Raw genomic sequence first — 114,742 nt, 5'->3', positions numbered from 1 at the left:
TCAAGAACTAATCGAAGATGACAGTGCCGGGCCTGTTAGAAATCCCAATCGTATACTTTCGTACCGTCCGGTAAGTTTCTCAGCCATCTTTCCTTTGGCTTTGAGCTTCGTCCTGGGGTAAAGCCAAAGCGCGCCCAGCGTGGACTGCCGGTGCGTTGATCATAGATGACCAGGTTGCCATCATCCTGAATAGTCATACATGTGTGGTACCAGAGGGATTTGTCAGTGGTGTGAGTACTTTCAGCGATCCAAAGGCGGCGTCTGGACGGATCATAAAGAAAGCCGCTATTGCTGATGACGAACTGCAGAGGATCGCGCATGCGTTTCTGATGCAAGGTTTTACTGTAAGGCTGATTTCCATCTGCCACCCAGATTAATGTTTCACCCTCCTTGATCACCAGATTTCCATCGGCCTGTAAGATCAAACGAAATCGACCGTTATCGGATTGCAGATATTGAGGCGCAGACATTGTTTGATTGGCAGGTAGTGTTGATGATCCACTTGCTTGAAACGGCGTATATCGAAGAGCCATGGTTGTATACGTGATCAATAAGTAATGGAGTCGTTATTTGATCAGGCTTGAAGGTGCAATGAGCTATACATAGCTATTGATTGAAAATTTAGCTGTTTGCGGTCTTCCGTAAAGCCGCCTGCCGAGTTCAATACCCCGTATCGCGCCTGATCAGCTAGTAAAAATCGACCAGTCTGTCCCAAGCGCGATGCGGCAAAATCGCCTTTAATCTTTCCTTAACGCATCACTTCCAGACTCTTCATCGTATTTCTCGATATTTCAAAGCGAAATTTTCCGCTTTAATTCGATAGATAACTCGCTAGTCTTGGTTCGCAGTTCTCACAGGATTTGGGCAATGCAGCTACGTAACTCTTCTTCGCGCTATGGTTGGGTCAGCATCTTCATGCACTGGGGCGTGGCGCTGGTGGTCTTCGGACTGTTCGCGCTGGGTCTGTGGATGGTTGGGCTGGATTACTACAGCAGCTGGCGCAAAGACGCGCCGGATCTACACAAGAGCATCGGTCTGGTGCTGCTGGGTGTGATGGTGTTGCGGGTGTTGTGGCGCTTTATCAGCCCACCGCCGCCAACGCTGCAAAGCTACAGCCGCATGACTCGTATCGGCGCCAGGTTCGGCCACGGGTTTCTGTATGTCGGGCTGTTCGCTGTGATGCTTGCCGGTTACCTGATTTCCACCGCAGACGGTGTCGGGATTCCGGTGTTTGGCCTGTTTGAAGTTCCTGCACTGGTTTCCGGGCTACCGGATCAGGCAGATACCGCTGGGGTGATTCATCTCTGGCTGGCGTGGGCGCTGGTAATTTTTTCCGGTCTCCATGCGTTGGCAGCATTGAAGCACCACTTTATCGATCGTGATGCGACCCTCACTCGAATGCTGGGTCGCAAAGCCTGAAGTTCAACCTCGACTCAAAGGAAAAGAAAGCATGTTGAAAAAGACTCTGGCCGCTCTGGCAATCGGTTCTGCCGTGCTGTCCGCCAACGTAATGGCCGCTGACTACACCGTCGACAAAGAAGGTCAGCACGCCTTCGTTGACTTCAAGATCAGCCACCTGGGCTACAGCTTCATCACCGGTACTTTCAAAGACATCGACGGCAAGTTCAGCTTTGACGCTGCCAAGCCTGAAGACAGCAAAATCGAGTTCAACGTCAATACCGCCAGCGTATTCACCAACCATGCCGAGCGCGACAAACACATCGCCAGCGCTGACTTCCTGGACGTGAGCAAGTTCGCCAAAGCGACCTTCGTCTCTACCAGCGTCAAGCCAACCGGCAAGAATGCCGACGGCAAGGTCACTGCTGACGTGACCGGCGACCTGACCTTTCACGGCGTGACCAAGCCAATCGTGGTCAAGGCCACTTTCCTGGGTGAAGGCAAGGATCCATGGGGCGGCTACCGTGCCGGTTTCGAAGGCACTACCAGCATCAAGCGCTCTGATTTCGGCAAGATGATGGTTCTGGGTCCACAGTCCGATAACGTCGATCTGTACATCACGTTTGAAGGTGTCAAAGCGAAATAACTTTCGCGACGGATAAAAAAATGCCCCTGATCTCGCGATCAGGGGCATTTTTTATGGCTGCGTTAAATCAGCGGTTGCGGGTCAGCAACGCTGGTTTCTCGCCGCGCGGACGGCCTGGCAGTTGATCAAGTTGCTCAGGAGTCGGGAAACGATCGGTTTTTGACTCCTTGTGAATGATCTTCGGTGCCGGGCCGCGCGGATTTTGCACGGCAGGTTCCGAACGCGGCTGGTCGTCGGTGCGAGCCGGGCGACGGTTGCGGGACTCTTCGCGACGGGCCTGGCCGTCACGTGGAGCACCGCTGCGCGGGCCGTTGCGCTTGGCCGGCGGAGTGCCGGTGGTGGCGCCATCGCTGCTGCGTGGGCCGCTTTGACGACCCTGAGGCTTACCGCTGCCGCTGCGCGGAGCACCTGCACCCGCTGTCGCGCCTTGTGCCGGAGCACCCGGACGGCGACCACGGCCCTGAGCCGGTTTGGCTTGAGGAACGTAATCAACGCGGTTACCGAAGTTATCGACATCGTCGTCGAGGAACTCGTCCGGTGCACGATCGGCAGCGGCGCGTGGCGGCTGCGATGGCTGACGCTGTTCACGGGCCGGGGTGCCTTCGCGCGGCTTCTGCTGACGGGCAGGACGCTCGCCACGTTCGCCGGCCGGTTTTTCCTTGCCCTTGTCCTTGCCTTTGTCTTTACGACCGCCGCCACCGCCGCCGCCATTCGGGCCGTCGCCGCGTGGGCCGCGAGGATTGCGCGGGTTGCGCACGTCCGGACGCTCACGCACTTCCGGCTTCTCGGCTTCAATGGTGCTCGAGTCGAAGCCCATCAGGTTGCCATCGGCAATCTTCTGCTTGGTCATGCGCTCGATGCTTTTCAGCAGTTTTTCTTCGTCCGGTGCTACCAGCGAGATCGCCTCACCCGAACGACCGGCGCGGCCAGTACGGCCGATACGGTGTACGTAATCTTCATCGACGTTCGGCAGTTCGAAGTTGACCACGTGTGGCAACTGGTCGATGTCCAGACCGCGAGCGGCGATGTCGGTCGCTACAAGAATGCGCACTTCGCCAGCTTTGAAGTCGGCCAGGGCTTTGGTGCGGGCGTTCTGGCTCTTGTTGCCGTGGATCGCCACAGCCGGCAGGCCGTGCTTGTCCAGGTACTCGGCCAGACGGTTGGCGCCGTGCTTGGTGCGGGTGAACACCAGCACCTGTTCCCAGGCGCCTGCGGTGATCAGGTGCGCCAGCAGTGCACGCTTGTGGCTTGCCGGCAGACGGAACACACGTTGCTCGATGCGCTCGACCGTGGTGTTCGGCGGCGTCACTTCGATGCGTTCCGGGTTGTGCAGCAGTTTGCCGGCGAGGTCGGTGATGTCTTTGGAGAACGTTGCCGAGAACAGCAGGTTCTGACGCTTGGCCGGCAGACGCGCGAGGACTTTCTTCACGTCGTGGACGAAGCCCATGTCGAGCATGCGGTCGGCTTCGTCGAGCACAAGAATTTCGACGTGGGACAGATCGACGCTGCCCTGGCCGCACAGGTCGAGCAAACGACCCGGGCAAGCAACGAGGACGTCAACGCCACGGGACATGGCCTGAACCTGCGGGTTCATGCCGACGCCGCCAAAAATGCAGGCGCTGACGAATTTCAGGTCACGGGCGTAGATCTTGAAGCTCTCGTGAACCTGGGCCGCGAGTTCGCGGGTCGGGGTCAGGACCAGTACGCGTGGTTGGCGCGGGCCGTGACGCTGGGATTTGTCCGGGTGACCGTTGGGGAACAACCGCTCCAGAATCGGAAGGGCGAAACCGCCGGTTTTACCAGTACCTGTCTGAGCCGCAACCATCAGGTCGCGACCTTGCAACACGGCGGGAATGGCCCGCTGTTGCACCGGAGTAGGCTCGGTATAGCCCGCATCTTCGATGGCGCGGACTAAAGCCTCGGAGAGACCGAGGGAAGCAAAGGACATGAGTAATCCTGTTTTAGTTAGGGCTTGGCCCAATGGGAGTCTTGCCTGGCGCGAATAGCGTTTAAGAGGACGCAATCCCGTCCGGTCCTGCTGCGGTTCCGAAGGCACGTCTGGAGTGCTCGCGCGGGCTGAAAGCTGCGCTGTAGCGGGTCGAGAGGCCTGTTACGGTTCCGGGCGTCCGGGCGTGAGCCTGGCGGGAACGCCGGAGTATAACAGAGCAATCACTGCGCGCTGCTTTCCTGCTGCTCAACGGTTTTGCTGCTCGCCGAGACATTCCCCAGTGGCGTGGCTCCGGTTGGCGCTGCGCCATAACGCGCGCTCAGCTCGGCATAGGCCGGTTCACGCTTGAATCGCTTGAGCTCGGCGCCAAAACGCTGCACCAGTAAATCCATACCAGCATTGCGCCGAACCGCAAGAAATTGGCTCTGACGGCTAATGACAGTGGGGTTTTCGCTGATCTGGTCACGGATATTCAACTGATCGAGCAAATGCTGGCCGACGCGTCGATCAGTAATCAGCAAATCGATGCGCCCGCGCACCAGTTTTCCGAAATTGGCTTCGTGGGTCGGCGCCGGTTCGCGGGTGAACAGCGTCGATTCGCTGAAGTCGGGGCTGTACAGATAACCCGGAGAGGTGCCGATGGTCAGGCCTTTTAGCTCTTCAAGTGTGCTGAACGGGTGCGGCCGGTCGTTGGCGTAGAACATCACGAACTCGACGTCCGACAGCGGTTCGCTGGGGTAGAGCAGGGTGGCGTCGCGCTCGTCGCTGTGAAAAATGTCCAGTGCGCCATCAGCCTGACCGGTTTCAAGCATCGACAGACAACGCTTCCACGGCAGGAATTGCCATTCGACCTCAATGCCCAGGCGCTTGAACACGATGGCCGTGGTTTCGTAGTCCAGCCCGAGGTTCTTGCCGTTCTCCTCATAGACATAAGGCGCCCACGGCTCGGTGACAATACGCAACTTCTCGCCCCGAGCGGCGAAGCTCAGGCAAGCAAAAACCAGCACGGCGAATAACTGCGTGATCAAAGGCATGGCTTGAGATTACGACGAGAAACCGCAAAGAGCCAGAAAGTGACAGCACAAGCTCTAATTCGGGGATTCAAACGCAAAAAATCGCAGCCACAACAACCCCTGTAGGAGTTGCCGAAGGCTGCGATCTTTTGATCTTGCTTGTAGCGTTTAGCGCGGCAACTTCAGGTTATTCCAGATCGCCAGGCTAGGTTCGGCCTGGTTCATGGAATAGAAGTGCAGCCCTGGTGCGCCGCCCTGTAGCAGGCGTTCGCACATTTCGCTGACGACTTGCTCGCCAAAGCGCTGAATGCTTTGGCTGTCGTCGCCGTAGGCTTCCAGTTGCTTGCGGATCCAGCGCGGGATTTCCGCACCGCAGGCATCGGAGAAGCGCGCGAGTTTGCTGTAGTTGGTGATCGGCATGATCCCCGGCACCACCGGAATATCCACGCCCATCCCCTGCAAACGGTCGACGAAGTAGAAGTAGCTGTCGGCGTTGAAGAAGTACTGGGTGATCGCGCTGTCGGCGCCGGCGCGGGCCTTGCGCACGAAATTGGCGAGATCGTCTTCGTAATTGCGCGCCTGCGGATGCATCTCCGGGTAAGCGGCAACTTCGATGTGGAAATGATCGCCGGTTTCTTCACGAATGAATTCAACCAGTTCATTGGCGTGACGCAGCTCACCGCTGGTCATGCCCATGCCGGACGGCAGATCACCACGCAGGGCGACGATGCGCTTGATGCCGGCAGCCTTGTACTCGTTCAGCAGGCCGCGCAGGTCGTCCTTGCTGTCGCCGACGCACGACAGGTGCGGTGCGGCGGGTACTTTGACTTCGCTTTCCAGTTGCAAAACGGTGTTGAGGGTGCGATCACGGGTCGAACCACCAGCGCCATAGGTGCAGGAGAAGAAATCGGGATTGTACGTTGCCAACTGACGGGCAACGTTGAGCAGCTTTTCATGCCCAGCATCGGTCTTGGTCGGGAAGAACTCGAAGCTGTAGCGACGGTCTTGGGACATGGTCATACCCTTGGAAACACGTAAGCCGGACGCTGCACCCCTGTAGGAGCTGCCGCAGGCTGCGATCTTTGAAGATCAAAAGATCGCAGCCTGCGGCAGCTCCTACACGGAGCGGTCAGCAGCGCCAGTCAGGCAACGCGGTGCGCCAGGCACACCGCGTTGACGCTCAGCCAATCAGTAGCGGTAAGCGTGCGGCTTGAACGGGCCTTCGACGGTCACGCCGATGTAGTCAGCCTGTTGCTTGGTCAGTTGAGTGACCACGCCGCCGAAGCCGCGAACCATTTCCAGGGCCACTTCTTCGTCGAGTTTCTTCGGCAGTACTTCAACGGTCAGACGCTCGGCTTTCTGGGCTGGCGACAGGTCGGCGTACTTCTGGCCGAACAGGAAGATCTGCGCCAGCACCTGGTTGGCGAACGAACCGTCCATGATGCGGCTCGGGTGACCCGTGGCGTTGCCCAGGTTCACCAGACGGCCTTCGGCCAGCAGGATCAGGTAGTCGTCGTTCTGTGCGTCGAACGCGCCAGCACCGGTACGGTGGATCTTGTGTACCTGTGGCTTCACTTCTTCCCATGCCCAGTTCTTGCGCATGAAAGCAGTGTCGATTTCGTTGTCGAAGTGACCGATGTTGCAGACAACAGCGCGCTTCTTCAGGGCTTTGAGCATGTTGGAGTCGCAAACATTGACGTTACCGGTGGTGGTCACGATCAGGTCGATCTTGCCCAGCAGCGCTTTGTCGATGCTTGCTTCGGAACCGTCGTTGATACCGTCGATGAACGGCGAAACCAGTTCGAAACCGTCCATGCACGCTTGCATGGCGCAGATCGGGTCAACTTCGGAAACTTTAACGATCATGCCTTCCTGACGCAGGGACTGAGCCGAGCCCTTGCCCACGTCACCGTAACCGATGACCAGCGCTTGCTTGCCGGACAGCAGGTGGTCGGTGCCGCGCTTGATCGCATCGTTCAGGCTGTGACGGCAGCCGTACTTGTTGTCGTTCTTGGACTTGGTCACCGAGTCGTTGACGTTGATGGCCGGGATTTTCAGCTCGCCCTTGGCCAGCATGTCCAGCAGACGGTGTACGCCGGTGGTGGTTTCTTCGGTCACGCCGTGAACGCGATCCAGCACCTGTGGGTATTTCTTGTGCAGCAGCTCGGTCAGGTCGCCGCCGTCGTCGAGGATCATGTTGGTGTCCCATGGCTGGCCATCCTTCAGGATGGTCTGCTCCAGGCACCACTCGTACTCTTCTTCAGTTTCGCCTTTCCAGGCGAAAACCGGGATGCCGGCAGCAGCGATAGCGGCAGCAGCCTGATCCTGAGTCGAGAAAATGTTGCAGGACGACCAGCGAACTTCGGCACCCAGGGCAACCAGGGTTTCGATCAGCACGGCAGTCTGAATGGTCATGTGGATGCAGCCGAGGATCTTGGCGCCTTTCAACGGCTGTTCGCCGGCGTACTTGCGACGCAGACCCATCAGGGCCGGCATTTCCGATTCGGCGATGATGGTTTCGCGACGGCCCCAGGCAGCCAGGGACATGTCGGCAACTTTGTAATCGGTAAAATCTGCAGGCGTGGTAACAGCGCTCATGAAGAGCCTCCATTCGTAATGTATGCGAATGGGCGCCGTTGTGCGTTTAGTGTCCGGCCAAGGCCAGTCAACGCCCCATCCGAGCCTGACAGGATGAACCTGCTGCAGCGCCCCTCGGACAGGTGGCGGGAAAACGGTAGCAAGTGAAGGTTACCGTTTTGAAACGGGGGCGATTATAGCCGTCTAGACTGATCTTCCAAAGGGTTTCTGTCGGCCAAATGAAGATCGCTAATGGCGACCATAGTCGAAGCCGCATGGAGCCTGACCGCTCGGTCTGCCAAGATGGCGCACATCTTTCGGCAAACGCTCAGGAGTGAACATGAATTTCCACACCCGCAAATGGGTAAAACCCGAAGACCTGAACCCCAACGGCACCCTGTTCGGCGGTAGCCTGCTGCGCTGGATCGACGAAGAGGCGGCCATCTACGCCATCGTTCAGTTGGGCAATCAGCGCGTGGTGACCAAGTACATCTCCGAAATCAACTTCGTCAGCGCCTCGCGCCAGGGCGACATCATCGAACTGGGCATCACCGCCACCGAGTTCGGCCGCACCTCGATCACGCTGACCTGTGAAGTGCGCAACAAGATCACCCGCAAGAGCATTCTCACCGTCGAGAAAATGGTTTTCGTGAATCTGGGCGAAGACGGCTTGCCGGCACCGCACGGGCGCACGGAGATCAGGTACGTCAAAGATCAGTTCAAGGAAGATGAATCAGTCAGCGAGTAATGCGAGCCCCTACAGAACGTATTCCGAACGGCAAGGGTCGTAGCTAAAAGCCCCCAACCGGTTCCCACGCCATGACCACTCCGACAGACGGCAAGACCCCCGACCTCTCGGCCAAAGAGCAACACGAAGTCGAGAAAAGCCAGCCGCCCCGCGCGGCGGTTCTGCATGAAATCATCCGCTCCCAAGGCGATCAGGAATTGGAGCGCAGCATCGCCGCACTGTGGTGGTCGGCACTCGCCGCCGGCCTGACCATGGGCCTGTCGCTGATGGGGATGGGGCTGCTCACCTCGCGGTTGCCCGACGGCGACGAATTCAAGGTGATTGCCAGTTTCGGCTACTGCGCAGGCTTTCTCGCGGTGATTCTCGCCCGCCAGCAACTGTTCACCGAAAACACCCTGACTGCCGTGCTGCCAGTGATGACCAAACCGACCCTGCTCAATTTCGGCCGGCTGATCCGCCTTTGGACGGTGGTGCTGTTTGGCAATCTGTGCGGCACGATTCTGGTGGCGTACGTGATGCTGGAACTGCCGATCTTCGACACCAAGACGGATCACGCCTTTCTTGAAATCGGCCGCAAGGTCATGGAAAACCATGCCAGTCAGATGTTCGCCAAGGGCATTATTTCTGGTTGGATGATTGCCACCATGGTCTGGATGATCCCGTCCATGGAGAGCGCGAAGATGTGGATCATCATCCTCATCACCTACCTCATGGCGCTCGGCGATTTCACCCACATCGTGGTGGGTTCGGCAGAAGTGTCATATCTGGTGTTTGCCGGCGAATTGCCGTGGAGTGATTTCTGGATGGTGTTCGCCGGGCCGACCTTGGCGGGCAACATCATCGGCGGCAGTTTCATTTTTGCCCTGATCAGTCATGCACAGATCCGCAGCGAGAGCGGGGCGCCAAAGGCTGATAAACCAGACACTGGCGAACCCCGCGACGATGATTCCGACCGCAAGACGCAATAGTTTCAGGCCTTGAACGGCGGGCTGAGCGGTTCTGTAACCGGCTCGCTCTCAGGGGCCTTGAGCTGTCCTTCCCAGCGAGCGATGACCAGCGGCGCCAAGGCGTTGCCCAACACATTGAGCGCGGTCACCGGCATGTCCATCAATCGGTAGACACCGGCGATGATGGCCACGCCTTCCACTGGCAAGCCGGCGGCGGTCAGGGTGGCGGTCAGGATGATGAACATGAAGCCCGGAACCCCCGCCGCGCCTTTGGACGTCAACACCATGATCAGCACCAGCATCGCCTGGTCGGCCAGACCCAGGTCGATGCCGTAGGCCTGGGCGATGAACAGCGTGCCCAGCCCGGCGAACAGTGAAGCGCCGTCGAGATTGAACGAGTAACCCAATGGAATGACCATGCTGGTGATTGGGCGTGGCGCCCCATATCGCTCCATTTTCTCGATCAGTTGCGGCATCACCGTGGCCGAGGCGGCGCTGCTGTAAGCCAGTAGCAGCTCACTGCGGATCTCTCGCACAAGGTGGAAAAACCGGACGCCGGCCATTCGCGCCACCACTCCCAGCACGCACAGCGCGAACAGAAGTACCGCCACATAGGTGATACCAATCAGCTTGGCCAGCGGCAGCAAGGCACTGAGACCGAAACTGGCCACGGTCACCCCGATCAGGCCGAAGATCCCGATCGGCGAATAGTGCATGACCAGATGCGTGACCTTGAACATGGTGTCCGAGACTGCCTGCATCACGGCGATCAACGGTGCTTTTTGCTGCTCTGGCAGCATCGACAAGGCGCAGCCGAACAGGATGGCGAAAAACAGCACTGACAGCAGTTTGCCCTGGGACATGGCCAGCACGATGTTGTCCGGAACGATGTTGACCAGGGTGCGGCCCAGGTTCTGCGTTTCGCCCGTGCTGACCAGACCGCTTACCGGTGATTGCAGGGTGCTGCTGAAGTCGGCTCCAGCACCCGGTTGGAATACATTGCCGACGATCAGGCCGAAGACAATGGCGATGCTGGTGATCGTGAAGAAATACACCAGCGTCTTGATCCCGACTCGCCCCAGAGCCTTGGTGCTGCCTGCCCCGGCAATGCCGACTACCATGCACGCAAAGACCAGCGGTACGACGATCATCTTCATCAGTCTGATGAACAGATCGCCTGCCGGTTGCAGCAGGTTGTCGATGAACCAGAGCTTGTGTTCGGGAAACTGGTTGAGAAGGATGCCGACGATTATTCCGGCCGCCAGCCCGATCATGATGCGGGTGACAAGGCTGGTAGGTTTCCTGGTAGTCATGTTTTGCCCCTTTTTTCTTGTGTTTGTTGGGGGAAGCTCAGTGTGCGAAAAGACCGGCGAAATCCTTGAAACCCTTGACCTCAATCGGGTTGCCGCTGGGGTCGAGAAAGAACATCGTGCGCTGCTCGCCGGGTTCGCCGGCGAAGCGGATTACCGGTGGAATTTCAAAAACAGTGCCTAGGCGGTTCAGGCGCTCGGCCAACGCCAGCCACTCCTCCAGCGGCAGCACGACGCCAATGTGTGGCATCAGCACTTTGTGCTCGCCGACTTGGCCGGTGCGCGTGGTGGCAAAAGGCGTGCCCACGTGCAGCGAGATCTGATTGCCGAAAAAATCGAAGTCGACCCAGGTCTCGGTACTGCGGCCTTCGGTGCAGCCCAACACATCTCGATAAAAAGTCCGCGCCTGTTCCAGGTCGCAAACATGGTATGCAGCGTGAAAAGGTCTGTTCATGTGATGTCCCCAAGTGAAGGAGCGCTCAGGGTAAACAGACCGTGCGGCGGGGCATAACGGCTTCGCCTTGTTCTGAGCGAAAGGAAAACTTATGGATGTCAGGTTCTTGAACAGTTTGGTCGCGGTGGTTGAAGCCGGTTCGATTGCGGCGGCCGCGCGGCGAGAAAATCGCACCGCAGCAGCAATCAGTCAGCGTGTCCAGGCGCTCGAACGCGCGCTGGGTTGCACTTTACTGCTGCGTACCGCGCACGCCGCCCGGCCCTCGGACCAATGCTTGCTGATCCTGCCGAAGATCAGGGCGATCATCGAACTGGCGCAGGAGTTACACGGCGACCTGCACCACGATGGGCTATTCGGTGAAGTGACAATCGGCGCCATTTCCACCGCGCTGACCGGCGTGTTGCCGGGCTTGATCGAGCGACTTTCGCTTTCGGCACCGGATTTGAAGCTGAAGATCACCCCCGGCGATTCAAAAAGTCTTTACGAGAAGGTGCTCGCTGGGGAGCTGGACGCGGCGATTCTGGTCAGGCCACCGTTCCAGCCGCCGAAAGCCTTGGCGCTGACTGTGCTCAAGGTCGAGCCGCTGATTCTGGTTGCCCCGGCCAGGCATGCCGGGCAGTCACTTGAAGCGCTGCTGCGCGAACATCCATTCATTCGTTATGACGCGCGCTCTTGGGGTGGGCAGATTGCCCAGCGCTACCTCGATGAACGGGTGATCGAGCCGAATGTGCTGTGCGAACTGGATGCGCTGGAGACCATCGTCATGCTGGTCGCACAGGGGATGGGCGTATCGCTGGTGCCGCAATGGGCAGGGATGGCACTGGACGGCTTGTGCGTCATGCCGGTGGACGGCGGGCAGCGTTACACGCGGGAGTTGGTGGTGATGCATGGTTCGACACCGCACCGCCCGTTGGCGATGCGGCATCTGCTTGATCTGCTGGGCAGTGCGTCGTGAAGGGCTCCGCGACGGTGCCGCGTTGAGGCGTCAGTGTGCGGGTTGCGTCACATCACCCGGCTCGTTGCGAGTCGCGTGCTTGACCAGTTTGCCGATGGTCAGACCCTGCAACAGGATCGACGACAGCACCACGATGTAGGTGATGCTCAGCAGCAGATCACGTTCCGCGCCCAGCGGCAGGGCCAGCGCCAGTGCCACCGAAACACCACCGCGCAAACCGCCCCACGTCAGGATCCGGATGGTGCCGCTCGGCACTGTGCGCCAGCGCCGCAGCAGCAGGATCGCCGGGGCCACGGTCAGCAGACGTGACAACAGAATCGCCACCGCCAGCAAACTTGCCGCTGCCACATGCAACCAGTTGAACGGCAGCAGCAACAGTTCCATACCGATCAACGCAAACAGCAACGCGTTGAGCATGTCATCGAGCAGCTCCCAGAAGCCGTCGAGGTATTTGCGCGTCATGTCATTCATCGCCAGGTTGCGGCCCAGGTTACCGATGATCAGACCGGCGACCACCATCGCAATCGGCGCGGAGACATGCAGCTCGGACGCCATCGCCGAACCGCCGATCACCAGTGCCAGGGTCAGCATCACTTCGATCTGGTGTTGCTCGATGCTCTTGATCATCAGGTAGACCAGATAACCGATCAGCCCACCGAACAGCACACCGCCGATGGCTTCGTGAGCGAACAGCATGGCGGTGGCGCCGACGGTCGGGGTCTCGCCGAGTTGGGCGATGCCCAGCAACACGGTGAATACCACAACCGCAGTGCCGTCGTTGAACAGTGACTCGCCGACGATCGTGGTTTTCAGTGGTTTCGAAGCGTTGGCGGTACGCAATACGCCGAGCACCGCGATCGGGTCGGTCGGGGAAATCAGTGCGCCGAAAAGCAGGCAGTAGAGGAAGCTCACGTGCCAGCCGAACAGGGCAAAAATGTAATAGGCGAGGCTGCCGATCACGGCGGTGGCGATCAACACACCGAAGGTTGCCAGCAGGCCGATGGGCCAGCGGTAGCTGCGCAGGTCGTTCAGGTTGACGTGCAGGGCGCCGGCAAACAGCAGGAACGAGAGCATCCAGTTCATCAGCAGATCGCCGAAGTCGATCTGGCCGATCAGTTGTTCCACGCGTTCTTCGAGGCCTGGATAGCCGAGCAGGCTCAGGCCTTGCAGCAGCAGGGAGAACAGCAGAGCGGTGACCATCACGCCGATGGTGGGTGGCAGGCCGATGAAGCGAAAATTGACGAAGGTGAGGAGGGTGGTGAGGCAGATGAAAGCGGCTACGAGTTCAAGCATCCGGGGTCCTTTGGATGAGGAGTGGAAAGACAGCGCACCGATTCTTCGGGGCAAGGGTTGGATGGGTTGATTCGGGGCGGGGACACAACTGTGTCTTCTCAGTTGGTCAGCCGCACACATTGGTGTAGGGTCAACCATAAAAATCAAGGAGTGAAACGTGTTGGCGACAGCTCTGGTGTTGGTGGCGGCGCTGTTGCATGCGGCGTGGAATACCCTGATCAAATTCAGCGCCGAACGGCTGCTGGTGGTGGCGTGCATGGACACCGTGGCGCTGCTGGTTGTCGCCATTGCGCTGCCCTTCGTGAGCTTGCCGCCTGCGCAGATCTGGCCGTGGATTCTCGCTTCGGCAGCCTTCGAGTTGCTCTATCGCTATCTGCTGATTCAGGCCTATCGGGTCGGCGACCTCGGGCTGGTCTATCCGTTGATGCGTGGTTTGTCGCCGCTGGTGGTGCTGGCGCTGACCCTGATTTTTGCCGGTGAAGTGCTGACCACGCAGCAGATCTTCGGGATCATGCTGATTCCATTCGGCATGGTTTGCCTGCTGTGGCAGGGCGGTGGCGGGAAGCATTTGCCATGGTCAATGCTGCCGGTGGTGGCGCTGATTGGCCTGTGCATCGGTAGCTACACCTACATCGATGGGCAGGCGCTGCGGCGCTGGTCGCATCCGCTGGATTATCTGGTCTGGGTCACGCTACTCAGCGCCTGGCCGTTTCCGCTGCTGGCGTGGGTCGCCAAACGCCCGGCGTTCATGCAGTTCTGGCGTGAACAATGGAAGCTGGGGCTGACGGTCGGATTCTGCGTGTTGTTCAGCTACGCTCTGGTGCTATGGGCGATGCAGTTGGGCTCGATTGCGGAAGCGGCGGCGTTGCGCGAGATCAGTGTGATTCTGGTGGTGCTGTTCGGCATGCGCTACCTGAAAGAACCTTTTGGCCGGCCACGGCTCTTAGCCTGTGGGTTGGTGCTGATCGGCATGCTGGTGATGAAGTTCTGACCGCCCGCGAATTCTATAACTCGAAAAAAGGACGGCGTTATGACGGTGGCTCTGTGGTGTGTGTTGATCGCGATCTTCTTGCCGTATGTGTGCACGATTGTGGCCAAGGCCTCGGGCGGTTTCAGGCTGAGGGACAATCACGATCCCCGGGATTTTCTCGACAGCGTTGATGGTGTGGCCCGGCGGGCGCATGCGGCGCAACTGAACAGTTTCGAAGTGATGCCCGCGTTTGCCGTGGCGGTGATCGTCGCGCATCTGGTGGGGACTGCGGAGCTGGTGACGGTGAATGTGCTGGCGGTACTGTTTATCACCAGTCGCCTGCTGTACATCATCTGCTACCTGGCGGACTGGGCGGTTCTGCGTTCGCTGGTGTGGTTTGTGGGGATGGGGTTGATTGCTTCGTTCTTCTTTGTGTCCGTGTAGAAAAACAGGATCAAGAGATCGCAGCCAGCGGCAGCTCCTACAGAGGACTTTGCGTTTCCTTGTAGGCGCTGCCGCAGGCTGCGATCTTTTGCTTTTATGGCTTATCTGCCACCTGCGGCACTTGCGGCAACGCCGCGCCTTTTGGCCAGAGCATCCAGATCTGCCCCTGCTGTTTCATGTCCCCGGCCAATTGCCCGGCCGCATCACCGGTGCCCCAGAACAGATCCGCACGCACCTCGCCGGCAATCGCACCGCCGGTATCCTGCGCTGCCACTGGCCGCACCAGTGCCGTGCCATCCGGGCGAGTGGTCGATAGCCACAACAGGCTGCCCAACGGAATAACCTTGCGATCCACTGCAGCGCTATAGCCGGCCGTGAGTGGCACGTTCAGCGATCCGCGCGGGCCTTCGTTGCTGTCGGGGTTACGGGTGAAGAACACGTAGCTCGGGTTGCTGCCCAGCAGTTCCGGGATGCGCGACGGGTTGGCCTTGGCCCAGTTGCTGATCGCGCCCATGGTCACGTCTTCTTTTTTCAGCTCGCCTTGCTCGACCAGCCAGCGGCCGATGGGCCGGTACGGATGGCCGTTTTGGTCGGCGTAGGCGATGCGGAGCTGTTTCCCGTCTTGTGTCTGGATCCGCCCGGAACCCTGGATCTGCAGAAACTGCAGGTTCATCGGATCGGTGAGGTAGGCCACCACCGGTGCTTTCACGCCTTTCGATTCAATGGTCGCTGCGTCGTCGTACGGCTTGAGCACCCGACCTTCCAGGCGCCCGCGCAGGCGCTTGCCTTTAAGCTCCGGATAAATGCTGTCCAGCGAAACAATGATCATGTCCTCGGGCACGCCGTAAACCGGTACGTTCGCCGTTTCGGTTGGCGTAAGGCTGCCGGGGTAGACCGGCTCGTAATAGCCGGTGATCAGACCGTTGGGGTTGTCGTTCTCGGCGCGCAGGCCGAAGACATCAAGATTCTGTTTCAAAAAGGCGCGGATCTCGTTGGCGCTCTGTGGCACGTTGGCTGCCGCTGCGCAGGTAGTGCCCCAGACCGGATCGGCCTTGAGTCGAGTACAGGCGCTGCGCCACGAACCGAAACCGGCGACCAGATCGCTATCGGACACCGCCGGCAGTGCTTCCCACGTCGCGGTGGAATAAGTGGCCAGCGCATGGGTTTTCGGTTTGGCGCTGTCGCCACCGGTGCAGCCGGCAAGAATGGCCAGCAATGGCAGGGTCGTGATCAGTGGGTGACGCCAGGCCTTGAGACGGCTGTTCATGCAGTGATTCCTGTGCCGGTTGCCTCAGTGCTCCATGCGCTCAAGCAACCCGTATTTTTAATAGGGCTATTGGTGTTTATCGGTGACGCGGGGATACTGGCCGCCGATTTCCGTGACCTGAAGCCACCATGACTCTTAAACGTATTTCTGTTGTATTGCTGGCCTGTCTGACCTTGTCCGCCTGTGGCGGTGTCGATCCGAATTCTCCGCTGGGGCAACGCAAGGCGATCTTCAAACAGATGCTCAACACCGGCGAAGACCTGGGTGGCATGTTGCGTGGACGCATTCCATTCGACGGACCGAAATTCGCCGAGGGTGCGGTGAAACTCGATGCGCTGTCCCATGAGCCGTGGAAGCATTTCCCGCAGGTTCGCGAAGAAGATCACACCAGTGCCAAGGACGATGTCTGGCAAAAGCAGGCCCGCTTTCAGGAAATGGCTCGCAACCTTGAAGCGGCCACCAGTGAATTGGTGATCGCCAGCAAGGTTCAGCCTTACAAGGCCAGTAATCTCGGGCCTGCTGTGCAGAAAGTCGAAGATGCCTGCAGCGCTTGCCATAAAGAGTTTCGCGATCATTGAGATTTAAAAGATCGCAGCCTGCGATCTTTTGATTTTTTACTTATCGATCTGATCCAGCGCGTCCCGCAACTCTTTACGCGACTCGGCGAGCTTGTTTTTGCGCTTGTCGATCTTTTCCGGGTCGCCTCGCTTTATGGCTTTGTCGAGGTCAGCCTGGCGCTGGCTGACTTCGTGCTTGGCTTCCAGCACCTTGTTCTCGCGTTCCTTTTTCAGGCCTGCGTCGGTGCAATGTTCGGTGACCTCACGCAGAGCAGTTTCCAGGCCCGCCTGCTGATCGGCATTACCGCGCGACTTGGCCTGTTCGATCTGGTTGATGATGCCCTGCTTCTTGGCAGCGCAACCGGTCAGGCCCGGAGCATCTTCGTCGGCCATCACGGGAGCGGCCATGGCGGCGCAGAGGGTGAGCAGGGCGAGCGGTGCGAGAAATTTCATAAAAGCTCCATGTGCAAAGACAATCGGGTCGGTTGGGCACTGCGCTGTTGGAGCGCCTCAGTGGCCGACGGGTTCCCGGCGTGCCGGGATTGCATGTTCAGAAACCGTCAATTCCGGCGGCGTGTAAAGTTTCGCTCAAGGCTAGCACCTGCGGGTCGCGGAAGAATGCGCTCAATTGCGCCGCGCGACCGGGGCCGATGCCGGGTTCTGCCTGCCATTGTTCGGTGTCACGTTGTACCAGCAACTGCCACGAGTCAGGGAGTTGCGCCTGACCGGTCGGCGGTAAACCCAAGGCCTTGAGCCATTGGGCAAACGGCCGTTGGCGAGCGCTGTGAATACTGTGCATCAGGCGCGCGCTGCTGCGTTCGCCGAAGCCGGCAATGTTAGCAAGCTCTGGCTCGTCGAGGGTCAACCAATCCAGCAGGTAGTTCAGACGGCCTGTTTCGAGAAGTTTCTCCCAGGTGCCGCGACCGACATGCGGCATGGCCAGTCCTTGCTTGCCACTGAGCCAGGTCAGGCGGGCGAGAAACTGACTTTCGCAACCGGGTGTAGGTTGCCAGCAACTCAAGGCATGAAAGTCGCTGGCGCTGGGGATTTTGAGTTCCGCACGTTCAGTGCTATGCCATACAACGCTGTCGAGTCGCGGAATCGTCAGGCCGGCGAGACTGATTGCCACTTGATCGCCGGGGCGGATGTCCAGCTCCTGCCAGCGTTTGAGTGAGCCGGCGCTGACCCGTTTGATCTCCCGGTCATCGAGCATGACGGGCGTCAGTTCCAGCACCGGCGTGATGCGCCCGGTGCGACCGATCTTGAAATTCACTTTGCGCACTTCGGCCAGTGCCTGGGCAAATGGATATTTCCAGGCGATGGCCCAGTACGGCGAACGCGCCTGCCAACGCTCGGCGGATGGGCGCTGGCTCTGGCGCAAAACCACACCGTCAGTGGCGAATGGCAGGGGAGAGCGATACCAATGCTCGCGCCATTTTTGTGCCTCGACGAATTGCGGGACGGGATGGCTGTAGGGTTCTGTTGCGGCGAACCCCAGCGCCGCCAATCTCGATAACCTTTCAGGTAAGTCTGCTGGCCCTTGCGGCCAGTCCCAAACGAACAGCCCGATCCCGGCGGCTTGTTCAGCGCTCAGCGATTTGCGTCCCATCAGGCCGGCCACCGTGGCGCGGGCGTTGACGCTGCCGGCTTGAGCCTGAACATGCTCGGTCAGACGCCAATAGAGTTCGCCCTGCACGAGCAGATCCAGCGGTTGTTTCAGTCGCTGAGGAATAGCGCCGATCATGCGCGCCGACGCCGTCCAGTCCTGCCCGCTGACGCCGTCGCCGCGACTGATCGCTTGCTGCAAAAGTCCATCGCGATAAATCAGCGTCACCGCCACGCCATCGACCTTGGGTTGTACCCATACCCCTTGGCGATCACGCAGCCAGGCTTGCACGGCCTCGGCTTTGTGAAGTTTATCCAGGCCGGTGTGGGCGATTGGATGGGCGACAGCGCCGGAGACCGTGCGCACAGGCTCGATCGTCGCTGGCGATTTGAAACAGCCTCGCCACTCGCTGAGCCGCACGCGCGACTGGTCGTAAAGTTCGTCGGCAATCAATGAGCGGCCTTCGCGGTGGTAGGCGTCGTCCCATTGGTCGAGCTGCTTTTGCAGAGCGGTGATTTCGCGTTGGGCTTGGGCGGGTGGCCAATTCGGGCATTCGGCGTAGGCGTTTAGAGTAGGGAGCGACAGCAGAAAAGTAATCAACAGGCGCAGCGTGGCATGCATCGTGAGCGTCCTTGCTCAAAGGTAATGCTTGAAGGCTAGGCGAGGTTTTTGAGTTGGGTCGGCGTGGTGTTTTGCGGAGTGTTTCAATGCGCAAATTGATGTCGCTCTTGCAGGCCTCTTCGCGGGCAAGCCCGCTCCCACAGGTTTATCCGTTTGGGTTCAGGAGTCGCATTTCAGGCACAAAAAAGCCCCGCACGGCGCAAACCGTGCGGGGCTTTTCATGCAGCCAGGTTATTACAGGCCGGCAGCAGTACGCAAAGCGTCGGCGCGGTCGGTTTTTTCCCAGGTGAAGGTGGTGAAGGTGTCTTCGCCAACAGTCTTGGTCTGCGAAGCACGGCCGAAGTGGCCGTAGGCTGCAGTTTCCTGGTACATCGGGTGCAGCAGGTCGAGCATGGTGGTGATCGCGTATGGACGCAGGTCGAACACTTCACGCACCAGTTTGACGATCTTGTCATCGCTGATCTTGCCGGTGCCGAAGGTGTTCAGCGAAATCGAGGTAGGCTGGGCCACACCGATCGCGTAGGAAACCTGGATCTCGCAACGCTCGGCCAGGCCGGCAGCGACGATGTTCTTGGCAACGTAACGGCCGGCGTAGGCCGCCGAACGGTCAACCTTCGATGGATCCTTGCCGGAGAACGCGCCGCCACCGTGACGGGCCATGCCGCCGTAGCTGTCGACGATGATCTTGCGACCGGTCAGACCGCAGTCACCTACCGGGCCGCCAATGATGAACTGGCCGGTCGGGTTGATGTGGAACTGGGTGTCTTTGCTCAGCAGTTCGGCCGGCAGTACGTGCTTGACGATCAGCTCCATCACGCCTTCGCGCAGGTCTTTGTACGACACTTCAGGGTTGTGCTGGGTCGACAGTACAACGGCGTCGATACCGACAACCTTGCCGCCTTCGTAACGGCAGGTCACTTGCGACTTGGCGTCCGGACGCAGCCAAGGCAGCAGACCCGATTTACGGGCTTCGGCCTGGCGCTGCACCAACTGGTGCGAGAAGGTGATCGGGGCAGGCATCAGCACTTCGGTTTCGTTGCTGGCATAGCCGAACATCAGGCCCTGGTCGCCGGCACCCTGATCTTCAGGCTTGGCACGGTCAACACCCTGGTTGATATCTGGGGACTGCTTGCCGATGATGTTCATCACGCCGCAGGTGGCGCCGTCGAAGCCGACTTCGGAGCTGGTGTAGCCGATGTCGCAGATAACGTCACGAACGATCTGCTCCAGGTCAACCCAGGCGCTGGTGGTCACTTCACCGGCAACGATGGCCACGCCAGTCTTGACCAGGGTTTCCACCGCAACGCGTGCGTGTTTGTCCTGGGCAATAATGGCGTCCAGCACCGCATCGGAAATCTGGTCGGCGATTTTGTCCGGATGTCCTTCAGACACGGACTCGGAGGTGAAGAGGGAGTATTCGCTCATCTCGATGTTTTCCTGAATTTACCGATGGTGAGTGTCGCCAGCCGGTCGCTGAAAGTGGCGAACCTGGATCTGGAAACCATTACGTAAGCCTACATAGAGGCTTTCCCCGGGAACGAGTCCCGCAGCGGTGGCCCAACGGGCCAAATCGTCCTGTTCAAACCCCAACCACAGATCACCGCAGGCCTCCCTGGCCCAACTCTGGTTGTGGCTACATAACTCTGTCACGAGCAGGCTACCGCCCGGTTGCAGCAGGTCGGCCATGTGCTTGAGCGCTTCGGCCGGCGCGGCGAAATGGTGCAAGACCATATTCAGTACCACGCAATCGGCCTGAAGGCTGCTGCCGTTCAATGCATCGGCCAATTGCAGGCTGACGTTAGCCAGTCGTTCACGTTCACATACCTGACGCGCCAGTTCGAGCATCGCCGGGCTGTTGTCCAGCGCGGTTACGGTGCTGAAACGGCGCGCCAGTTCCGGCAGAAAAGCACCATCACCGGGGCCGACTTCAATGGCCGTGGCAGCGCCACTGAAGCTCAGTTTGTCGAGCAGGGCCAGCACGCTTTCGCGGTACTGCGGCAGGCCGGCAATCAAGTCTTGCTGGGCGCGGAATTTCTCCGCGACCCGGGCGAAAAAGTCCTGGCTGGCCGCAGCACGTTGCCCGTGCACTTGAGCGATGCGCGCCTGCACGGCATCCGGCAGCGCCAGATTGTCGACTTCTTCTAACAACGCTGCGTGCAACTTGCCGCCCAGCAGTTCGGTATGGGGCAGGGCGCGACGATAGAAAATCGCGTTGCCTTCACGGCGAGTTGCCACCAGCTCGGCTTGCGCCAAGACCTTGAGGTGGTGACTCATACCGGACTGACCAATGCCGAAAATCTGTGCCAGTTCCAGTACACCAAACGAATCGTTGGCCAGCGCGCGCAATACATTCAGCCGCAACGGATCGCCGCCGGCCTTGCACAGGGCCGCCAGCTCGTCGCAATCGTCATGGCTAATGGAAGGCGCGCGTAAGTTCATGGGGCAGCAGTCTAGAGACGGGGTTAAATCCCCGCAAGAGCAATATCAAAAAGTTTTGATATTGCTCGATAGATGGCACTTCTCACGAGATGGTTAACTCTACAAACGAGCAGCGGAAAGGTTTCACCAACAGAAACCGCAGCTATCCATTGGAAAAACGCCTCTGCATGACTATCTGTCATTGCCCCGAGGCGCTCCGGTGAGGGAAAATGCCCTCCTTTTTTCCGTTCCAGTTTATTCACACCCAGGAGATCAGCGATGCCTAGCCGTCGTGAGCGTGCCAACGCCATTCGTGCCCTCAGCATGGATGCCGTGCAAAAAGCCAACAGCGGCCATCCCGGTGCCCCTATGGGTATGGCAGATATTGCCGAAGTGCTTTGGCGCGACTACCTCAAGCACAACCCGAGCAATCCATCATTCGCCGATCGTGACCGCTTCGTGCTGTCCAACGGCCATGGCTCGATGTTGATCTACTCGCTGCTGCACCTGACCGGTTACGACCTGTCGATCGAAGACCTCAAGCAGTTCCGTCAACTGCACAGCCGCACCCCGGGCCACCCGGAATTCGGCTACACCCCGGGCGTCGAGACCACCACCGGCCCGCTGGGTCAAGGTCTGGCCAACGCTGTGGGTTTCGCCTTGGCAGAAAAAGTCCTGGCGGCGCAGTTCAACCGTCCGAGCCACAACATCGTTGACCACCACACCTACGTGTTCCTGGGTGATGGCTGCATGATGGAAGGCATTTCCCACGAAGTCGCTTCTCTGGCCGGTACTTTGGGCCTGGGCAAGCTGATCGCCTTCTACGATGACAACGGTATCTCCATCGACGGCGAAGTTGAAGGCTGGTTCACCGATGACACCCCGAAGCGTTTCGAAGCCTACAACTGGCAGGTGATCCGCAACGTTGACGGTCACGACCCGGAAGAGATCAAGACCGCCATCGAAACCGCTCGCAAGAGCGCGCAGCCGACCCTGATCTGCTGCAAGACCACCATCGGTTTCGGTTCGCCGAACAAGCAGGGTAAAGAAGACTGCCACGGCGCCCCACTGGGTGACGCGGAAATCGCTCTGACCCGTCAGGCGCTGAACTGGAACCACGGCCCGTTCGAAATCCCGGCAGATATCTATGCCGAATGGGATGCCAAAGAATCTGGCCGCGCTGTTGAAGCCGAGTGGGATCAGCGTTTCGCTGCTTACTCCGCCGCGTTCCCGACCGAAGCCAACGAACTGATCCGTCGTCTGAGCGGCGAACTGCCGTCCGACTTCTCGGAAAAAGCCTCGGCGTACATCGCTGAAGTCGCTGCCAAAGGCGAAACCATCGCCAGCCGTAAAGCCAGCCAGAACACCCTGAACGCCTTCGGCCCTTTGCTGCCGGAACTGCTTGGCGGTTCGGCTGACCTGGCCGGTTCCAACCTGACCCTGTGGAAAGGTTGCAAAGGCGTCAGCGCTGAAGATGCCAGCGGCAACTACATGTACTACGGCGTGCGCGAATTCGGCATGACCGCAATCATGAACGGCGTCACTCTGCACGGCGGCCTCGTGCCTTACGGCGCGACCTTCCTGATGTTCATGGAATACGCTCGCAACGCCGTGCGCATGTCGGCACTGATGAAGAAGCGCGTGATCCACGTCTACACCCACGACTCCATCGGTCTGGGCGAAGACGGCCCGACGCACCAGCCGATCGAGCAACTGACCAGCCTGCGCACCACGCCGAATCTCGACACCTGGCGTCCAGCCGATGCCGTTGAATCGGCGGTGGCCTGGAAAAACGCTCTGGAGCGCAAGGACGGCCCATCGGCGCTGATCTTCTCGCGTCAGAACCTGCAGCACCAAGAGCGCGGTGCCGGCCAGATCGCCGACATCAGCCGCGGTGGCTATGTGTTGAAGGACTGCGCAGGCGAGCCTGAGCTGATCCTGATCGCCACCGGTTCGGAAGTGGGGCTGGCGGTTCAGGCCTACGACAAACTGACCGAGCAGGGCCGCAAGGTGCGCGTGGTTTCCATGCCATGCACCAGCGTGTTCGACGCTCAGGATGCCGGCTACAAGCAAGCCGTTCTGCCGTTGCAGGTCAGCGCACGTATCGCGATCGAAGCGGCTCACGCCGACTTCTGGTTCAAGTACGTGGGTCTGGAAGGACGCGTGATCGGTATGACCACCTACGGTGAGTCGGCTCCGGCTTCGGCACTGTTCGAAGAGTTCGGCTTCACCCTGGAAAACATCCTGGGTCAGGCTGAAGAGCTGCTGGAAGACTGATCCAGAAGTCGCGTCGTCTGGACTGACGCCTTCGCGAGCAGGCTCGCTCCCACATTGGAATGCATTTCCCTGTGGGAGCGAGCCTGCTCGCGAAAGTGTTGGTTCAGGCAGCATCGCACTGCCTGATTCACCACGGTAATCGAGAACCCCATGCCTCAACCGCGTCCTTACAAAGTTGCACTCAACGGCTACGGCCGGATTGGTCGTTGCGTCTTGCGTGCGTTGTTTGAGCGAGGCGAAAAGGCCGGGTTTGAAATTGTCGCGATCAACGATCTGGCCGACATGGCCAGCATCGAATACCTGACACGCTTTGACTCCACCCACGGCCGCTTTCCCGGCGAAGTACGGGTTGAAGGCGATTGTCTGCATATTAATGGCGACTGCGTGAAGGTCCTGCGCAGTGCCACCCCCGAAGGCATCGATTGGGCGTCGCTTGGCGTCGATCTGGTGCTGGAATGCTCCGGCGCTTACCACACCCGTGCCGACGGCCAGCGTTTCCTCGACGCCGGTGCGCCACGCGTGCTGTTCTCGCAGCCGATGGCCAGCGAGGCGGATGTCGACGCCACCATCGTCTACGGCGTCAATCAGGATTGCCTGACCGGCGATGAGCTGCTGGTGTCCAACGCCTCGTGCACCACCAACTGCGGCGTGCCGCTGTTGCGTCTGCTCGACAAGGCGATCGGCCTCGATTACGTGTCGATCACCACGATTCACTCGGCGATGAACGATCAGCCGGTGATCGACGCCTATCACCACGAAGACCTGCGCCGCACCCGTTCGGCGTTCCAGTCGGTGATCCCGGTGTCCACTGGTCTGGCGCGCGGTATCGAGCGCCTGCTGCCGGAACTTGCCGGGCGAATTCAGGCCAAAGCCGTACGCGTGCCGACGGTCAACGTGTCCTGCCTCGACATCACGATGCAGACCGCCACGGCGACCGACGCGAACGAGGTCAACCGGATCCTGCGCGAAGCCGCCACCAGCGGCCCGCTCAAAGGACTTTTGGCCTATACCGAATTGCCTCATGCCAGCTGTGATTTCAACCATGACCCACATTCGGCCATCGTCGATGCCAGTCAGACCCGTGTTTCCGGCCCAAAACTGGTGAACATCCTGGCCTGGTTCGACAACGAATGGGGTTTTGCCAACCGAATGCTGGACGTAGCAGACCACTATCTGCAAACAGCAACTTCAAAAAAACCGTAGGAAGTGCGACCCATGACCGTGTTGAAGATGTCCGACCTCGATCTGCAAGGTAAGCGCGTATTGATCCGCGAAGACCTCAACGTCCCAGTCAAGGACGGTGTTGTCACCAGCGACGCGCGTATCCTGGCTTCGCTGCCGACCATCAAGCTGGCCCTGGAAAAAGGCGCGGCCGTGATGGTCTGCTCGCACCTTGGCCGTCCGACCGAAGGCGAGTTCTCTGCCGAGAACAGCCTCAAGCCAGTCGCCGACTACCTGAGCAAGGCCCTGGGCCGTGAAGTGCCGCTGGTGGCCGATTACCTGGGCGGCGTTGACGTCAAGGCCGGCGACATCGTGCTGTTCGAAAACGTGCGCTTCAACAAGGGCGAGAAAAAGAACGCCGACGAGCTGGCCCAGCAATACGCCGCGCTGTGCGACGTGTTCGTGATGGACGCGTTCGGCACCGCTCACCGCGCCGAGGGTTCGACCCACGGCGTGGCCAAGTTCGCCAAAATCGCCGCCGCCGGCCCGCTGCTGGCCGCTGAACTGGATGCACTGGGCAAAGCCCTGGGTGCTCCGGCCAAGCCAATGGCTGCCATCGTTGCTGGCTCCAAGGTCTCGACCAAACTCGACGTATTGAACAGCCTGAGCCAGATCTGCGATCAACTGATCGTCGGCGGCGGCATCGCCAACACCTTCCTCGCCGCAGCCGGTCACCCGGTTGGCAAGTCGCTGTACGAGCCGGACCTGCTCGACACCGCGCGCGCCATCGCCGCCAAGGTCAGCGTGCCGTTGCCGGTCGATGTGGTGTGCGCCAAGGAGTTCGCTGAAAGCGCTGAAGCCACCGTCAAGCTGATCGCTGACGTCGCTGCCGACGACATGATTCTGGATATTGGCCCGCAAACCGCAGCCAACTTCGCCGAACTGCTGAAGTCGTCGAAAACCATTCTGTGGAACGGTCCGGTCGGCGTGTTCGAATTCGACCAGTTCGGCAACGGCACCAAAGTGCTGGCCCAAGCCATTGCTGACAGTTCCGCATTCTCGATTGCTGGCGGTGGCGACACCCTGGCCGCCATCGATAAATATGGCGTGGCTGAGCAAATCTCCTACATTTCCACCGGTGGCGGCGCGTTCCTCGAATTCGTCGAAGGCAAAGTGCTGCCTGCCGTAGAAGTCCTGGAAAGCCGGGCCAAGGCCTGAGGCTGTCCGTCAGGCCAGGCAAAGGAGTGGTCACATGGTCAAGTCGTTAGCATTGTTGTTGCTGACCGGTACGCTGGCGGCCTGCGGGAGTAACCCGAAGGCCGAAGCGACACCGGCACCCAGCGAGTCGCAGAAGGGCTGTTATCAGGCCGACTGGCAGGCCGAAACCAACCCGGTGCTGAACAAGCGCTCGGGGCCGGACGGTCTGGACAAATACGAAGCGCAAACCCCGGCCAAGGAACATGGTTGTCCTTGACGGGTCTGACTCTTAACTCAGGGCTGGCGGCGTGCGCCGTCAGTCGAGGAACACGGATGAAAGGCTTGATCGCCATTGCGGCGTTGGCATTGTTGGGCGGTTGCGCGCAGTTGAACCTGTTTCAGTCGTCCGCCCCCACGGATAACTGGACCACCTGGACCTGCGACAGCCAGGCCAAAGTGCTGTGGCGTTACACCGATGCCGGCCAGAAAGAAGTCGATGTTCGACTGGGTGGCGGTGATCAGGTCTATCGCCTGAAAGAAGAGCCGGGCGCCTCGGGCACGCTGTACAGCGACGGCATGCTGGCGTTTCACATCAAGGGTAACGAAGGCCTGGTGTACTGGGTCGCTACCAATGACCTGATCGGCCGCGGCTGCAAGGCGCAGTAATTCAGAATTTGCTGTATCGAATCACCAGGCCGGGTCTCAACCCCCGATCTGCAATCACTTGAATAGCCGCCGCCGCTCCGGCAGGCTGGCACGATTAACGACCCTCAACCGGGAGAGACACACACAATGGCACTTATCAGCATGCGCCAGATGTTGGACCACGCAGCCGAATTCGGCTACGGCGTTCCAGCTTTCAACGTCAACAACCTTGAGCAGATGCGCGCCATCATGGAAGCCGCTGACAAGACTGACTCCCCGGTGATCGTCCAGGCTTCGGCCGGCGCCCGTAAATACGCCGGCGCGCCATTCCTGCGTCACCTGATCCTGGCCGCGATCGAAGAATTCCCGCACATCCCGGTGTGCATGCACCAAGACCACGGCACCAGCCCTGACGTCTGCCAGCGCTCGATCCAACTGGGCTTCAGCTCGGTGATGATGGACGGTTCCCTCGGCGAAGACGGCAAGACCCCGACCGATTACGAGTACAACGTGCGCGTTACTCAGCAAACCGTGGCCATGGCTCACGCTTGCGGCGTATCGGTAGAGGGCGAACTGGGTTGCCTGGGTTCGCTGGAAACCGGCATGGCCGGTGAAGAAGACGGCATCGGCGCTGAAGGCGTTCTGGATCACAGCCAAATGCTGACCGACCCTGAAGAAGCCGCTGACTTCGTCAAGAAGACCCAGGTTGATGCCCTGGCCATTGCCATCGGCACCAGCCACGGCGCCTACAAGTTCACCAAGCCACCTACCGGCGACGTGCTGGCCATCGACCGCATCAAGGAAATCCACAAACGCATCCCGAACACCCACTTGGTGATGCACGGTTCCTCTTCGGTTCCACAAGAGTGGCTGGCGATCATCAACCAGTACGGCGGCGACATCAAAGAAACCTACGGCGTGCCGGTTGAAGAAATCGTCGAAGGCATCAAGTACGGCGTGCGCAAGGTCAACATCGATACCGACCTGCGTCTGGCATCCACCGGCGCCATGCGTCGCCTGATGGCCACCAACCCGAGCGAATTCGACCCACGTAAATTCTTCGGCGCCACCGTGACTGCGATGCGCGATGTTTGTATCGCTCGTTATGAAGCGTTCGGCACTGCCGGTAATGCTTCGAAGATCAAACCGATCTCGTTGGAAGCGATGTACCAGCGTTATTTGAAGGGTGAGTTGAACGCTAAGGTTAACTGATTGATCACTGTTTCAGCGGTAATAAAAACCCGTCGTTAGACGGGTTTTTTGCGTTTGATAGAAGATCTCAGCTTTTTGTAAAGGTGATGTTGTAAGTTTTACCTACATTCGGGCCGCCGCGATCAACCCGAACGGTTCCGTCTAACTTCGAATAGTTTCTGTCAGGCGATCTCAAACTGATGCTGAACACGTTGTGTTCAGGGCTCCCTGCTTCTGCTCGAAGATTAAAGGATACGGCGGATTCATCCGTTAAGTTCTCATACGTGAAACTTCCATTAACTTTGAAGCTAAGCCCGTAATACTCCATGCTGCCTTGGCTTATGTTGCCCGTCTGTGGATCTGAAGAAGTTATTTTAAGTGTGGCTTCATGGCTCTCGCCGGCATCGTATACGCGACCTCTATAAGTACCATTCGGGTTGATCTGGCCCATGGTATTTCTCCTTTATTTTTTGATGAGCAGTGAATGGGTTATTTTTCCATCCGTTTTTCTGATGTTTCGATCCTGAGGTTATGAGGCAGCATGTAATTCGTCACCTGTCAGAGTTGACAGGTGTAGAGATGTTTTTGCGATGAGTGGCCCGTTAAAAAGAAATAAGCATATTGTGTGGGCTGGTCAAAAAGGCTGGAAAAAGTAACTAAGCAGGAAGCGTGAAAGGGATAAATTTATTTCGTCATGATTCAGTCACTGTTATTGCGAAAGTGTGAATGCTGAGGTGAAATTCAGGATTAACTAAGCCTGAGCGCTAACCCGCTTATTCAAGAAACCCGCCGAGAGGCGGGTTTCTTGTGGATGGCTATTGAAGCATCCTATGCATCGAGCTTCTGAGCTTTTGGGACTAATCGATGTTGGGATTATTTCAAATGAGTATTACGGACTGTCAGATCTGACAGTGGACGGCCATTGGTGATGCTCACAGAATGAAACTTCACCTTGTGATGGAGTACACAGCGATGGCTACTAAGGATGTAACACCAAAAGGCGCGGCACCCGGCACTCTTCCAGTTGATCCGAAACCGCAACCCGAAAACCTGATCAAATCCAGAGGTCCGGCACCTGTTAAACTTCCGAAAGACAGCAAGTAAGCCTGTCATCAGAGAACCCGCATAAATGCGGGTTCTTTTTGGGTGACTATTCCTTCAACTCAACATGATCCAGTGCCTGATTCACCGCCAGTTCACCGAGCATGACCACCTGCGCGATGCCCAGCGCTGTCTTGCGGTGCGAGGTGTCGAGCATCGTGGCGAAGTTGTTGAGCATTTCGCTGGCTGAACTCAGGGTTTCGCTGGCGTTGGCCAGCAGGGATTCGGTGTTGTACTTCGGGTTGGCGAGGTACATGGCCTCGGGTTCGTGGGTGCTGGCCATGATCGCGGCGGCGGGATTGAGGTAGTGGTCGAGGGCGCGTTCGGCGGCGTCGTGGAATCTTTTTGAGTTGGGGGATTCGTAAGGGGATGCCGGATCTGTGACCGGCGGATGAGGCGTTGATTTGATCATTTGCTGAAAACTCCTGATGGAGCCGCTTCGCCTTCTCTACTAAAAGAAGGGTGGCAACTGTGCGCAGGTTAGTAGACCGGGGAGTTATTCAGCATTAACCGGCGCGCCGAAGCGCCCTGCACACAGCCACCATCAAGTCAAACAGCAATAGCCGACCGATGCGCTTTGCGCATAACTGAAAAACACCTCGGGCTACTAAACCCGATCACTGGAAATCAGTGACGCGGATCAAGTTACCGATGGCCCTCCAGGCGCACAAGCCGGCGGATTCTGGCGTACCCGTAGGCAACGACGCAAGCTGTTGTAGGCATCCGGAAGTAACCGCCGACCGATCTAAACAACGCCGTTTAAATGCGGGGATTATTTGTCGTGATCAATATCCAGCTTGGAAAAGGTCACCTGCCCACCCTCACTCGTGTACCCCGTATTGTCCTGCACATAAACCCCGGCCTTGAAATACAGCGGCTTGTTGCGCCACGTCGCGCTGATCTGCGAATCCCACTGATAACCCGCCGCACTTACGCCCAGTGCGCCGCCAGGGCTTAAGTGGATGAGGTAGTTGAATTCGCGATCGAGTTTGACCCCGGTGGCGAGGGTGATGACGCGGCTTTCGTCGTCATCGGGATGCATGCGAACTTTGATCACCAGGTTGCCGGTTTCGGTTTTGGTCTTGTACTGGTATTCGAGTTTGAGCATCGGCTTCTGGCTTTCATAGGCGTGGATCTGGCCGATGACGATTTTGCCGGAGCTCGGCACTTTGTTGACCGTGAGGGTCGCGCGCAGCAGGTTGTCGGCGTCGGGGTAGTACCAATTGCGCAGGGTGCCGTTGCTGTAGGTTTCGCGCAGTTCGGTGCGGGGGTAGATGGCGTTTTCGGTTTTTGACCCGGTCACCGGTGACCAGAAGAACAGGGTGCCGGTGTCGGAATGGAAGTACTGATCCTTGAAGCCTTTCACCAGTTTGGAGGTTTCGACGGTGTATGGCGGGCTGCCAACGGGAACGCTGAGGTTCCAGGTTGCGAGATCGATCATGTCGGTTCTTCCACTCAATTTTCGCTGCACGCGCGTGCCAGAAGCTCTAGTCCGCGTGTTTTGGGGCGGCCTTTATAAGCGTAGAGGGATTTTTTGTTAACCGCCGTCCGGCGGACGATTGACGTCAACATCCTGTCGAAATGCCATCTATCCCGGTTTTAGCGGGCTACAGGACTGACCGTTAGTCGGCTAAACCTGCCATTGGTTAAATGATGGCCTGATGACAGCTACTGCTTTTGTCGATCCGCGACTAGAGTGATGGCTCAGTATGTGTACGGTTTTAACCGGAAAACCGCCTGTGGTCCCGATAAGAGAAGCAGCATGGAATGCGCGCAACCCCAGCCAGGTGAAGGCAACTCTGTCCTTTTGATCGTTGATGATTACCCTGAAAACCTGATCAGCATGCGCGCGTTGCTGCAGCGTCAGGATTGGCACGTGCTGACCGCCGCCTCCGGTTTCGAGGCGCTGAATATCCTCCTCGAACACGACGTCGATCTGGTGCTGCTGGACGTGCAGATGCCGGGCATGGACGGCTTTGAAGTCGCGCGACTGATGCGCGGCAGTCAGCGTACGCGGCTTACGCCGATCATCTTCCTCACCGCTAACGAACAGTCCCAGGACGCCGTGATCAAGGGCTACGCCAGTGGCGCGGTGGATTACCTGTTCAAACCGTTCGATCCGCAGATTCTCAAGCCCAAAGTGCAGGCGTTGCTTGAGCATCAGCGCAATCGCCGGGCCTTGCAGCGCCTGAGCCGGGATCTGGAATCCGCCCGGGCCTTCAATGCTTCGGTGCTGGATAACGCCGCCGAGGGCATTCTGGTTTTGGGCGAGGACGGCTTGATTCGTTTTGCTAATCCGGCGATCTCACGGTTGCTCAATGCGCCGGTGAAGGAGTTGGACGGTAAGGAGTTTCTCGATTACCTGCAGAAACCGCACATTCCCGTGTGGGCCGATTCCGAATTCCGTACAAGCTATCAGCGCGGCGAAACCCTGCGGCTGCACGATGCGCTGCTGCGCACCGCGCCGGGTCAGCAGGTGCCGGTGGCGCTGTCCTGTGCGCCGTTACCTTCCGAACAACAGGCGATGGTGGTGACGGTGCTGGACATGTCGGTGGTGCGCCATCTGCATCAGCAACTGGAATTTCAGGCCGTCACCGATCCGCTGACCGGTTTACTCAACCGTCGCGGTTTCTACCAGACCGTTGAGAACCTGCTGTTGCGCGGTGAGCGCGGCGACAGCAGTTGGGTGCTGCTGTATCTGGATCTGGACGGCTTCAAACGGGTCAACGACTCCCTCGGCCATGATGCTGGCGACCGTGTGTTGCGCTGGGTGTCCGAGCAGTTGAAGGCGTGTCTGCGGCCGTTCGATATTCTGGCGCGCATGGGTGGTGATGAATTTACCGCGCTGCTGGATCTGGAGTTTCCCGAGCAGGCGGCGAAGATTGCCGAGAAACTCATCGAGCGAGTGTCGATCTGTCAGCAAATCGAAGGGCTGGATATCGCGCTGGGCGCCAGTATCGGTATCGCGACATACCCTGATTGCGGATCGAACCTCGACGGTCTGCTGCGCGCCTCTGACATTGCCATGTACGAAGCCAAGCGTGCCGGGCGTCAGCAATATCGCTTTTACGATCATGAAATGAACGGCCGGGCGCGTTCGCGTCTGATGCTGGAAGAGAGCGTGCGCGCCGCCATCGAAAACCGTGATTTCAACCTGGTCTATCAACCGCAGGTAGCCATTAATAGCGGCCAGATTCGTGGGTTTGAGGCGTTGTTGCGCTGGCAGCATCCGAGCGTGGGTGATGTGCCGCCGGGTCTGTTTTTGCCGTTGCTGGAAGAGGCGCGGCTGATCAGTCGTCTCGGCAGCTGGATTTATCATCGCGGCGCCGGCCAGCGCAAAGCCTGGGAAACCTTGTTTGCCGAAGATCTGGTGCTCGGCGTGAGTTTGAGCAACACCCAGTTCAGCCTGCCGAATCTGGTCACCGAGTTACGCCAGGTCATGGAGCGGCATTCTTTGCAGCCACGGCAACTGGAGGTCGAGGTGACCGAAGAAGCCTTGATGCAAAATCCGGACGAAACCCGTAAACAGCTGCGCCTGTTGCGCAATCTCGGGGTGCGGGTGGCGCTGGATGACTTCGGCTCCGGGCCTTGTTCACTGGCGCATCTGCGCGATCTGGAACTGGACACGCTCAAGCTCGACCGGCACCTCATCGCCCGATTGCCTGATTCGTCGCGGGACGCTTCACTGGTGAGCACAGTCATCAGTCTGTGCAAGCAGTACGGTTTGCTGGTGATTGCCGAGGGTGTCGAGACCATCGAGCAATACCAATGGCTGCAAGCTCACGGCTGCGAATATGTGCAAGGCTTCCTCGTCGCGCGTCCATTGATCGCCGAGGATGCTGCCAGCTTCGCCGAGCCGTTTGACTGGAGCGCGTTGCCCGGTTGAATTCGCTACACTGGCGCACCTTTTTCGAACCGTGTCGCCCGTCCATGACTGTGTTGAAGTATCTCCAGGCCTATCCCGCGCAATTGCAGGATCAGGTGCGTCAACTGATCGCCGACGGGCGTCTGGGTGAATACCTGGATCAACGTTACTCGGGGCGGCATGACGTGCAGAGCGACAAGGCGTTGTACAGCTACGCGCTGGATCTGAAACAGGAATACCTGCGTAATGCTCCGGCCATCGACAAAGTGCTGTTCGACAACCGCCTCGACCTGACCCACCGCGCCCTTGGTCTGCACACCACGGTTTCACGCGTGCAGGGCGGCAAGCTCAAGGCCAAGAAAGAGATTCGTATCGCCTCGCTGTTCAAGGACGCCGCACCGGACTTTCTGAAAATGATCGTGGTGCATGAGCTGGCGCACTTCAAAGAGTCGGATCACAACAAGGCGTTTTATAAATTGTGTGAGCACATGCTGCCGGGGTATCACCAGGTCGAGTTTGATCTGCGGGTGTATCTGACGTGGCGGGACATGCAATAACAACAGTCGCAACCAGGAAGGTGTGGATGGACGTAAGCAAGACCAAAAGCAGTTTCTATCGCCGCTTGTATGTGGCTTACCTGATCGACAGCGGTCTGGCTCCGAGTGTGCCGACGCTGACCGAAGTCACCGGCATGCCCCGGCGCACGGCGCAGGACACGATTGCCGCGCTGGCGGATCTGGATATCGTCTGCGAGTTCGAACAGGAAGAGGGCGCTCGCAACCATGCCGGGCGTTATCGGATTCGCGAGTGGGGGGCGATTGATCGGGGGTGGATCGAGAGGAATTTGCGGCAGATCAAGGCAGTGCTGGAATATCCCTGAGTCCTGAGTTGATTGGGCTGACGCCATCGCGAGCAGGCTCGCTCCCACAGGAAAATGCATTCCAAATGTGGGAGCGAGCCTGCTCGCGAAAAGGCCCTTAAGCGCGCCGCATCCCGATATGTGGAATGTCATCCTCCAGATATTCCTCACCCGCCGCCACAAACCCGTACTTGCCGTAATACCCCTGCAAATGCGCCTGCGCCGACAGATAGATTGGCACCTGCGGCCAGTGTTTCTCGGCCTGTTTCAGCGCCTGCTCCATCATCTCGTGCCCCAGCCCTTTGCCCCGTCCTTGTGGCGCGGTGATCACGCGGCCGATGACCACGTCGCCGCCCTGGGACTCCGGGTCCAGCAGGCGCAGATACGCCATCAACTGGTCATCCTCCCAACCCATCAGGTGGTAAGTGTCGCCGTCCAGGTCCTGGCCGTCGAGGTCCGGATAGGCGCATTTCTGTTCGACCACGAACACTTCCGAGCGCAGCTTCAAAAGGGCGTAGAGCTGTTCTTTGCCCAAGTCGCTGTGATGTTTGCAGACCCATTCGATTGTCATTTTCCGATTCCTTGAACGTGTCGCCCGATACTAAGCGCAGGCGCGAAAGATGTCTGTATGGCGTAAGAGTCTGTGACAAAGGTCAAAATGCCATCATTCCTTTCTCGCACCGGTGACTTCTTTGTGTAATCTGCTGGGGAGCCCTGTGCACTGGCTGCAATGAGCTAATGTTAGGGCCTGGGTTTTGCCGGTACGGGGCCTTGGGGTTTTGACTGGAAACACGCCGGGCGTGCCGCCCGCTAAGGATTTTCAAGCATGCCGCGACTGCATCGAGCTTTTGCTTTGATCGGATTGCTCTTGCTGGCCCAAGCCGCTGCAGCCGAAAAGCTGCGGCTGGTGTTTGATATCTGGCCGCCCTTTACTGACGACACGCTGGTCAACGGCGGTCTGGCCACCGACATTGTCAGCACCGCGCTGGCTCGGGCCGGTTATGCCAGCGATTATGAGCAAGTGCCATGGGCGCGGGCGCTGCTGGGTGTCGGTGAGGGACGCTACGATGTGCTGGTCAACGCCTGGTACAACGATGAGCGCACGAAATTCGGGCAATTTTCCGGTGAGTATCTGGTTAATCGCATCCGCTTCCTCAAGCGCAAAGACACGCCGCTCGAATACAACAACTTGCAGCAACTGCATACTTATCCGATTGCCGTGGTACGCGGTTACGCCTACTCGCCGCCGTTCGATGCCGATACCGCGTTGCAGAAAGTCCCTGTGCATAACTTTGCGATGGCGGTGCGCATGCTCGCGGCGGATCGGGTCAAGCTGACGCTGGAAGATGAATATGTCGCGCGGCATTACCTGGCACGGGAATCACCGAAAGTGCGCAGTGCCGTGGAGTTTTTGCCCAAGCCGTTGAGCGAGAACAGCCTGCATATCTTGGTGAGCCTGAAGAATCCGCAGCATGAGCAGATTGTCGCGGGGTTTGATAAGGCGATTGAGGCGATGAAGGCGGATGGCAGTTATGACAAGTTGCTGAGGCAACACGGAATGTGAGGCCAGTCCGGCCACCTCAAACCTCGGCAGTGTCTTTGATAAGGTGCGCCGCCAGCGTGCGCAACGGCCCCAACTGTCGGCAGATCAGCGCCAGTTGCGTCTGTACCAACCGCTGCCCCTCATCAATCTCATCCGGCATCTGCTCCAGCTCATTGGCCAGCGCTTCTTCTTCATCACTCTGAATCGCCACCGGCTGCTTGCTCGCCAGCCCTTGGGCGATTTCATCGATGCTCGCCGCCAGTTTCACGCCGGCACCGTCAATCAAATGTTCGCGCACATCGGCCGGCAACTGAGTCTCGCGATGCGCGCCCAGCCCTGACAGATAACTGAGCAAGGTGTGCGACAGCACCAGAAAGCGGAAGCCGACATCCGCTTCCTTCCGGAAATGCCCCGGCTCCATCAGCATGTTCGCCAGCGTCGTCGACAGCGCCGCATCGGCGTTGTGCGCGTTGCGCCGGGCCAGGCGATAAGCGAGGTCGTCGCTCTTGCCGGCGGCGTATTGCTGCATGATCTGGCGCAGGTAGATGCTGTTGCAGGTCAGGGTGTTGGCCAGCACTTTGTTCAGGCGTCGACCCTGCCAGTCCGGCAGGAACAGGAACACCGTCAGGCCGGCGATCAGGCTGCCGAGCAGGGTATCGAACAGCCGTGGCAGGAACAGTCCGTAACCATCGCCGACCTGATTGAAGCAGAACAACACCATGATGGTGATCGCTGCCGTCGCCAGGGTGTAGCGGGTGGTGCGGTTGGTAAAGAACACCACCCCGGCGGCGATGGCGAAGCACGACTGCACCAGCGGGCTCGGGAACAGATCGAACAAGGCCCACGCCACGGTCAGGCCGATGGCCGTACCGAGAATCCGCTGACCGAGTTTGCGTCGCGTCGCGCCGTAGTTCGGCTGGCAGACGAACAGCGTGGTGAGGATGATCCAGTAGCCTTGCGACGGGTGAATCAAATGCACCATGCCGTAGCCGATGCTCAACGCCAGCGGCAAACGCAGGGCGTGGCGGAACAGCAGCGAAGTCGGCGTCAGTTGTGTGCGCAGGCGAATCCACACGTCTTTCAGATTGCGTGGCGAGCGGTCGAGCAGGCTGCTGTCGGTGGCGTCGGCCAAGGCATCGGGGTTGCTCGCATCGCTGAGCAGACGGTCGAGGGTGCCGAGGTTGGCCGCCAATGCGCGCAGTGACCGCAGCAGGCCGCGCCAGGCCGGATTGCTCTGGATGCGCAGGTGTTCGAGGGAGGCGTCGAGGTCGCTCAGGGCTTCGGCGAAACTGGCGTCGTAGACGAACGGCTGGCGCATCTGGATCGATTCGGCGAGTGCCCGGCAGGCCTTGCCTTGCTGGCGCAGCAGGCGCTGGCAGCGGAACAGCACGTCGCTGTGGAAGAATGCTTCGGCCAGTGCGTTGTACGGATAGTGCGAAGAGCTGGCGCGTTCGTGGATGTCCTGGGCGAGGAAATACAGCTTCAGGTAACGGCTGACTTTCGAGCCGGGGCGACCGTTGCCGACCCGGTGCAGGATGATTTCCTTGGCGCTGTTCAATGCAGCGACCACGCGGCCATTTTGCTGGGCCAGTTCCAGGCGCCGGGCTTCGACGTCCATCTGCCGGACCGGCTCGAACAGCGAGGATTTTAGCTTCAGGTAGAACCCGAGTTCACGGAATAACCGCGCCAGACTCTGCTGCACCGGCTGATTGGAAAACATCGCCTGCCACAGCACCGAGAGCAAGCCGTACCAAGCGGCGCCCGCCACCAGCAGCATCGGTTCATGCCAGAAATCGATCACCGCGCCACCGCGCTGATCGACGCCGATCATCGTGTACACGGAGAGAATCAAGGTCGCCGACGCGATCGCACCATAACGCTCACCGAGCGCACCGAGCATGGTCAGGCCGAAACTGGCCAGTGCCAGAGCGACGGCAAACACGATGGGGTAGGGGAAGAGTAATTCCACCGACAGCGCGGCGATGCTGAAACACACCAGCGTCACGGCGAGTGCGTTGAGGCGGCCCTGCCAACTGTCGTCGGTCTCGGCCAGGGCGCTGGCGATAATCCCCAGGAACAACGGGATCAGCAGCCCCATTTCATCCTGATACCAACACAGCGCCATGCTGCCGGTCAGGGCGATGAACACCCGCACGCTATAGCTGAATTTATCCAGCGCCCACAGGCGCCGCAAAGACTGACGAAACGAGGTCGAGGACATGAAGTGCGAAGGCCTTCCGAGGCGATGCCGCTAAATTGAGCCAGTAATGACGCCGACGCAATGGCGCCGATCACATCTGACAGCAAAAAGTGTTCCTTGATTGATGGGCATTGAAGGCCTGTATTGAAACTGTGGCGAGGGGATTTATCCCCGATGGGGTGCGCAGCGCCCCCAAATCTGTCACCTCAGTTTGTCAGACGGACCGCATTCAGGCTTTTTGGGGGTGCTGCACACCCCAATCGGGGATAAATCCCCTCACCACAAAAGCTCGCTCCCACAGGGTTTTGCATTGGGTTTGGATCAGACGTACTGCGCAGCCGCGTAACCCGAGGCCCAGGCCCACTGGAAGTTGAAGCCACCCAGATGGCCGGTGACGTCGAGCACCTCGCCGATGAAGTACAGGCCAGGGCTTTTCAGCGATTCCATGGTCTTGGAGGAGACTTCGCGAGTATCGACCCCACCCAGCGTAACTTCGGCGGTGCGATAACCTTCGGTGCCGGCCGGAACGACTTTCCAGCTCCCCAGCTTGTCGGCGATTTCCGCCAGCTCGGCATGGGTGTATTGCTTCATCGGTTTGGAGACGAACCAGTTGTCCGCCAGCAAACCAGCCATCTTCTTGGTGAAGATTTCACCGAGCAGGGTTTTCAGTTCGCTGTTCGGGCGTTCGGCCACTTGCTGTTGCAGCCATGTAGCCGCGTCGTGATCCGGCAGCAGATTGATCTCTACCGTGTCGCCGGATTCCCAGAACGACGAGATCTGCAAGATCGCCGGCCCACTGAGCCCGCGATGGGTGAACAGGATGTTCTCGCGAAAACTCTGGTCGTTGCAGCTCACCAGACAATCCACGGAAGTGCCGGACAGCTCCGTGCACAAGTCCTTGAGCTGATCGGTGATGGTGAACGGCACCAGGCCGGCGCGGGTCGGCAGCAGTTCGTGGCCGAACTGTTTGGCCACCTGATAACCGAAACCGGTGGCGCCTAGCGTGGGGATCGACAGACCGCCGGTGGCGATTACCAGCGACTGGCACTGGATCTGGCCGAGGGTGGTGTCGAGCAGGTAACCGCTCTCGATTTTTTCGATGGTCTGGATCGAGGTATCGAGGTGCAACTCGACGCCGACCTGATCGCACTCGTCCAGCAGCATGCCGAGGATGTCGCTGGACTTGTTATCGCAAAACAACTGGCCGAGTTTTTTCTCGTGATACGGCACGGCGTGCTTGCCGACCATTCCGATGAAATCCCACTGGGTGTAGCGTGCCAGTGCGGATTTGCAGAAGTGCGGGTTTTGCGAAAGGAAATTGCTTGGTTCGGTGTACATGTTGGTGAAATTGCAGCGACCACCGCCCGACATCAGGATTTTCTTGCCGGCCTTGTTCGCATGGTCGAGCAGCAGTACCTGACGGCCACGCCCGGCGGCGGTCAATGCACACATCAATCCAGCGGCGCCAGCGCCAATGATCACGACTTCGGTAGAGCGCAAAACGGTGTCCTCTTGGTGGATCGCTACAAAACAAACTGTGGGAGCGAGCCTGCTCGCGAAAGCGGTGTGTCATTCAACACTGATGTCGACTGACAGATTGCATTCGCGAGCAGGCTCGCTCCCACAGGGGATCTCCTTTGGATGGAAGATTGTTTACAAGATACGCACGCGCAACGAACGGCCCTTGATCTTGCCGTCGTTCAAACGCTGCAAGGCTTGCATGGCCACGGTGCGTTCAACGGCCACGTAGGCCTGGAAATCGAAGATTGCGATCTTGCCGACCTGAGCGCCGGGAATGCCGGCGTCGCCAGTCAGAGCACCGAGGATGTCGCCCGGACGCACTTTGTCTTTACGGCCAGCGCCGATGCACAGGGTGGTCATCGGCGGCTGCAACGGGGCGAGGCCCTGGGACTTGAGGTTGTCGACCTGATCCCAGTTCAGCGGGGATTTCTGCAGTTGCTCGATGGCCTGCGCGCGGTGCGCTTCGCCCGGTGCAACGAGGCTGATCGCAATGCCTTTCTCGCCGGCGCGACCGGTACGGCCAACGCGGTGAATGTGGATTTCCGAGTCGCGGGCCAGTTCGACGTTGATCACCATGTCCAGCGCATCGATGTCCAGACCACGGGCGGCAACGTCGGTGGCGACCAGCACTGAAGTGCTGCGGTTGGCGAACATTGCCAGCACCTGATCGCGGTCACGCTGTTCCAGATCGCCGTGCAAGCCGACGGCGGAAATGCCTTTGGCGGTCAGGTGGTCGACGGTTTCCTGCACCTGCTGCTTGGTGAAACAGAACGCCACGCAGGAGGCCGGACGGAAGTGGTGCAGGACTTTGGTCACTGCACTCATGCGGTCTTCCGGGGAAATCTCGTAGAAACGCTGCTCGATCTGCGTGTCATCGTGGAACGCTTCGGCCTTGACCGTTTGCGGATCACGCATGAATTTCGAGGCCAGTTGCTTGATGCCCACAGGATACGTCGCGGAGAACAGCAGGGTCTGACGACGCTCTGGGGTTTTGACGATGATGTCTTCGATGGCGTCGTAGAAACCCATGTCGAGCATGCGGTCGGCTTCGTCGAGGATCAGCGTGTTCAGGCCATCAAGTACCAGCGAACCCTTGCGCAGATGCTGCTGAATGCGTCCCGGGGTGCCGACGATGATGTGTGCGCCGTGTTCCAGCGAAGCGATCTGCGGGCCGAACGACACGCCGCCGCACAGGGTCAGGACTTTGATGTTGTCTTCGGCGCGGGCCAGACGACGGACTTCCTTGGCGACCTGGTCGGCCAGCTCACGGGTCGGGCAGATCACCAGCGCCTGGCAACCGAAGTAGCGCGGGTTGATCGGGTTGAGCAGGCCGATGCCGAATGCAGCGGTTTTGCCGCTGCCGGTTTTGGCCTGGGCGATCAGGTCCATCCCCTTGAGGATCACCGGCAAGCTCTGCGCCTGGATCGGCGTCATTTGGGCATAACCGAGGGATTCGAGGTTAGCCAGCATGGCGGCGGACAGCGGCAGAGTATTAAAAGCGGTGGCGATGGTGGTCACGGGACTGGCCTGCAAAACAAAATGTCGCGCAGTGTAGCAGCCCCGTGCCACTTTCCTCGAAAGTTCTGGACGAACAGTGATTAATGTTCGATGTGCTCTTCCGGACGTTTGGCGCGCCGGCCATCTTCTTTCGACAGTTGCGAGAAGATCGTCGCGGCGAGCATCGCCATGATTCCGACCGTCACAAAGGTCAACTGGAACGCACCCAGCACGGTTTCCACGCCATCGTTGCCGATCTCCGCCGTAAAACCGCCGAGCAATGCACCGGCGCACGCCACACCGAGACTCAACGACAACTGCGCGACCACCGACAGCAGACTGTTGCCGCTACTGGCGCTGGCGTCATCGAGGTCGATCAGGGTCACGGTGTTCATCGCGGTGAATTGCAGCGAGTTGATCGCGCCGAGCACCGCCAGCAGGCACAAGAGCAACCAGTACGGCGTCTGCTCGCTGACCAGGCCCATGCTCGCCAGCATGATCCCCAGCGCCAGCGTGTTGCCGGTGAGAACGATGCGATAACCGAGGCGCTCAATCAGCGGCCGCGCCACCCACTTGGCGACCATCGCCGCAGCGGCCAGCGGCAGCATGCTCATCCCGGCTTGCGACGGTGAATAACCCAGCGCCACTTGCAGCAGCAACGGCACCAGAAACGGCAGGGCGCCGCTGCCCAGACGGGCGAACAGGTTGCCGAGAATGCCGACGGCAAATGTACGAGTCTTGAACAGCGATGGCGCGAACAATGGATTTTCGATATGCCCGGCGCGCAGCCAGTACGCCGCGAGACACGCCATGCCGCCGAACAGCAGCAACATCACCCGCAGGTGCGGCAGGTGCAGTTCGCCGAGGCCTTCCATGGCGATGGTGATGAGGATCATCGCCGCGCCAAACAGCAGGAAGCCGAGACTGTCGAAGCGCGTGCGCTCAGTGCCGCGCAGATCGGGAATGAATTTCCATACCGCGTAACAACCGATCACGCCCACCGGCAGGTTGATCAGGAAGATCCAGTGCCACGTCAGGTACTCCACCATCCAGCCGCCCATGGTCGGGCCGATCAGTGGGCCGAGCAGGCCGGGAATGGTGATGAAGCCCATGATCCGCACCAGTTCGGATCGCGGATAGGCACGCAGCACCACCAGTCGCCCGACCGGCAGCATCAGCGCACCGCCCAGGCCCTGAATCACCCGGGCCCCGACCAGCATGCTCAAGCTGCTCGACAGCGCGCAGAGCAGCGAGCCGAGGCTGAACAGCAGGATCGCGCCGAAGAAGATTTTCTTGGTGCCGAAGCGGTCGGCGATCCAGCCGGAAGCGGGGATCAACAACGCCACGGTGAGCATGTAGGCGATGACCACGCCTTGCATGCGTAACGGGTCTTCGGCCAGATCCCGGGCCATGGCCGGCAGGGCGGTGTTGAGGATGGTCCCGTCGAGGGACTGCATGAAGAACGCGATGGCGACGACCCACGGCAACCAGCGTGCGGTGATGGCGTCGAGAGGCGGGCGGTTGGGCATGGAACCTCTTGTGGGTTAATCCGAATTCTTGTTCTGAAATGAAACCCTGTGGTGAGGGGATTTATCCCCGATGGGGCGCGTAGCGGCCCCCGCTTTTAAAATCAAATGCGGGGGCCTGCTGCGCAGTCCATCGGGGATAAATCCCCTCGCCACAAAGCTCATTCCAACATTTGATCCCCGGTGTGCCGGGGATTTATGTTTACAGCGTTAGCGTCAATCGGCTCACCAGCGCGCCCGGCAATAGCGCCGACGAAGTATTGCGCTGGCTATACGTGCTCGCCGACAACAACATCTCGCGCTCGGCGGTCAGCGCTTCCAGCTGCGAACCGAGCAGGTTGTAAGCGCTGTCATCAAAACGCATGGTGCTGACCGGCGCCTGAATCTCGCCGTTCTCGACCCAGAAGGTTGCGAAGCGAGTCATGCCGGTGAGGCGCGCCGCCGGTTGATCCGAGAAGTTCAGGTACCACAAATTGCTGATGTACAACCCGGTGCCCAACTGCTTGAGTATCTCCGCTTGCGACAGATCACCGGCCGCCATATTCAACGCACTCGGTGCTTCACCGCCGCCTGCGCCGTTGGCGGTCAAGCCGTATTCGGCGGCACTGCGCGACCCGACCAGTTGCTCGCCGGCCTTGCCTTCGATGATTAGCCGCAGATCGCTGCGCGGATAACCCTCCCCGGAAAACGCCGGGCTCAGTGAACCGCTGACTTTCTCATCCAGCGACACCAGTGGGCTGAATGTCTGATCGCCGGCATACAGCTTTTGCAGCGGGCTGCTTTTGCTGGCAATCGACTGTGCCGAGAAACCACCCCAGCACAACATGCCCATGATTTCTTCCAGTGCAGCGGGTGCCAGGTAAGCGCGGTACTGCCCCGGTGCCAGTGTACGCAGCGGGCGACCGAGAAACTCAAGCTGCTCGCGGGCCTGCTGGAAACGCTTGGCGAAGCCTTCGCGGCTCCATTCGTGCCCGGCGTAGCTCGCCTTCACCGCTTCGCCATTTTCATGGAACAGGCTGAAGTCGAAATTGAAGCTGTTGGCCTGATGCCAGCCAAATGCACCCGCAGAGCTGGCGAAGCCACGGCTGATCGGGCCGGCCGCATAGAAACCGACCAGATCCAGACCTTCAGCAGCAGCGCAGATTTCTGCCACGACCTGCTCGGTGTCAGGCAGCGGATGTTCCTGGATGTTCTTGCTCTGCCAGCCGTTGTGGTTGAGCAACAGATACGGATCCTGCGGCAGCAGCGGCAGGGTTTCGCGCAGTTGTTGCAGGCCTTCGGCAAGGCGTTGCAGGTCGGCTTCCTGATCACCGGACAGGGTGATGTGCAGGTCGGCGTGGCGGCCGTCGTTGATCAGTTTCAGGCCAACCTCGGCTTGCTGCACTTGCCCGGCCTGCCGCACCTTGGCGTGGTTGAAACGCACGAATGCCGAGGATTCGGCGGCGTAGCTGAGGGTGAACTGCTCGGGCTCGCGCACGCTGTCGCGCAGCCAATTGACCATGACCTTGAAGGCGTCGGACTGACTCTTCGAAATACTCATCAGGCGTCTCCCCCAAATACATCAACGTTGCTGAATACGCAGGCCGGTGAAGCGTGGCCGACGCGGATTACCTGGTTCGGTTCGCCTTTGCCGCAGTTTGGCGTGCCCAGCACCTTGACGGTGTTGGCATCGCCGACAGCGCGCAGGCTCTTCCAGAAGTGCGCGGAAATCGCCCGGTAGTTGGGGTTTTTCACCACGCCTTTGAGTTCGCCGTTTTCGATCAACTGACCCCATTCACAGCCGAACTGGAATTTGTTGCGCGCATCGTCAATCGACCACGAACGGTTGGTGCTCATCAAAATGCCGTGCTCGATGCCCTTGATCATCTGCTCAAGTGGCTGGTCGCCCGGCTCAATGTTGAGGTTGGCCATGCGGTCGATCGGCGGGCGGTTCCAGCCGCAGGCGCGGCTATTGGCGACGCCGTCGAGCCCTGCACGGAACTGCGACAGTGCACCGCCCAATGGCCGGAGTAACAGGCCTTCGCGAATCAGGAATTGTTTGCTGGCCTTGGTGCCGTCGTCGTCATGGCCGTAGCTGGCGAGTTCTTCGGGAATACCCGGATCGAACGTCACGTTGAGCAGTTTCGAGCCGTATTGCAGGCTGCCGAAGTCGCTGGCTTTGACGAAACTGGTGCCTGCGTAATTACGTTCATCGCCGAGGATGCGGTCGAGTTCCAGCGGGTGGCCGATGGACTCGTGGATCTGCAGCATCATCTGGTCGGGCATCAGCAGCAGATCGCGCGGGCCTTGCGGGGTGTTCGGTGCGAGCAGCAGTTGCAAGGCCTGATCGGCGACTTGCGGGCCGGCGCCGATCAGGCCGCAGCGGCTGATCACATCCGCGCCGCCCTGCTGGCCGAAGTTCTCACGGCCGAGGCTGCGGGTCTGGCTGTCGTTGCCGTCGTAGGCGGTGACGTCGAGGCTCGGGTAGACGAAGCGCTGGGCCTGGCGCAGTTCGGCGCCGGCGCTGCTCAGGTAGATCTGCTCGACGTGGGTGATGCCGATGCTCACTTCCCAATTCACCAGGCGCTCATCCTTTGGCACCGAGGCGGATTCGGCGCCGAGCAGCTCAAAGCATTCGCTCAGGGACGGGAAGGGTTGGTCAAGATTGGGTGAAAAGTAATCGGCGCGGTCGCTCGAAACCGGCTGATCGCGCAGGTCGAGCAAGGCGTGGGGCTTGAGCGCCCGGGCCTGCTGTTCGGCGCGCTCAAGGGCGGCTTGCAGGCCTTGTTGCGAGAGGTCGTTGGTGGCCGCGTAGGCCTCGACACCGTTGACCCGCACCGTGAGCATCGCCCCTTCGTCGCGGCTCAGGCTCGGCGGCTCGGCAACGTTCTTGCGCACCGACAGGTACTGGCCGGACTCGCGTACATACCGCAGGGAAAAGAATTCAGCGCCCGTGCGCAAGGCAGCGAAGCGCTGCTTGAGCTGGGGGTGGAAATCGAACATTCGGGAACCTCCTTGTTATGGAGTAGCGGGGCATTGCGATTCGGCGGGGAGGGGTGAAGCGGTCGCGCGAGGTCTAGAGTAGGCCTGCGTGGGGGTAGGATCAAGTGAAGAGGGGGTGTAGGAGGATTTACTTGAAGCAGAGGGATTTGTGCTGAATGTGAGGGCCCCTTCGCGAGCAGGCTCGCTCCCACATTAAATCCTGAGCGCTCACACATTTTGTGTTCACTGGAGATCTACTGTGGGAGCGAGCCTGCTCGCGAAGGCCGCGCCTCGGTATTACGTCTTACTGAGCAACAGGCGTGATATCACGCATCGGTTTGCCCTTCACTGGCGCATCGCCCGCAACGTAGTAAGCAGCGGTGCTACGCGGCAGCGGCTGGCGGCCACGGATCTTGTCGGCGATTTTCTCGGCCATCATGATCGTCGGCGCGTTCAGGTTGCCGGTGGTGATGATCGGCATGATCGACGCATCGACCACACGCAGGCCTTGCATGCCGTGCACACGACCTTCGCCATCGACCACAGCCATCTCGTCGGTGCCCATCTTGCACGAGCAGGACGGGTGGAACGCGGTTTCGGCGTGCTCACGAATGAACTTGTCCAGCTGTTCATCAGTTTGCACGTCGATGCCCGGGCTGATTTCGCGGCCACGGAAGGCGTCCAGTGCAGGCTGTTGCATGATTTCACGGGTCAGGCGGATGCCGTCGCGGAATTCCTGCCAGTCCTGCTCGGTGGCCATGTAGTTGAACAGGATGCTCGGATGCTGACGCGGATCCTTGGATTTGACCTGGATGCGACCACGGCTTGGCGAGCGCATGGAACCCATGTGCGCCTGGAAACCGTGCTCTTTCACCCCGTTGCTGCCGTTGTAGTTAATCGCCACCGGCAGGAAGTGGTACTGGATGTTCGGCCATTCGAATTCCGGACGCGAACGGATGAAACCGCCGGCCTCGAACTGGTTGCTGGCGCCGATGCCGGTGCCGTTGAACAGCCATTCGGCACCGATGGCTGGCTGGTTGTACCAGAGCAGCGACGGGTACAGCGAAACCGGTTGGGTGCAAGCGTATTGCAGGTACAGCTCAAGGTGGTCCTGCAGGTTTTCACCAACGCCCGGCAGATCGTGGACGACTGGAATGTCGAGGCTTTCCAGCAGCTTCGCCGGGCCAACGCCGGAACGCTGCAGAACCTGCGGCGAAGCGATGGCGCCGGAGCACAGCAACACTTCTTTGCGCGCTTTGACTTCAACGCGTTCTTCAGCATCGCCGACCAGGTAGCGCACGCCGACCGCACGCTTGCCTTCGAACAGGATCTTGTCGGTCAGGGCGTGGGTGACGATGGTCAGAGTCGAACGCTTTTTAGCGGTGTCGAGGTAACCACGGGCGGTGGAAGCACGACGGCCATTCGGCGTCACGGTGCGGTCCATCGGGCCGAAACCTTCCTGCTGGTAACCGTTCAGGTCTTCGGTGCGCGGGTAGCCGGCTTGTACGCCAGCTTCAACCATGGCGTGGAACAGCGGGTTGTTACCCGCCTTCGGCGTGGTCACGCTGACCGGGCCTTCGCCACCGTGGTAGTCGTTCGGGCCGATGTCACGGGTTTCGGCTTTGCGGAAGTACGGCAGGCAGTCGAGGTACGACCAGTTTTCCAGGCCTGGCAGTTTCGCCCAACCGTCGTAGTCCATCGCGTTGCCGCGGATGTAGCACATGCCGTTGATCAGCGAGGAACCGCCGAGGCCTTTGCCGCGACCGCATTCCATCCGGCGACCGTCCATATGTGGCTCTGGATCGGTTTCGTAGGCCCAATTGTAGCGACGGCCTTGCAGCGGGAACGCCAGGGCGGCCGGCATTTGCGTGCGGAAGTCTAAACGGTAGTCCGGGCCGCCTGCTTCGAGCAGCAGAACGGTGACGCCTTCGTCTTCAGTCAGACGGGTCGCCAGGGTGTTACCGGCCGAGCCGGCACCGATGATGATGTAATCGAATTCTTGGGACATTGAATGCACCCTCTTTGAAGTTGGTCAGGTCAAGATCGCCGGGACCCTGCAAAGCCTGTGGTGAGGGGATTTATCCCCGATGGGCTGCGCAGCAGTCCTGAAATCAGCGATTGAGATCTATCTGGAGAACTGCAGGGTCTGGAAGGGGGCTGCTTCGCAGCCCATCGGGGATAAATCCCCTCGCCACAATCAGAACACCGAGACGTAATCGCCCAGCTCGACCTGTACCGATTTGATGCGAGTGAAGTTGTTCAGCGAGCTGATGCCGTTCTCACGGCCAACGCCCGACTGCTTGTAACCGCCCACCGGCATTTTTGCGTCGGACTCGCCCCAGGCGTTGATCCAGCAGATGCCGGCTTCCAGTTGATGAATCACGCGGTGAGCGCGGTTCAGGTCTTTGGTGACGATACCGGCGGCCAAGCCGAAGTCGGTGTCGTTGGCGCGGCGGATCACTTCTTCTTCGGTTTCGTAGGAGAGGATCGCCATGACCGGGCCAAAGATTTCTTCACGGACGATGGTCATGTCGTCGGTGCAATCGGTGAACACGGTCGGAGCAACGAATGCGCCTTTGGCGAATTCGCCGTCGGTCAGACGCTCGCCGCCACACAGGACGCGGGCACCTTCTTCTTTACCCTTGGCGATGTAACCCAGCACGCTTTCCATGTGCGGGAAGCTGACCAGTGGGCCGAAGTTGGTGTTTTCGTCTTCCGGGTTGCCGACGCGGATGCGTGCAACGCGCTCAACGATCTTGGCTTCGAAAGCAGCTTTCAGGTGGCCAGGCACGAATACGCGAGTGCCGTTGGTGCAGACCTGACCGGAGCTGTAGAAGTTGGCCATCATCGCGGTGTCGGCAGCGCGATCGAGGTCGGCGTCGTCGAAGATGATCAGCGGGGATTTGCCGCCCAGTTCCATGGTCACGTCTTTGAGCGACGAAGCCGAAGCGCTGGCCATTACTTTCTTGCCGGTGTCGGTGCCGCCAGTGAACGAGATCTTCTCGATGCGCGGGTGCTCGGTCAGCCAGGTGCCGACTTCACGGCCGCTGCCGGTCAGCACGTTGAACACGCCATTCGGTACGCCGGCTTCGGTGTAGATCTCGGCCAGTTTCAGGGTGGTCAGCGAGGTGACTTCGCTTGGCTTGAAGATCATCGCGTTACCGGCCGCCAGGGCTGGAGCGGATTTCCACAGCGCGATCTGGATCGGGTAGTTCCACGCGCCGATACCGGCAACCACGCCCAGCGGCTCGCGACGGGTGTAGACGAAAGCGGTGTCACGCAGCGGGATCTGCTCGCCTTCGATGGCGGGTACCAGGCCTGCGTAGTATTCCAGCACGTCAGCGCCGGTGACGATGTCGACGTACTTGGTTTCGGAGAAGGCTTTACCGGTGTCCAGAGTTTCCAGAGCAGCCAGTTCATCGTTGCGCTCGCGCAGGATGTCGACGGCGCGACGCAGGATGCGCGAACGCTCCATGGCGGTCATCGCGGCCCAGATTTTCTGGCCCTTTTCGGCGCTGACCACAGCACGCTCGACGTCTTCCTTGGTCGCACGTTGCACTTTGGCGAGGACTTCACCGTTCGCCGGGTTGATGGCTTCGAAGGTGGCATCGCTGCCAGCGTCGGAGTACGCGCCATCGATGTAGAGTTTTTGCAGTTCGAAACGGGCCATAGTGTCCTCGCAAGTGCATTAGTGGTTGGCGTTGACCACCGCGATGACGCTGCGGTGGCGGTTCAGGGGCCGAGCGTTTTCTCTGTGCTCTAGCTCACCTGCTTGGCCAATTGGAAATCCATGTATTCGTAAGCGATCTGTTGCGCCTGCGCCGTGTCGAAAGCGTCTCCCGACAGTGCGCCGCGCAACCACAAACCGTCGATGAGGGCTGCGAGACCCCGGGCGGCGCTGCGCGCATCTTCGAGCGGCAACACGCGGCGGAACTCGCAGCACAGGTTGGAATACAGACGGTGATCGTTGATCCGCTGCAACCTGTGCAAAGACGGCTGGTGCATGCTGGTGGCCCAGAAGGCCAGCCAGGTTTTCATTGCCGGGCCATTGACCTGGCTGGCGTCGAAGTTGCCTTCGATGATCACCTGCAGATGCGCCCGTGGGCTGCTGTCTGCCAGCGCCTGACGGCGCGCGGTGACGTTCTCGCTGAGGACATTCATCAGATACCGCATCGTGGCGGCAATCAGGCCGTTCTTGTCCTGAAAGTAATGACTGATGATGCCATTCGAGACACCGGCCAAACGGGCGATCAGCGCAATGCTGGCGTCCCCCATTCCGACCTGATCGACCGCTTGCAACGTGGCTTCGATCAGTTGTTGGCGGCGGATGGGTTGCATACCGACCTTGGGCATCTTGCACATCTCCTTAGGCCTTCCGACGGGCGATGAACGCTTATCGGATTGAGGGCCAGTCTATTTTGTTTTGATTGAACGTTCAATCAACAAAGAATAAGATCTGCGACAAATCGTCGCTGCCTACAGATATTTCCTACACGTAAGTGGCGATAAAACCGACATCCGAAAATGCTTGAAACCTGCGTGGGGCATGGCGCGGTTCGCTGTTCGATGGACGTGTTGAATGGGCAAGACGCTCAGGGCCAGGTTTCGGATGAACGTCCGCACTGCTTTGGCCACGAAAGCGATTCGCAGCGCCATTTCGGCAGGTTCGGGCTTTTTTCGGGGTGTCTTTATATCACCCGCCGGTCGGCTGCCAACTAACCGATTGGTCGGGTTCCGTGTTGCCTTGTGTTCTTCTCTCGCACTGCCTGGAGCATTTGTGCCATGAGTTCTGCCTCGCTTATAAAGACCCCGCCCGAGAAGGTGACGGTCAACGGTTGGGTGTTTTACACCTCTACCGCGCTGATTCTGTTGTTGACCGCCATTCTGATCATCGCCCCGCAAGAGGCCGGCAGATTGTTGGGTATCGCTCAGGCCTGGTTGTCGCGCAGCTTCGGCTGGTACTACATGGTGGTGATCGCCGCTTACCTGGTGTTTGTGGTGGGCCTGGCGTTTTCCTCCTACGGCAAACTCAAACTGGGCAGCAAGGACGACACCCCGGATTTCAGTTACGGCGCCTGGGCGGGGATGCTGTTCTCGTCGGGTATCGGTATTTCGCTGCTGTACTTCGGCGCATCCGAGCCACTGGATCACTACTTCAATCCGCCGGAAGGCGCATCGGCCACCAACATGGCCGCGCGTCAGGCGGTGCAACTGACGTTCCTGCACTGGGGCCTGCACGGCTGGGCAATCTACGCACTGGTCGGTCTGGCTGTTGCTTACTTTGCCTATCGTCATAACCAGCCGCTGGCCCTGCGTTCGGCGCTGTATCCGCTGGTGGGCGAGCGTTGGGTCAAAGGCGCGGCCGGTCACGCTGTAGACGGCTTCGGCATGTTCGTGACCCTGCTGGGTCTGGTGACCAACCTGGGGATCGGCTCGCTGCAAGTGTCCTCGGGCCTGGAAAACCTGTTCGGCATGGAACACAGCAACACCAATTTGCTGATCGTGATCATCGTGATGAGCACCGTAGCGACCATCGCTGCCGTGTCCGGTGTGGAAAACGGCATCCGTCGTCTGTCCAACCTGAACATCGTGCTGTTCAGCGGTCTGCTGATTTTCGTTCTGCTGTTTGGCCCGACGCTGCACCTGCTCAACGGCTTCGTACAGAACATCGGCGATTACCTCAACGGCATCGTCCTGAAAACGTTCGACCTTTATGTGTACGAAGGCAGTGGCGAGAAATCCGAGCGCTGGATGGGCCTGTGGACTCTGTTTTACTGGGCGTGGTGGATTTCCTGGGCACCATTCGTAGGCATGTTCATCGCGCGTATTTCCCGTGGTCGTACCGTGCGTGAACTGGTCGCCGGCGTGCTGCTGATTCCGCTGGGCTTCACCTTGGCCTGGCTGTCGATCTTTGGTAACTCGGCACTCGATCTGGTGATGAATCAGGGGGCGGTTGAGTTGGGCAAGACGGCGCTGGAACAGCCGTCGATGGCGATCTATCAGTTGCTTGAGCACTACCCGGCGTCGAAAGTCGTCATCGGTGTGTCGATCTTTGTCGGTTTCGTGCTGTTCCTGACCCCGGCCGACTCCGGCGCGGTGATGATGGCGAATCTGTCGTGCAAGGGCGGCAACGTCGACGAAGATGCGCCGCACTGGCTGCGGATTTTCTGGTCGGCGGTGATCACCCTGGTGACCATCGGTCTGCTGTTCGCCGGTAACTTCGAAGCCATGCAAACCATGGTGGTGCTGGCCGGTCTGCCGTTCTCGGTGGTGTTGGTGTTCTTCATGTTTGGCCTGCACAAGGCGATGCGTCAGGACGTGCAGATCGAACAGGAGCAAGCGCAACTGGCTGAGCGCGGTCGTCGTGGTTTCAGCGAGCGTTTGACGCAACTGGATCTGCAACCGAGCCAATCGGTGGTGCAGCGTTTCATGGACAAACAGGTCAGCCCGGCGCTGGAAGATGCGGCTGCGCAAATGCGTGCGCAGGGTCTGGAAGTGCAAACGTTGTTGGGTAAATCCAAACGTTGCATGGGCGTGCGCATCGAGATGGAAGAGGGCAACCCTTTCGTTTACGAAGTGAGCCTGGATGGCTATCTGGCGACCCCGACTGAATCGATCGAGTCTGAAGAGGCGCGTCAGCGTTTCTATCGCGCCGAGGTGTATCTGCACAACGGCAGTCAGGATTACGACCTGATGGGCTTCACGCAGGATCAGATCACGCGGGATGTGCTCGATCAGTTTGAAAGCCATCGGCAGCTCCTTGGCCGGGTGTACAGCTAACGCCTGAGGTCGGCGGTGTGGTGAGTACACCGCCGAACTATTGTGGCGAGGGGATTTATCCCCGATGGGGCGCGAAGCGGCCCCAAGTCGTCAACCGCGGTCATCCAGAACAACCGCGTTTGACGGTTTCAGGACTGCTCCGCAGCCCATCGGGGATAAATCCCCTCACCACAGGTTCTCTGTTTGCAGCTGAATATATGCACTAACAAAAACGCCGCGATCCTCTCGCGGCGTTTTTGTGTGTGGGGTGTTTAGCCCAGGTTCTTGCCCAGCAACGCGTGATACAACTCGCTGTCGCCCAGAATCCCCACCACATGATTGTTATCGTGCAGCACCAGTTTGTTGCCGGTCTGATAACGAATCTGCAATGCATCACGCATGCCGATATTCGAATCCACCAGCGTCGGCTTGCGCTCCAGCCCTTCTACCGCTTGCCCCGGTGCCCAGTTCTGCAGGTTCAGCACCGAACCGTTCTGCCGTGCACCCTTGATGGTGTTGCCTTCCGCCAGATCCAGCCACGAGTCGCCGCCCGGATCGAGGCATACCGAACCGTTGATGCGTTTGCACTTGTCCAGCGTGCGCATCAGGCTGCGACCGCAGAGCACGTTGAGCGGATTGGTGTGCGCCACGAATGTACGCACATAGTCATCCGCCGGGTTCAGCACGATCTCTTCCGGCACGCTGTACTGGATGATCCGGCCGTCCTTCATGATCGCGATGCGGCTGCCGAGTTTCAGCGCCTCGTCGAGGTCGTGGCTCACAAACACGATGGTCTTGCTCAGCTTGCGTTGCAGTTCCAGCAGTTCGTCTTGCAGACCCTGACGGATCAACGGGTCGAGCGCCGAGAACGGTTCGTCCATCAACAGAATATCGGCGTCCATCGCCAGCGCACGGGCCAGGCCCACGCGTTGCTGCATGCCGCCGGAGAGTTCGTCAGGCTTCTTGTTGCGCCATTGGGTCAGGCCCACCAGTTCGAGTTTTTCATCGACCAGTTTCTTGCGTTCCTTCTCCGGTCGACCCTGCATTTCCAGACCGAAGCTGATGTTCTCGCGCACGGTCAGCCACGGCATCAGAGCGAACTTCTGGAACACCATGGCGATGCGTTTGGTACGCATCATTTTCAGTTCTGCCGGGGTGCAGGAAGCGATGTCGATCTGACGGTTCTCATGCTCGACGAACAGCTTGCCGCGACTCACGGTGTTGAGACCGTTGATGCAGCGCAACAGGCTCGACTTGCCGGAACCGGACAAGCCCATCAGTACGCAGATTTCGCCTTTGTTGATGTCCAGCGTGGCTTTTTCCACGCCGACAATTTGCCCGGTCTTTTTCAGAATCTCGTTACGGGTCATGCCCTGATCCAGCAGCTTGAGTGCCTCGCGTGGATCCTTGGAGAAGATTACGTCGACGTCTTCGAAGCGAATTATGCTCATGCGTCACCCCCTACTTTAGCGTCGGGTTGTTTGCAGATACGGTCGAGCATGATCGCCAGCAGTACGATCGCCAGGCCTGCTTCGAAGCCCAGGGCGATATCAGCAGTGTTCAGTGCGTTGACCACCGGTTTGCCGAGTCCGTCGGCGCCCACCAGTGCCGCGATCACCACCATCGACAGCGACAGCATGATGCACTGGGTGATGCCGGCCGCGATGCTCGGCATGGCGTGAGGCAGTTCGATCCGTGAGAGCAATTGGCGACGCGAGCAGCCGAAGGCCTTGCCGGCGTCCATCAGTTCTTGTGGGACATCGCGGATGCCCAGGTAGGTCAGGCGGATCGGCGCAGCGATGGCGAACACCACCGTGGAGATCAGGCCTGGCACCACACCCAGCCCGAAGAGGGTCAGGGTAGGAATGAGGTAAACGAAGGTCGGTACGGTCTGCATCAGATCGAGTACCGGACGCATCACTGTGTAGAACATCGGTTTGTGCGCGGCGACGATGCCCAACGGCACGCCGATGACCACGCAGACCAGGGTCGCGAACATGACCTGGGCGAGGGTTTCCATGGTTTCCTGCCAGTAGCCCAGATTGAGGATCAGCAGAAAGGACGCAATCACAAAAACAGTCAGCCCCCATTTGCGCTGGATGAAATGGGCGAGGAGGGCAATGAGGCCGATCAAGACGAAAGGGTTGAACCAGGTGAGCGCAAACGTCACGCCGTGGATCATCGTTTCCAGCGTCACGGCGATGGCGTCGAAGGTGTTGGCGCCGTGTTGCGTCAACCATTCAACGAAGCCCGCGATGTACTGGCCTAAAGGTATTTTCTGATCAATCAGCATGGTAGTGAACGTCCGCATGCAAGGAAATAAACAGCCCGGACGGCCGGAGCCGTCCGGCATAAGCGATTACTGAGCAATCTTGGCTTTCACGGCCTCCAGGCCAGGTTTACCGTCAATGGTGGTCACGCCAGCGAGCCAGGTATCGAGCACTTGTGGATTCTTTTTCAGCCAGGCCTTGGCGGCTGCGTCAGGCTTCATCTTGTCGTCGAGGATGTTGCCCATCAGTTCACTTTCCATGTCGACGGTGAACTCCAGGTTCTTCAGCAACTGGCCGACGTTGCTGCACTCGGTGGCGTAGCCCTTGCGGGTGTTGGTCGCCACAGTTGCGGCACCGAAATCCGGGCCGAAGAATTCGTCACCACCGGTCAGGTACTGGATCTTGAAGCGCTTGTTCATCGGGTGCGGCGCCCAGCCGAGGAACACCACTTCGGTGCCACGCCGAGAAGCACGGTCAACCTGCGAGAGCATGCCCGCTTCGGAGGATTCGACGACTTTGAAACCGGCGGTTTTCAGGCCGAAGGCGTCCTTGTCGATCATGCTCTGGATCAGACGGTTGCCGTCGTTGCCAGGCTCGATGCCGTAGATCTTGCCGTCGAGCTCTTTCTTGAATTTGGCGATGTCGGCGAAGTCATGCAGACCTTTGTCGTACAGGGCTTGCGGCACGGCGAGCGTGTACTTGGCGCCCGTGAGGTTGGTGCGCACGGTTTCCACGGTGCCGGCTTCGCGGTAGGCCTTGATGTCGTTTTCCATGGTCGGCATCCAGTTGCCGAGGAACACGTCCATGTTCTTGCCGTCGGCCAGCGACTTGTAGGTCACCGGCACGGAGATCATGGTGGTCTTGGTCTTGTAGCCGAGGGCGTTGAGAACAACGGAGGTGGTTGCGGTGGTGGCGGTGATGTCGGTCCAGCCGACATCGGAGAAGTTAACGGTACTGCACTGCGCCGGTTCTGCGGCTTGAGCCAGTAACGGCAGACTCAGCATGGCGGCCAACAACAACGACGGGGAACCTTTCATGGATGGACTCCTTGGTGTTTTTTTTGGCAGTGTTCCGACTGTGGACCACCGCACTTATAGGTTGCGGTTGGATGGCGTTCTGGAGACAGCTCTACCACGGCGCCTTGCAATCGAGTCATAACGATCATGTACCAGTGAAAATCTGACGCCTACAGGGGGCGTCGTATCCAGTACAGGGATGGTCGCATCCAGTGTCAGTGACGTCGTTTACAGCTTTTTTCAGCCCCGTTTGGCCATCTGAACCGCATAAAAACGGCGAAAACCGGGGACGAAAGCGCTACGGCGTTAGTGGGCATGAGTGCGTCGGTGTCAGACGCCGTGCGACCCGACAAAAGCCTGATGATGCCGGCATTCCGGCGGATCGCAGCTTGAGCGTAGCAGCTCCGCCAGTGGGCGCTTCACGCCCCGGACCGGCATCCTCAGGAGCTCTGCAGCAATGGCTATCAGCGTTTTCGACCTGTTCAAAATCGGCATCGGCCCTTCCAGTTCTCACACCGTCGGGCCGATGCGCGCCGCGGCATTGTTTGTCGAGACTCTGCGCAGCAAGCATCAGTTGGAACAGGTGCGCCGGGTAGAAGTGCAGTTGTTCGGTTCACTGTCGGCCACCGGCATCGGTCACGGCAGCGACAACGCAGTGATCATGGGCCTGATGGGCGAGTGGCCGGACGCAATCGACCCGTCGCAGATCGGCCCGCGCATCCAGGCCTTGCGCGAAACTCACACCCTGCTCTTGGATGGTCGCCTGTCGGTACCGTTTGTCTGGGCTCGCGACATGCGCCTGATTGACGAAAACCTGCCATTCCACCCCAACGCCATGACCCTGGTTGCCGAAGGCGATCACGGTGAACTGCATCGCGACACCTACTATTCAGTCGGCGGCGGGTTTGTGGTGGATGAAGCGCAGGCGTCCAGCGGTGTGGTCGATCTGGATCGCACCGAGTTGCCTTATGACTTTTCCAGCGCCGTCGAGCTGCTGGAACTGTGCAAAAAGAACAACCTGCGCGTCGCCGAATTGATGATGGCCAACGAAAAGGTCTGGCGCAGTGAAGAAGAGATACGCGCTGGGCTGATGACGCTGTGGCGGGCGATGCAGGATTGCGTCGAGCAGGGCCTGAAACACGAGGGCATTCTGCCCGGTGGTTTGAATGTGCGGCGGCGCGCAGCGAAGTTGCATCGCAGTCTGCAAGAGTTGAACAAGCCCAATGTGATCGGCTCGACCCTGAGTGCGATGGAGTGGGTCAACCTGTTTGCCCTTGCCGTCAACGAAGAGAACGCCGCCGGCGGGCGCATGGTTACGGCGCCGACCAATGGAGCGGCGGGGATCATCCCGGCGGTGTTGCACTACTTTATGAAGTTCAGCGAAGCGGTGACTGACGCCAACGTGGTCGATTACTTGCTGGGCGCGGCGGCGGTGGGGATTCTGTGCAAGAAGAATGCTTCGATCTCCGGCGCCGAAGTCGGTTGTCAGGGCGAGGTCGGCTCAGCCTGCGCGATGGCGGCGGCGGGGCTGGCGGAGATTCTTGGCGCCACGCCCGAGCAATTATGCAACGCAGCGGAAATCGGCCTGGAACATAACCTTGGCCTGACCTGCGATCCGGTGGGCGGGCTGGTGCAAGTGCCGTGCATCGAGCGCAACGCGATTGCGGCGGTGAAAGCGATCAATGCGGCGCAGATGGCCTTGCGCGGGGATGGTCAGCATTTCATCTCGCTCGATAGAGTGATCCGCACCATGCGTGATACCGGCGCCGACATGCATGACAAATATAAAGAGACGTCGCGGGGTGGGTTGGCGGTGAGCGCAGTTGAGTGCTGAAACAGAGGTGTCCTGTGGCGAGGGGATTTATCCCCGATGGACTGCGAAGCAGCCCCAAATCCTGAAATCAAGTTCTGCCTGACACACCTTGGTGAATGGATTTACGGCCGCTACGCAGCCGGTCGGGGATAAATCCCCTCACCACAGGGATCCATGTTTGATTTGAAATTGCTGCAGGGCCTGGACCAGTCAAAACTGCTCGGTAAGTGAACACACATAACCGCAAGCGCCACCTTTTAGCGCGTCGCAATCAGATAAGAGTATTTCCCAGTTCCATCACCTGATTCGCCCCTCCTACCGTCCGTCACCCGTGCCTTGGGTGACACTCCCCGCCAACTGCGCGCAGGCCAGTTCCCACAAGTGCTACCGATTTGCTCACAGGCTACGGGGCAGGGCTTTCGCCATCGCTGATGGCACTTCGAAATACCTTTCGTCGGACGTCTCGAATAGACACGTCGCGACGTCGTTTTCAGGAGTTATTGAACGCTCATTCAATTTTAGGCATGGCAATTGCTCTGTCATAACAAAGCCCGTCTCCCGCATGAGTACGCGGCAATAACAAGAGCCTCCGCCTGAGGCCATCACCCGCTTTGTGTGAGGAGATACCGCGATGACGTCGTTCAACTCCGGGGCCCAACCCCAGAACCGTGCGCCTCAATCCATCGGCTTTCTGCTGCTGGACAATTTCACGCTGATTTCCCTGGCCTCTGCGGTAGAACCGCTACGCATGGCCAATCAATTGTCCGGTCGCGAGCTGTATCGCTGGAGCACCCTCACCGTCGATGGCGGCCAGGTGTGGGCCAGTGACGGTCTGCAAATCACCCCCGACGCCTCCATGCACAAAGCCCCGCCCCTGGACACCGTGATCGTCTGCGGCGGCATCGGCATTCAACGCACTGTTACCCGTGAACACGTCTCATGGCTGCAAAGCCAGGCGCGGCAGTCGAAGCGTCTCGGCGCCGTGTGCACCGGCAGTTGGGCGCTGGCCTGTGCCGGCCTGCTCGACGGTTTCGATTGCAGCGTGCACTGGGAATGTCTGGCGGCGATGCAGGAAGCTTTCCCGCGCGTGGCGATGAGCACTCGCCTGTTCACCCTCGACCGTAACCGGTTCACCAGCTCCGGCGGCACCGCGCCGCTGGACATGATGCTGCACCTGATCAGCCGCGATCACGGCCGTGAACTGTCCGCCGCAATCTCGGAGATGTTCGTCTACGAGCGCATCCGCAATGAGCAGGATCACCAGCGCGTGCCGCTCAAGCACATGCTCGGCACCAACCAGCCGAAGTTGCAGGAAATCGTCGCGTTGATGGAAGCGAATCTGGAAGAGCCGATTGATCTGGACGAACTGGCGGTGTACGTCGCCGTGTCGCGTCGACAGCTTGAGCGCCTGTTCCAGAAGTACCTGCACTGCTCGCCGTCACGCTACTACCTCAAGCTGCGTCTGATCCGCGCCCGGCAACTGCTCAAGCAGACGCCGATGTCGATCATCGAAGTGGCTTCGGTGTGTGGTTTCGTGTCGACGCCGCACTTCTCCAAGTGCTACCGCGAATACTTCGGCATTCCGCCGCGTGACGAGCGCGTGGGTTCCAATACGACACAGCAAGTGGCGATGCTGCCGCTGCCGCAGGCGATCGTGATGTCGCCGTTGTCGGGGCCGATGTCGGCGTTGAGCCAGGCGCGGAACGAGTCGACGTTTGCCAGCGTAAGGCTGTAGACCGAGGTGATGCTATCGCTGGCAAGCCAGCTCCCACAGGATCTGCGTCGGACACAAATTGTGTGTTCACCACAAATCCCTGTGTGAGCTGGCTTGCCAGCGATGACGGCCTGTCAGGCGCTATGTGTCTGTTGGTACTGCGCCAATGCCGGCAACAACTGCTTATCGATGGCCTGACGCACCGCCGGCTGAATGCTCGCGCCGCTGGTGTACATGTCCTTGACCATCTTGCGCAGTTCAAACGCGCGAACGTTATCCAGGCCACGCACCGCACACTCACAAGCCTGCTCCGCCGTGGAGCCGCTCGGCACTTGAAATCCCAATGCCTTGAGCTGGCCCAACAGGTCTTCCTGATCGATCAAATCGGCATACATCATGAGGCGAATCCTTCTTCGGCAACGGAGGTCGTGGCTCGATTCTCGTAGGCAAGGGGAGGGACGGCAAGGGCGATTTGTCGCAGTGGCCGCGACTGCTATGAACAGGTCGTTTTCGGCTAACTCGTCGTAAAGGGGAGTGGGCACACTGACCTCAGCTTGCAACACGAAGGTTTGGTCACCCTCGCACGGCAGCTCCTCAACAGTACCCTCTGCCCCGATCCTGTCACGGCTGGTATCGGGGCTTTTTTTGTCTGTGAGTCAGCGAAACCGATATCCGCAGCAACCTCTCATCTCGGTCGATAGAGGTTTTTACTTGGCGGGTGGCAGGGCGATGACGCGGCCGATGTAAGCGGGGGCGGGCAGGTCGGTCTGCTCGGCGACGATGGCTTGCAGGCGGCTCAGGGTGTCGACACTGAACGGCGCCGAACGCGGGCCGGCAAGGTCGACGTGGAGAAGCATTTGTTCGTTGCCGGCCAGTTCCTGGTCCTCTCCGACCTTATGCAGGCTGTGATAAAGGTGCAGGCGCTTGCTGTCGTGGCCGATGATTTGCGTGCGCACTTCGACGTCGGTGTCGAGCTTCACTTCATGCAGGTAATTGAGGTGCAGTTCGAGGGTGAACAGCGAGTTGCCGCTGGCTTCGCGGTTGTTGCTGTCCATGCCGAGACGGTCCATCAGGGCGTCGGTGGCGTAGCTGAAGATCAGCAGGTAGAAGGCATCGCGCAGATGGCCGTTATAGTCGACCCAGTCGGGGATGATGCGGGTTTGGTAGGTGGTGAGGTGGGGCATGGTTTGGATTCCGGCAGTTGGCGGGTCGTTAGGATCAAGAGCAACCCCCTCACCCCAGCCCTCTCCCCCAAGGGGGAGGGCTAGGGTGAGGGCAGCAGTTTGAAGCGGACGCATCACTCGCTGAAACTCATCCCATGCTTCTCCTTGGTAGCTTTCACCGCCTCAAGCACCGCCAGCAAACAATCATCACGATAGCGCTCCAGCGCCGAAATGCTGCGCTCGCCAAGCTGTTCACTGGTGCCATCCACCACGTCATCGATCAACTTGTCGGTCAACTCCGGCGCCGGCAGATACGTCCACGGCAACTGCAACGCCGGGCCGAATTGCGACATGAAGTGGCGCATGCCGGCATCGCCACCCGCCAGGGTGTAAGTCAGGAAAGTGCCCATGAACGACCAGCGCAAACCGGCGCCAAAACGGATCGCATCGTCGATCTCGCCGGTAGTCGCCACGCCATCGTTGACCAGGTGTAGCGCCTCGCGCCACAGCGCTTCGAGCAAGCGGTCGGCGATGAAGCCCGGAACTTCCTTGCGCACATGCAGCGGACGCATGCCGAGGGATTCGTAGACTTTCATCGCCGCTTGCACGGCTTCGGGCGCGGTGTTTTTGCCACCGACCACTTCGACTAGCGGCAGGAGGTAAACCGGGTTGAACGGATGACCGACCACACAGCGTTCCGGGTGCGTCGAACTCTCGTAAAACTCACTCGGCAACAGGCCCGAAGTACTCGATCCAATCAAAGCATTGGGCTTGGCCGCTGCGCTGATTTTGCTGTGCAGTTCCAGTTTCAGTTCCAGGCGTTCCGGGGCGCTTTCCTGAATGAAATCGGCATCGCACACGCATTCTTCGATGGTCGCGACAAAACGCAGGCGATCTTGGGATGCGCCCGGCGCCAGGCCGCTTTTCTCCAGTGCGCCCCAGGCATTGGCCACGCGTTTGCGCAGTGCCGCTTCAGCGCCGGGCGCCGGGTCCCAGGCCACCACATCGAGGCCGTGGGCGAGGGCGCGGGCAACCCAGCCGCTGCCGATGACACCGCTGCCCAACGCGGCGAAGGTTTTGATTTCGGTGATAAAGCTCATGGCGATTTCCTGAGAGAGTTCGGTGATCCCTGTGGAAACTCTGTTCTTGTGACGAGGGGATTTAGCGAAACGTCGCACCGCCCCGATCGGCTGCCAAGCAGTCGTAAAACCAGCACCCTCGGTCTATCTGATGCCCCGGGTTGTCAGGTTTTGGGGCGGCTTCGCCACCCATCGGGGATAAATCCCCTCACCACAAAATTTATGTTCACAGGGGAGAAAGGGTGAGGTTCAGCCGCGCTGGGTCAGGCCCATCTTCTTGCGGCCTTCCGCCGGGGTCAGTACCCGGGCACCGAGGCGGCTGAGGATCTCGGTGGCGCGTTCGACCAATTGACCGTTGGTCGCCAGCACGCCCTTGTCCAGCCACAGGTTGTCTTCCAGGCCGACCCGAACGTTGCCGCCGAGCAACACTGCTTGCGCGGCCATCGGCATCTGCATGCGGCCGATACCAAACCCGGCCCACACCGCGTCCGCCGGCAGGTTGTCGACCATGGCTTTCATGGTGGTGGTGTCGGCCGGCGCGCCCCACGGGATGCCCAGGCACAGCTGAAACAACGGGTTGTCGAGCAAGCCTTCCTTGATCATCTGCTTGGCGAACCACAGGTGACCGGTGTCGAAAATTTCCAGTTCCGCTTTCACGCCCAACTCGGTAATGCGCTTGGCGCCTGCCCGCAGCTGAGCCGGGGTCGAAACGTAAATGGTGTCGCCATCGCCGAAGTTGAGGGTGCCGCAATCGAGGGTGCAGATTTCCGGCAGCAATGCTTCAACGTGAGCCAGGCGCGTCAGCGGGCCGACCAGATCGGTGTTCGGGCCGAACTCCATCGGATTCTCGCCAGCGCCGATCTCCAGGTCGCCGCCCATGCCGGCGGTGAGGTTGACGATGATGTCGACGTCCGCCTCGCGGATGCGCTCCATCACTTCGCGGTACAGCGCCACGTCACGGCTGAACTTGCCGGTCTGTGGATCGCGCACATGGCAGTGCACAACGGTGGCGCCGGCCTTGGCCGCTTCTACGGCGGCTGCGGCGATCTGTTTCGGGGTGACCGGCACGTGGGGGCTCTTGGCGGTCGTGTCGCCAGCACCGGTAAGTGCGCAGGTGATGATGACGTCGTGGTTCATGAGGCAGTTTCCTTCAGGCGTGATGGGTCTGTTCGCAGCCCTTGCCGGACTGCGAAGCGATGATTCAGTGGTGGGTTATTGGCTGGTGAGTTGCAGGTTTTCAGCGGCTGGTTTGCCGTCGAAAGTGGTCACACCTTCGAGCCAGCGCTGTTTGTCTTGCGGGTGATCCTTGAGCCATTGCCTGGCCGACTCAAAGGCGTCCTTGTGATCGAGCAGCGGCTGCATCATCCGGCTCTCGTCTTCGGCGGTGAACGTCAGGTTGCTCAGCAGGCGACCGATGTTCGGACATTGCTCGGCGTATTTCGGTGCGGTGACCGTCCACACCGTGGCCATGCCTTCGTTCGGGCCGAGCGCGTCGTCGCTGCCGGTGAGGTAGGTCATCTTGACGTTGACGTTCATCGGGTGCGGCGCCCAGCCAAAGAACACCACGGCCTCTTTGCGGCGCACGGCGCGATCGACGGCGGCAAGCATGCCGGCCTCGCTGGACTCGACCAACTGGAACTTGCCGAGGCCGAACTGGTTTTTTGTGATCATTGCCTTGATTTGGGTATTGGCGCCCGAACCCGGCTCGATGCCGTAGATCTTGCCGCCCAGTTCTTTCTCGAACTTGGCGATGTCGGCGAACGTCTTCAGGCCCTTGTCGGCCAGATAGGTCGGCACGGCGAGGGTGGCGCGGGCGTCTTTGAGGCTCGGTGCGTCGAGGACTTTGACCTGATTGGCATCGACGAACGGGGTGATGGTCTGGGTCATCAACGGGTTCCAGTAGCCGAGGAACAAGTCCAGACGCTGGTCGCGGATCCCGGCAAAGATGATTTGCTGGGACGCGCTGGTTTGTTTGGTGCTGTAGCCGAGGCCGTCGAGCAGCACCTGGGTCATGGCACTGGTGGCGATCACGTCGGTCCAGTTGACCACGCCCATGCGCACGTTCTGGCAAGACGCGGGTTCGGCCGCCATGACGCTGGCGCTCAAGAAAGCGGTACCGCTGAGTGCAAGAACACAGCTGCTGATCAGTCGTTTCATGTCGGGTTCCTCGGCAGGTCGTTTATTGTGAGTTCCGGCATCTGGCGTGCCGGTGATGCAAAGTTACGCAGCTATACGCCCTTGAAAGCGCACTGCGGCGACTGGCATTTGCACTGTAGCGACCTGTGCGCTTGAACGCTGACGACAATCGGCGTATCAACGATCCACGCTACCCGCCGACCGAGTGCGCACATGTCCCAGGATTTCTACTTTTTGCTGATGCCGGGGTTCTCCGCCATCGGCTTTATTTCCGCGATCGAACCGCTGCGTGTGGCCAACCGCTTTCGTGGCGAGTTGTACCGCTGGCATGTGCTGAGCGCTGACGGCGGGGCGGTGCTGGCGAGTAACGGCATGTCGGTCAACGCCGACGCGGCGTTGGAGCCGCTGAAGAAAGGCGCGACGTTGTTGGTGGTGGCCGGCTTCGAACCGCTGAAGTTCGCCACGCCGACGCTGGAGCATTGGCTGCGGCGGCTGGACAACGAAGGCGTGACCCTCGGCGCCATCGACACCGGCAGTTTCGTCCTCGCCGAGGCTGGCCTGCTCGATGGTCATCGCCTGACCCTGCACTGGGAAGCCATCGACGCCTTCAAGGAATCTTATCCACAGCTCAGCGTGACCCAGGAGCTGTTCGAAATCGACCGTCGACGGATCACCTCGGCCGGCGGCACCGCCTCCATCGACTTGATGCTCGACCTGATCGCCCAGGCCCACGGCCCACAACTGGCGATTCAGGTCAGCGAACAGTTTGTGTTGGGGCGAATTCGCCCGCGCAAAGACCACCAACGCATGGAAGTCGCCACGCGCTACGGCATCAGCAACAAGAAGCTGGTTCAGGTGATTGGCGAGATGGAACAACACAGCGAACCGCCGCTGACCACGTTGGCGTTGGCGGAATCGATCAAAGTGACCCGGCGCCAACTTGAGCGCTTGTTTCGGCTGCATCTGAACGACACGCCGAGCAATTTCTATCTGCGTTTAAGGTTGGAAAAGGCCCGGCAGTTGTTGCGCCAGACCGACATGAGCGTGCTGGAAGTCAGCATTGCCTGCGGGTTTGAATCTCCGTCGTATTTTACCCGCAGCTACCGGGCGAAGTTCGCACGCTGTCCCCGGGAAGACCGGCGAATCGCACAGGCCTGATATTTCAGCAACACCAGATAAACCTGTGGGAGCGGGCTTGCCCGCGATGAGGCCGGCATATCCAACATTGATATTGACTGACCCACCGTCATCGCGGGCAAGCCCGCTCCCACAGGGATCAATGTAATGTCGGGAATGTGTTCACTTCTTCACCAACGCCGAACACGCCGCCTTGTAAGCCTCATGCTGATACTTGTTCAGCGTCCCCGGCAGTTCAAAATTGTGCTTCTTGGCCTGGGCATTGATCGTCTGCGGTGACAACAACGTCACCTCGCAGCCATCAAGCAACTGAAACACACCCTCTATCTTGAACGTGGTCGGCCCGCCGGCAAACTCGCCCTTCTTGCTGCGCTTCTTGATCGCGATCCGGTCAATCGAATTCTCCCGCACAAACGACGCCACCTGCGCGGCGAAGCGCTTGACGTTGGCCGCCTCGTCGTCATCGTCGAGGGCGATTTTCTTGGTGCTGAGGGCGACGTGACTCAGGGTCGAACCGTCGAGAGCGGCCACGGCGATGATCGCTTCGCTGCCTTTGATTTCAATGCCGCAGATGTTCATGGGAATTCCTTTGAATGAAGAGGGCAGCCTACAACTCAAGTTGATTGGCCGTGATGCCGAATGCTGCTGCAATTTTCTCGCGGGTCGTCCTGCGTGGCTTCGCTACCGTTTCCTGTTGAGCGAACGCCGGCTGGGAAATTCCCAGACGTTTCGCCACTTCTTCCTGAGTCAGGTTCAGGTGTTCGCGCCAGGCGCGGATCGGTGTCGCCCCGTCGACCATTCGACTGACCACCTCATGCGGGATCAGATCGGGCTGCATTTTCTGTGCGACGTATTGAGCGTAGGGAATGACTACGAAGGCGGGGTTACCCTCGGCATCGTTGATGATTTGGATGTCGGCAGATTGATTCATGGCAGTGGAAATATAAGTCTTTTATAAGATTTTCAGATCTTTACTTATATTTTCCAGGCGGCCAATCAACAACGTTTGTCAGCATGTTGCCGAACTTCCAGGATTACTCCTGCCCAATCGACTCCAAAAACTCCGACCGCTCATCGCTCATCCGCGCCACACAGTCATTTTGCGCAATCTTGAACGCCTTGCTGCCTTCGGTGGCCGGGAATGCTTCCACCGCGCAATCGGCGTCGCGGGTTTTCAGCCACTGCTGCTGGGCAGTCTTCAGCTTGGCGGTGATGTCGGCCAGCTGCGCCGGGTTCTTGCCGTACGCGGTTTGCATGCGTTCGGCGAGGCTGGCGTAGTTGTCCTTGAGCAGGTCTTCGGCGGTGGTACGGCTGTAGGTCGAGCATTCCAGGGTCTGGACGTCGCTTTCGACTGCGTCGCACGGGTTGTTGTCGGACTCTTCAGCGGCGTGTACGCCGGTCGCAATCAAAGCCAAAGCCAGGAAGATCGATTTCATTGATGTCGCCGCTCTAATCCAGTGGTGTTTCCAAGATGCGGGAGATTCTGGCTCAAGCTTGCAGGCTTGAACAGGTGGCTGGTCGGGCCGCTTGGTGACCCTTTGTCGCGGATTGACGCTTTCGGCAATTCCCCTGTCGTTTTTGCACCCGGTCGCCCCGGCACCGAGGCATATGCTGGCCCCAAAGCGCCGGCAGACGATTCGGCGCATGAATCGCCAATAAGGGGACGCCTGATGAGCCCAGCCGAATTACACGCCGACAGCATCGTTATCGACGGTCTGATCATTGCCAAATGGAACCGTGAGCTGTTCGAAGACATGCGCAAGGGCGGTCTGACGGCGGCCAACTGCACCGTGTCGGTGTGGGAAGGCTTTCAGGCGACCGTGAACAACATCGCTGCCAGCCAGAAGCTGATCCGCGAAAACAGCGACCTGGTGATGCCGGTACGCACCACCGCCGACATTCGTCGCGCTAAAGAGCAGGGCAAGACCGGCATCCTGTTCGGCTTCCAGAATGCCCACGCGTTTGAAGACCAGATCGGCTATGTCGAGGTGTTCAAGCAGCTCGGCGTCGGCATCGTGCAGATGTGCTACAACACCCAGAACCTGGTCGGCACCGGTTGCTACGAGCGTGACGGCGGCCTGTCGGGCTTCGGTCGCGAGATCGTCGCCGAGATGAACCGCGTTGGCGTGATGTGCGACCTGTCCCACGTCGGCTCCAAGACCTCCGAGGAAGTCATCCTCGAATCGAAAAAACCGGTCTGCTATTCCCACTGCCTGCCGTCGGGGCTCAAGGAGCACCCGCGCAACAAGTCCGATGAAGAGCTCAAGTTCATTGCCGACCACGGCGGTTTCGTCGGCGTGACCATGTTCGCGCCGTTCCTCGCCAAGGGCATCGATTCGACCATCGACGACTACGCCGAAGCCATCGAATATGTGATGAACATCGTTGGCGAAGATTCCATTGGCATCGGCACCGACTTCACTCAGGGCCATGGCCAGGACTTCTTCGAATACCTGACCCACGACAAGGGTTACGCCCGCCGTCTGACCAGCTTCGGCAAGATCATCAACCCGCTGGGCATCCGCACCGTCGGCGAGTTCCCGAACCTGACTGAAACCCTGCTCAAGCGTGGCCACTCCGAGCGCGTGGTACGCAAGATCATGGGCGAGAACTGGGTGAACGTCCTGAAGGACGTCTGGGGCGAATAAGCCGCTGCACTTCTGAATCCTTTCCTCCGGCCGTCCGCGCCGGGGCAACAAACCAAATTTTCTGGAGTTAAGTTTCCATGGCCAAGATCGCCCCGCAATTGCCAATCGAAGTCGACAGCGAGACCGGTGTCTGGACCTCCGACGCCCTGCCGATGCTGTACGTGCCGCGCCACTTTTTCGTCAACAACCACATGGGCATCGAAGAAGTGCTGGGCGCCGACGCCTACGCCGAAATCCTCTACAAGGCCGGCTACAAGTCCGCCTGGCACTGGTGTGAAAAAGAAGCCGAATGCCACGGTCTGGAAGGCGTTGCGGTGTTCGAGCACTACATGAAGCGCCTGTCGCAACGCGGCTGGGGTCTGTTCAAGATCCAGGACATCGACCTCGACAAAGGCACCGCCAGCGTCAAGCTCGAACACTCGGCGTTCGTCTACGTCTACGGCAAGGTCGGGCGCAAGGTCGACTACATGTTCACCGGTTGGTTTGCCGGTGCCATGGATCAGATTCTTGAGGCTCGCGGCAGCAAGATCCGCACCGTTGCCGAGCAAGTCTACGGTGGCTCCGAAGAAGGCCACGACGACGGCCTGTTCACCGTCAAGCCGTTGTAAGTCGAGGAACCCGCCATGGCTTTCGAAGCAATGTTCCAGCCGATCCAGATCGGCAAACTGACCATCCGCAACCGCGTGCTCAGTACCGCGCACGCCGAGGTCTACGCGACCGACGGCGGCATGACCACCGATCGCTACGTCAAATACTACGAAGAGAAAGCCAAGGGCGGCATCGGCCTGGCGATTTGCGGTGGCTCCTCCAGCGTGGCCATCGACAGCCCGCAAGGCTGGTGGAAATCGGTCAACCTGGCAGACGACCGGATCATCCCGCACTTCCAGAATCTGGCCGACGCCATGCACAAGCATGGCGCCAAGATCATGATCCAGATTACCCACATGGGCCGTCGCTCGCGTTGGGACGGCGAGCACTGGCCGACCCTGCTGTCGCCGTCGGGTATCCGTGAACCGGTGCACCGCGCAACCTGCAAAACCATCGAGCCGGAAGAAATCTGGCGGGTGATCGGCAACTACGCCACCGCTGCCGCGCGGGCCAAGGCTGGCGGGCTGGACGGCGTTGAACTGTCGGCTGTGCACCAGCACATGATCGACCAGTTCTGGAGCCCGCGCGTCAACAAACGCACCGACGAATGGGGCGGCAGCTTCGAGAACCGCATGCGTTTCGGTCTGGAAGTGCTCAAGGCTGTGCGCAAGGAAGTCGGCGACGATTTCTGCGTCGGTATTCGTCTGTGCGGTGACGAGTTCCACCCGGACGGCTTGTCCCACGAAGACATGAAGCAGATCGCCAAGTATTACGACGACACCGGCATGATCGACTTCATCGGCGTGGTCGGTTCGGGTTGTGACACCCACAACACCCTGGCCAACGTTATCCCCAACATGAGTTATCCACCGGAGCCGTTCCTGCACTTGGCCGCCGGGATCAAGGAAGTGGTGAAAGCGCCGGTGCTGCACGCGCAGAACATCAAGGACCCGAACCAGGCCACGCGCATTCTGGAAGGCGGTTACGTCGACATGGTCGGCATGACCCGCGCGCATATTGCCGACCCGCACCTGATCGCCAAGATCAAGATGGGCCAGATCGACCAGATCAAACAGTGCGTCGGCGCCAACTATTGCATCGACCGTCAGTACCAAGGGCTGGATGTGCTGTGCATCCAGAACGCCGCGACCTCCCGTGAATACATGGGCGTACCGCACATCATCGAGAAGTCCACGGGCGTCAAACGCAAAGTGGTGGTGGTCGGTGCCGGCCCGGCCGGAATGGAAGCGGCGCGCGTATCCGCTGAGCGTGGCCACGACGTGACCCTGTTCGAGAAGAAAGACTTCATCGGCGGGCAGATCACCACGGCTTCGAAAGCACCACAGCGCGACCAGATCGCCGGCATCACCCGCTGGTTCCAGCTGGAACTGGCGCGCTTGAAAGTCGATCTGCGTTTGGGCACGGCTGCCGACGCGGCGACCATCCTCGATCTGCGTCCGGACGTAGTCGTGCTGGCGGTCGGCGGGCATCCGTTCCTTGAGCAGAACGAACACTGGGGCGCTGCCGAAGGGCTGGTGGTCAGCAGTTGGGACGTGCTCGACGGCAAGGTCGCGCCGGGCAAGAACGTGCTGGTCTACGACACCATTTGCGAGTTCACCGGGATGTCGGTTGCCGACTTCCTCGCTGACAAGGGCAGCCAGGTCGAGATCGTCACCGACGACATCAAGCCCGGCGTGGCCATTGGCGGTACGTCGTTCCCGACCTACTACCGCAGCATGTACCCGAAAGAAGTGATCATGACCGGCGACATGATGCTGGAGAAGGTCTACCGCGAAGGCGACAAACTGGTCGCCGTGCTGGAGAACGAATACACCGGCGCCAAAGAGGAGCGGGTGGTCGATCAGGTGGTGGTGGAAAACGGCGTGCGTCCGGATGAAGAGCTGTATTACGGGCTCAAGGACGGTTCGCGCAACAAGGGCCAGATCGACATCGACGCACTGTTCGCGATCAAGCCGCAGCCATCGCTGAGTACCACGGGTGACGGCTACTTGTTGTTCCGCATCGGCGATTGCGTGGCGCAGCGTAATACCCACGCTGCGATCTACGACGCACTGCGCCTCTGCAAGGATTTCTAAGCTGCTGAACTGATCGTTCCCACGCTCTGCGTGGGAATGCCGCAATGGACGCTCCGCGTCCGCTTTGGGGCGCGAAGCGTCCCGGGATGCATTCCCACGCAGAGCGTGGGAACGATCATCGAACGCCCGTGTTTCTCCAGGCTGTACTGGTGGGAGCTTCACCTATGTTGAACACCCTTCTTCCAATCCTGTTGTTCGCAGCCCTGGGCCTTGGTGTCCTCGGCGCGTTGCGGCGGGTGGCCATGTGGCGTCGGGGCCGAGCCTCGAAGGTCGACCTGATCGGTGGCCTGTTCGCCATGCCCAAGCGTTACATGGTCGACTTGCACCATGTGGTGGCGCGGGACAAATACATCGCCAACACCCACGTGGCCACGGCCGGCGGTGCGGTGGCGTCGATCGTGCTGGCGATTCTGGTGCACGGTTTCGGCCTGCATAACCGCATCCTCGGCTATGCGTTGCTGCTGATGACGGCGGTGATGTTCGTCGGCGCGATCTTCGTTTACCTGCGTCGACGTAACCCGCCGGCACGGTTGTCGAAAGGCCCGTGGATGCGCTTGCCGAAAAGCCTGCTGGCGTTCTCGGCGTCGTTCTTTCTGGTGACCTTGCCGGTGGCCGGGATCCTCCCGGAAAACTTCGGCGGCTGGATATTGGCGGTGATTCTCGGCGTCGGTGTGCTGTGGGGCGTGTCGGAATTGTTCTTCGGCATGACCTGGGGCGGGCCGATGAAACACGCCTTCGCCGGTGCCCTGCACCTGGCGTGGCACCGTCGCGCCGAGCGTTTTGGCGGCGGTCGGTCGACCGGTTTGAAGCCGCTGGACCTCAACGATCCCTCCGCGCCGCTGGGCGTGGAAAAACCCAGGGATTTCACCTGGAACCAGTTGCTCGGCTTCGACGCCTGCGTGCAGTGCGGCAAGTGCGAAGCGGCGTGCCCGGCCTTCGCTGCCGGCCAGCCGCTGAACCCGAAAAAGCTGATTCAGGACATGGTCGTCGGCCTCGCTGGCGGCACTGACGCCAACTTCGCTGGCAGTCCGTATCCGGGCAAACCGATTGGCGAGCATTCAGGTAATCCACATCAACCGATCGTTAACGGTCTGGTCGATGCCGAAACCCTGTGGTCGTGCACCACTTGCCGCGCCTGCGTCGAGGAGTGTCCGATGATGATCGAGCACGTCGACGCCATCGTCGACATGCGCCGTCACCTCACGCTGGAAAAAGGCGCGACGCCGAACAAGGGCGCCGAAGTCCTGGAAAACCTGATCGCCACCGACAACCCCGGCGGTTTCGCTCCGGGTGGGCGGATGAACTGGGCGGCGGATCTGAACCTCAATTTGCTGAGCGAAAAGAAATCCACCGACGTGCTGTTCTGGGTTGGCGACGGCGCTTTCGACATGCGCAACCAGCGCACCCTGCGTGCATTCGTCAAAGTGCTGAAAGCGGCCAAGGTCGACTTCGCGGTACTGGGTCTCGAAGAACGCGACAGCGGCGACGTAGCCCGCCGTTTGGGTGATGAAGCAACCTTCCAGTTGTTGGCCAAACGCAACATCCAGACCTTGGCCAAATACAGCTTCAACCGCATCGTTACCTGCGATCCGCACAGTTTCCATGTGCTGAAAAACGAATACGGCGCCTTTGATGGCAACTACCTGGTGCAGCATCACAGCACCTATATGGCTGAAATCATTGAGGCCGGCGCGCTCAACCTCGGTCAGCACAAAGGCAACAGCGTGACCTATCACGATCCGTGCTACCTCGGCCGCTACAACGGCGAGTACGAGGCGCCGCGTGAAGTTCTGCGCGCGCTGGGTATCGAAGTGAAAGAGATGCAACGTTCCGGCTTCCGTTCGCGCTGCTGCGGCGGCGGTGGCGGTGCGCCGATCACCGACATTCCGGGCAAGCAACGCATCCCCGATATGCGCATGGACGACATCCGCGAGACCGGCGCCGAGCTGGTGGCCGTGGGTTGTCCACAGTGCACGGCGATGCTCGAAGGCGTGGTCGAACCGCGTCCGCTGATCAAGGACATCGCTGAACTGGTGGCCGACGCCCTGCTTGAAGACGCCGCGCCAGGCAAGCCGACTGCGCCGGCCAAACGTGAACCTGCGGAGGCCCACTGATGAGCGACATTATCCGCCGCGACCCGCGTGCCGAATGGATTGCGCGTAACCGTTTGCATCCATTGCACGCGGCCATGCAACCGGCGCAGCACAGCTGGATGGGCCCCAATGGCGTCATTCGCAAGAATCTGCACGGCATTGGTTTTATCGGCCCCAACGGCATCAAACGCATTGATCGCAGCGGCGCGCAGCAGGGCGGGGCGGTCAAACGCTCGGCCACGGTTGAGGTGCAACTGCCACTGCATCAAGTGCCGGCCCCGGCGTTCTACATCAGCGTGGTGCCGGACATGGTCGGCGGCCGCTTGAGCAGCCATGATCGCGATTTGCTCGGCCTCGCGCATCAACTGGCCGGCAAGGACGGCGCGGTGTTGGCCGTGGTCTTCGGCGAGCACAAGGAAAATGCCTTCGCCACCGCAGGTGTCGATCGCTTGCTGGTGCTGGCGGGCGAGGAATTCAGCGGTTACGCACCGGAGCAGCGTGTGCAAGGTTTGCGCGCTGTGGATAACCAGTTCAACCCGCGTCACTGGCTACTGCCGGACAGCCGTAGCGGTGGCGGTGAACTCGGTCGACGCTTTGCTGCAGCATTGGGCGAACGCCCGGCGACACGTGTGTGGCAGGTCAAGGATCAGGAATGCATCGGCCGCGCTGGCGCGGGTCTGCAGGATTTGGCCCGTCCCGTTGCGCGGTTGATTCTGGCCTCGGCCGAATGTGCCGAACCTGTCAGCGAAACCCGTCACGAAGCGCTGCCCGTGGAGTTATCCACAAGCGTCGCGCGCAGCTTGTCGAGGATCGAAGATCTCGGTGCTGTGGCAGTCGATCCGGCGGCGATTCCAATGGCCGAAGCCGAGTTCATTTTCTCCGGCGGTAACGGGGTCAAGGACTGGGCGCTATTCCACCAGACCGCCGCTGCACTGGGCGCCACCGAAGGCGCGTCGCGGGTGGCGGTGGACGACGGCTTCATGGCGCGCGACCGGCAGGTCGGCGCGTCCGGCACCTGGGTCACCGCGCGGGTGTATGTCGCCGTGGGGATTTCCGGAGCGATCCAGCACCTGCAAGGCATCGGTGCCTGCGACAAAGTCGTGGCGATCAACCTCGATCCGGGTTGCGACATGATCAAACGCGCGGACCTGTCGGTGATTGGCGAGAGCGCGGAGATTCTTCAGGCCTTGATCGCGGCGGTTGAGGCTTACCGCAACGACGCCAAGCGCGATGCGGCTTAAGGAACGGCTATGAACACAAAAATCATCAGTTTGGTTTCAATCGGCGCCCACCCGACCTCCGGCCGGCCACGCCGCGCCGAACAGGATGCCCGTGCCGTGGAGCTGGGCCTGCAACTGGCTGGGGATAACCTGCAAGTGCTGCATGCCGGCGATGTTGCGGAACCCGCATTGCGCGCCTATCTGGGCATGGGCCTTGAGCAGATGCATGTGCTGGAACAACCGGCAGGCGCCGATGCATTGCCGGCACTGACCGCGTATCTACGTGATGCCGGTGCGCAGGTCGTGCTGACCGGTAGCCAGGCTGAAACCGGTGAAGGCTCGGGGATGCTGCCTTTTCTGCTGGCCGAAGGCCTGGGCTGGCCGCTGGTGGTGGGGTTGGCGCAGGTTGAGTCGATCAATGACGGTTCGGCGCTGGTGCTGCAAGCGTTGCCGCGCGGGCAGCGGCGGCGGTTGAAGGTGCGGCTGCCGTTTCTGGCGACTGTGGATAACGCCGCACCGAAGCCTCGGCAGAGTGCGTATGGGCCGGCACGTCGCGGTGAGTTGAATGCCGAAGACGTGGAGGTGCTGGACGACGAATTGCTCGCGGTAGCGACATTGCAACCGGCCAAGCCTCGGCCGAAACGCTTGAAAGTGATCAAGGCCAAGAGTGGCGCTGATCGGATGAAGGCTGCTACGGCCAAGGCCAGTGGCGGCGGTGGGCAGGTGTTGAAAGGGGTGACTGCCCAGGCCGGGGCTGAGGCGATTCTCAAGTTGCTGATTGAGGAGGGTGTTGTCCGCTGAGGCACCGAGCATTTCCTGCGGGCGATGACATGACAGGCAGTCATTGACTGACATGTAAAGTCGTCGAATGCAGGTTGTCGAGGGTTTCAAACGCGGGTTAAAACAACGCTCAAGCCATAAGGAGTCAAGTGAATGACTGTTGAGTTTCGACCTGCGCGGCGTACGGATGCGCGTGAGATTGCCCGCTTGTTCCAGATTTCCTCGGAGGGGGCTGCGGATTACATCTGGAGTCAGTTGGCCGAGCCTGGGGAAGCGCTACTGGATGTCGGTGCACGTCGATATGCCCGCGAAGATGTCGACTTTTCTTTTCAGAACTGCCTCATCGCTGAAGCCGACGGCCGCGTCGTCGGGATGATGCACAGTTATGCCACACACGAAAATCCTGATCCGACACCCCCTACCGATCCGGTGCTGGCGCCTTACGCCGATATGGAGGTTGCGGACACGCTCTACATCTCCAGCCTGGCGCTGCACGAAGGCTGGCGTAATCAGGGCTTGGGCGTGCAGTTTCTTGAGTATGCTCAGGCGCGTGCAGAACGCTTGGCGCTCAACGGTTTGAGCCTGATCGACTATGCCGCCAATACCGGCGCAAAAAGATTTTATGAAAGGCATGGTTTCGCCATCGTCAAAACCTGTCAGGTGACGCCTCACCCAATGATCCGGGTGACGGGTGACGCCTATCTGATGCATCGTGCTTGATACCTGCGAACAACATACGGTTTGAGGCCACGTTACCCACAATCCCTGTTGGCCAATCTGTGGATAACGTGTTCGCCCATCCCTGCACCCCACGCCAATCAAGCCCTGCAAGGCGCAGATCAAAAAACAACCAGCCTAACTAACGGTTTTTCCACGCTTTTTTCGCTGGAAAACTGCGCAAGTTGCCCCCAATCTCTGTTGGCGCTTCTGTGGATAAGATGTTCGCTATCTGCTAAGCGCCTTATAGAACGTGGCTTTCAAGAGATTGGTCAAAAACTGATCAAATCGCGGATTCTCACCCGATCGCCTCTCTATAACGCCCGGTTTTTCACAGTCTTGGATGCTTTTCCACAGCACCCGCAAAGTTACCCCCGAACTCTGTTGGCGCTTCTGTGGATAACGTGTTCGCTATCCGCTACAGGCCAATTAATACGTGGCTTGTAGAGAGTTGATCAAAAAACATCCATCGCTTATCCCAAACCATGCTTCTGGATAAGTCACGTTTTTTCTTCACTTATTCACCGATGTTTTTCCAAATCATCCACAGTTGTCCCCAATTGCTGTGGGTGGCTATGTGGATAACTTGTTCGCCAAACCCTGCAAGCCCCGGCGGCTATAGTCCAAATCGCAATTGATCACATTTCATACAGTTCTAAGGCGTTGCCTTGACTTCGATTACTCCGCTGTCTTCACTGCAATGGCACAAGGACAGCCGTCACTTATCCACATCTGGTTCTGGGAGAACGCATGATGGATAGCCGTACACACCGCCCCCCACCCCATCCACGCAAGCGCACGCTACGTCGCGCCGCTAATCAGCATGCTCGTCTGTAGCGTGTAAATCCTGCCTCGATTGCTGTGCTGTCGCCGGACTCGCTCCGGAGGCCAGGTGCCCGTTCGCCCATTGATTGCAGGCAACCGCAGAGTTGCCCCCATCTGCCTGATTAGAGGAACCACCTCATGACACGGATCGCAACGCCCATCAGCGAGATCAAGGAACACTACGACGTCATTGTCATTGGCTCCGGTTATGGCGGCGGCATTGCTGCGTCGCGCCTGTCCCGGGCCGGTAAACGCGTGTGCCTGCTGGAACGCGGCCGGGAGATTCAGCCCGGCGAATACCCCAACACCGTGATTGCCGCCACCGAAGAATTGCAGGTGCATGATCCCGACGGCCATATCGGCTCGCGCACTGGATTGTTCGACCTGCATGTCAACGCTCAGCAGAACGTCGTGGTCGGTTGCGGCCTTGGCGGTACTTCGCTGATCAACGCCAACGTCGCCCTGGAGCCGGAGCCCGGCGTGTTCGATGATCCGCGCTGGCCGCAGGCAGTGCGTGAACACCGCGACACCTTGCTCAAGGACGGCTATGCCCGTGCCCGGGAAATGCTCAAGCCCAATCCTTATCCGGACACTGCACCCAATCTGCCCAAGCTCGACGCCAACAAAAAGTCCGCGGAGTACCTCAAGCAAGGCGCGCACTTTTACAAGCCGCCGATCAACGTGACCTTCGACAAGCTGCCCAATAACCTCAATCACGTCGGCGTCGAACAACTGCCGTGCAACCACTGTGGCGACTGCGTGTCGGGCTGTAACAACAAGGCCAAGAACACCACGCTGATGAACTATCTGCCGGACGCCTGGAATCACGGCGCGGAGATTTTCTGTCAGGCCGAAGTGCGGCATCTGGAGCGTGACGGTGACGGCTGGATCGTGCACTTCCAGTATCTGGACAGCGGTCGCGAGAAGTTTTCCGCGCCGACGCTGTTTGTGAAGGCCGACATCGTCGTGGTGTCCGCCGGCACACTGGGCTCCACGGAAATTCTGCTGCGCTCGCGCGACAAAGGGCTGGCGATGTCCGACCAGCTCGGCGAGAACATGAGTGGCAATGGCGATATCCTCGGTTTCGGCCACAACTGCGAGCAGACCATCAACGGCATTGGTTTCGGCGCGAATCCGGCCAAAGAGCTGCACCCGGTCGGCCCGTGCATCACCTCGATCATCGACATGCGCACCGAAGGCGACTGGCGCAGCCGGATGGTCATCGAAGAGGGTTCGATCCCCGGCGCCCTCGGTCGGCCGATGGTGCCGGCGATGGCCGGCTTCGCCGAGATGATCGGGGTGGCCACCGACGACAGTTTCAGCGGCAAGTTGAAATACAAGGAACGCGAACTCGAAAGCTTCCTGCGCGGCCCGTATTACGGCGCGCTGCACAATATGCAGACCTACCTGATCATGAGCCACGACAGCGGCCAGGGGCGGATGGTGCTGGATAACAAGGATCAACTGCGCATCGACTGGCCGGGCGTCGGCGAGCAAGAGAACTTCAAGCTCGGCAATGACCGTCTGCACCAGAGCACCAAGGCGCTCGGTGGTATCTGGGTGGAGAATCCTATCTGGACGAAGCTGCTCAAGCACAGCATCGTCTCGGTGCATCCATTGGGCGGTTGCGTAATGGGTGAGGACGCCGGACAAGGCGTGGTCAATCACAAGGGCCAGGTGTTCAGCGGCGCCAGCGGTACCGACGTTTACGCCAATCTGTACGTGACCGATGGGGCGGTGATTCCGACGTCTTTGGCGGTCAATCCACTGCTGACCATTTCTGCCGTGAGCGAGCGCAACATGGGCCTGCTCGCCGCTGACCGGGGCTGGCAGATCGACTACACGCTGCCCTCGGCACCGCGCAAACAAGTCGCGCCACCGACCCTGGGCGTGCAGTTCACCGAAACCATGAAGGGTTACTTCTCCCGGGCCTTTACCGCCGCACAAAGCACTGACCTGGAGGTCTACGAAGCGGCGGCCAAACGTGGTGAGGCAGACAATTCGCCCATCGACTTCACCCTGACCATCACCGCCAACGACATGAACCGGATGATCAAGAAGCCGGAACACGCCGCGACCATTGTCGGTACGGTGATCGCTCCGGCGTTGTCGCCAAAACCGCTGACGGCCAGCAACGGCGTGTTCAACCTGTTCGAGCAATTCGAGCAACAGGTCGATACGCGGCACATGAAGTACGACATGAAACTGACCGCCGAGGACGGCAGCGATTATTTCTTCAGTGCGTTCAAAACCGTGCCGGAAGACAACGGCGTGCTGAACATCTGGCACGACACCAGCACGCTCTACGTGACGCTGTATCGCGGGCCGGACAAGAGCGGCGAGGTAATCGGTTCGGGGGTGATGCACATCCATCCGACTGATTTCGCCAAGCAGATGACCACCATGACGGTGCTCAACGCCCGCAACGAGCGTGAGCGCATCGAAGGGCTGGCGCGTTTTGGCAAGTTCTTCGCCGGGATTCTCTGGGAAAGTTATGGCGGGGTATTTGCCGGGGATATCTACTTCAACCCTGACGCGCCGCCACGGCTGAAACGGCCGCTGGATGCGCCAATCCCGGCGGTGCATTTCTTTCCCACCGAGGATGGCGTCGAACTGCGCCTGACCCGGTATCAGGCAGGTACGAAAGGCCCGGTGATGCTGGTGCATGGTTTGGGCGTGGGTTCGAATATTTTTTCCACCGACACCATCCAGACCAACCTGCTGGAGTACCTGTGCAAGCACGATTACGACGTGTGGCTGCTGGATTTTCGCGTGAGCATTCTGCTGCCGGCGAGCAAGAAGGAATGGAACGGCGACCAGATTGCCCAGTACGACTTCAAGGCGGCCATCGCGCAGGTCCAGCAGCAAACCAAGGCGAAAGACGTGCAGTGCGTGGTGCATTGCTATGGTGCAACGACGTTCTTCATGTCGCTGCTGGCCGGTTTGCAGGGCGTGCGTTCGGTAGTGTGCTCGCAGATTGCTGCCGACACGGTGGTCGCCACTGCAACCGGGTTAAAGGCCGGTTTGCACCTGCCGGGCATGCTTGACGCCATCGGCGTCAAGTCGATGACCGCTTACGCCGACAGCAAGGAGAACTGGTTCAACAAACTCTACGACAAGGCCCTTAACGGCTACGCGCGTTTCGAAGCTCAGGGCTACTGCACCAACCCGGTGTGCCACCGCATCACCTTTATGTACGCCTCGCTGTACCGCCATGACACCCTCAACGAAACCCTGCACGACAACCTGCATGAGTTGTTCGGTGAGTCGAACATCGAGACCTTCGAGCATCTGGCGCTGATCGTGCGCAAAGGGCACTTGGTGGATTTCAAAGGCAACGATGTATACATGCCGCACTTTGATCGGTTGACCATGCCGATCTGTTTTATCAGCGGTGCTGAAAACCAGTGTTACCTGCCGGAAAGCACGCTTAAAACCTATCAGCGCTTGTGTGACCTGCACGGGCCGGAGCGTTACAGCCGGCAGGTGGTGCCGGGCTACGGCCATATCGATTGCATGTTCGGCAAGAACGCGGTGGTTGATGTGTACCCGATCATCCTTGAACACCTGGAGAAAACTGCCTTGGGTTGACACCTGTCATTGATCTTTTGTGCAGAGAAAGTCCTTTGTGGCGAGGGGATTCATCCCCGATGGGTCGCGCAGCGGCCCCAAATCAGGCCGCGCGGTGTTCCTGACAAACCGCAGGCGATAGTTTGCGACTGCTTCGCAGCCGATCGGGGATAAATCCCCTCGCCACAGGAATGGGTTCGATCCAGTTATGTACAAGGAAATGGATGACATGGACACCTACATCCGCTGGTTTCAGCGCTTCATCTGGCTAGGCATTGCGATGAACATGGTGTTCGCGATCCCGGCGCTGTTTGCGCCGGGGTTGCTGACATCGGTGGTCGGTCTGCCGCCGCAACTCTCCGATCCCTGGCTGGAAAACGCCGGGATGCTGCTCGTGGGTATCAGCGTGTTTTACATGCCCTCGGGCTTCAACGCGCCGCGCTACGTGGTGCATTCCTGGTTGTGCGTACTGACGCGGCTGATCGCCGTGGTGTTCTGGATCTACCTGATCAACACCAGCATTCAAGGCTCGGTATTCGTGCCGATGCTGATGGGCGATCTGAGCTTTTTCCTGATCCTTGGCATTTTGCTGTACCTGGGCACCACTCCCGAGAACCGGCCATGGGCGCTGCTGTGCGATGGCTGGCGCGAATGGCGGGCCGCGTGGGCGCGGCACTGGCAGAGCCACAGCTTCAAGGTCGGCACCTTTATCGTTGTGGCATTGCTGGCGTTCATCGGTTACCAGACCTGGTATCAGATGCTGCGGGTGGTGCCGGAGCAGGAATACGCCTCTGACGAAGACCACTACAAATACGCCGCCATCGGCCTCGGTATCGAAGCGCGAATCCCGTATTACCTGTTCGCCGTGCTGCCGCAGATGTGCCCGGAAAAACTACCGAAGCCCGGCGGCTGGGAAGTCTTCGGGTTTCTCTATGAGAACGGCAAGGACCTGCCGATCGGCATGGCCAAGCGGCAGATCGGCTACCCGACCGTGGAGCCGAACTGCGCGCTGTGCCACACCGGCTCCTACCGGGCAAACGCTAGCGACGTCGCCGTCAACGTGCCGAGTGCGCCGGCCAACACCCTGCAACTGCAAGCCTTTCAGTGGTACGCCTACGATTGCGCCAGCGATCCGAAATTCACCACCGACGCGGTGATGGCGGCGATCAACAGCAAATTCCAGCTGGGTTTTTTCGAACGGCTTTACAACCGCTACCTGATTATCCCGATGGCGAAAAGTGCGCTGCTCAAGCAGAAGCAGGCCTACGCCTGGCAGAAGCTGCGTCCACAACAGGGACCGGGTCGTACCGACACCTTCAACCCGACAAAAATGGTGGTATTCGGCTTCCCGGATGACTCGACCATCGGCACCGTCGACCTGCCACAGGTCTGGAACCAGAAACCGCGGGAATCGATGTACCTGCACTGGGACGGCAATAACAACAAGATCCACGAGCGCAACTACGCCGCCGCCATGGCTGTAGGCGCAACGCCGGAATCGGTACTGCCGCCAAGCTTCAACCGTGTGACCAACTGGTTGCTCGGGCGCAAGCCACCGGCCTGGCCGTGGGCGCTGGATCAGGCCAAGGTCGCTCAGGGCAAACCGATCTGGGACAACAACTGCGCCGGTTGTCATGACTTCGGTCGTGCCGACACCGGGCAAGTCACCACCAACATCGACCAGCTCGGCACCGATCCACATCGGCTGGACTCTTTCACCACGGGGCTGGTGACCGCGTTCCACACCTTCAAGAAACCGCCGTTCGACTTCGGCGCCTACCGCAAGACCCAAAGCTACAGCAACACGCCGACCGACGGCGTCTGGCTGCGCGCGCCCTACCTGCACAACGGCTCGGTACCGACCTTGTGGGACCTGCTGCAACCGCCGGAAAAACGTCCACAGGTGTTTATCACCGGCTCCGACGTCTACGACCCGCTCAATGTCGGGTTTGTCACCAGCGGCGCGCAAGCCAAAGCCTCGGCCGACTTCAAGTACGACACACGACTGGAGGGCAACCACAACAGCGGTCACCTGTATGGCACGACGCTGTCGGACGACGACAAGCGTGCGCTGATCGAATTCATGAAAACCCTGTGAGCCCTTACGGATAGAGGAATACGCCATGTCACTGGTCAGTCATTGGGAACACGAGTACGACAAGGTCAAAGTGCGCATTCACGGCTTGATCACGCGCATGGAAATGGCCTGGATGAAGCTCGTCAGCGAGCTTGAGCCACAGGAGTTTCAGGCGATTATCAAGCTGCTGCAACGCGGGCACGATCAGGCGCATTACGTGTTGAAGAACGGCGAGTTGCCGAGCGACGAACCGAGCGTGCCGTGGGAGTTGTCGCACGGCTTGTCGATCCTGCGCATCGGCAATGCCACGCCATTGCCGCAGTCGAGCGATCAACTGCAAACCCGGGTACTCAAGGACGGCAGTTTGCTCGGGTGTCGCAAGTGGGAACTGCTGGATCTGTTGTGGAGCGAGGCGCTGCTCAAATGGATCGAAAACCTGCGCCATCACGCGACCTTCGGCACCGATCCCGCCGTGGTGCAGATGGAGCGCGACGTAACCCTGGCGATTGCCGGCGACTGGGGCACCGGGCCGTTCGACAGCCATGCGCCGGCGGTATCGGTGGCCAACCAGATGCAACTGGCCCAGGCCGATTTCACTATTCACTTGGGCGATGTGTATTACGCCGGCAGCCACTCGCAGGAAGACGTCGACATGGCTGGCTGGCCGATGGGCACGCATGGCTCATTCACGCTCAACTCCAACCACGAGATGTACAGCGGCGCCCACGGCTATTTCAAGGAACTGGCCAAGCGTTTTCCGGGACAGCAGGGCACTAGCTATTTCGCGTTGATCAACGATGACTGGCTGGTGGTCGGGCTGGATTCGGCTTATGCGTCGGATGCGCTGAACCTGTACATGGACGGTACCTTGAATGAGCCGCAGATCGAATGGATGAAGGCACTGCCCAAGCGCAAAAAAATCATGGTGCTCAGTCATCACCAGGGCTTCGATATTTCCGGGCATAACAAGACTGCGCTGTATCAACCGGTGTGCGATGCACTGGGGCGTGAGCCGGATTATTGGTACTGGGGGCATCTGCATAACGGCATTGTTTACGCGCAGCAGGGCGGATTGCAGGCGCGCTGTGCCGGGCATGGGGCGATTCCGTATGGCAACGCCAGTGAGCTGGACGGGCATTCGCGGGTGCTGTGGTCGGAGACGCAGAGTGCGAAGGACCCGGCATATCCGGATCGGGTGTTGAACGGGTACGCGAAAATCAGGTTGGTGGGGGAGGAGATTTTTGAGGAGTTTATTGGTGAGGATGGCAGTGTGAGGTGGTCATCCAAGTGATGCGATGGCTGTTCTGACGCCATAGCTGGCAAGCCAGCTCCCACAGGTTTTGAGGTGATCACAACATTTGTGTACACCGCAGTACCCTGTGGGAGCTGGCTTGCCAGCGATGCTTTTAGCCTTGGACGGGCACACCTTTGAGGTAAGGGGCTGGCTCGGCGCCGAGGTTGTTCAGCAGGCGCTCGCTGTACCAATCCACAAAGTTCACCACGCCAAACTCATAAGTCTTCGAGTACGGCCCAGGCTGGTATGCCGTGGAGTTGATCCCACGCTGGTTCTCTTCGGCCAAGCGACGATCCTGATCGTTGGTCGCGTCCCACACCTGGCGCATACGCTCGACGTCGTAATCCACGCCTTCCACTGCATCCTTGTGCACCAGCCACTTGGTGGTGACCATGGTTTCCTGGGCGCTGATCGGCCACACGGTGAAGACGATGATGTGGTCGCCCATGCAGTGGTTCCACGAGTGCGGCAGGTGCAGGATGCGCATCGAACCCAGGTCCGGGTTCTTGATCCGGCCCATCAGTTTGGCGCAGCCCTGTTTGCCGTCGAGGGTCATCGACACGGTGCCCTTGAGCAGCGGCATACGCACAATGCGGTTACGCAGGCCGAAACTGGCGTGGGCGTAAGGAATCTTCTCGGCTTCCCAGGCAGCGGCGGAGGCGGCGACGTGATCCTTGAACGCCTGATCGGCGCGCGGGTCGGTAACGTCGTCCCATTCCAGCAGGGTTTTCAGCAGTTCCGGGTGCGAGGCGTTGCAGTGGTAGCACTCGCGGTTGTTTTCCAGCACCAGTTTCCAGTTGGCCTTTTCCATCAAGGTGGTGGTGATCGCCACCTTGGTGTTCTCCATGTCGTACGGTTCCATGTAGTGGTTCAGCGTCGACAGGAAGTCATCGATGGCCGGCGGGCTCTCCGCCAGGCTGATAAAGATGTAGCCGCCGGCGGTTTTCACGTTCACCGGTTTGAGGCCGTACTCCTTCATGTCGAAGTCGGCGCCCATTTCGGTGCCGGCGAACAACAGGCGTCCATCCAGCTCATACGTCCACTGATGGTAATGGCAGACCAGTTTGGCGACCTTGCCCTTGTCGCTGGTGCACAGGCGCGAGCCACGGTGACGGCAGACGTTGTGGAAGGCATGGACGACGCCGTCGGCGCCACGAATGACGATAATCGGGTTCTTGCCGATCTGCAGGGTGATGTAGTTGCCCTTGGCCGGGATCTCGCAGGTCATGCCGGCGATCAACCACTCTTTCTGGAAGATCTCCTGCATGTCGATATCGAACAGCCGCTCGTCGCTGTAGAACGGTTGCGGCAGCGAGAAAGTGCGCTCACGCTCCTGCAGCATCTGTGCGGTGGCCTTGCGTGCGGGTTCCAGCGGATCGCCCAGGCTGATTTTTGCGGTGACGTCCATCGATGTGATCCTCATGGCCATCTGCGTGGCCGGCGAAAGTGGCTAATCAGGTGTGCTGTAAACGGTTGCTACGCAAGGTGTAAAGAATTCGTCTTGGTGTGAGGCGAGTGTGGGGCCGGCGCAGGCGGGAACCTTATCCATGGGCGACATGATGCAATCTGTTCCCGACGCGCAACCCCCGGCGGTTGGGGGCTGGTCGCGATAAGTATGTCAATGTCGCGGATAGGTAAACGGGCGGTTCGCGCTATACGCAGAATCGCCGACATGAGGCCGACAGTCGGCCGTGGAGAACAGCATGTCCAACAGCTTCCTGAATCCGGTCACCACCCAGACCTGGGCCAATGGCCGACATATCGTCCGTTGCGTCAAAGTCATCCAGGAAACCTGGGACGTGCGCACCTTCTGCTTTATGGCCGACCAGCCGATCCTGTTCTTCTTCAAGCCCGGGCAATTCGTGACACTGGAGCTGGAGATCGAAGGCCAGCCGATCATGCGCTCCTACACGATCTCCAGTTCGCCGTCGGTGCCGTACAGCTTTTCGGTGACGATCAAACGCGTGCCGGGCGGCAAGGTGTCCAACTGGTTGCACGACACGCTGCATGAAGGCCAGGAATTGGCCGTGCACGGGCCGGTCGGGCTGTTTAACGGTATCGACTTCCCGAGTCCGAAAGTCCTCTACCTCAGCGGCGGCGTCGGCATCACCCCGTGCATGTCGATGGCGCGCTGGTTCTACGACACCAACGCTAACGTCGACATGACGTTTATCCACAGCGCCCGTTCGCCGAAAGACATCATTTACCACCGCGAGCTGGAACACATGGCGTCGCGGATCGACAACTTCAGCCTGCACCTGATCTGCGAGAAGCATGGTCTGGGCGAGCCGTGGGCCGGGTATCGCGGCTATCTGAATCACAAGATGCTGGAACTGATGGTTCCGGACTTTCTGGAGCGCGAAGTGTTCTGCTGCGGGCCGACGCCGTACATGACGGCGGTCAAGCGCTTGCTGGAAAACGCTGGCTACGACATGTCGCGTTATCACGAAGAGTCGTTCGGTGCGACGCCACCCGAAGCACGGGCTGATGCAGTCGAGCAAGCCGAACAGGCCGCCGACGCACCGGAAATCGATGCGGCGGACCTGCATCAGGTGGAATTCACCTCGTCCGGCAAGAGCATTCGTGTGGCACCGGGCGAGACCGTGCATGCGGCGGCGGCCAAGCTGGGCTTGATGATCCCGAAAGCCTGCGGCATGGGGATTTGCGGGACGTGCAAAGTGCTCAAGCTGGGGGGAGAAGTGGAGATGGATCACAACGGCGGGATTACCGAGGACGACGAGGCGGAGGGTTTCATCCTGTCGTGCTGCAGCGTGCCCAAAGGCGACGTGCGCATCGAGTTCTAAAGATTGGCGCAACTCCAATGTGGGAGCGAGCCTGCTCGCGAATGCGGTGTGTCATTCAGCATCTGCGTTGTCTGACACGGCCTATTCGCGAGCAGGCTCGCTCCCACGGAGGTTGTGTATTTCAATCTACAAACAGGTCGGGCATCAGGGTTGCGTCGCTGTCCGGCTCGTAGCGGTAATGATCGAATTCAGTCACGCCCTGTTCACGCAAAATCTCCTCATCAATCAGTAACCGCCCAGTAATCCGCCGTCCGCTGCTGCTCAAAATCACATGCGCCGCATCCGCCATGATCGCGGGCGTACGCGCATGCTTGAACGACTCGCGATTACCCAGCTGAAACTCGATGGCTGCCGTGGCAATCATCGTCTGCGGCCACAGCGAATTGACGCTGATGCCGTAATTGGCGAATTCCTCACTCATCCCCAGCGTCAGCATGCTCATGCCGTACTTGGTCACGGTGTAAGGGCTGTACTGGGCGAACCACTTGGTCGCCAGATTCAGTGGCGGTGACAGATTGAGAATGTGCCCGGCGGATTTCTTCAGATAGGGCAGGGCAGCCTGACTGCACAGCAGCACGGCGCGGGTGTTGATCTGGTGCATCAGGTCGAAACGCTTGAGTTCGATGTGTTGCACGCCGGTAAGTTTGATCGCCCCGGCGTTGTTCACCAAGGCATCGATGCCGCCGAAGTGCTCGTTGGCCTGAGCCAGCGCCTGGCGTACGGCGTCTTCATCACGCACATCCACTTGCAGGGCCAGAGCCTTTCCGCCCGCCGCCTCGACTTCCGCCGCGACGCTGTGAATGGTCCCGGGTAATTTGGCGTGAGGTTCGGCGCTCTTCGCCGCAATCACGATGTTGGCCCCATCCCTGGCGGCGCGCAGCGCAATCTCACGGCCGATGCCACGGCTGGCGCCAGTGATGAACAGGGTTTTTCCTTGTAGCGACATGCCGATGCTCCTGCTTGTTGATATGTGAGCGGAGGCTCGACAAACAATGTAGACCAAGCAGCAAACGCGGTAGGTGGGGTGTAGCTTTGTGGCGAGGGGATTTATCCCCGATGGCCTGCGCAGCAGGCCTAAAGTCTGAATCCAGTCGCTGTCAGACAGAAACTCAATGGCAGGTTTTGGGGCTGCTGCGCAGCCCATCGGGGATAAATCCCCTCACCACAGGGGATCTTATCGGCTCAAGGGATCAGTTGGACATGACTTCGCGGATGTCGCGCGCCAGTTCGCGTACGCGTTCTTCTTCGGTATCCCACGAGCACATGAAGCGTGCGCCGCCCTTGCCGATGAAGGTGTAGAAGCGCCAGTTTTTCGCGGTCAGGGCCGCGATGGCCGGTTCCGAGAGTTGCAGGAACACGCCGTTGGCTTGCACCGGGAACATCAGCTCAACGCCGGGAATGTCGCTGACCAGTTCCGCCAGCAACTGCGCGCAGTGGTTGGCGTGGCGGGCGTATTTGAGCCAGGCGTCGTTTTCGAGGATGCCGACCCACGGCGCCGACAGAAAGCGCATTTTCGACGCCAGTTGCCCGGCCTGTTTGCAGCGGTAGTCGAAGTCTTCGGCCAGTTTGTGGTTGAAGAACAGGATCGCTTCACCCACCGCCATGCCGTTTTTTGTACCGCCGAAGCACAGCACGTCGACGCCGGCCTTCCAGGTCAGGTCGGCCGGCGAGCAGCCGAGGAACGCGCAGGCATTGGAGAAACGCGCGCCGTCCATGTGCAGGTGCAGGCCCAGCTCCTTGCAGGTGGCGCTGATGGCGCGGACTTCTTCCGGGGTGTAGACACTGCCGACTTCGGTGGCTTGGGTCAGGGTGACCACGCGCGGTTTAGGGTAGTGAATGTCCTGGCGCTTGAGCGCGACTTCGCGGATCGATTCCGGTGTGATCTTGCCGTTTTCGGTACGGGCGATCAGCAGTTTCGAGCCGTTGGAGAAGAATTCCGGCGCGCCGCATTCGTCGGTTTCGACGTGGGCGGTTTCCGAGCAGATCACGCTGTGGTAACTCTGGCACAGCGACGACAGGGCCAGCGAGTTGGCGGCGGTGCCGTTGAAGGCGAAGAACACTTCGCAGTCGGTTTCGAACAGGTTGCGGAAATGATCAGCGGCGCGCGCTGTCCATTCATCGTCGCCGTAAGCGCGTTGGTGGCCGTGATTGGCCTGTTCCATGGCGGCCCAGGCTTCAGGGCAGATACCGGAGTAGTTGTCGCTGGCGAATTGTTGGCTCTTGTCGGTCATGGCCGGCTTCCGTGGTCGAGGCGCTTGTGGCGACTCGTTGGTCAATGATGGTGCGCACTTTACCGAAGATCATCCGGGGAGCACACGGGATGTCGCTGGCAGAACTCTACAAGGACACGGGCCGATTATGCACCTGAGAAAACGCGACGGCGCGCTGGATCTGCTCAAGTGGCTGGCGCTGCTGAGCATGTTGCTCGATCACCTGCGATATGTCGGCTACTCCGCCGATTGGTTGTATGTGCCGGGGCGGTTGGCGTTTCCGTGGTTCTGTCTGGCGATGGCGGCGAATCTTTCGCGTGACGGAGCGCGCCAGACTGAGTGGCGCTATTTGGGGTGGTTGGTGGTTTTCAGCGCCGTCAGCGAAATTCCCTATCGGATGTACATTCCTGATCCCGATACGTTAAACGTGATGCCGACGCTGGCGCTGGGTTTGCTGGTGGCGCGGGGCTGGCAGGATGGAGCGCTGGTTTCGCGACTGCTCGGCGCCACGAGCCTGCTGCTGGCAGCGCTGTATTCGGAGCGACTGATGTTCGGTTTCTTCGGTGTTTTGTTGCCGTTAGCGATTCTGCTGGTGATTCGTCGTCCGTGGTATTTCGCTGTGTTGCCGGGGCTGGTGTGCCTGGCGGCGAATCAATGGCGGGTGTTGCTCGAATCGGCGCAGTTCGGTAACGAGTTGGCAGTCTTGGGCCTCATCACCTGCCTGATTGCGCCATGGCTGGGGATGCTCCTGTTGCGACATGCCCGAACCTTCCAGCCGCCACCGATGAGGCGCTGGGCCTACGCCCTCTATCCCGCGCATTTCCTGATACTGCTCGCTCTACGTTTGACCCTACAGGGGACTGTGTTCTCCGGGTGATTTCCCGCCATGTCGTAAACGCACCTTTGCGTGGCGTCCGTAGGCATTTGAGCTGTCTGCACCGGTCATACCATCGCATCAAAGGGCACGCAGGTGCCTGACCGAGACGAATGGCGCACCGCCGCCGCTGGGAGAGACGCGATGTTCAGCAAGCAAGACCAGATCCAGGGTTACGACGATGCACTGCTGGCGGCGATGAATGCCGAGGAGCAACGTCAGGAAGATCACATCGAGCTGATCGCGTCGGAGAACTACACCAGCAAACGCGTGATGCAAGCGCAGGGCAGCGGCCTCACCAACAAATACGCCGAAGGTTATCCGGGCAAGCGCTACTACGGTGGCTGCGAGCATGTGGATAAAGTCGAAGCGCTGGCCATCGAACGCGCCAAGCAACTGTTCGGCGCCGATTACGCCAACGTCCAGCCGCACTCCGGTTCTTCGGCCAACAGTGCCGTGTATCTGGCGCTGATCCAGCCGGGCGACACCATCCTCGGCATGAGCCTGGCCCACGGCGGTCACTTGACCCACGGCGCCAAAGTGTCGTCCTCGGGCAAGCTCTACAACGCGGTGCAGTACGGCATCGACACCAAGACCGGGCTGATCGATTACGACGAAGTCGAGCGTCTGGCCGTCGAGTGCAAACCGAAAATGATCGTTGCCGGTTTCTCGGCGTACTCCAAGACTCTGGATTTCCCACGCTTCCGTCAGATCGCCGACAAGGTCGGTGCGCTGTTGTTCGTCGACATGGCCCACGTCGCGGGTCTGGTTGCTGCCGGTCTCTATCCGAACCCGCTGCCGTACGCTGACGTGGTCACCACCACCACGCACAAAACCCTGCGCGGCCCACGTGGCGGGTTGATCCTGGCCAAGTCCAACGAAGAGATCGAGAAGAAACTCAACTCTGCCGTATTCCCCGGCGCTCAGGGCGGCCCGCTGATGCACGTCATCGCCGGTAAAGCCGTGTGCTTCAAGGAAGCGCTGGAGCCGGGTTTCAAGGCTTATCAGCAGCAAGTGATCGACAACGCCCAGGCCATGGCGAGCGTATTTATCAAACGTGGCTACGATGTAGTGTCCGGCGGTACCGACAACCACCTGTTCCTGGTCAGCCTGATCCGTCAGGGCCTGACCGGCAAAGACGCCGACGCCGCCCTCGGCCGCGCGCACATCACCGTCAACAAGAACGCCGTGCCGAACGATCCGCAGTCGCCGTTCGTGACGTCCGGCCTGCGCATCGGCACCCCGGCGGTGACTACGCGCGGCTTCAAAGTGACCCAGTGCGTGACGCTGGCCGGCTGGATCTGCGACATCCTCGACAACCTCGGCGATGCCGATGTCGAGGCCAATGTCGCCCAGCAGGTTTCGGCCCTGTGCGCAGACTTCCCGGTTTATCGCTGAGCGTTCTGGAGTAAATGACTATGCAACGCTATTCGGGCTTCGGCCTCTTCAAACACTCCCTCAGCCACCACGAAAACTGGCAGCGCATGTGGCGCACGCCGACGCCGAAAAAGGTCTACGACGTGGTCATCGTCGGCGGTGGCGGGCACGGTCTGGCGACGGCCTACTATCTGGCGAAAGAGCACGGCATCACCAATGTGGCCGTGGTCGAGAAAGGCTGGCTGGGCGGCGGTAACACCGCGCGCAACACCACCATCGTCCGCTCCAACTACCTGTGGGACGAGTCGGCGCACCTGTACGAACACGCGATGAAATTGTGGGAAGGCCTGTCGCAGGATCTGAACTACAACGTGATGTTCTCCCAGCGTGGCGTCTACAACCTCTGCCACACCCTGCAGGACATCCGTGATTCCGAGCGTCGGGTCAGCGCCAACCGCCTCAACGGCGTCGATGGCGAACTGCTCAACGCTCAGCAAGTCGCCGACGAGATTCCGTATCTCGACTGCTCGAAAAACACCCGTTACCCGGTGCTGGGCGCAACCGTTCAGCGTCGCGGCGGCGTGGCCCGTCACGATGCCGTGGCGTGGGGCTTTGCCCGTGCCGCCGACGCCCTTGGTGTGGACTTGATCCAGCAGACCGAAGTGATCGGTTTCCGCAAGGAAAACGGCGTGTGCATTGGCGTTGAAACCAACAAGGGCTTCATCGGCGCCAAACGCGTCGGTGTGGTCACGGCCGGTAACTCCGGGCACATGGCCAAACTCGCCGGTTTCCGTCTGCCGATCGAATCCCACCCGCTGCAAGCGCTGGTGTCCGAGCCGATCAAACCGATTATCGACAGCGTGATCATGTCCAACGCCGTGCACGGTTACATCAGCCAGTCCGACAAGGGCGACCTGGTGATCGGCGCCGGTATCGACGGCTACAACGGCTACGGCCAGCGCGGTTCGTACCCGGTGATCGAGCACACCATCCAGGCCATCGTCGAGATGTTCCCGGTGCTGTCGCGGGTACGCATGAACCGTCAGTGGGGCGGCATCGTCGACACCACGCCGGACGCCTGCCCGATCATTTCGAAAACCCCGGTACCGAACATGTTCTTCAACTGCGGTTGGGGCACCGGCGGCTTCAAGGCCACACCTGGCTCGGGCAACGTGTTTGCCGCGAGTCTGGCCAAGGGTGAAATGCACCCATTGGCTGCACCTTTCTCCATCGACCGTTTCCACAACGGTGCGTTGATCGATGAACACGGCGCTGCTGCGGTTGCCCACTAACAGGAGAAATCCCCATGTTGCATATCTTCTGTCCTCACTGCGGCGAGTTGCGCTCCGAAGAGGAATTCCACGCATCCGGTCAGGCGCACATTCCGCGCCCGCTCGATCCTGGCGCCTGCACTGATGAAGAGTGGGGCGACTACATGTTCTTCCGTGACAACCCGCGCGGTCTGCACCACGAGCTGTGGGATCACGTCGCCGGTTGCCGCCAGTATTTCAACGTCACCCGCGACACCGTGACCTACGAGATTCTCGAAACCTACAAGATCGGCACCAAGCCGCAATTCACCGACAAGGCTGATGCTGCGAAAACAGCCACGACGGCGCTGGGAGAGAAGGTATGAGCCAGACCAATCGCCTGTCCAACGGTGGACGGATCGACCGCAACAAAGTGCTGAGCTTCACCTTCAACGGTCAGACCTACAAAGGCTTCGAGGGTGACTCGCTGGCCGCTGCGCTGATCGCCAACGGCGTCGACATCATCGGCCGCAGCTTCAAGTATTCGCGTCCACGCGGCATCTTCGCCGCTGGCGCCGAAGAGCCGAACGCCGTGCTGCAGATCGGCGCGACCGAAGCCACGCAGATTCCCAACGTGCGCGCCACGCAGCAGGCGCTGTACCAAGGCCTGGTCGCCACCAGCACCAACGGCTGGCCGAACGTCAACAACGACATGATGGGCATTCTCGGCAAGGTCGGCGGCAAGCTGATGCCGCCGGGTTTCTACTACAAAACCTTCATGTACCCGCAATCGTTCTGGATGACTTACGAGAAGTACATTCGTAAGGCTGCCGGTTTGGGCCGTTCGCCGACCGAAGTCGATCCGGACACCTACGACTACATGAACCAGCACTGCGACGTGCTGATCGTCGGCGCCGGCCCTGCCGGTCTCGCCGCCGCTCTGGCGGCCGCGCGCAGCGGTGCCCGGGTGATTCTGGCTGATGAACAGGAAGAGTTCGGCGGCAGCCTGCTTGATTCCCGCGAAAGCCTCGACGGCAAACCGGCGATGGATTGGGTTGCCAGTGTCATCGCTGAATTGAAGGACACGCCGGACGTGTTGCTGTTGCCGCGCGCCACGGTCAACGGCTACCACGACCACAACTTCCTGACCATTCACGAACGCCTCACCGATCACCTCGGCGACCGTGCGCCAATCGGTCAGGTACGTCAGCGCATTCACCGCGTTCGGGCCAAGCGTGTGGTGCTGGCGACCGGCGCTTGCGAGCGTCCACTGGTCTACGGCAACAACGACGTGCCGGGCAACATGCTCGCCGGTGCGGTCTCGACTTACGTGCGTCGTTACGGCGTGGCGCCGGGTAAAAAACTGGTGCTGTCGACCAACAACGATCATGCATACCGCGTGGCTCTGGATTGGCTCGACGCCAGTCTGCAAGTGGTGGCCATCGCCGATGCGCGCAGCAATCCGCGCGGTGCATTGGTCGAAGAAGCCCGCGCCAAAGGCATCCGCATCCTCACTGGCAGTGCCGTGATCGAAGCCCGAGGCAGCAAGCGCGTCACCGCTGCCCGCGTTGCCGCGATTGATGTGAAGGCGCACGCCGTGACCAGCCCGGGCGAATGGCTCGACTGCGATGTGGTCGCGACTTCCGGTGGTTACAGCCCGGTGGTTCACCTGGCCTCGCACTTGGGCGGCAAGCCGACCTGGCGCGAAGACATCCTCGGTTTCATCCCGGGCGAAGCCCCGCAGAAACGCGTGTGCGTCGGTGGCATCAACGGCGTTTACGGTCTCGGCGATTCGCTGGCCGATGGTTTTGAAGGTGGCGTGCGCGCTGCCAGTGAAGCCGGTTTCGCGGCGGTCGAAGGCACGCTGCCGAAAGCCCTGAGCCGTCTCGAAGAGCCGACGCTGGCGCTGTTCCAGGTGCCGCATGAGAAGGGCACTGCCCGCGCGCCGAAGCAATTCGTCGACCTGCAAAACGACGTCACCGCCGCCGCCATCGAACTGGCGACCCGCGAAGGTTTCGAGTCGGTCGAGCACGTCAAACGCTACACCGCGCTGGGCTTCGGCACCGATCAGGGTAAGCTCGGCAACGTCAACGGCTTGGCCATCGCCGCCCGTTCGTTGAACGTGACCATCCCGCAGATGGGCACCACGATGTTCCGTCCGAACTACACGCCGGTGACGTTCGGCGCCGTGGCCGGCCGGCATTGCGGGCACATCTTTGAGCCGGTTCGTTACACCGCGCTGCATCAATGGCACCTGAAAAACGGCGCCGAGTTTGAAGACGTCGGCCAGTGGAAACGTCCATGGTACTTCCCGAAAAACGGTGAAGACCTGCACGCTGCCGTGAAGCGCGAATGCAAAGCCGTGCGCGACAGCGTCGGCCTGCTCGACGCCTCGACCCTGGGCAAGATCGACATTCAAGGCCCGGATGCCCGCGAGTTCCTCAACCGCGTGTACACCAACGCCTGGACCAAGCTCGACGTGGGCAAGGCCCGTTATGGCCTGATGTGCAAAGAAGACGGCATGGTCTTCGACGACGGTGTGACGGCTTGCTTGGCCGACAACCATTTCGTCATGACCACCACCACCGGCGGCGCGGCGCGCGTGCTGCAATGGCTGGAGCTGTACCACCAGACCGAATGGCCGGACATGAAGGTGTACTTCACTTCCGTGACCGACCACTGGGCGACCATGACCCTGTCCGGCCCGAACAGCCGCAAGCTGCTCAGCGCTGTGACCGACATCGACCTGAGCAACGAAACCTTCCCGTTCATGACCTGGAAAGAAGGTCTGGTTGGCGGTGTGCCGGCGCGGGTGTTCCGCATCTCGTTTACCGGTGAGCTGTCGTACGAAGTCAACGTGCAGGCCGACTATGCGATGGGCGTGCTGGAGAAAATCGTCGAGGCCGGCAAGCAGTACAACCTGACCCCGTACGGCACTGAAACCATGCACGTTCTGCGCGCCGAGAAAGGTTTCATCATCGTCGGTCAGGACACCGACGGCTCAATGACCCCGGACGACCTGAACATGGGCTGGTGCGTCGGTCGCACCAAACCGTTCTCGTGGATCGGCCAGCGCGGCATGAACCGTGAAGATTGTGTGCGTGATCAGCGCAAACAGTTGGTAGGCCTGAAGCCGATCGATCCGACCAAATGGCTACCGGAAGGTGCGCAGTTGGTGTTCAACACCAAACAGGCGATCCCGATGACGATGGTCGGCCACGTGACCTCCAGTTATGCGCACAACTCCCTTGGCTATTCGTTTGCCATGGGCGTGGTCAAGGGCGGTCTGAAACGTCTCGGTGAGCGGGTGTTTGCACCGCTGGCCGATGGCAGCGTGATCGAGGCAGAGATTGTTTCTTCGGTGTTCTTCGATCCGAAGGGTGATCGCCAGAACATCTGACACTAATCGTTCCCACGCAGAGCGTGGGAACGATCAAGAATTCAGCAAAGGTGCTTTATGACCACAGCCAACGTGTACCAACAACGCCCGACCACCGGTGCCCGTGCCGAGTCGTCGCTGCACCATGCCGACCTCGCCAGTCTGGTCGGCAAGGGCCGCAAGAATGCCGGCGTGATCGTGCGTGAGAAAAAATTACTGGGTCACCTGACCATCCGTGGCGATGGTCACGAAGCAGCATTCGCCGCTGGCGTACACAAGGCCCTGGGCATTGAACTGCCCGGCGCCCTGAGCGTGATCGTCAAAGGTGAAACCAGCCTGCAATGGATGGGCCCGGATGAGTGGCTGCTGATCGTGCCGAGCGGCGAAGAACTCGCCGCCGAGCAGAAGCTGCGTGAAGCGCTGGGTGATCTGCACATCGCGATCGTCAACGTCAGCGGCGGCCAGCAAGTGCTCGAACTGAGCGGGCCGAATGTGCGTCAGGTATTGATGAAGTCCACCAGCTACGACGTGCACCCGAACAACTTCCCGGTCGGCAAAGCCGTGGGCACGGTGTTCGCCAAGTCGCAGCTGATGATTCGTCATACCGCTGAGGACACTTGGGAGCTGCTGATCCGTCGCAGCTTCTCGGATTACTGGTGGTTGTGGTTGCAGGATGCTTCGGCTGAATACGGGTTGAGCGTGCAGGCCTGACACTGAATTGCCGTCGTGCGTGCTTCTGTGGTGAGGGGATTTATCCCCGACGGGGGGCGAAGCCGCCCCAAACCAGCCACAGTGTTTATCAGGTAGGTCGAATACACAGGTTTTACGACTGCTTCGCAGCCGATCGGGGATAAATCCCCTCACCACAAAAGCAGTTCAGCATAGCCACAGAGTTCACTCTGCTCACAGATGTTGAAACAGGAGTCACCGCACCATGAGCCGCGCCCCAGACACATGGATTCTGACCGCCGACTGCCCCAGCGTTCTCGGCACCGTGGACGCGGTGACGCGTTTTCTGTTCGAGCAGGGTTGCTACGTCACCGAGCACCATTCCTTCGATGACCGCCTCTCCGGGCGTTTTTTCATTCGTGTGGAATTCCGCCAGCCGGACGGTTTCGACGAACAATCCTTCCGCGCCGGCCTCGCCGAACGTGGCCAGGCCTTCGGCATGATCTTCGAGCTGACCGCGCCGAACTACCGGCCAAAAGTGGTGATCATGGTCTCCAAGGCCGATCACTGCCTCAACGACTTGCTCTACCGCCAGCGCATCGGCCAGTTGTCGATGGACGTGGCTGCCGTGGTGTCCAACCACCCCGACCTCAAGCCGTTGGCCGACTGGCACCAGATTCCCTACTACCATTTCCCCCTCGATCCCAACGACAAACCGTCGCAGGAGCGTCGGGTCTTGCAGGTGATCGAAGAGTCTGGCGCCGAACTGGTGATTCTCGCTCGCTACATGCAGGTGCTGTCGCCGGAGCTGTGCCGCAAGCTCGATGGCAAGGCGATCAACATTCATCACTCGCTGCTGCCGGGCTTCAAGGGCGCCAAACCTTATCACCAGGCTTACAACAAGGGCGTGAAACTGGTCGGCGCGACGGCGCATTACATCAACAACGACCTCGATGAAGGGCCGATCATCGCCCAAGGTGTCGAGGCGGTGGATCACAGTCATTACCCGGAAGACTTGATTGCCAAGGGGCGGGATATCGAAGGTCTGACCTTGGCCCGCGCCGTTGGCTATCACATTGAGCGCAGGGTGTTTCTCAACGCCAATCGTACGGTCGTTCTCTAGATAGCTAAAAGATCGCAGCCTTCGGCAGCTCCTACAGGGGGATGCGATTCATGTAGGAGCTGCCGAAGGCTGCGATCTTTTGATTTACCGAGCATTTAACGCGCTGCCTGCCTGGGCAACGCGGTTCCATAAAAACAACAGCGAGGTGAAAGCATGTCTGGCAATCGTGGTGTGGTGTATCTCGGCGCTGGCAAGGTCGAAGTACAGAAAATCGACTATCCGAAAATGCAGGACCCGCGCGGTCGCAAGATCGAGCACGGGGTCATTCTCAAAGTGGTTTCCACCAACATCTGCGGCTCCGACCAACACATGGTGCGCGGCCGTACCACGGCGCAGACCGGTCTGGTGCTGGGTCACGAGATCACCGGCGAGGTGATCGAAAAAGGCTCCGACGTCGAGAACCTGAAAATCGGCGATCTGGTCTCCGTACCGTTCAACGTGGCTTGCGGGCGCTGCCGTTCCTGCAAAGAACAACACACCGGCGTCTGCCTGACCGTCAACCCGGCCCGTGCCGGTGGCGCTTACGGTTACGTCGACATGGGCGACTGGACCGGTGGCCAAGCCGAATACGTGCTGGTGCCGTACGCCGATTTCAACCTGCTGAAACTGCCGGACCGCGACAAGGCCATGGAGAAAATTCGCGACCTGACTTGCCTCTCCGACATCCTGCCGACCGGTTATCACGGTGCGGTGACTGCGGGCGTTGGCCCGGGCAGCACTGTTTACATTGCCGGCGCTGGCCCGGTCGGCCTGGCCGCCGCCGCTTCGGCGCGTCTGTTGGGCGCTGCGGTGGTGATCGTCGGCGACGTCAACACCATCCGCCTGGCCCACGCCAAGGCGCAGGGTTTTGAAATTGTCGACCTGTCCAAAGACACCCCACTGCACGAACAGATCGCCGCACTGCTGGGCGAGCCGGAAGTGGACTGTGCGGTGGATTGCGTAGGCTTCGAAGCGCGCGGCCACGGCCATGACGGGGTGAAATCCGAAGCCCCGGCTACCGTACTCAACTCGCTGATGGGCGTGGTTCGGGTCGCCGGCAAGATCGGTATTCCGGGCCTGTACGTGACCGAAGATCCGGGTGCCGTGGACGCCGCCGCGAAAATGGGCAGCCTGAGCATCCGCTTCGGTCTGGGCTGGGCCAAATCCCACAGCTTCCACACCGGGCAAACGCCCGTGATGAAGTACAACCGCCAACTGATGCAGGCGATCATGTGGGATCGCATCAACATCGCTGAAGTGGTCGGCGTGCAAGTCATCAGCCTCGATCAGGCGCCAGAAGGGTATGGCGAGTTCGATGCGGGCGTGCCGAAGAAGTTTGTGATTGATCCGCACAAGTTGTTTAGTGCGGCGTAGGTTTCACCCCTATAAGAAGGGCAGCCCTCGGGTTGCCCTTTTTGGTTTGTTATTTCGCTACCTCGAACGCGCATTTGCGGGCATCACCGTCCTTGACAGAACAGTCATCGCCGCTCCAATTCGCAGGGATGGTCGCTTTTACCGGAGTATCGTTTCTGTAACCGATCGAGGCGGCGATGTCGTCCTTGCCTTCAAATCGGCAGATAACAACTGAATTGGAACTGTCTTTGTCTTTAAGGCGTGCAGAGGTGAAGGTTAGATCTTCGGCGTCTTGAGAATGGGTCACCGAGAGAGTCGGGCACGTTGCTGCATAGGCGGTGCTCATCATAGCCGCCGAAACCAGGACACCTGCGACAATTTTCAACTTCATCATTTGTACTCCGTTACGTAATGGGAGCACCAATGTTGGCGTTGTAGGGGACTGGCGCCAACTGTCAGATCTGACAGTTTTTTAGCTTTTTTTGAGATGGTGATGAGCCTGGTAAGAAGAATCTGAGCTAATGGATTCAAAGTCAGAGCGCCGCCAACGCCCCTTGATACAATACCGGCCCCGTCGGTTTGCCCGTCGGCGAGCCACCCTTCGGCTCAAGAGTCACCGCCAACGCAACCGGCTTGCCGATCAAGACTTTCTGCGCCTCACTCAACTCAACCTTGCCCTTACCCCCCGCCGGGATCACACCCAGCGAAATCGGCTTACCATCCGCCGGGATCGCCCACAGTTCCAGGCTGCGAGCGGGATCGACGGCGGCCAGTGTCAGCGGCTCGACTTGCAGATAATCAGCATGCGCCTCGACCTTGAGCGCCGGTTGGGCGTCGGCGCTCAGCAGGGTGGCGCGGTAGCGGGCGTCGTCGCGGTTGTACAGCGAGCCGAGGAACACCAGCACCACGATCGAACACAGCGCAGCCGTAACGCGCAGCCAGTTCCAGAACGGACGTTTTTCCGGCACGTGCAGGACTTGCGGCTCAATCCGCGCGGTAATGCCATGCCATACGCGGTCGGGCACCGGTTGCTCCGGCAGGGATTCGGTGAGGGTCGCCAGCGTATCTTGCCAGTGCGCCAGCTCGGCACGCAGTGCTGCGTCGTCGAGCAGCAATTGTTCGAAGCGTCGACGCGCAGCCGGGCTCATCAAGCCGATGGCGTAATCGGCTGCGAGGGAACGGCGCAGGGCAGGGGTCTGGTAGTTCATGATTCAAGGCACCGGCGCAGGCGTTCCATGCCCCGGCGGATCCACGACTTGACCGTGCCCAGCGGCGTGGCCAGATGCTCGGCCAGTTCGGTACACGACAGGCCCTGAAAGTAGGCCACGCTGATCGACTGGCGCTGCATGCTGTCGAGGGTTTCCAGGCAACGGTTCAATGCTTGGGCTTCGCGCGCGTTGCTCAATTGTTCCTGGGCCGAAGGACTTTCGTCCGGCAGTGCGTCCTGTTCGAGATCGCTCAGCGGCCGGTCGCGCTGTTTGCGCAGTTGGTCGATGGCCTGATTGCGGGTGATGTTGATCATCCAGGTCAGCGGCGCCGACAGATGCGCTTCGTAACGCGAGGCGTTGTTCCAGATGCGCACGAAGCTTTCCTGCAACACTTCTTCGGCCAGATCGGGTCGGCCCATAAAGCGCAAGGCGACGCCGTGCAGGCGCGGGCCGACGCTGCGGTACAGCGTTTCGAACGCGCGACGGTCGCCCAGTGAGCACTGGGCCAACAGGTGTCGCAGCTGATCGGTGTCGGCGATGGAAATGATGAGTCTCCAGGCAAGGCGTGGGCGACAAGGACTGATCTCGGGCTGTTCACAGGCTAGTTCAGTGATGGCGCTTGTGCCATTCATCGCGGCAATTCCAGGGTTTCACGTTTTATATACGTGGCTATGCTGAAAATGGATGCGCGGGCGAGGAACATGCCGGCGGATACCCGGTCAAACCGGCAGCTTCACCGCCCATTTGACGGGTGGTTTCCACAGCGCAAGAGGATGTCTGAATGAAGATTTCACGCGGTTTTGCTTTGGCATCACTCATGACCCTGGCGGCCGGCCCGGTGTTCGCCGGTTTCAGCCTGGACGATGTGACCAAGGCAGCTTCGAGCATGCAGGGCGGCGACAAGGCTGCCGCTGCGGCACCGACCTCGGAAACCGCTGGTTTGTTGAGCGCTCTGAGTGCGCTGAACGTTACCCCGCAGCAAGCCGTGGGCGGCACCAGTGCGATGCTGGGGCTGGCGAAGAACCAGCTGAGCAGCACCGACTATTCGCAATTGGCCAAGGAAGTGCCGGGCATCGACAAACTCTCCGGCGGCGGTGGCAATCTGGCTGCGCTGAGCGGTTTGCTCGGCTCGTCGGGCAAGTCGGCCGGGCTGGAAAATGCCTTGGGCAACGTCAAGGACACCAATGACCTGAACAATGCGTTCAGCGCCTTGGGCATGGACAGCGGCATGATCGGCCAGTTTGCCCCGGTGATTCTGCAATACCTCGGTCAGCAGGGCGTTGGCGGCTCGCTGCTGAGCAGTCTGGGCGGCATCTGGGGCACTGGCACCGGTAGCTGATTCAGCCGCGCCCGCTCTTCAGTTCAGCGATGCGCTGATCTTTCTCGGTCCAGAGCTGGTTGACCCAGTTCTGGACCTTCTGGCGAAACACCGGATCGTTTTCGTAATCGCCCTGCCACAGCGCCGGGTCGAGTTCGCGGGTCTTGATGTCGATGATCACTCGCGGCACGTTGCCGCTGATCAAATCCCAGAATCCTGGAATCGTCGCCTGTGGATAAACCACGGTGACGTCGAGGATCGCATCCAGTTGTTCACCCATCGCCGCCAATACAAACGCCACGCCGCCAGCCTTGGGCTTGAGCAAGTGGCTGAACGGTGACTGTTGCTGCGCGCTTTTCGCAGCGGTGTATCGGGTGCCCTCCAGATAATTCACCACGGTCACGGGCTGACGCTTGAACAGCTCGCATGCCTGTTTGGTGATCTCCAGATCCTTGCCCGCCAGTTCCGGGTTCTTCGCCAGAAACGCCTTGGTGTAGCGCTTCATGAACGGGTAATCCAGGGCCCACCAGGCCAGGCCCAGAAACGGCACCCAGATCAGTTCTTTCTTGAGGAAGAACTTGAAGAACGGCGTGCGCCGGTTGAGGGTCTGGATCAGCGCCGGAATGTCGACCCACGACTGATGGTTGCTGACCACCAGATAAGAGGTGTCGCCGCGCAGGTTTTCGCCGCCACGAATGTCCCATTGAGTAGGAATGCACAGGCGAAAAATCAGCTTGTCGATTTCTGCCCAGGTCTCGGCAATCCACATTACCGCCCCCGACGCGTAATCACGCCAGCGCCCGGGCGCTACCAGTTTGAGCAGGGCAAAGATCATCAACGGCCCGATCAGGATCAGGGTGTTGAGCAACAGCAGCAGGGTGACGAAACAGCCGGTGAGCAGGCGGCGCATAAGCAACTCTATGAAAGCGGATGGACGCGCCATGATAAGTGGCTTCGGGCGACAGGCCAAATTTGCACTGACGAATGTTTCACTTTTGTACCGCTATGCTGCGGGTTGGATGATCGTTCCCACGCTCTGCGTGGGAACGCCGCCCGGGACGCTCCGCGTCCCTGTGACGCAGAGCGTCACTGGATGCATGCTCACGCAGAGCGTGGGAACGATCGGGTGGAACAAGGTCTAAAATCCCACGTCTGCCGCCCTCATTTTTCAAGGAAGCCCCTTACGTGAAATCCCTCCTTGCACTGTTTGCCCTCGTCGCCCTGCCAGTCATGGCCGCCGAGCCGACCCTGTACGGGCGTTACGAATACATCGCACTGCCGGAAATCGGCGGTGAAGTGCTCAAGGCCAAAATGGACACCGGCGCGCTGACCGCGTCGCTGTCGGCCAAGGACATCGAGACTTTCACCCGCGATGGCGACGACTGGGTGCGCTTCCGTCTCGGCACCAAGGACGCCAGCAACAAGGTCTACGAACACAAGGTTGCGCGCATCAGCAAGATCAAGAGCCGCTCCGATGAAGAAGACGAAGATCGCGAAGCCACCGAAGTCGCCAAGCGCCCGGTGGTCGATCTGGAGCTGTGCCTGGGCAACGTCAAGCGCACCGTGGAGGTCAACCTGACCGACCGCAGCAACTTCAACTATCCGCTGCTGATCGGTGCCAAGGCCTTGCGCGAGTTTGGCGCAGCAGTGAACCCAGCGCGGCGCTTCACCGCTGACAAACCGGACTGTTAAGCCAAGTGGTCTCATTGACGTAACGTCAGGCTTGGGGCACCGTTCGCGCACTTAACCCACGGGCTCGGACGCCATGCCTCATATCCTGATTGTCGAAGACGAAGCGGCGATTGCCGATACGCTGATTTTTGCCTTGCAGGGCGAGGGGTTCACCACCACTTGGGTGAGCCTCGGCGCGGCGGCGCTGGAACATCAGCGCCAGACCCCGGCCGATCTGATCATTCTCGACATCGGCCTGCCGGACATCAGCGGTTTCGAAACCTGCAAACAGCTGCGCCGCTTCAGTGAAGTGCCGGTGCTGTTCCTCAGTGCGCGGGACGCCGAGATCGACCGGGTGGTGGGGCTTGAAATCGGTGCCGACGACTACGTGGTCAAGCCGTTCAGCCCACGGGAAGTGGCGGCGCGGGTTCGCGCGATTCTCAAGCGCATGGCGCCACGGCCCACGGTTGAGGTGTCCTCGGCGTTGTTTCGCATCGATCCCGAGCGCGTGCAGATTGCTTATCGCGGTCAGCCTCTGAGCCTGACCCGTCACGAATTCCGCCTGCTGCAATGCCTGCTCGACCAACCGGAGCGGGTCTTCAGTCGCGAGCAATTGCTCGATGCATTGGGTGTGGCGGCGGATGCCGGTTACGAGCGCAGCATCGACAGCCACATCAAAAGCGTGCGCGCCAAGCTGCGTCTGGTGCGTGCCGAAGCCGAGCCGATCCAGACCCATCGCGGCCTCGGTTACAGCTACAGCCCGGGGCACAGCTGATGTCGTTGGGGCTGCGGATCTTTCTGGTCTACGTGCTGTTTGTCGGCCTGACCGGTTACTTCGTGCTCAACACGGTGATGGAGGAAATCCGTCCCGGTGTGCGTCAGTCCACCGAAGAAACCCTGGTCGACACCGCCAACCTGCTGGCGGAAATCCTGCGCGACGATTTCAAGGCCGGCACCCTCAGCGAGAATCGCTGGCCCGAGTTGCTGCGCGCCTACGGCGAACGCCAGCCGCAAGCGACGATCTGGGGGCTGCCGAAGAATCAGGTCAACCATCGCATCTATGTCACCGACGCCAAGGGCCGGGTGGTGCTGGATTCCAGCGGTGTTGCGGTGGGCCAGGATTATTCGCGCTGGAACGACGTCTACCTGACTTTGCGCGGCGAATACGGCGCGCGTTCCAGCCGCAGCGATCTGGATGACCCCGCGTCGTCAGTCATGCACGTCGGTGCGCCGATCCGCGACAACGGCCAGATTATCGGTGTGGTGACCGTGGCCAAACCCAACAGCTCATTGCAGCCTTACGTCGATCGCACGGAACGGCGTTTGCTGTTTTACGGTGCCGGTTTGATTGGCCTCGGATTGTTGTTCGGCGCCTTGCTGTCGTGGTGGCTGAGCCGCGCGCTGCACCGCTTGACCGGTTATGCGCAAGCGGTGAGCGAAGGTCGGCGCGTGGAAGTGCCGCACTATCGCGGCGGCGAGTTGGAGCAACTGGCCACGGCAGTGGAACAGATGCGCACGCAGCTGGAGGGCAAGGCTTATGTCGAGCGCTACGTACACACGCTGACCCATGAACTGAAAAGCCCACTGGCGGCAATTCGTGGTGCGGCGGAGTTGCTGCAAGGTGAAATGCCGCCGGTTCAGCGCCTGCGCTTTGTCGGCAATATCGACAGCGAAAGTGCGCGGATGCAGCAGTTGATCGAGCGCTTGCTGAATCTGGCGCAGGTTGAGCAGCGCCAGGGTCTTGAGGAACGAGTGGCGGTGCCGGTGGCGGTGTTGGTCGATGAGTTGTTGCAGGCTCAGACCGCGCGAATCGAAGGCAAGCAGCTGCGCATTGAACAGGCGATCTCGGCGAGTCTGCTGCTGATCGGCGAGCCATTTTTGCTGCGTCAGGCGCTGGGTAATCTGCTGGAGAATGCGCTGGATTTCACCCCGGTCGAGGGGTTGCTGCGGTTCAGTGCCGAGCGGGTTGGCGAGCAAATCGAATTTCGTTTGTTCAATGAGACGGCGGCGATTCCTGACTACGCTTTGCCGCGTTTGACTGAACGCTTCTACTCATTGCCGCGCCCGGACAGTGGACGCAAAAGTACCGGACTGGGACTCAACTTCGTCGAGGAAGTGGTCAAGTTGCATGGTGGGTCGATGAGCATTCGCAATGTTGAAAACGGCGTTGAGGTGACATTGCGCTTGCCTTGAGACCGAGTCGCTGCCTTCGCGAGCAGGCTCGCTCCCACAGGTGGCGCATTCCAATGTGGGAGCGAGCCTGCTCGCGAAGGGGCCGGTGAAGTCTCCACACAATCTCCACATTCCCCCCACAAATTCCCCATACAGCCCATCCAGACTCTGCCCATCAAAACAGGGAGAGTCCCATGAACAAGAATCTGACCATAAAGCTCGGGGCCATTGCCCTGTTGATCCTGCTGTTGCTGATACCACTGCTGATGATCGACGGGGTCATCGACGAGCGCCAGCAACTGCGCGACGGCGTGCTGCAAGACATTGCCCGCAGCTCCAGTTACAGCCAGCAGATCAGCGGCCCGGTGATGGTGGTGCCGTACCGCAAAGTGATTCACAACTGGAAGCTCAACGACAAAACCAACAAGCGCTATGACGAGCCGAGCGAAGAACGCGGGCGTTTGTACTTTCTGCCGGAACGGTTCGAACTCGATGGCCAGGTACAGACCGAACTGCGCGCCCGGGGCATTTACGAAGCGCGGCTGTTCCATGCCGAGAACCGCATCAACGGCAGTTTTTCGCTGCCAGCGCAATTGGGCATCAAGGAAGACTTCGCCGATTACCAGTTCGATGCGCCGTTTCTCGCGGTCGGCATCAGCGACATTCGCGGCATCGAAAATGCCTTGAAACTGGAACTCGACGGCCAGCGCCTGGACTTCGTTCCCGGGACTCAAGTCGGCTGGCTCGGCGAGGGTGTGCGAGTGACGCTGCCGCAGCTCGACACCAGCAAAACCAACGAACTGGCGTTCGGTTTCGACCTGCGTCTGCAAGGCACCGGTTCATTGCAGGTGCTGCCGGTGGGCAAGAGCAGCAGCGTCAGCCTGACCGCCAACTGGCCGCACCCAAGCTTCATCGGCAACTTCCTGCCGGCCAAACGGGAAATCAACGACGCCGGTTTCAGCGCCGACTGGCAGACCACGTTCTTCTCCACCAACCTGCAAGACGCCATGAGCCGCTGTGTCAGCAGCAATGATTGCGATGGCTTCAATGCCCGTAGCTTCGGCGTGAGCTTCATCGACCCGGTGGATCAATATCTGAAGAGTGACCGGGCGATCAAATATGCGCTGTTGTTTATCGTCCTGACGTTCGCCGGTTTCTTCCTCTTCGAAGTGCTCAAGAGTCTGGCGGTGCACCCGGTGCAATATGCGTTGGTGGGGGTGGCGCTGGCGTTCTTTTACCTGTTGCTGCTGTCGCTGTCGGAACACATCGGGTTTGCCCTGGCGTATCTGTTGTCGGCCAGTGGTTGTGTGTTGCTGATCGGGTTCTATGTCTGCCACGTGCTGCACAGCGTGCGTCATGGCTTGAGTTTTTCGGCGGGGTTGGCGGCGTTGTATGGCCTGCTCTATGGCTTGTTGAGTGCCGAGGATTACGCGCTGCTCATGGGTTCGCTGCTGCTGTTCGGCTTGCTCGGTGTGTTTATGGTGCTGACGCGCAAACTCGATTGGTACGGTATCGGGCAGAAGCCGCAGAAGCCGCTGGAGTTTGATATCGGGGCGGTGCAATGAGCGGGCTGCGTGAGGATCAGCGGGAGGCTGAGGTGTTGGTGACGCTGATCTTTGCGTCACTGCCGCCGGAACCGAGGTGGTGCCATCGCGAGCAGGCTCACTCCCACACTGTGCATGAACACAAATCACTTGTAGGAGCGAGCCTGCTCGCGAAGAGGCCGGAACAGGCGCCGCCGTTTTAAGGCTTGGGCATGGTCGCGATCATGGACGGTCGCTGGCTCACTTCGAAGAACCAGTTGGCGAGTTGCGGATTGGCCTCGCGCCAGCCCAGGTCCGGGAAGCGCAGATCGAGGTAGCCAAGTGCACACGCCACGCTGATCGCCGCTACATCGAAATGGCTGGTCAGCTCGGCAATCGCTTCACTTTCCAAAACGGCCAAGGCGCGACGGATCTTGTCGCGCTGGGCTTCGAGCCATTCGTCCCAGTGTTTTTCCGGTGCACGCAGCACCTGCTCGTAACGCACCATCACCGAGGCATCCATGATTCCGTCGGCCATCGAGGCCAGGGTCAGACGCCGCCAGCGGGCCGAACCGTCGCGAGGGATCAGCGGGTTGCCGACGTGTTGGTGGTCGAGGTAATCGAGGATCACGCGGCTGTCATGGATGACATTGCCGTCGGCCAGGCGCAGGGCCGGGATCTTGCCCAGCGGGTTGTCGGCGTTGAGCTCGGCACTGGGGCTGACCGGGCTGAGCACACAGTCTTGCAACGCGACGCGATCCTGCTGGCCGGTCTCGTGCAGAAACACCATCACTTTGCGTACGAACGGGGAGAGCGTGTTGTGGAACAGGGTCATGCTGGGGACGGACATTGGCAAACCTCGGTGATCGTCGAAGAGCAGGAGGTTAGCCGTAGGAGCTGCGGAACGCTGCGATCTTTTGATCTTTATCCTGTTTTTAAGATCAAGATCAAAAGATCGCAGCGTGCCGCAGCTCCTACAGGTGTTCAGCTTCGCACCACCAAACCTCTTATGGCCAGATACGCCGGAACGCCCAAGCCAAGCCAGCTCAATGCATCCCAGATGCCATCCCCCAACAACGCCGCAAACAAGCCTGCCGCGCTGAGTAGCGCGATCACCAGCGGCGTGCTGAACACCTTCCAGAAATTCGACTGACGCGGCTTCATGCAGAGGCCTCCGTCGTTTCCAGCACGGGCTTGGCCGCTCTGCGCCGTACTACCCACAAATACACGCCGCTGCCGAGCACGATGATTGTCAGTACATCGAGGGCGGCCCAGAGAATCTTCATCGGCATGCCGCCGTAATCTCCGAAGTGCAACGGCTGGGACATGCCCATGGCGTCCATGTACCACGGTCGTTCCGCCACGGCGGTGACTTGCAGGGTCGTCGCGTCGATCAATACCGGCGTCAGCAGGTGAGAGGTCAAATGCGTGCCGCCCTTCATGAACACCGAGTAATGGTGCTCGCTGGAAAAGCGCGTGCCGGGGAAGGCGATGAAATCCGGCTTCATGCCCGGTGCGACTTCGCCGGCAATGTCGAGCAAGCGGGTGGCCGGGGCCAGATGGGTCAGCGGTGGCGCATCGCGATAGGGCGCGATCAAGGTATTGAGCGAGTCGTTGCGCCATGCAGCGATCAGCAAGTCGGCGCAGGCGCTGATCACACCGGTCACGCCGACAACCAACGCCCAGGTCAGCGTGACGACGCCGATCAGGTTATGCAGGTCGAGCCAGCGCAGGCGGGTGGATTTGTCCTGGCGCACGGTGCCGAATTTCAAACGACGCATGAACGGCAGGTACAGCACCGTCCCGGAAACTATCGCCACGACAAACAACAGCCCCATGAACGCCAGCAGCAACTTGCCCGGCAACCCGGCGAACATGTCGACGTGCAGGCGCAGGATGAACAGCATCAAACCGCCGTTCGCCGAGGGCGTTTCCAGCGCTTCGCCGGTGCGGGCATCGAGCATGAAGGTGTGCGAAGAGTTGGGTTCGGTGCCGGCGGTTTTCGCCATGATCGTCAGCACGGCGTTCGGCTCATCGTCGTCGAAGCCGAAGTACTGCACGACGTCATCCGGGCGATGTTTTTCCGCAGCCTCGACCAGTTGCGCCAGATTCAGGCGCGGCGTGTCGGCCGGCATCTCGCGCACTACGGGAGCATCGCCGAGCAGGTGGTCGATTTCATGGCTGAAAATCAACGGCAGGCCGGTCAAGGCCAGCATCAGCAAAAACACGGTGCAGATCAGGCTGGTCCAAGTGTGGATGAACGACCAGCGGCGGATTGTTTTACTTTTCATTTCATGACCTTCAAAAACACCAAAGCCGTCCACGAAGGACGGCCGGGTGACATGACCTGTTTCAGCTCAATCGCTTACCACTTGTAAGTGGCGCTGGCGACGACACTGCGCGTGTCGCCGTAGTAGCAGTAGAAGCTGTCGCAGGTGGAAATGTATTCCTTGTCGAACAGGTTGGTCGCGTTGAGTGCCAGCGACGCGCCCTTGAGGCTGTTGTCCAGACGGCCGAGGTCGTAATGCACGCTCGCGTCGAACACGGTGTAGGCGTCCGCCTTGCCCAGCCAGGTGTTGGCCTTGTCGCCGTAAGTGTTGCCGGTGTAACGCACGCCGGCACCGATGCCGAAGCCGTCGAGTACGCCGGTGTGCCAGGTGTAATCGGTCCACAACGACGCTTGCTGGTTGGGCATCAGTTGCAGGCGATTACCCTTGTCGGTGCCCTTCTGCACTTCGGACTTGGCCAGGGTGTAGGCGGCGATGACTTTCAGGTTATCGGTAACGTCCGAAACCGCTTCCAGCTCCAGGCCTTTGACTTTCACTTCGCCGGTCTGGCTGGTGATCGACACGCCGTCGACGAAGGTGTTGACCGAGACGTTTTTCTGGGTGAGGTCATACACGGCCGCGCTCAACAGCGTCTTGCTGCCCGGCGGCTGGTACTTGATGCCCAGTTCCCATTGCTTGCCTTCGGTTGGCTTGAGCGAACCGGTGGAGGTAGCGTCGGCACCGGTGGTCGGCTGGAAGGATTCGGCGTACGACAGGTACGGCACGAAGCCCGAGTCGAACACATAGCTGAGTGCCGCGTTGCCGCTGAACGCCTTGTCGCGCTGGGTGTTGGTGGCGTCTGCTTTGTTGATGAATCGCGTGCTGGTGTGAACCCAGTCTTCACGGCCGCCGAGGGTCAGGCGCCATTGGTCGAGGGCCATTTGATCTTGGACGTAGAGGCCGGTCTGGTAGGTCTTCTGGTTGTAGTCGTAAAACGCTGTCGAACGTGCCGGACGCACGATCGGCTGGCCGTAGATCGGGTTGATCACGTTGGTTTGAAGACCATCACCAAATATAGAGGTGTAGTTGGTGTTGCTGCGCTGGTGATCCAGACCCAGCAGCAAGGTGTGGCGGATATCGCCAGTGGCGAAATCGGCCTGGAAGTTGTTGTCCACGGCGAACTGGCTGATGTCTTCGTCGACGCTGGTGCTGGTACGGCCGACGTTGCCCTGATCATCCACTTCGGTGAACGGGTACGAGCCAACGGTCAGTGCCTGGAACGACAGATCCGACTTGGTGTAACGCAGGTTCTGCTTGAACTGCCACGTATCGTTCAAGCGATGTTCGAACGCGTAGCCCAGCGCGTAGTAAGTGCGGTCGTAGTATTCCCAATCCGGGTCACCCAGATTCTTGTGATGGGAAATGTCTCCCAGCGGCGACTTGATCTTGGTGCCCTGAATCGGCAGGAACTGGCTGGTGATGCCGGTATCGTCGCGGGTGAACTGGCTCAACAGGGTGAATTTGGTGTCGTCGTCGATGTTCCAGGTCAGGCTCGGCGCGATGTTGTAGCGCTTGTTGTCAACGTGGTCGACCTGCGTACCGCTGTCACGTACGACGCCGCTGATGCCATAGAGAAACTGGCCGGCGTCGTCGATCTTGCCGGTGCTGGCGAAGTTGATCTGGCGATGGTTGTCGCTGCCGTATTGCAGCTGAATTTCGCTGCTGGCGATGTCACTTGGACGGCGGCTGACCATATCCAGCAGGCCGCCCGGCGGGGTCTGGCCGTACACCGACGAGGCCGGGCCACGGAGCAGGGCGAGGCGGTCGAGGTTCCAGGTTTCCTGTTTCGGGTTGGCGTACACGCCTTTTGGCAGCGGCAGACCGTCGAGGAACTGGGTCGGTTCGAAGCCGCGCACGCGCAGCCAGTCCGCGCGGGTGTCGCTGCCGTAGCTGCTGGCGGTGATGCCTGGCATGTAGCGCACGGCGTCATCGAGGCTGTGCACGCCACGGTCGTCCATTTGCTGGCGGGTGGCGACGGAGATCGAGCGCGGTGCTTCGACCAGCGCGGTGTCGGTCTTGGTGCCGGCGGCGGTGCGCGTGGCGGTGTAGCCCTCGACAGGGCTCCAGGCGGTTTCCAGATTTTCCACACCGATCACCGATGTTTCCGGCAGCGCCATCACACCCTCAGGCACAGCGACCAAGGTGTAAGTGCCGGTGCTGCTTTGTTCCAGTTGCAGGCCAGTGCCTTGCAACGCTGCACGCAACGCGCCAGTGGCGTCGTACTGGCCGTTCACCGGGGCCGAGGTCTTGCCTGCCGCCAGCGACGGATTCAGCGACAGCGCGAGGCCACCCTGGCTGGCGATCTGGTTCAACGTGCTGGACAGAGGCGCGGCCGGCAGGTTGTAGGCTCGCACGCTGGACGCTTGTTCAGCGGCGAACAACGGGCTGCTGATCAGCGGGGCGCCCAGAGCGATGGCGACAGCCAACAGACTGGGGCGCAACAAGGTGTCTAGCGAACGGGACATACGGCGGCTCCTGAATGGAAACATTTCTCAATTGCCTGTGTGCCGGACGAGATCGGAAAAGTGATAGGGCTGGATGAAAATAATTTCGATTAACTGAAAGGCGAGTTGTGGCAGATGACGTCTTCGCGAGCAGGCTCGCTCCCACAGCGGTAACGCATCCCAATGTGGGAGCGAGCCTGCTCGCGAAAGCTAAAGCTCAGGCACCACATTAATCAGGTTTGGTATCAGCCTTCGCCACGGTGACCCAAAATGGCGTGTGCTGTTCGATCTGCACCGGCAGGGTCGGCAGCAGGGCGCTCAAGGCTTTATCGGTGTCGTGCAACGGGAAGCTGCCGGTAATGCGCAAGTCAGCTACTTCCGGTGCCACGCCCAAATGTCCGCGTCGATAACGCCCCAACTCGTGCACCAGATCCCCCAGTCGCGCGTTATCGACCACCAGCATCCCGCGCGTCCACGCATCGGCGCCAGGGTTGAGCGCGACAATGGCGTCCAGTCCGTCATGGCGCAGCAGCACTTGTTGGCCTTCACGCAGGATCTGTTCTTCAGGTTTCGATTGCGTATGCGCAGCGACTGCCGACTGCAACACGCTCAGGCGCGTCCCTTCTTCTTCGCGCTTGACCAGGAATCGCGTGCCCAATGCACGCATGCTGCCCTCGCGTGTTTCCACAATGAATGGCCTTGCGTCACCGTGGCCGGTTTCGACGAGGATTTCGCCTTCCTGCAAAACAATCAGGCGTTGCTTTTCATCGAAGCGCACATCCACAGCGCTGTGGGTGTTGAGATTGAGCACGGTGCCGTCGGCCAGGCGCACGGTGCGCTGTTCGCCAGTCGCAGTGCGCTGATCCGCCAGCCAGTAATCCAGCGGCAGATAACGATCGCCCGCAAACAGTGCCAGCCCCACCACCGCCACCACACTGGCCAATCCGCTGCCCAGCTTGCGCACTCGACGACGAATGCCCTCGCGTGATTGCAGCAAGGCACTGCGGGCTGGCCCTTTGGCCACGCTGAAACGCTGATCGAGCATGCCCAACTGGCGCCACGCCCGGGCATGTTCTTCATGGGCCGCGTGCCATTTGGCGAATTCCTCGCGCTCCAGCGGGCTGCTCGAATCAAGCGTCAACTGCCAGGCAATCGCCGCGTCCAGCACATGCGCCGGCACCGGTCTGGAACTGGCCGGGCTCATGTCGGCTCACCGTACAGGGCGATGTAGCACTGACGAATCCCTTGCGCCAGATACTGGCGCACACGCGGTACCGACACGCCGAGCTTCTCGGCGATCTCGGCATGGCTGAGGCCGTCGAGGCGGTTATAAAGGAAAGCGGCGCGGGCCTTGGTCGACAGTTTGCCGAGCAGACGGTCGATGGCTTTGAGGTCTTCGAGGATCAGTTGCTGTTCTTCCACCGATGGCTGTTCGCCTTCAGGAATCAGCATCAGTTCGGTGAGGTAGGCCTGTTCCAGCGCGGCACGGCGGAAGTAATCGAACAGCAGACCCTTGGCGATCGCCACCAGGAAAGCCCGGGGCTCGCGAGGCGATGGCATTTCATCGCGACCGAGCAGACGCACGAAGGTGTCCTGACTCAGGTCTTCGGCACGTTGCGGACACGCCACATTGCGCCGCAGCCACGCCAGCAGCCAACCGCGATGGTCGCGATACATCGCACCGACGAGCTCACTGTGAGGGCTTGGGACTGACGACACCAGACGCACCGATTGGGAAATGTTAACCAACGAGAATTGTTCGCGATTCTGGCAGAGGTGGGAATGGTTAGCAATTGGCCACTGGTCGGGTGGGAGGGACGCAGCTCCTACGGGGTTAGAAAGAGTGGGTTTGTTGCCTGCGCTTCCATTGACTCAACCGCTGCTGCAAATTCAGCGGGCTATGAATCTGCTTCCCCCGCGCCCGACTGAACAGGATCAACGCCAGCTCCGCCGTCGCCAGCGCATCGGCACTCGCGTTGTGCCGCTCGAACACTTCAAGCTTGAACCAGTCGATCCACTCATCCAGCCCGGCCTCGCGAATGTTCGCCTGCGGGCACACCAGCGGTGCAATATCCGCGACATCCAGAAACGTCTGCTGCAACTTGTATCCCAGGTGCTCCTTCAGCGCCCGCCCAAGCATGTGTTGATCGAACGGCGCATGAAACGCCAGCACCGGGCTGTCACCGACAAACTCCATGAACTCCAGCAACGCCTCGGCAGGCTCGCTGCCAGCGGCAATCGCATTCGGCCCCAGCCCATGAATCAACACGCTGGGGCTGAGCTTCAATTCACGACATTGCAGCGTGCGTTCGAACTGCTGGCTGAAATCGATAGCGCCGTCCTCGATCACCACCGCGCCAATCGACAACACTCGATCCTTATTCATATTCAGCCCGGTGGTTTCCAGATCCAGCACCACCCAGCGCTGTTCGCGCAGGCTGCATTCGCCCAGCTCAGCGATCGCCGGCAGCTTCTTCAGACGCTGTTGCAGGTCTGCCGGCACCACTGGACTTGCCGGACGCAACCACGAGAACAGGCTCATAGCTGATACCGCAGGCTCAGGCTGCTTTGCAGGCGCTGAGCCTGACGCAGGGATTCGCGCAGGATGCGTCGGTCGAGATGATTGAGGCTGTCGGGATCGACACGATTGGAGTACGGCAGATTCTCCCGGGTCTGGAGTTGATGTTGCTGCATGCGGGTTTGCTGAATGAAGTGGTACGCCTCTTCATACGCGGCGCCGTCCAGTCGCTCGATGACTTCTTTTTCCACCAGTTGGCGGAAGCGTTCAAGGGTGTTGTTGCTGTCGATGCCGTTGGCCAGCGCGAGCAGGCGCGCGCCATCCACGAACGGCGTCAGGCCCTGGACTTTCAGATCCAGTGTGGCTTTTTCACCGTTCTTGCGCGCCAGCACGAACTCGCGGAAACGCCCGACCGGCGGGCGATTGCGCAAGGCGTTGTCGGCCATCATGCGCTGGAACAAACGGTTGTCGCCGACCTGATCGAGAATTCCTCGGCGCAGTTGTGCGCAGCCCTGTTCATCACCCCAGACCACCCGCAGATCGAAATAGATGCTCGAGCCCAGCAGGTTCTCCGGCGTTGCCTCGCGAATAAACGCCGCAAAGCGCCGCGCCCACTCCGCCCGGGACAAACACAGCTCCGGGTTGCCGGCCATGATGTTGCCCTTGCACAGGGTGAAGCCGCACTGCGCCAGGCTCTGGTTGATCTGCTGCGCGATGGGCAGCAGCTTGCCGCGAATCTCCGCCGCGTGCGCGGCATCGCGGGCGTCGAACAGAATGCCGTTGTCTTGATCGGTGTGCAGCGTTTGCTCGCGCCGGCCTTCGCTGCCGAAACACAGCCAACTGAACGGCACGCCGGGGTCGCCTTTTTCGGCGAGGGTCAGTTCGATCACCCGGCACACGGTGTGATCGTTGAGCAGGGTGATGATGTGGGTGATCTGCGTCGACGACGCGCCGTGGGCGAGCATGCGTTCGACCAGTTGGCCGATCTCGCCGCGCAGGGTTACCAGTTGTTCGACGCGCTGGGCGCTGCGGATGGTCCTGGCCAGATGCACCAGATCGACCCGCTGCAAGGAAAACAGATCACGCTCGGACACCACGCCGCACAGGCGCTGATCCTTGACCAGACAAACGTGGGCGATGTGCCGTTCGGTCATGGCAATCGCTGCGTCGAAGGCGCTGTGATCCGGCGAAAGATAGAACGGCGCACGGGTCATGTGGCGTTCAATGGCTTCGCTGAAATCGTCCACCCCTTCGGCCACCACATGGCGCAGATCTCGCAGGGTGAAAATCCCCAGCGGCGCCTTGTGCTCATCCACCGCGACGATGCTGCCGACCTGCTGCTCGTGCATCAATTTCACCGCTTCACGCAGCGGCGTTTCAGGGCTGCACGTCACCGGGTGTCGCATTGCCAGCTCGCCGAGGCGGGTGTTCAGCGAATACTGGGTGCCTAGGGTTTCCACGGCTTTTTGCTGGACTTGCTGGTTGACCTGATCGAGCAGGCTGCTGACCCCGCGCAAGGCGAAATCGCGAAAGGTGTTGGACAGGGCGAACAGCTTTATGAACGCCAGTTTGTTCAGTTGCAGACAAAAGGTATCTTCCCCGGCCAGATGCTCGGTGCGGGTCGCTCGCTCACCCAGCAACGCGGCGAGGGGAAAGCATTCGCCGGTGGTGATTTCAAACGTGGTTTCGGTGCCACCCTTGGCCGTGTGCGGACGCTCGCCGACAACGCGGCCCTGTTTGACGATATAGAAGTGTTCAACCGGGCCATCGGCGGGTTTGATGATGCTCTCGCCCTGGCCGTAGAAGCGCAGCTGACATTGCTCCACCAGATAGGCGAGGTGGGCGTGTTCCATCTGATTGAAGGGCGGGAAGCGCTGGAGGAATTGCAGAGTGCCCTGAATGTTCTGCAACACCGCGGTTTTCCCTGCCTGGGTGAAGGCGTCCGCTTTACTCATAACCATTACCGCAGTCTTTTTCGAATTGTTGTTGTCGGATCGTTGCAGCCATGGTCGACCCCTCTGGCCGGGGTGCCCATTGGACGTAAGTCTAGGTTTGCCATGCCGTTGAGCACATTTGGGAAGAACCCTACAAAAACAGTCGGAAATTCGACCGCTCGGCTATTGGAAAAAAATCCGACGAAGTGCACATTGAAGCTCTGCCTGGCGATGTCTGACGACTGTGCCAGGTGATTGATTTGAAAACGTAGAGAACGCCATGCCCGACCACGATATTTTGAGCGACGCCGAGCGCGAAGCACTCAGCGCTGTGATGCTCGAACCTGATCTGCCTCCGCAGCGAGTCCTGATCGTCGATGACGACAAGGATGCCCGGGAGCTGCTCTCGGAGATTCTGGCGCTCGACGGCATTCGCTGCATGACCGCTGCCAGCGGTGAAACCGCACTGAAGATGTTGGCCGAGAAACCCTCGATCGGGCTGGTGATCACTGATCTGCGCATGGGCAATGTCGATGGCCTGGATCTGATTCGTCAGGTGCGTGAATCGGTAAGGGCGGCGCTGCCGATCATCATCGTTTCCGGCGATGCCGATGTAAAAGACGCCATTGCGGCGATGCACCTGAGCGTGGTGGATTTTCTGCTCAAGCCGATTGATACGGGCAAGTTGCTCGGTCTGGTCAAACACGAATTGGGTATTGAGTCTACTAGCCCCTCACCCTAGCCCTCTCCCAGAAGGAGAGGGGACTGACCGCGGTGGATGTGCAAGGTACACCGACCTGAAATTCCTCAGTCGAACTCCGGTTTTGAAAAGCACAAAGATCGGCTCCCTTTCCCCCTCGCCCCCAATGGGGGAGAGGGCTGGGGTGAGGGGGATCGA

General features: G+C 59.9%; 100 protein-coding genes and 1 riboswitch. Of the genes, 47 read left to right on the top strand and 53 right to left on the bottom strand.

Annotated elements, in window-relative coordinates:
• Positions 1 to 35: 35 nt before the first annotated feature.
• Entirely contained in the window at positions 36 to 533 is a 498-nt protein-coding gene (locus ACA043_RS27480) for a hypothetical protein (RefSeq protein WP_401269308.1), read from the bottom strand.
• 334 nt (positions 534 to 867) lie between these two features.
• On the opposite strand from ACA043_RS27480, the gene ACA043_RS27475 reads away from it, so the two are divergent.
• Positions 868 to 1,419, top strand: a complete 552-nt coding sequence (locus ACA043_RS27475; protein WP_401269305.1) for a cytochrome b — start codon at positions 868 to 870, stop codon at positions 1,417 to 1,419.
• A gap of 31 nt (positions 1,420 to 1,450) precedes the next feature.
• Positions 1,451 to 2,044, top strand: a complete 594-nt coding sequence (locus ACA043_RS27470; RefSeq protein WP_401269302.1) for a YceI family protein — start codon at positions 1,451 to 1,453, stop codon at positions 2,042 to 2,044.
• A 67-nt stretch (positions 2,045 to 2,111) separates the two neighbouring features.
• Here the strand turns inward: ACA043_RS27470 and rhlE2 are convergent, their stop codons facing one another.
• The 4 genes from rhlE2 to ahcY form a co-directional block, all read right to left on the bottom strand.
• On the bottom strand, positions 2,112 to 3,992 hold the full coding sequence (gene rhlE2, locus ACA043_RS27465; RefSeq protein ID WP_497658242.1) for an RNA helicase RhlE2: 1,881 nt from the start codon (positions 3,990 to 3,992) through the stop codon (positions 2,112 to 2,114).
• Between the two features lie 221 nt (positions 3,993 to 4,213).
• Positions 4,214 to 5,026, bottom strand: coding sequence for a substrate-binding periplasmic protein (locus ACA043_RS27460; RefSeq protein WP_187679007.1), 813 nt, complete (start codon positions 5,024 to 5,026; stop codon positions 4,214 to 4,216).
• A gap of 147 nt (positions 5,027 to 5,173) precedes the next feature.
• On the bottom strand, positions 5,174 to 6,019 hold the full coding sequence (metF, locus tag ACA043_RS27455) for a methylenetetrahydrofolate reductase [NAD(P)H] (RefSeq protein ID WP_497658241.1): 846 nt from the start codon (positions 6,017 to 6,019) through the stop codon (positions 5,174 to 5,176).
• Between the two features lie 174 nt (positions 6,020 to 6,193).
• Positions 6,194 to 7,603 carry an adenosylhomocysteinase gene (ahcY, locus tag ACA043_RS27450; RefSeq protein ID WP_187679716.1) on the bottom strand — a complete coding sequence of 470 codons (1,410 nt, stop codon included), beginning with the start codon at positions 7,601 to 7,603 and terminating at the stop codon, positions 6,194 to 6,196.
• Between the two features lie 23 nt (positions 7,604 to 7,626).
• Positions 7,627 to 7,725, bottom strand: a riboswitch (S-adenosyl-L-homocysteine riboswitch).
• A 197-nt stretch (positions 7,726 to 7,922) separates the two neighbouring features.
• On the opposite strand from ahcY, the gene ACA043_RS27445 reads away from it, so the two are divergent.
• The gene (locus tag ACA043_RS27445) at positions 7,923 to 8,330 is read left to right on the top strand and encodes an acyl-CoA thioesterase (RefSeq protein ID WP_187679715.1); all 408 of its coding nucleotides are present in this window, start codon (positions 7,923 to 7,925) and stop codon (positions 8,328 to 8,330) included.
• Positions 8,331 to 8,401: 71 nt separating this feature from the next.
• The gene (locus ACA043_RS27440) at positions 8,402 to 9,298 is read left to right on the top strand and encodes a formate/nitrite transporter family protein (RefSeq protein WP_187679714.1); all 897 of its coding nucleotides are present in this window, start codon (positions 8,402 to 8,404) and stop codon (positions 9,296 to 9,298) included.
• A gap of 2 nt (positions 9,299 to 9,300) precedes the next feature.
• Here the strand turns inward: ACA043_RS27440 and ACA043_RS27435 are convergent, their stop codons facing one another.
• Positions 9,301 to 10,590 (bottom strand): cation:dicarboxylate symporter family transporter, encoded by a 1,290-nt coding sequence (locus ACA043_RS27435; RefSeq protein WP_401272045.1) that lies wholly within the window; start codon positions 10,588 to 10,590, stop codon positions 9,301 to 9,303.
• A 37-nt stretch (positions 10,591 to 10,627) separates the two neighbouring features.
• Positions 10,628 to 11,041 carry a VOC family protein gene (locus ACA043_RS27430; protein WP_187679713.1) on the bottom strand — a complete coding sequence of 138 codons (414 nt, stop codon included), beginning with the start codon at positions 11,039 to 11,041 and terminating at the stop codon, positions 10,628 to 10,630.
• 91 nt (positions 11,042 to 11,132) lie between these two features.
• On the opposite strand from ACA043_RS27430, the gene ACA043_RS27425 reads away from it, so the two are divergent.
• A complete protein-coding gene (locus tag ACA043_RS27425) occupies positions 11,133 to 11,996 on the top strand; it encodes a LysR family transcriptional regulator (RefSeq protein ID WP_497658240.1) in 864 nt (287 codons plus the stop codon).
• 30 nt (positions 11,997 to 12,026) lie between these two features.
• On the opposite strand, the gene ACA043_RS27420 is transcribed toward ACA043_RS27425, so the two are convergent.
• Complete coding sequence (locus tag ACA043_RS27420) at positions 12,027 to 13,289, bottom strand: cation:proton antiporter (protein WP_187679711.1); 1,263 nt, start codon at positions 13,287 to 13,289, stop codon at positions 12,027 to 12,029.
• Positions 13,290 to 13,446: 157 nt separating this feature from the next.
• Between ACA043_RS27420 and ACA043_RS27415 the strand changes: the two genes are divergently transcribed.
• Together ACA043_RS27415 and ACA043_RS27410 are read left to right on the top strand one after the other, a co-directional pair.
• Positions 13,447 to 14,280 (top strand): EamA family transporter, encoded by an 834-nt coding sequence (locus tag ACA043_RS27415; RefSeq protein WP_401272043.1) that lies wholly within the window; start codon positions 13,447 to 13,449, stop codon positions 14,278 to 14,280.
• Positions 14,281 to 14,319: 39 nt separating this feature from the next.
• Positions 14,320 to 14,703: an MAPEG family protein gene (locus tag ACA043_RS27410; RefSeq protein ID WP_401272042.1), complete on the top strand. Its 384-nt coding sequence runs from the start codon at positions 14,320 to 14,322 to the stop codon at positions 14,701 to 14,703.
• Positions 14,704 to 14,797: 94 nt separating this feature from the next.
• Here ACA043_RS27410 and mltA read toward each other — a convergent pair whose 3' ends face one another.
• Entirely contained in the window at positions 14,798 to 15,970 is a 1,173-nt protein-coding gene (gene mltA / locus ACA043_RS27405) for a murein transglycosylase A (RefSeq protein WP_497658239.1), read from the bottom strand.
• A gap of 128 nt (positions 15,971 to 16,098) precedes the next feature.
• On the opposite strand from mltA, the gene ACA043_RS27400 reads away from it, so the two are divergent.
• Complete coding sequence (locus tag ACA043_RS27400) at positions 16,099 to 16,548, top strand: c-type cytochrome (protein ID WP_497658238.1); 450 nt, start codon at positions 16,099 to 16,101, stop codon at positions 16,546 to 16,548.
• 36 nt (positions 16,549 to 16,584) lie between these two features.
• Here ACA043_RS27400 and ACA043_RS27395 read toward each other — a convergent pair whose 3' ends face one another.
• The 5 genes from ACA043_RS27395 to ACA043_RS27375 form a co-directional block, all read right to left on the bottom strand.
• A complete protein-coding gene (locus ACA043_RS27395) occupies positions 16,585 to 16,980 on the bottom strand; it encodes a DUF1090 domain-containing protein (RefSeq protein WP_401272041.1) in 396 nt (131 codons plus the stop codon).
• A gap of 97 nt (positions 16,981 to 17,077) precedes the next feature.
• The gene (gene ligB / locus ACA043_RS27390; RefSeq protein WP_497615508.1) at positions 17,078 to 18,754 is read right to left on the bottom strand and encodes an NAD-dependent DNA ligase LigB; all 1,677 of its coding nucleotides are present in this window, start codon (positions 18,752 to 18,754) and stop codon (positions 17,078 to 17,080) included.
• A gap of 234 nt (positions 18,755 to 18,988) precedes the next feature.
• Entirely contained in the window at positions 18,989 to 20,179 is a 1,191-nt protein-coding gene (metK, locus tag ACA043_RS27385) for a methionine adenosyltransferase (RefSeq protein WP_497615507.1), read from the bottom strand.
• Between the two features lie 18 nt (positions 20,180 to 20,197).
• Positions 20,198 to 21,193, bottom strand: a complete 996-nt coding sequence (locus tag ACA043_RS27380; RefSeq protein ID WP_489879340.1) for an ArsR/SmtB family transcription factor — start codon at positions 21,191 to 21,193, stop codon at positions 20,198 to 20,200.
• 23 nt (positions 21,194 to 21,216) lie between these two features.
• Positions 21,217 to 21,435, bottom strand: a complete 219-nt coding sequence (locus ACA043_RS27375; protein WP_401271795.1) for a hypothetical protein — start codon at positions 21,433 to 21,435, stop codon at positions 21,217 to 21,219.
• A 16-nt stretch (positions 21,436 to 21,451) separates the two neighbouring features.
• Between ACA043_RS27375 and tkt the strand changes: the two genes are divergently transcribed.
• The 6 genes from tkt to fba all read left to right on the top strand — a co-directional run bounded on the left by tkt (position 21,452) and on the right by fba (position 27,664).
• Entirely contained in the window at positions 21,452 to 23,449 is a 1,998-nt protein-coding gene (gene tkt / locus ACA043_RS27370; protein ID WP_401271794.1) for a transketolase, read from the top strand.
• A gap of 150 nt (positions 23,450 to 23,599) precedes the next feature.
• Positions 23,600 to 24,652, top strand: a complete 1,053-nt coding sequence (gene epd / locus ACA043_RS27365; RefSeq protein ID WP_187679700.1) for an erythrose-4-phosphate dehydrogenase — start codon at positions 23,600 to 23,602, stop codon at positions 24,650 to 24,652.
• 12 nt (positions 24,653 to 24,664) lie between these two features.
• Positions 24,665 to 25,828, top strand: a complete 1,164-nt coding sequence (locus ACA043_RS27360; protein WP_187679699.1) for a phosphoglycerate kinase — start codon at positions 24,665 to 24,667, stop codon at positions 25,826 to 25,828.
• A gap of 34 nt (positions 25,829 to 25,862) precedes the next feature.
• Positions 25,863 to 26,084: a hypothetical protein gene (locus ACA043_RS27355; protein ID WP_187679698.1), complete on the top strand. Its 222-nt coding sequence runs from the start codon at positions 25,863 to 25,865 to the stop codon at positions 26,082 to 26,084.
• 56 nt (positions 26,085 to 26,140) lie between these two features.
• Entirely contained in the window at positions 26,141 to 26,473 is a 333-nt protein-coding gene (locus ACA043_RS27350; RefSeq protein ID WP_187679697.1) for an MliC family protein, read from the top strand.
• Positions 26,474 to 26,599: 126 nt separating this feature from the next.
• Positions 26,600 to 27,664, top strand: a complete 1,065-nt coding sequence (gene fba, locus ACA043_RS27345; RefSeq protein WP_003177554.1) for a class II fructose-bisphosphate aldolase — start codon at positions 26,600 to 26,602, stop codon at positions 27,662 to 27,664.
• Between the two features lie 67 nt (positions 27,665 to 27,731).
• Here the strand turns inward: fba and ACA043_RS27340 are convergent, their stop codons facing one another.
• The 3 genes from ACA043_RS27340 to ACA043_RS27330 all read right to left on the bottom strand — a co-directional run bounded on the left by ACA043_RS27340 (position 27,732) and on the right by ACA043_RS27330 (position 30,185).
• Positions 27,732 to 28,094, bottom strand: a complete 363-nt coding sequence (locus ACA043_RS27340) for a hypothetical protein (protein ID WP_489879343.1) — start codon at positions 28,092 to 28,094, stop codon at positions 27,732 to 27,734.
• Positions 28,095 to 28,793: 699 nt separating this feature from the next.
• Complete coding sequence (locus tag ACA043_RS27335; protein ID WP_497658237.1) at positions 28,794 to 29,156, bottom strand: DUF6124 family protein; 363 nt, start codon at positions 29,154 to 29,156, stop codon at positions 28,794 to 28,796.
• 360 nt (positions 29,157 to 29,516) lie between these two features.
• Positions 29,517 to 30,185, bottom strand: a complete 669-nt coding sequence (locus tag ACA043_RS27330; RefSeq protein ID WP_187679692.1) for a polysaccharide lyase family 7 protein — start codon at positions 30,183 to 30,185, stop codon at positions 29,517 to 29,519.
• A 321-nt stretch (positions 30,186 to 30,506) separates the two neighbouring features.
• Here ACA043_RS27330 and ACA043_RS27325 point away from each other — a divergent pair, with 321 nt between their 5' ends.
• From ACA043_RS27325 to ACA043_RS27315, 3 genes are read left to right on the top strand one after another with little or no spacing between them, the layout of a single operon-like run.
• Positions 30,507 to 32,630 (top strand): putative bifunctional diguanylate cyclase/phosphodiesterase, encoded by a 2,124-nt coding sequence (locus ACA043_RS27325; protein WP_497658236.1) that lies wholly within the window; start codon positions 30,507 to 30,509, stop codon positions 32,628 to 32,630.
• 44 nt (positions 32,631 to 32,674) lie between these two features.
• Positions 32,675 to 33,166 carry a M48 metallopeptidase family protein gene (locus tag ACA043_RS27320; protein ID WP_123532475.1) on the top strand — a complete coding sequence of 164 codons (492 nt, stop codon included), beginning with the start codon at positions 32,675 to 32,677 and terminating at the stop codon, positions 33,164 to 33,166.
• A 26-nt stretch (positions 33,167 to 33,192) separates the two neighbouring features.
• Positions 33,193 to 33,489 (top strand): winged helix-turn-helix domain-containing protein, encoded by a 297-nt coding sequence (locus ACA043_RS27315; RefSeq protein ID WP_007913779.1) that lies wholly within the window; start codon positions 33,193 to 33,195, stop codon positions 33,487 to 33,489.
• A 97-nt stretch (positions 33,490 to 33,586) separates the two neighbouring features.
• Here the strand turns inward: ACA043_RS27315 and ACA043_RS27310 are convergent, their stop codons facing one another.
• Entirely contained in the window at positions 33,587 to 34,039 is a 453-nt protein-coding gene (locus ACA043_RS27310) for a GNAT family N-acetyltransferase (RefSeq protein ID WP_401271788.1), read from the bottom strand.
• Between the two features lie 255 nt (positions 34,040 to 34,294).
• Between ACA043_RS27310 and ACA043_RS27305 the strand changes: the two genes are divergently transcribed.
• Entirely contained in the window at positions 34,295 to 35,032 is a 738-nt protein-coding gene (locus tag ACA043_RS27305; RefSeq protein ID WP_401271787.1) for a substrate-binding periplasmic protein, read from the top strand.
• Positions 35,033 to 35,048: 16 nt separating this feature from the next.
• Here the strand turns inward: ACA043_RS27305 and yccS are convergent, their stop codons facing one another.
• The 9 genes from yccS to betI form a co-directional block, all read right to left on the bottom strand.
• Positions 35,049 to 37,232 carry a YccS family putative transporter gene (yccS, locus tag ACA043_RS27300; RefSeq protein WP_187679687.1) on the bottom strand — a complete coding sequence of 728 codons (2,184 nt, stop codon included), beginning with the start codon at positions 37,230 to 37,232 and terminating at the stop codon, positions 35,049 to 35,051.
• A gap of 300 nt (positions 37,233 to 37,532) precedes the next feature.
• Positions 37,533 to 38,711 (bottom strand): BaiN/RdsA family NAD(P)/FAD-dependent oxidoreductase, encoded by a 1,179-nt coding sequence (locus tag ACA043_RS27295; protein ID WP_497615504.1) that lies wholly within the window; start codon positions 38,709 to 38,711, stop codon positions 37,533 to 37,535.
• 153 nt (positions 38,712 to 38,864) lie between these two features.
• Entirely contained in the window at positions 38,865 to 40,202 is a 1,338-nt protein-coding gene (gene dbpA, locus ACA043_RS27290) for an ATP-dependent RNA helicase DbpA (protein WP_238156321.1), read from the bottom strand.
• 128 nt (positions 40,203 to 40,330) lie between these two features.
• Complete coding sequence (gene mdtD / locus ACA043_RS27285) at positions 40,331 to 41,758, bottom strand: multidrug transporter subunit MdtD (protein WP_489879347.1); 1,428 nt, start codon at positions 41,756 to 41,758, stop codon at positions 40,331 to 40,333.
• Positions 41,759 to 41,957: 199 nt separating this feature from the next.
• Positions 41,958 to 43,295, bottom strand: coding sequence for a TldD/PmbA family protein (locus tag ACA043_RS27280; protein ID WP_401271784.1), 1,338 nt, complete (start codon positions 43,293 to 43,295; stop codon positions 41,958 to 41,960).
• Positions 43,295 to 44,737 carry a TldD/PmbA family protein gene (locus ACA043_RS27275; RefSeq protein ID WP_401271783.1) on the bottom strand — a complete coding sequence of 481 codons (1,443 nt, stop codon included), beginning with the start codon at positions 44,735 to 44,737 and terminating at the stop codon, positions 43,295 to 43,297. The genes ACA043_RS27280 and ACA043_RS27275 overlap by 1 nt, the downstream gene beginning before the upstream one ends.
• A gap of 283 nt (positions 44,738 to 45,020) precedes the next feature.
• Positions 45,021 to 46,724 carry a choline dehydrogenase gene (gene betA / locus ACA043_RS27270; protein WP_187679681.1) on the bottom strand — a complete coding sequence of 568 codons (1,704 nt, stop codon included), beginning with the start codon at positions 46,722 to 46,724 and terminating at the stop codon, positions 45,021 to 45,023.
• A gap of 189 nt (positions 46,725 to 46,913) precedes the next feature.
• Complete coding sequence (betB, locus tag ACA043_RS27265) at positions 46,914 to 48,386, bottom strand: betaine-aldehyde dehydrogenase (RefSeq protein WP_497658235.1); 1,473 nt, start codon at positions 48,384 to 48,386, stop codon at positions 46,914 to 46,916.
• 89 nt (positions 48,387 to 48,475) lie between these two features.
• Complete coding sequence (gene betI, locus ACA043_RS27260) at positions 48,476 to 49,069, bottom strand: transcriptional regulator BetI (RefSeq protein WP_025108530.1); 594 nt, start codon at positions 49,067 to 49,069, stop codon at positions 48,476 to 48,478.
• A gap of 429 nt (positions 49,070 to 49,498) precedes the next feature.
• On the opposite strand from betI, the gene betT reads away from it, so the two are divergent.
• Positions 49,499 to 51,496, top strand: coding sequence for a choline BCCT transporter BetT (betT, locus tag ACA043_RS27255; protein ID WP_401272212.1), 1,998 nt, complete (start codon positions 49,499 to 49,501; stop codon positions 51,494 to 51,496).
• Positions 51,497 to 51,747: 251 nt separating this feature from the next.
• Here betT and choV read toward each other — a convergent pair whose 3' ends face one another.
• From choV to ACA043_RS27240, 3 genes are all read right to left on the bottom strand, one after another.
• Complete coding sequence (gene choV / locus ACA043_RS27250; protein ID WP_016772804.1) at positions 51,748 to 52,926, bottom strand: choline ABC transporter ATP-binding protein; 1,179 nt, start codon at positions 52,924 to 52,926, stop codon at positions 51,748 to 51,750.
• Entirely contained in the window at positions 52,923 to 53,768 is an 846-nt protein-coding gene (gene choW, locus ACA043_RS27245; RefSeq protein WP_187679677.1) for a choline ABC transporter permease subunit, read from the bottom strand. The genes choV and choW overlap by 4 nt, the downstream gene beginning before the upstream one ends.
• A 66-nt stretch (positions 53,769 to 53,834) precedes the next feature.
• Positions 53,835 to 54,782 (bottom strand): choline ABC transporter substrate-binding protein, encoded by a 948-nt coding sequence (locus ACA043_RS27240; protein ID WP_187679676.1) that lies wholly within the window; start codon positions 54,780 to 54,782, stop codon positions 53,835 to 53,837.
• 436 nt (positions 54,783 to 55,218) lie between these two features.
• Here ACA043_RS27240 and ACA043_RS27235 point away from each other — a divergent pair, with 436 nt between their 5' ends.
• Both ACA043_RS27235 and gbdR read left to right on the top strand, forming a co-directional pair.
• Positions 55,219 to 56,595, top strand: a complete 1,377-nt coding sequence (locus ACA043_RS27235) for an L-serine ammonia-lyase (RefSeq protein ID WP_187679675.1) — start codon at positions 55,219 to 55,221, stop codon at positions 56,593 to 56,595.
• A 610-nt stretch (positions 56,596 to 57,205) separates the two neighbouring features.
• Positions 57,206 to 58,309 (top strand): choline metabolism transcriptional regulator GbdR, encoded by a 1,104-nt coding sequence (gbdR, locus tag ACA043_RS27230; RefSeq protein WP_007949927.1) that lies wholly within the window; start codon positions 57,206 to 57,208, stop codon positions 58,307 to 58,309.
• A 113-nt stretch (positions 58,310 to 58,422) separates the two neighbouring features.
• On the opposite strand, the gene ACA043_RS27225 is transcribed toward gbdR, so the two are convergent.
• From ACA043_RS27225 to ACA043_RS27205, 5 genes are all read right to left on the bottom strand, one after another.
• On the bottom strand, positions 58,423 to 58,686 hold the full coding sequence (locus ACA043_RS27225) for a hypothetical protein (RefSeq protein WP_103304375.1): 264 nt from the start codon (positions 58,684 to 58,686) through the stop codon (positions 58,423 to 58,425).
• A gap of 309 nt (positions 58,687 to 58,995) precedes the next feature.
• Positions 58,996 to 59,472, bottom strand: a complete 477-nt coding sequence (locus tag ACA043_RS27220; RefSeq protein WP_497658234.1) for a thioesterase family protein — start codon at positions 59,470 to 59,472, stop codon at positions 58,996 to 58,998.
• Positions 59,473 to 59,585: 113 nt separating this feature from the next.
• A complete protein-coding gene (locus ACA043_RS27215; protein WP_401270913.1) occupies positions 59,586 to 60,551 on the bottom strand; it encodes an L-carnitine dehydrogenase in 966 nt (321 codons plus the stop codon).
• A gap of 228 nt (positions 60,552 to 60,779) precedes the next feature.
• A complete protein-coding gene (gene cdhC, locus ACA043_RS27210; RefSeq protein WP_093429893.1) occupies positions 60,780 to 61,667 on the bottom strand; it encodes a 3-dehydrocarnitine:acetyl-CoA trimethylamine transferase CdhC in 888 nt (295 codons plus the stop codon).
• A 75-nt stretch (positions 61,668 to 61,742) separates the two neighbouring features.
• The gene (locus ACA043_RS27205) at positions 61,743 to 62,687 is read right to left on the bottom strand and encodes a choline ABC transporter substrate-binding protein (protein WP_401270909.1); all 945 of its coding nucleotides are present in this window, start codon (positions 62,685 to 62,687) and stop codon (positions 61,743 to 61,745) included.
• Positions 62,688 to 62,879: 192 nt separating this feature from the next.
• On the opposite strand from ACA043_RS27205, the gene ACA043_RS27200 reads away from it, so the two are divergent.
• Entirely contained in the window at positions 62,880 to 63,824 is a 945-nt protein-coding gene (locus tag ACA043_RS27200; protein ID WP_497658233.1) for a GlxA family transcriptional regulator, read from the top strand.
• Between the two features lie 141 nt (positions 63,825 to 63,965).
• Here the strand turns inward: ACA043_RS27200 and ACA043_RS27195 are convergent, their stop codons facing one another.
• From ACA043_RS27195 to ACA043_RS27185, 3 genes are all read right to left on the bottom strand, one after another.
• Entirely contained in the window at positions 63,966 to 64,382 is a 417-nt protein-coding gene (locus tag ACA043_RS27195; protein WP_103304488.1) for a DUF3010 family protein, read from the bottom strand.
• 28 nt (positions 64,383 to 64,410) lie between these two features.
• Positions 64,411 to 64,734, bottom strand: coding sequence for a helix-turn-helix domain-containing protein (locus tag ACA043_RS27190; protein WP_497658232.1), 324 nt, complete (start codon positions 64,732 to 64,734; stop codon positions 64,411 to 64,413).
• Between the two features lie 103 nt (positions 64,735 to 64,837).
• Positions 64,838 to 65,239: a lysozyme inhibitor LprI family protein gene (locus ACA043_RS27185; protein WP_489879355.1), complete on the bottom strand. Its 402-nt coding sequence runs from the start codon at positions 65,237 to 65,239 to the stop codon at positions 64,838 to 64,840.
• A 234-nt stretch (positions 65,240 to 65,473) separates the two neighbouring features.
• Between ACA043_RS27185 and ACA043_RS27180 the strand changes: the two genes are divergently transcribed.
• The 10 genes from ACA043_RS27180 to ACA043_RS27135 all read left to right on the top strand — a co-directional run bounded on the left by ACA043_RS27180 (position 65,474) and on the right by ACA043_RS27135 (position 81,708).
• Entirely contained in the window at positions 65,474 to 66,451 is a 978-nt protein-coding gene (locus tag ACA043_RS27180) for a dipeptidase (RefSeq protein ID WP_194935229.1), read from the top strand.
• 77 nt (positions 66,452 to 66,528) lie between these two features.
• Positions 66,529 to 67,059: a DUF5943 domain-containing protein gene (locus tag ACA043_RS27175; RefSeq protein ID WP_005792152.1), complete on the top strand. Its 531-nt coding sequence runs from the start codon at positions 66,529 to 66,531 to the stop codon at positions 67,057 to 67,059.
• A 15-nt stretch (positions 67,060 to 67,074) separates the two neighbouring features.
• The gene (dgcA, locus tag ACA043_RS27170) at positions 67,075 to 69,135 is read left to right on the top strand and encodes a dimethylglycine demethylation protein DgcA (RefSeq protein WP_497658231.1); all 2,061 of its coding nucleotides are present in this window, start codon (positions 67,075 to 67,077) and stop codon (positions 69,133 to 69,135) included.
• Between the two features lie 164 nt (positions 69,136 to 69,299).
• The gene (dgcB, locus tag ACA043_RS27165) at positions 69,300 to 71,249 is read left to right on the top strand and encodes a dimethylglycine demethylation protein DgcB (RefSeq protein WP_401270898.1); all 1,950 of its coding nucleotides are present in this window, start codon (positions 69,300 to 69,302) and stop codon (positions 71,247 to 71,249) included.
• Complete coding sequence (gene etfA, locus ACA043_RS27160) at positions 71,249 to 72,469, top strand: electron transfer flavoprotein subunit alpha (protein ID WP_489879356.1); 1,221 nt, start codon at positions 71,249 to 71,251, stop codon at positions 72,467 to 72,469. The genes dgcB and etfA overlap by 1 nt, the downstream gene beginning before the upstream one ends.
• A gap of 9 nt (positions 72,470 to 72,478) precedes the next feature.
• Complete coding sequence (gene etfB, locus ACA043_RS27155) at positions 72,479 to 73,249, top strand: electron transfer flavoprotein subunit beta (protein WP_401270893.1); 771 nt, start codon at positions 72,479 to 72,481, stop codon at positions 73,247 to 73,249.
• A gap of 132 nt (positions 73,250 to 73,381) precedes the next feature.
• Positions 73,382 to 73,948: a GNAT family N-acetyltransferase gene (locus ACA043_RS27150; protein ID WP_489879358.1), complete on the top strand. Its 567-nt coding sequence runs from the start codon at positions 73,382 to 73,384 to the stop codon at positions 73,946 to 73,948.
• Positions 73,949 to 74,908: 960 nt separating this feature from the next.
• Positions 74,909 to 78,361 (top strand): alpha/beta fold hydrolase, encoded by a 3,453-nt coding sequence (locus tag ACA043_RS27145; RefSeq protein WP_497658230.1) that lies wholly within the window; start codon positions 74,909 to 74,911, stop codon positions 78,359 to 78,361.
• A 208-nt stretch (positions 78,362 to 78,569) separates the two neighbouring features.
• Entirely contained in the window at positions 78,570 to 80,438 is a 1,869-nt protein-coding gene (locus ACA043_RS27140; RefSeq protein ID WP_489879360.1) for a c-type cytochrome, read from the top strand.
• Between the two features lie 25 nt (positions 80,439 to 80,463).
• Positions 80,464 to 81,708, top strand: a complete 1,245-nt coding sequence (locus tag ACA043_RS27135; protein ID WP_401270885.1) for a metallophosphoesterase family protein — start codon at positions 80,464 to 80,466, stop codon at positions 81,706 to 81,708.
• 115 nt (positions 81,709 to 81,823) lie between these two features.
• Here the strand turns inward: ACA043_RS27135 and gbca are convergent, their stop codons facing one another.
• Positions 81,824 to 83,119: a glycine betaine monooxygenase oxygenase subunit gene (gbca, locus tag ACA043_RS27130; RefSeq protein WP_497615495.1), complete on the bottom strand. Its 1,296-nt coding sequence runs from the start codon at positions 83,117 to 83,119 to the stop codon at positions 81,824 to 81,826.
• 295 nt (positions 83,120 to 83,414) lie between these two features.
• On the opposite strand from gbca, the gene gbcB reads away from it, so the two are divergent.
• Entirely contained in the window at positions 83,415 to 84,515 is a 1,101-nt protein-coding gene (gene gbcB, locus ACA043_RS27125) for a glycine betaine monooxygenase reductase subunit (RefSeq protein ID WP_187679655.1), read from the top strand.
• Between the two features lie 121 nt (positions 84,516 to 84,636).
• On the opposite strand, the gene ACA043_RS27120 is transcribed toward gbcB, so the two are convergent.
• Positions 84,637 to 85,461: an SDR family oxidoreductase gene (locus tag ACA043_RS27120; protein ID WP_497658229.1), complete on the bottom strand. Its 825-nt coding sequence runs from the start codon at positions 85,459 to 85,461 to the stop codon at positions 84,637 to 84,639.
• A 244-nt stretch (positions 85,462 to 85,705) separates the two neighbouring features.
• Entirely contained in the window at positions 85,706 to 86,746 is a 1,041-nt protein-coding gene (locus ACA043_RS27115; protein ID WP_305440202.1) for a threonine aldolase family protein, read from the bottom strand.
• Between the two features lie 127 nt (positions 86,747 to 86,873).
• On the opposite strand from ACA043_RS27115, the gene ACA043_RS27110 reads away from it, so the two are divergent.
• The 8 genes from ACA043_RS27110 (at position 86,874) to fdhA (ending at position 96,750) form a co-directional block, all read left to right on the top strand.
• Positions 86,874 to 87,602: a TraX family protein gene (locus tag ACA043_RS27110; RefSeq protein ID WP_497658228.1), complete on the top strand. Its 729-nt coding sequence runs from the start codon at positions 86,874 to 86,876 to the stop codon at positions 87,600 to 87,602.
• A 141-nt stretch (positions 87,603 to 87,743) separates the two neighbouring features.
• Positions 87,744 to 88,997, top strand: coding sequence for a serine hydroxymethyltransferase (gene glyA / locus ACA043_RS27105; RefSeq protein WP_187679650.1), 1,254 nt, complete (start codon positions 87,744 to 87,746; stop codon positions 88,995 to 88,997).
• 20 nt (positions 88,998 to 89,017) lie between these two features.
• The gene (locus ACA043_RS27100; protein ID WP_095187127.1) at positions 89,018 to 90,268 is read left to right on the top strand and encodes a sarcosine oxidase subunit beta; all 1,251 of its coding nucleotides are present in this window, start codon (positions 89,018 to 89,020) and stop codon (positions 90,266 to 90,268) included.
• A 14-nt stretch (positions 90,269 to 90,282) separates the two neighbouring features.
• A complete protein-coding gene (locus ACA043_RS27095; protein WP_457465923.1) occupies positions 90,283 to 90,612 on the top strand; it encodes a sarcosine oxidase subunit delta in 330 nt (109 codons plus the stop codon).
• Positions 90,609 to 93,626, top strand: a complete 3,018-nt coding sequence (locus ACA043_RS27090; RefSeq protein WP_497658227.1) for a sarcosine oxidase subunit alpha — start codon at positions 90,609 to 90,611, stop codon at positions 93,624 to 93,626. The genes ACA043_RS27095 and ACA043_RS27090 overlap by 4 nt, the downstream gene beginning before the upstream one ends.
• Before the next feature lie 57 nt (positions 93,627 to 93,683).
• Entirely contained in the window at positions 93,684 to 94,316 is a 633-nt protein-coding gene (locus ACA043_RS27085) for a sarcosine oxidase subunit gamma (RefSeq protein ID WP_497658226.1), read from the top strand.
• A gap of 223 nt (positions 94,317 to 94,539) precedes the next feature.
• Positions 94,540 to 95,397: a formyltetrahydrofolate deformylase gene (gene purU, locus ACA043_RS27080; RefSeq protein ID WP_187679646.1), complete on the top strand. Its 858-nt coding sequence runs from the start codon at positions 94,540 to 94,542 to the stop codon at positions 95,395 to 95,397.
• Between the two features lie 153 nt (positions 95,398 to 95,550).
• On the top strand, positions 95,551 to 96,750 hold the full coding sequence (fdhA, locus tag ACA043_RS27075) for a formaldehyde dehydrogenase, glutathione-independent (RefSeq protein WP_042561444.1): 1,200 nt from the start codon (positions 95,551 to 95,553) through the stop codon (positions 96,748 to 96,750).
• Positions 96,751 to 96,799: 49 nt separating this feature from the next.
• Here the strand turns inward: fdhA and ACA043_RS27070 are convergent, their stop codons facing one another.
• The 3 genes from ACA043_RS27070 to ACA043_RS27060 all read right to left on the bottom strand — a co-directional run bounded on the left by ACA043_RS27070 (position 96,800) and on the right by ACA043_RS27060 (position 98,569).
• Positions 96,800 to 97,123: a hypothetical protein gene (locus ACA043_RS27070; protein ID WP_489879364.1), complete on the bottom strand. Its 324-nt coding sequence runs from the start codon at positions 97,121 to 97,123 to the stop codon at positions 96,800 to 96,802.
• Positions 97,124 to 97,262: 139 nt separating this feature from the next.
• Positions 97,263 to 97,937 (bottom strand): anti-sigma factor, encoded by a 675-nt coding sequence (locus tag ACA043_RS27065; protein ID WP_489879365.1) that lies wholly within the window; start codon positions 97,935 to 97,937, stop codon positions 97,263 to 97,265.
• On the bottom strand, positions 97,934 to 98,569 hold the full coding sequence (locus ACA043_RS27060; RefSeq protein WP_497658225.1) for an RNA polymerase sigma factor: 636 nt from the start codon (positions 98,567 to 98,569) through the stop codon (positions 97,934 to 97,936). The genes ACA043_RS27065 and ACA043_RS27060 overlap by 4 nt, the downstream gene beginning before the upstream one ends.
• Before the next feature lie 149 nt (positions 98,570 to 98,718).
• Between ACA043_RS27060 and ACA043_RS27055 the strand changes: the two genes are divergently transcribed.
• A complete protein-coding gene (locus ACA043_RS27055) occupies positions 98,719 to 99,276 on the top strand; it encodes a DUF2780 domain-containing protein (RefSeq protein ID WP_497615492.1) in 558 nt (185 codons plus the stop codon).
• 1 nt (position 99,277) lies between these two features.
• Here the strand turns inward: ACA043_RS27055 and yihG are convergent, their stop codons facing one another.
• Entirely contained in the window at positions 99,278 to 100,165 is an 888-nt protein-coding gene (yihG, locus tag ACA043_RS27050; protein ID WP_497615491.1) for a 1-acylglycerol-3-phosphate O-acyltransferase, YihG family, read from the bottom strand.
• Between the two features lie 275 nt (positions 100,166 to 100,440).
• On the opposite strand from yihG, the gene rloA2 reads away from it, so the two are divergent.
• The 4 genes from rloA2 (at position 100,441) to creD (ending at position 104,663) form a co-directional block, all read left to right on the top strand.
• On the top strand, positions 100,441 to 100,947 hold the full coding sequence (gene rloA2 / locus ACA043_RS27045) for a retropepsin-like aspartic peptidase RloA2 (protein ID WP_187680766.1): 507 nt from the start codon (positions 100,441 to 100,443) through the stop codon (positions 100,945 to 100,947).
• Positions 100,948 to 101,020: 73 nt separating this feature from the next.
• Positions 101,021 to 101,701, top strand: a complete 681-nt coding sequence (gene creB, locus ACA043_RS27040; RefSeq protein WP_401268192.1) for a two-component system response regulator CreB — start codon at positions 101,021 to 101,023, stop codon at positions 101,699 to 101,701.
• On the top strand, positions 101,701 to 103,119 hold the full coding sequence (gene creC, locus ACA043_RS27035; protein WP_497658224.1) for a two-component system sensor histidine kinase CreC: 1,419 nt from the start codon (positions 101,701 to 101,703) through the stop codon (positions 103,117 to 103,119). The genes creB and creC overlap by 1 nt, the downstream gene beginning before the upstream one ends.
• Positions 103,120 to 103,292: 173 nt before the next feature.
• Entirely contained in the window at positions 103,293 to 104,663 is a 1,371-nt protein-coding gene (gene creD / locus ACA043_RS27030; protein WP_497615489.1) for a cell envelope integrity protein CreD, read from the top strand.
• Positions 104,664 to 104,841: 178 nt separating this feature from the next.
• Here creD and ACA043_RS27025 read toward each other — a convergent pair whose 3' ends face one another.
• The 8 genes from ACA043_RS27025 to ACA043_RS26990 all read right to left on the bottom strand — a co-directional run bounded on the left by ACA043_RS27025 (position 104,842) and on the right by ACA043_RS26990 (position 113,871).
• Entirely contained in the window at positions 104,842 to 105,471 is a 630-nt protein-coding gene (locus ACA043_RS27025; RefSeq protein WP_497658223.1) for a glutathione S-transferase, read from the bottom strand.
• 134 nt (positions 105,472 to 105,605) lie between these two features.
• Positions 105,606 to 105,785, bottom strand: a complete 180-nt coding sequence (locus ACA043_RS27020) for a hypothetical protein (RefSeq protein ID WP_497658222.1) — start codon at positions 105,783 to 105,785, stop codon at positions 105,606 to 105,608.
• Positions 105,782 to 106,912, bottom strand: coding sequence for a PepSY-associated TM helix domain-containing protein (locus tag ACA043_RS27015; RefSeq protein ID WP_401268179.1), 1,131 nt, complete (start codon positions 106,910 to 106,912; stop codon positions 105,782 to 105,784). The genes ACA043_RS27020 and ACA043_RS27015 overlap by 4 nt, the downstream gene beginning before the upstream one ends.
• A 74-nt stretch (positions 106,913 to 106,986) precedes the next feature.
• A complete protein-coding gene (locus ACA043_RS27010) occupies positions 106,987 to 109,413 on the bottom strand; it encodes a TonB-dependent siderophore receptor (RefSeq protein ID WP_497658221.1) in 2,427 nt (808 codons plus the stop codon).
• Between the two features lie 208 nt (positions 109,414 to 109,621).
• Complete coding sequence (locus ACA043_RS27005; RefSeq protein ID WP_401268174.1) at positions 109,622 to 110,596, bottom strand: FecR domain-containing protein; 975 nt, start codon at positions 110,594 to 110,596, stop codon at positions 109,622 to 109,624.
• A complete protein-coding gene (locus ACA043_RS27000) occupies positions 110,593 to 111,069 on the bottom strand; it encodes an RNA polymerase sigma factor (RefSeq protein ID WP_497659682.1) in 477 nt (158 codons plus the stop codon). The genes ACA043_RS27005 and ACA043_RS27000 overlap by 4 nt, the downstream gene beginning before the upstream one ends.
• 157 nt (positions 111,070 to 111,226) lie before the next feature.
• Positions 111,227 to 111,934 (bottom strand): 3'-5' exonuclease, encoded by a 708-nt coding sequence (locus ACA043_RS26995; protein ID WP_497658220.1) that lies wholly within the window; start codon positions 111,932 to 111,934, stop codon positions 111,227 to 111,229.
• Entirely contained in the window at positions 111,931 to 113,871 is a 1,941-nt protein-coding gene (locus tag ACA043_RS26990; RefSeq protein ID WP_497658219.1) for a DUF294 nucleotidyltransferase-like domain-containing protein, read from the bottom strand. The genes ACA043_RS26995 and ACA043_RS26990 overlap by 4 nt, the downstream gene beginning before the upstream one ends.
• Before the next feature lie 253 nt (positions 113,872 to 114,124).
• On the opposite strand from ACA043_RS26990, the gene ACA043_RS26985 reads away from it, so the two are divergent.
• On the top strand, positions 114,125 to 114,586 hold the full coding sequence (locus ACA043_RS26985; RefSeq protein ID WP_401268167.1) for a response regulator: 462 nt from the start codon (positions 114,125 to 114,127) through the stop codon (positions 114,584 to 114,586).
• Positions 114,587 to 114,742: the final 156 nt, after the last annotated feature.

It is taken from the genome of Pseudomonas sp. LBUM1648 (genome assembly GCF_059716145.1).
This window is presented reverse-complemented; position numbering and strand designations above follow the sequence as displayed.

Excerpts from the sequence above, each read along its gene's own strand:
- ACA043_RS27480 (WP_401269308.1), bottom strand. The coding sequence starts at position 533 with ATGGCTCTTCGATATACGCCGTTTCAAGCAAGTGGATCATCAACACTA.
- ACA043_RS27475 (WP_401269305.1), top strand. The coding sequence starts at position 868 with ATGCAGCTACGTAACTCTTCTTCGCGCTATGGTTGGGTCAGCATCTTC.
- ACA043_RS27470 (WP_401269302.1), top strand. The coding sequence starts at position 1,451 with ATGTTGAAAAAGACTCTGGCCGCTCTGGCAATCGGTTCTGCCGTGCTG.
- rhlE2 (WP_497658242.1), bottom strand. The coding sequence starts at position 3,992 with ATGTCCTTTGCTTCCCTCGGTCTCTCCGAGGCTTTAGTCCGCGCCATC.
- ACA043_RS27460 (WP_187679007.1), bottom strand. The coding sequence starts at position 5,026 with ATGCCTTTGATCACGCAGTTATTCGCCGTGCTGGTTTTTGCTTGCCTG.
- metF (WP_497658241.1), bottom strand. The coding sequence starts at position 6,019 with ATGTCCCAAGACCGTCGCTACAGCTTCGAGTTCTTCCCGACCAAGACC.
- ahcY (WP_187679716.1), bottom strand. The coding sequence starts at position 7,603 with ATGAGCGCTGTTACCACGCCTGCAGATTTTACCGATTACAAAGTTGCC.
- ACA043_RS27445 (WP_187679715.1), top strand. The coding sequence starts at position 7,923 with ATGAATTTCCACACCCGCAAATGGGTAAAACCCGAAGACCTGAACCCC.
- ACA043_RS27440 (WP_187679714.1), top strand. The coding sequence starts at position 8,402 with ATGACCACTCCGACAGACGGCAAGACCCCCGACCTCTCGGCCAAAGAG.
- ACA043_RS27435 (WP_401272045.1), bottom strand. The coding sequence starts at position 10,590 with ATGACTACCAGGAAACCTACCAGCCTTGTCACCCGCATCATGATCGGG.
- ACA043_RS27430 (WP_187679713.1), bottom strand. The coding sequence starts at position 11,041 with ATGAACAGACCTTTTCACGCTGCATACCATGTTTGCGACCTGGAACAG.
- ACA043_RS27425 (WP_497658240.1), top strand. The coding sequence starts at position 11,133 with ATGGATGTCAGGTTCTTGAACAGTTTGGTCGCGGTGGTTGAAGCCGGT.
- ACA043_RS27420 (WP_187679711.1), bottom strand. The coding sequence starts at position 13,289 with ATGCTTGAACTCGTAGCCGCTTTCATCTGCCTCACCACCCTCCTCACC.
- ACA043_RS27410 (WP_401272042.1), top strand. The coding sequence starts at position 14,320 with ATGACGGTGGCTCTGTGGTGTGTGTTGATCGCGATCTTCTTGCCGTAT.
- mltA (WP_497658239.1), bottom strand. The coding sequence starts at position 15,970 with ATGAACAGCCGTCTCAAGGCCTGGCGTCACCCACTGATCACGACCCTG.
- ACA043_RS27400 (WP_497658238.1), top strand. The coding sequence starts at position 16,099 with ATGACTCTTAAACGTATTTCTGTTGTATTGCTGGCCTGTCTGACCTTG.
- ACA043_RS27395 (WP_401272041.1), bottom strand. The coding sequence starts at position 16,980 with ATGAAATTTCTCGCACCGCTCGCCCTGCTCACCCTCTGCGCCGCCATG.
- ligB (WP_497615508.1), bottom strand. The coding sequence starts at position 18,754 with ATGCATGCCACGCTGCGCCTGTTGATTACTTTTCTGCTGTCGCTCCCT.
- metK (WP_497615507.1), bottom strand. The coding sequence starts at position 20,179 with ATGAGCGAATACTCCCTCTTCACCTCCGAGTCCGTGTCTGAAGGACAT.
- ACA043_RS27380 (WP_489879340.1), bottom strand. The coding sequence starts at position 21,193 with ATGAACTTACGCGCGCCTTCCATTAGCCATGACGATTGCGACGAGCTG.
- tkt (WP_401271794.1), top strand. The coding sequence starts at position 21,452 with ATGCCTAGCCGTCGTGAGCGTGCCAACGCCATTCGTGCCCTCAGCATG.
- epd (WP_187679700.1), top strand. The coding sequence starts at position 23,600 with ATGCCTCAACCGCGTCCTTACAAAGTTGCACTCAACGGCTACGGCCGG.
- ACA043_RS27360 (WP_187679699.1), top strand. The coding sequence starts at position 24,665 with ATGACCGTGTTGAAGATGTCCGACCTCGATCTGCAAGGTAAGCGCGTA.
- ACA043_RS27355 (WP_187679698.1), top strand. The coding sequence starts at position 25,863 with ATGGTCAAGTCGTTAGCATTGTTGTTGCTGACCGGTACGCTGGCGGCC.
- ACA043_RS27350 (WP_187679697.1), top strand. The coding sequence starts at position 26,141 with ATGAAAGGCTTGATCGCCATTGCGGCGTTGGCATTGTTGGGCGGTTGC.
- fba (WP_003177554.1), top strand. The coding sequence starts at position 26,600 with ATGGCACTTATCAGCATGCGCCAGATGTTGGACCACGCAGCCGAATTC.
- ACA043_RS27340 (WP_489879343.1), bottom strand. The coding sequence starts at position 28,094 with ATGGGCCAGATCAACCCGAATGGTACTTATAGAGGTCGCGTATACGAT.
- ACA043_RS27335 (WP_497658237.1), bottom strand. The coding sequence starts at position 29,156 with ATGATCAAATCAACGCCTCATCCGCCGGTCACAGATCCGGCATCCCCT.
- ACA043_RS27330 (WP_187679692.1), bottom strand. The coding sequence starts at position 30,185 with ATGATCGATCTCGCAACCTGGAACCTCAGCGTTCCCGTTGGCAGCCCG.
- ACA043_RS27325 (WP_497658236.1), top strand. The coding sequence starts at position 30,507 with ATGGAATGCGCGCAACCCCAGCCAGGTGAAGGCAACTCTGTCCTTTTG.
- ACA043_RS27320 (WP_123532475.1), top strand. The coding sequence starts at position 32,675 with ATGACTGTGTTGAAGTATCTCCAGGCCTATCCCGCGCAATTGCAGGAT.
- ACA043_RS27315 (WP_007913779.1), top strand. The coding sequence starts at position 33,193 with ATGGACGTAAGCAAGACCAAAAGCAGTTTCTATCGCCGCTTGTATGTG.
- ACA043_RS27310 (WP_401271788.1), bottom strand. The coding sequence starts at position 34,039 with ATGACAATCGAATGGGTCTGCAAACATCACAGCGACTTGGGCAAAGAA.
- ACA043_RS27305 (WP_401271787.1), top strand. The coding sequence starts at position 34,295 with ATGCCGCGACTGCATCGAGCTTTTGCTTTGATCGGATTGCTCTTGCTG.
- yccS (WP_187679687.1), bottom strand. The coding sequence starts at position 37,232 with ATGTCCTCGACCTCGTTTCGTCAGTCTTTGCGGCGCCTGTGGGCGCTG.
- dbpA (WP_238156321.1), bottom strand. The coding sequence starts at position 40,202 with ATGCTGGCTAACCTCGAATCCCTCGGTTATGCCCAAATGACGCCGATC.
- mdtD (WP_489879347.1), bottom strand. The coding sequence starts at position 41,758 with ATGCCCAACCGCCCGCCTCTCGACGCCATCACCGCACGCTGGTTGCCG.
- ACA043_RS27280 (WP_401271784.1), bottom strand. The coding sequence starts at position 43,295 with ATGAGTATTTCGAAGAGTCAGTCCGACGCCTTCAAGGTCATGGTCAAT.
- ACA043_RS27275 (WP_401271783.1), bottom strand. The coding sequence starts at position 44,737 with ATGTTCGATTTCCACCCCCAGCTCAAGCAGCGCTTCGCTGCCTTGCGC.
- betA (WP_187679681.1), bottom strand. The coding sequence starts at position 46,724 with ATGTCCCAAGAATTCGATTACATCATCATCGGTGCCGGCTCGGCCGGT.
- betB (WP_497658235.1), bottom strand. The coding sequence starts at position 48,386 with ATGGCCCGTTTCGAACTGCAAAAACTCTACATCGATGGCGCGTACTCC.
- betI (WP_025108530.1), bottom strand. The coding sequence starts at position 49,069 with ATGCCCAAGGTCGGTATGCAACCCATCCGCCGCCAACAACTGATCGAA.
- betT (WP_401272212.1), top strand. The coding sequence starts at position 49,499 with ATGAGTTCTGCCTCGCTTATAAAGACCCCGCCCGAGAAGGTGACGGTC.
- choV (WP_016772804.1), bottom strand. The coding sequence starts at position 52,926 with ATGAGCATAATTCGCTTCGAAGACGTCGACGTAATCTTCTCCAAGGAT.
- choW (WP_187679677.1), bottom strand. The coding sequence starts at position 53,768 with ATGCTGATTGATCAGAAAATACCTTTAGGCCAGTACATCGCGGGCTTC.
- ACA043_RS27240 (WP_187679676.1), bottom strand. The coding sequence starts at position 54,782 with ATGAAAGGTTCCCCGTCGTTGTTGTTGGCCGCCATGCTGAGTCTGCCG.
- ACA043_RS27235 (WP_187679675.1), top strand. The coding sequence starts at position 55,219 with ATGGCTATCAGCGTTTTCGACCTGTTCAAAATCGGCATCGGCCCTTCC.
- gbdR (WP_007949927.1), top strand. The coding sequence starts at position 57,206 with ATGACGTCGTTCAACTCCGGGGCCCAACCCCAGAACCGTGCGCCTCAA.
- ACA043_RS27225 (WP_103304375.1), bottom strand. The coding sequence starts at position 58,686 with ATGATGTATGCCGATTTGATCGATCAGGAAGACCTGTTGGGCCAGCTC.
- ACA043_RS27220 (WP_497658234.1), bottom strand. The coding sequence starts at position 59,472 with ATGCCCCACCTCACCACCTACCAAACCCGCATCATCCCCGACTGGGTC.
- ACA043_RS27215 (WP_401270913.1), bottom strand. The coding sequence starts at position 60,551 with ATGAGCTTTATCACCGAAATCAAAACCTTCGCCGCGTTGGGCAGCGGT.
- cdhC (WP_093429893.1), bottom strand. The coding sequence starts at position 61,667 with ATGAACCACGACGTCATCATCACCTGCGCACTTACCGGTGCTGGCGAC.
- ACA043_RS27205 (WP_401270909.1), bottom strand. The coding sequence starts at position 62,687 with ATGAAACGACTGATCAGCAGCTGTGTTCTTGCACTCAGCGGTACCGCT.
- ACA043_RS27200 (WP_497658233.1), top strand. The coding sequence starts at position 62,880 with ATGTCCCAGGATTTCTACTTTTTGCTGATGCCGGGGTTCTCCGCCATC.
- ACA043_RS27195 (WP_103304488.1), bottom strand. The coding sequence starts at position 64,382 with ATGAACATCTGCGGCATTGAAATCAAAGGCAGCGAAGCGATCATCGCC.
- ACA043_RS27190 (WP_497658232.1), bottom strand. The coding sequence starts at position 64,734 with ATGAATCAATCTGCCGACATCCAAATCATCAACGATGCCGAGGGTAAC.
- ACA043_RS27185 (WP_489879355.1), bottom strand. The coding sequence starts at position 65,239 with ATGAAATCGATCTTCCTGGCTTTGGCTTTGATTGCGACCGGCGTACAC.
- ACA043_RS27180 (WP_194935229.1), top strand. The coding sequence starts at position 65,474 with ATGAGCCCAGCCGAATTACACGCCGACAGCATCGTTATCGACGGTCTG.
- ACA043_RS27175 (WP_005792152.1), top strand. The coding sequence starts at position 66,529 with ATGGCCAAGATCGCCCCGCAATTGCCAATCGAAGTCGACAGCGAGACC.
- dgcA (WP_497658231.1), top strand. The coding sequence starts at position 67,075 with ATGGCTTTCGAAGCAATGTTCCAGCCGATCCAGATCGGCAAACTGACC.
- dgcB (WP_401270898.1), top strand. The coding sequence starts at position 69,300 with ATGTTGAACACCCTTCTTCCAATCCTGTTGTTCGCAGCCCTGGGCCTT.
- etfA (WP_489879356.1), top strand. The coding sequence starts at position 71,249 with ATGAGCGACATTATCCGCCGCGACCCGCGTGCCGAATGGATTGCGCGT.
- etfB (WP_401270893.1), top strand. The coding sequence starts at position 72,479 with ATGAACACAAAAATCATCAGTTTGGTTTCAATCGGCGCCCACCCGACC.
- ACA043_RS27150 (WP_489879358.1), top strand. The coding sequence starts at position 73,382 with ATGACTGTTGAGTTTCGACCTGCGCGGCGTACGGATGCGCGTGAGATT.
- ACA043_RS27145 (WP_497658230.1), top strand. The coding sequence starts at position 74,909 with ATGACACGGATCGCAACGCCCATCAGCGAGATCAAGGAACACTACGAC.
- ACA043_RS27140 (WP_489879360.1), top strand. The coding sequence starts at position 78,570 with ATGGACACCTACATCCGCTGGTTTCAGCGCTTCATCTGGCTAGGCATT.
- ACA043_RS27135 (WP_401270885.1), top strand. The coding sequence starts at position 80,464 with ATGTCACTGGTCAGTCATTGGGAACACGAGTACGACAAGGTCAAAGTG.
- gbca (WP_497615495.1), bottom strand. The coding sequence starts at position 83,119 with ATGGACGTCACCGCAAAAATCAGCCTGGGCGATCCGCTGGAACCCGCA.
- gbcB (WP_187679655.1), top strand. The coding sequence starts at position 83,415 with ATGTCCAACAGCTTCCTGAATCCGGTCACCACCCAGACCTGGGCCAAT.
- ACA043_RS27120 (WP_497658229.1), bottom strand. The coding sequence starts at position 85,461 with ATGTCGCTACAAGGAAAAACCCTGTTCATCACTGGCGCCAGCCGTGGC.
- ACA043_RS27115 (WP_305440202.1), bottom strand. The coding sequence starts at position 86,746 with ATGACCGACAAGAGCCAACAATTCGCCAGCGACAACTACTCCGGTATC.
- ACA043_RS27110 (WP_497658228.1), top strand. The coding sequence starts at position 86,874 with ATGCACCTGAGAAAACGCGACGGCGCGCTGGATCTGCTCAAGTGGCTG.
- glyA (WP_187679650.1), top strand. The coding sequence starts at position 87,744 with ATGTTCAGCAAGCAAGACCAGATCCAGGGTTACGACGATGCACTGCTG.
- ACA043_RS27100 (WP_095187127.1), top strand. The coding sequence starts at position 89,018 with ATGCAACGCTATTCGGGCTTCGGCCTCTTCAAACACTCCCTCAGCCAC.
- ACA043_RS27095 (WP_457465923.1), top strand. The coding sequence starts at position 90,283 with ATGTTGCATATCTTCTGTCCTCACTGCGGCGAGTTGCGCTCCGAAGAG.
- ACA043_RS27090 (WP_497658227.1), top strand. The coding sequence starts at position 90,609 with ATGAGCCAGACCAATCGCCTGTCCAACGGTGGACGGATCGACCGCAAC.
- ACA043_RS27085 (WP_497658226.1), top strand. The coding sequence starts at position 93,684 with ATGACCACAGCCAACGTGTACCAACAACGCCCGACCACCGGTGCCCGT.
- purU (WP_187679646.1), top strand. The coding sequence starts at position 94,540 with ATGAGCCGCGCCCCAGACACATGGATTCTGACCGCCGACTGCCCCAGC.
- fdhA (WP_042561444.1), top strand. The coding sequence starts at position 95,551 with ATGTCTGGCAATCGTGGTGTGGTGTATCTCGGCGCTGGCAAGGTCGAA.
- ACA043_RS27070 (WP_489879364.1), bottom strand. The coding sequence starts at position 97,123 with ATGATGAAGTTGAAAATTGTCGCAGGTGTCCTGGTTTCGGCGGCTATG.
- ACA043_RS27065 (WP_489879365.1), bottom strand. The coding sequence starts at position 97,937 with ATGAACTACCAGACCCCTGCCCTGCGCCGTTCCCTCGCAGCCGATTAC.
- ACA043_RS27060 (WP_497658225.1), bottom strand. The coding sequence starts at position 98,569 with ATGAATGGCACAAGCGCCATCACTGAACTAGCCTGTGAACAGCCCGAG.
- ACA043_RS27055 (WP_497615492.1), top strand. The coding sequence starts at position 98,719 with ATGAAGATTTCACGCGGTTTTGCTTTGGCATCACTCATGACCCTGGCG.
- yihG (WP_497615491.1), bottom strand. The coding sequence starts at position 100,165 with ATGCGCCGCCTGCTCACCGGCTGTTTCGTCACCCTGCTGCTGTTGCTC.
- creB (WP_401268192.1), top strand. The coding sequence starts at position 101,021 with ATGCCTCATATCCTGATTGTCGAAGACGAAGCGGCGATTGCCGATACG.
- creC (WP_497658224.1), top strand. The coding sequence starts at position 101,701 with ATGTCGTTGGGGCTGCGGATCTTTCTGGTCTACGTGCTGTTTGTCGGC.
- creD (WP_497615489.1), top strand. The coding sequence starts at position 103,293 with ATGAACAAGAATCTGACCATAAAGCTCGGGGCCATTGCCCTGTTGATC.
- ACA043_RS27025 (WP_497658223.1), bottom strand. The coding sequence starts at position 105,471 with ATGTCCGTCCCCAGCATGACCCTGTTCCACAACACGCTCTCCCCGTTC.
- ACA043_RS27020 (WP_497658222.1), bottom strand. The coding sequence starts at position 105,785 with ATGAAGCCGCGTCAGTCGAATTTCTGGAAGGTGTTCAGCACGCCGCTG.
- ACA043_RS27015 (WP_401268179.1), bottom strand. The coding sequence starts at position 106,912 with ATGAAAAGTAAAACAATCCGCCGCTGGTCGTTCATCCACACTTGGACC.
- ACA043_RS27010 (WP_497658221.1), bottom strand. The coding sequence starts at position 109,413 with ATGTCCCGTTCGCTAGACACCTTGTTGCGCCCCAGTCTGTTGGCTGTC.
- ACA043_RS27005 (WP_401268174.1), bottom strand. The coding sequence starts at position 110,596 with ATGAGCCCGGCCAGTTCCAGACCGGTGCCGGCGCATGTGCTGGACGCG.
- ACA043_RS27000 (WP_497659682.1), bottom strand. The coding sequence starts at position 111,069 with ATGTATCGCGACCATCGCGGTTGGCTGCTGGCGTGGCTGCGGCGCAAT.
- ACA043_RS26995 (WP_497658220.1), bottom strand. The coding sequence starts at position 111,934 with ATGAGCCTGTTCTCGTGGTTGCGTCCGGCAAGTCCAGTGGTGCCGGCA.
- ACA043_RS26990 (WP_497658219.1), bottom strand. The coding sequence starts at position 113,871 with ATGGTTATGAGTAAAGCGGACGCCTTCACCCAGGCAGGGAAAACCGCG.
- ACA043_RS26985 (WP_401268167.1), top strand. The coding sequence starts at position 114,125 with ATGCCCGACCACGATATTTTGAGCGACGCCGAGCGCGAAGCACTCAGC.